This window comes from Vogesella lacus, assembly GCF_979366295.1.
Genome location: NZ_CEETQT010000004.1, coordinates 1 through 112,834, shown reverse-complemented (window position 1 = coordinate 112,834; position 112,834 = coordinate 1). Strand labels below are relative to the sequence as shown.

The 112,834-nt window shown below is 62.4% G+C and carries 107 protein-coding genes, 1 pseudogene and 1 riboswitch (1 of these 109 cut by a window edge); of the genes and pseudogenes, 65 read left to right on the top strand and 43 right to left on the bottom strand.

The features are described from left to right. From hemA to ACZ9W6_RS06245, 13 genes are all read left to right on the top strand, one after another. Positions 1–1,096 carry the 3' portion of a glutamyl-tRNA reductase gene (gene hemA / locus ACZ9W6_RS06305; RefSeq protein ID WP_465190240.1) on the top strand. Its footprint begins 158 nt before the window's first position, so 1,096 of the gene's 1,254 nt are visible here — the last part of the coding sequence; its start codon lies off the left edge, out of view; it ends in the stop codon at positions 1,094–1,096. Next, on the top strand, positions 1,096–2,172 hold the full coding sequence (gene prfA, locus ACZ9W6_RS06300; protein ID WP_465190239.1) for a peptide chain release factor 1: 1,077 nt from the start codon (positions 1,096–1,098) through the stop codon (positions 2,170–2,172). Before hemA ends, prfA begins: the two co-directional genes overlap by 1 nt. Positions 2,173–2,425: 253 nt before the next feature. Beyond that, a complete protein-coding gene (locus tag ACZ9W6_RS06295; RefSeq protein ID WP_465190238.1) occupies positions 2,426–4,054 on the top strand; it encodes a methyl-accepting chemotaxis protein in 1,629 nt (542 codons plus the stop codon). Between the two features lie 167 nt (positions 4,055–4,221). Continuing rightward, entirely contained in the window at positions 4,222–5,157 is a 936-nt protein-coding gene (gene cysK / locus ACZ9W6_RS06290) for a cysteine synthase A (protein ID WP_465190237.1), read from the top strand. A gap of 146 nt (positions 5,158–5,303) precedes the next feature. After that, a complete protein-coding gene (locus ACZ9W6_RS06285; protein ID WP_465190236.1) occupies positions 5,304–5,699 on the top strand; it encodes a YkgJ family cysteine cluster protein in 396 nt (131 codons plus the stop codon). Then, a complete protein-coding gene (locus ACZ9W6_RS06280; RefSeq protein ID WP_465190235.1) occupies positions 5,696–5,977 on the top strand; it encodes a VF530 family protein in 282 nt (93 codons plus the stop codon). The genes ACZ9W6_RS06285 and ACZ9W6_RS06280 overlap by 4 nt, the downstream gene beginning before the upstream one ends. 121 nt (positions 5,978–6,098) lie before the next feature. After that, positions 6,099–6,665: a hypothetical protein gene (locus ACZ9W6_RS06275; RefSeq protein ID WP_465190234.1), complete on the top strand. Its 567-nt coding sequence runs from the start codon at positions 6,099–6,101 to the stop codon at positions 6,663–6,665. A gap of 148 nt (positions 6,666–6,813) precedes the next feature. Then, positions 6,814–7,911 (top strand): ABC transporter substrate-binding protein, encoded by a 1,098-nt coding sequence (locus tag ACZ9W6_RS06270; protein WP_465190233.1) that lies wholly within the window; start codon positions 6,814–6,816, stop codon positions 7,909–7,911. Next, the gene (locus ACZ9W6_RS06265; RefSeq protein ID WP_465190232.1) at positions 7,908–8,969 is read left to right on the top strand and encodes a FecCD family ABC transporter permease; all 1,062 of its coding nucleotides are present in this window, start codon (positions 7,908–7,910) and stop codon (positions 8,967–8,969) included. The genes ACZ9W6_RS06270 and ACZ9W6_RS06265 overlap by 4 nt, the downstream gene beginning before the upstream one ends. Further along, positions 8,966–9,745: an ABC transporter ATP-binding protein gene (locus ACZ9W6_RS06260; RefSeq protein ID WP_465190231.1), complete on the top strand. Its 780-nt coding sequence runs from the start codon at positions 8,966–8,968 to the stop codon at positions 9,743–9,745. Before ACZ9W6_RS06265 ends, ACZ9W6_RS06260 begins: the two co-directional genes overlap by 4 nt. Positions 9,746–9,792: 47 nt before the next feature. Next, on the top strand, positions 9,793–10,533 hold the full coding sequence (locus ACZ9W6_RS06255; RefSeq protein WP_465190230.1) for a siderophore-interacting protein: 741 nt from the start codon (positions 9,793–9,795) through the stop codon (positions 10,531–10,533). Between the two features lie 73 nt (positions 10,534–10,606). Further along, positions 10,607–10,963: a nucleotide pyrophosphohydrolase gene (locus ACZ9W6_RS06250; RefSeq protein ID WP_465190229.1), complete on the top strand. Its 357-nt coding sequence runs from the start codon at positions 10,607–10,609 to the stop codon at positions 10,961–10,963. Positions 10,964–11,130: 167 nt separating this feature from the next. Next, positions 11,131–11,997: a diguanylate cyclase domain-containing protein gene (locus tag ACZ9W6_RS06245; RefSeq protein ID WP_465190228.1), complete on the top strand. Its 867-nt coding sequence runs from the start codon at positions 11,131–11,133 to the stop codon at positions 11,995–11,997. Between the two features lie 61 nt (positions 11,998–12,058). Here the strand turns inward: ACZ9W6_RS06245 and ACZ9W6_RS06240 are convergent, their stop codons facing one another. After that, positions 12,059–13,273 carry an HD-GYP domain-containing protein gene (locus tag ACZ9W6_RS06240; RefSeq protein ID WP_465190227.1) on the bottom strand — a complete coding sequence of 405 codons (1,215 nt, stop codon included), beginning with the start codon at positions 13,271–13,273 and terminating at the stop codon, positions 12,059–12,061. A gap of 194 nt (positions 13,274–13,467) precedes the next feature. Between ACZ9W6_RS06240 and ACZ9W6_RS06235 the strand changes: the two genes are divergently transcribed. From ACZ9W6_RS06235 to pyrI, 3 genes are all read left to right on the top strand, one after another. Next, the gene (locus ACZ9W6_RS06235) at positions 13,468–15,549 is read left to right on the top strand and encodes a methyl-accepting chemotaxis protein (RefSeq protein WP_465190226.1); all 2,082 of its coding nucleotides are present in this window, start codon (positions 13,468–13,470) and stop codon (positions 15,547–15,549) included. Positions 15,550–15,811: 262 nt separating this feature from the next. After that, positions 15,812–16,732 (top strand): aspartate carbamoyltransferase, encoded by a 921-nt coding sequence (pyrB, locus tag ACZ9W6_RS06230; RefSeq protein ID WP_465190225.1) that lies wholly within the window; start codon positions 15,812–15,814, stop codon positions 16,730–16,732. A gap of 11 nt (positions 16,733–16,743) precedes the next feature. Beyond that, positions 16,744–17,211: an aspartate carbamoyltransferase regulatory subunit gene (gene pyrI / locus ACZ9W6_RS06225; protein WP_465190224.1), complete on the top strand. Its 468-nt coding sequence runs from the start codon at positions 16,744–16,746 to the stop codon at positions 17,209–17,211. A 97-nt stretch (positions 17,212–17,308) separates the two neighbouring features. Here the strand turns inward: pyrI and ACZ9W6_RS06220 are convergent, their stop codons facing one another. Further along, positions 17,309–19,258: an SEL1-like repeat protein gene (locus tag ACZ9W6_RS06220; protein WP_465190223.1), complete on the bottom strand. Its 1,950-nt coding sequence runs from the start codon at positions 19,256–19,258 to the stop codon at positions 17,309–17,311. A 469-nt stretch (positions 19,259–19,727) separates the two neighbouring features. Between ACZ9W6_RS06220 and ACZ9W6_RS06215 the strand changes: the two genes are divergently transcribed. Further along, positions 19,728–20,117 carry a hypothetical protein gene (locus ACZ9W6_RS06215; RefSeq protein ID WP_465190222.1) on the top strand — a complete coding sequence of 130 codons (390 nt, stop codon included), beginning with the start codon at positions 19,728–19,730 and terminating at the stop codon, positions 20,115–20,117. Here the strand turns inward: ACZ9W6_RS06215 and ACZ9W6_RS06210 are convergent. Then, positions 20,096–20,878, bottom strand: a complete 783-nt coding sequence (locus tag ACZ9W6_RS06210) for a hypothetical protein (protein ID WP_465190221.1) — start codon at positions 20,876–20,878, stop codon at positions 20,096–20,098. The genes ACZ9W6_RS06215 and ACZ9W6_RS06210 overlap by 22 nt on opposite strands. 140 nt (positions 20,879–21,018) lie before the next feature. Between ACZ9W6_RS06210 and ACZ9W6_RS06205 the strand changes: the two genes are divergently transcribed. Then, positions 21,019–22,380 (top strand): hypothetical protein, encoded by a 1,362-nt coding sequence (locus ACZ9W6_RS06205; RefSeq protein WP_465190220.1) that lies wholly within the window; start codon positions 21,019–21,021, stop codon positions 22,378–22,380. Positions 22,381–23,314: 934 nt separating this feature from the next. Here the strand turns inward: ACZ9W6_RS06205 and thiC are convergent. Continuing rightward, entirely contained in the window at positions 23,315–25,189 is a 1,875-nt protein-coding gene (thiC, locus tag ACZ9W6_RS06200) for a phosphomethylpyrimidine synthase ThiC (RefSeq protein WP_465190219.1), read from the bottom strand. A 129-nt stretch (positions 25,190–25,318) separates the two neighbouring features. After that, a riboswitch (TPP riboswitch) is annotated at positions 25,319–25,456 on the bottom strand. A gap of 131 nt (positions 25,457–25,587) precedes the next feature. On the opposite strand from thiC, the gene ACZ9W6_RS06195 reads away from it, so the two are divergent. The 3 genes from ACZ9W6_RS06195 to ung all read left to right on the top strand — a co-directional run bounded on the left by ACZ9W6_RS06195 (position 25,588) and on the right by ung (position 27,399). Continuing rightward, the gene (locus tag ACZ9W6_RS06195) at positions 25,588–26,247 is read left to right on the top strand and encodes a protein-L-isoaspartate O-methyltransferase family protein (protein WP_465190218.1); all 660 of its coding nucleotides are present in this window, start codon (positions 25,588–25,590) and stop codon (positions 26,245–26,247) included. A gap of 3 nt (positions 26,248–26,250) precedes the next feature. Then, entirely contained in the window at positions 26,251–26,577 is a 327-nt protein-coding gene (locus ACZ9W6_RS06190) for a rhodanese-like domain-containing protein (protein ID WP_465190217.1), read from the top strand. Positions 26,578–26,688: 111 nt separating this feature from the next. Beyond that, positions 26,689–27,399: a uracil-DNA glycosylase gene (gene ung / locus ACZ9W6_RS06185; RefSeq protein WP_465190216.1), complete on the top strand. Its 711-nt coding sequence runs from the start codon at positions 26,689–26,691 to the stop codon at positions 27,397–27,399. 45 nt (positions 27,400–27,444) lie between these two features. On the opposite strand, the gene ACZ9W6_RS06180 is transcribed toward ung, so the two are convergent. Further along, the gene (locus ACZ9W6_RS06180) at positions 27,445–29,286 is read right to left on the bottom strand and encodes a DUF3857 domain-containing protein (protein WP_465190215.1); all 1,842 of its coding nucleotides are present in this window, start codon (positions 29,284–29,286) and stop codon (positions 27,445–27,447) included. A 297-nt stretch (positions 29,287–29,583) separates the two neighbouring features. On the opposite strand from ACZ9W6_RS06180, the gene ACZ9W6_RS06175 reads away from it, so the two are divergent. The 6 genes from ACZ9W6_RS06175 to ACZ9W6_RS06150 all read left to right on the top strand — a co-directional run bounded on the left by ACZ9W6_RS06175 (position 29,584) and on the right by ACZ9W6_RS06150 (position 35,767). Further along, positions 29,584–30,372: a formate/nitrite transporter family protein gene (locus tag ACZ9W6_RS06175; protein ID WP_465190214.1), complete on the top strand. Its 789-nt coding sequence runs from the start codon at positions 29,584–29,586 to the stop codon at positions 30,370–30,372. A gap of 206 nt (positions 30,373–30,578) precedes the next feature. Beyond that, on the top strand, positions 30,579–32,837 hold the full coding sequence (gene pflB / locus ACZ9W6_RS06170) for a formate C-acetyltransferase (RefSeq protein ID WP_465190213.1): 2,259 nt from the start codon (positions 30,579–30,581) through the stop codon (positions 32,835–32,837). A 154-nt stretch (positions 32,838–32,991) separates the two neighbouring features. Next, positions 32,992–33,747: a pyruvate formate-lyase-activating protein gene (gene pflA / locus ACZ9W6_RS06165; protein WP_465190212.1), complete on the top strand. Its 756-nt coding sequence runs from the start codon at positions 32,992–32,994 to the stop codon at positions 33,745–33,747. A 141-nt stretch (positions 33,748–33,888) separates the two neighbouring features. Next, the gene (locus ACZ9W6_RS06160) at positions 33,889–34,464 is read left to right on the top strand and encodes a pilin (protein WP_465190211.1); all 576 of its coding nucleotides are present in this window, start codon (positions 33,889–33,891) and stop codon (positions 34,462–34,464) included. A 147-nt stretch (positions 34,465–34,611) separates the two neighbouring features. Then, positions 34,612–35,142 carry an REP-associated tyrosine transposase gene (locus ACZ9W6_RS06155; protein WP_465190210.1) on the top strand — a complete coding sequence of 177 codons (531 nt, stop codon included), beginning with the start codon at positions 34,612–34,614 and terminating at the stop codon, positions 35,140–35,142. A gap of 241 nt (positions 35,143–35,383) precedes the next feature. Beyond that, the gene (locus ACZ9W6_RS06150) at positions 35,384–35,767 is read left to right on the top strand and encodes a VOC family protein (protein WP_465190209.1); all 384 of its coding nucleotides are present in this window, start codon (positions 35,384–35,386) and stop codon (positions 35,765–35,767) included. Between the two features lie 42 nt (positions 35,768–35,809). Here the strand turns inward: ACZ9W6_RS06150 and ACZ9W6_RS06145 are convergent, their stop codons facing one another. The 7 genes from ACZ9W6_RS06145 to ACZ9W6_RS06115 all read right to left on the bottom strand — a co-directional run bounded on the left by ACZ9W6_RS06145 (position 35,810) and on the right by ACZ9W6_RS06115 (position 40,320). Then, positions 35,810–36,343 carry a cysteine hydrolase family protein gene (locus ACZ9W6_RS06145; RefSeq protein WP_465190208.1) on the bottom strand — a complete coding sequence of 178 codons (534 nt, stop codon included), beginning with the start codon at positions 36,341–36,343 and terminating at the stop codon, positions 35,810–35,812. 226 nt (positions 36,344–36,569) lie between these two features. Continuing rightward, on the bottom strand, positions 36,570–36,824 hold the full coding sequence (locus ACZ9W6_RS06140) for a hypothetical protein (protein WP_465190207.1): 255 nt from the start codon (positions 36,822–36,824) through the stop codon (positions 36,570–36,572). 27 nt (positions 36,825–36,851) lie between these two features. Beyond that, the gene (speD, locus tag ACZ9W6_RS06135) at positions 36,852–37,223 is read right to left on the bottom strand and encodes an adenosylmethionine decarboxylase (protein ID WP_465190206.1); all 372 of its coding nucleotides are present in this window, start codon (positions 37,221–37,223) and stop codon (positions 36,852–36,854) included. Continuing rightward, entirely contained in the window at positions 37,220–37,369 is a 150-nt protein-coding gene (locus tag ACZ9W6_RS06130) for a hypothetical protein (RefSeq protein WP_465190205.1), read from the bottom strand. Before ACZ9W6_RS06130 ends, speD begins: the two co-directional genes overlap by 4 nt. Continuing rightward, positions 37,366–38,841 carry a DUF4178 domain-containing protein gene (locus tag ACZ9W6_RS06125; RefSeq protein ID WP_465190204.1) on the bottom strand — a complete coding sequence of 492 codons (1,476 nt, stop codon included), beginning with the start codon at positions 38,839–38,841 and terminating at the stop codon, positions 37,366–37,368. Before ACZ9W6_RS06125 ends, ACZ9W6_RS06130 begins: the two co-directional genes overlap by 4 nt. Next, positions 38,841–39,860: an SPFH domain-containing protein gene (locus ACZ9W6_RS06120; protein ID WP_465190466.1), complete on the bottom strand. Its 1,020-nt coding sequence runs from the start codon at positions 39,858–39,860 to the stop codon at positions 38,841–38,843. Before ACZ9W6_RS06120 ends, ACZ9W6_RS06125 begins: the two co-directional genes overlap by 1 nt. Before the next feature lie 58 nt (positions 39,861–39,918). Then, positions 39,919–40,320, bottom strand: coding sequence for a DUF350 domain-containing protein (locus ACZ9W6_RS06115; RefSeq protein WP_465190203.1), 402 nt, complete (start codon positions 40,318–40,320; stop codon positions 39,919–39,921). 65 nt (positions 40,321–40,385) lie between these two features. Here ACZ9W6_RS06115 and ACZ9W6_RS06110 point away from each other — a divergent pair, with 65 nt between their 5' ends. Next, complete coding sequence (locus ACZ9W6_RS06110; protein ID WP_465190202.1) at positions 40,386–41,897, top strand: polyamine aminopropyltransferase; 1,512 nt, start codon at positions 40,386–40,388, stop codon at positions 41,895–41,897. A 144-nt stretch (positions 41,898–42,041) separates the two neighbouring features. Continuing rightward, the gene (locus tag ACZ9W6_RS06105; protein WP_465190465.1) at positions 42,042–43,637 is read left to right on the top strand and encodes an NAD(P)-binding protein; all 1,596 of its coding nucleotides are present in this window, start codon (positions 42,042–42,044) and stop codon (positions 43,635–43,637) included. 383 nt (positions 43,638–44,020) lie between these two features. Here the strand turns inward: ACZ9W6_RS06105 and ACZ9W6_RS06100 are convergent, their stop codons facing one another. Next, positions 44,021–44,215 (bottom strand): hypothetical protein, encoded by a 195-nt coding sequence (locus ACZ9W6_RS06100; RefSeq protein WP_465190201.1) that lies wholly within the window; start codon positions 44,213–44,215, stop codon positions 44,021–44,023. A gap of 187 nt (positions 44,216–44,402) precedes the next feature. Further along, on the bottom strand, positions 44,403–45,161 hold the full coding sequence (locus tag ACZ9W6_RS06095; protein WP_465190200.1) for a hypothetical protein: 759 nt from the start codon (positions 45,159–45,161) through the stop codon (positions 44,403–44,405). A 162-nt stretch (positions 45,162–45,323) separates the two neighbouring features. On the opposite strand from ACZ9W6_RS06095, the gene ACZ9W6_RS06090 reads away from it, so the two are divergent. The 10 genes from ACZ9W6_RS06090 to ACZ9W6_RS06045 all read left to right on the top strand — a co-directional run bounded on the left by ACZ9W6_RS06090 (position 45,324) and on the right by ACZ9W6_RS06045 (position 57,325). After that, positions 45,324–47,336 (top strand): M3 family metallopeptidase, encoded by a 2,013-nt coding sequence (locus ACZ9W6_RS06090; protein WP_465190199.1) that lies wholly within the window; start codon positions 45,324–45,326, stop codon positions 47,334–47,336. A 104-nt stretch (positions 47,337–47,440) separates the two neighbouring features. After that, positions 47,441–47,665: a hypothetical protein gene (locus ACZ9W6_RS06085; protein WP_465190198.1), complete on the top strand. Its 225-nt coding sequence runs from the start codon at positions 47,441–47,443 to the stop codon at positions 47,663–47,665. Between the two features lie 191 nt (positions 47,666–47,856). Then, positions 47,857–48,762, top strand: a complete 906-nt coding sequence (locus ACZ9W6_RS06080) for a LysR family transcriptional regulator (RefSeq protein WP_465190197.1) — start codon at positions 47,857–47,859, stop codon at positions 48,760–48,762. Positions 48,763–49,045: 283 nt separating this feature from the next. Beyond that, the gene (locus ACZ9W6_RS06075; RefSeq protein WP_465190196.1) at positions 49,046–50,203 is read left to right on the top strand and encodes an ABC transporter substrate-binding protein; all 1,158 of its coding nucleotides are present in this window, start codon (positions 49,046–49,048) and stop codon (positions 50,201–50,203) included. 100 nt (positions 50,204–50,303) lie between these two features. Continuing rightward, the gene (locus tag ACZ9W6_RS06070) at positions 50,304–51,314 is read left to right on the top strand and encodes an ABC transporter ATP-binding protein (RefSeq protein ID WP_465190195.1); all 1,011 of its coding nucleotides are present in this window, start codon (positions 50,304–50,306) and stop codon (positions 51,312–51,314) included. A 10-nt stretch (positions 51,315–51,324) separates the two neighbouring features. Continuing rightward, positions 51,325–52,284, top strand: a complete 960-nt coding sequence (locus tag ACZ9W6_RS06065) for an ABC transporter permease (protein WP_465190194.1) — start codon at positions 51,325–51,327, stop codon at positions 52,282–52,284. Continuing rightward, positions 52,274–53,086, top strand: coding sequence for an ABC transporter permease (locus tag ACZ9W6_RS06060; RefSeq protein WP_465190193.1), 813 nt, complete (start codon positions 52,274–52,276; stop codon positions 53,084–53,086). Before ACZ9W6_RS06065 ends, ACZ9W6_RS06060 begins: the two co-directional genes overlap by 11 nt. 11 nt (positions 53,087–53,097) lie before the next feature. Further along, complete coding sequence (locus ACZ9W6_RS06055) at positions 53,098–54,534, top strand: gamma-aminobutyraldehyde dehydrogenase (RefSeq protein ID WP_465190192.1); 1,437 nt, start codon at positions 53,098–53,100, stop codon at positions 54,532–54,534. Between the two features lie 49 nt (positions 54,535–54,583). Further along, positions 54,584–55,081 (top strand): ester cyclase, encoded by a 498-nt coding sequence (locus ACZ9W6_RS06050; protein WP_465190191.1) that lies wholly within the window; start codon positions 54,584–54,586, stop codon positions 55,079–55,081. Positions 55,082–55,291: 210 nt separating this feature from the next. Next, positions 55,292–57,325: a M3 family metallopeptidase gene (locus tag ACZ9W6_RS06045; RefSeq protein WP_465190190.1), complete on the top strand. Its 2,034-nt coding sequence runs from the start codon at positions 55,292–55,294 to the stop codon at positions 57,323–57,325. Between the two features lie 123 nt (positions 57,326–57,448). Here the strand turns inward: ACZ9W6_RS06045 and ACZ9W6_RS06040 are convergent, their stop codons facing one another. From ACZ9W6_RS06040 to ACZ9W6_RS06020, 5 genes are all read right to left on the bottom strand, one after another. Then, the gene (locus ACZ9W6_RS06040) at positions 57,449–57,844 is read right to left on the bottom strand and encodes a helix-turn-helix domain-containing protein (RefSeq protein WP_465190189.1); all 396 of its coding nucleotides are present in this window, start codon (positions 57,842–57,844) and stop codon (positions 57,449–57,451) included. Positions 57,845–58,099: 255 nt separating this feature from the next. Further along, positions 58,100–58,960 (bottom strand): GGDEF domain-containing protein, encoded by an 861-nt coding sequence (locus ACZ9W6_RS06035; RefSeq protein ID WP_465190188.1) that lies wholly within the window; start codon positions 58,958–58,960, stop codon positions 58,100–58,102. A 23-nt stretch (positions 58,961–58,983) separates the two neighbouring features. Then, the gene (locus ACZ9W6_RS06030) at positions 58,984–59,391 is read right to left on the bottom strand and encodes a VOC family protein (protein WP_465190187.1); all 408 of its coding nucleotides are present in this window, start codon (positions 59,389–59,391) and stop codon (positions 58,984–58,986) included. A gap of 96 nt (positions 59,392–59,487) precedes the next feature. Continuing rightward, positions 59,488–61,152, bottom strand: coding sequence for a GGDEF domain-containing protein (locus ACZ9W6_RS06025; protein WP_465190186.1), 1,665 nt, complete (start codon positions 61,150–61,152; stop codon positions 59,488–59,490). Further along, a complete protein-coding gene (locus ACZ9W6_RS06020) occupies positions 61,149–62,291 on the bottom strand; it encodes an FIST signal transduction protein (RefSeq protein WP_465190185.1) in 1,143 nt (380 codons plus the stop codon). Before ACZ9W6_RS06020 ends, ACZ9W6_RS06025 begins: the two co-directional genes overlap by 4 nt. Before the next feature lie 231 nt (positions 62,292–62,522). Between ACZ9W6_RS06020 and yiaY the strand changes: the two genes are divergently transcribed. From yiaY to ACZ9W6_RS06000, 4 genes and pseudogenes are all read left to right on the top strand, one after another. Next, positions 62,523–63,671 carry an L-threonine dehydrogenase gene (gene yiaY, locus ACZ9W6_RS06015; RefSeq protein WP_465190184.1) on the top strand — a complete coding sequence of 383 codons (1,149 nt, stop codon included), beginning with the start codon at positions 62,523–62,525 and terminating at the stop codon, positions 63,669–63,671. Between the two features lie 150 nt (positions 63,672–63,821). After that, a pseudogene (locus ACZ9W6_RS06010) lies at positions 63,822–64,997 on the top strand (FIST signal transduction protein); the annotation flags it as partial. A gap of 159 nt (positions 64,998–65,156) precedes the next feature. Next, the gene (locus tag ACZ9W6_RS06005; protein WP_465190464.1) at positions 65,157–65,813 is read left to right on the top strand and encodes a methyl-accepting chemotaxis protein; all 657 of its coding nucleotides are present in this window, start codon (positions 65,157–65,159) and stop codon (positions 65,811–65,813) included. 157 nt (positions 65,814–65,970) lie between these two features. After that, on the top strand, positions 65,971–66,612 hold the full coding sequence (locus ACZ9W6_RS06000) for a DUF4377 domain-containing protein (protein WP_465190183.1): 642 nt from the start codon (positions 65,971–65,973) through the stop codon (positions 66,610–66,612). Positions 66,613–66,709: 97 nt separating this feature from the next. On the opposite strand, the gene ACZ9W6_RS05995 is transcribed toward ACZ9W6_RS06000, so the two are convergent. After that, positions 66,710–67,258, bottom strand: a complete 549-nt coding sequence (locus tag ACZ9W6_RS05995; protein ID WP_465190182.1) for a peroxiredoxin-like family protein — start codon at positions 67,256–67,258, stop codon at positions 66,710–66,712. A gap of 111 nt (positions 67,259–67,369) precedes the next feature. On the opposite strand from ACZ9W6_RS05995, the gene ACZ9W6_RS05990 reads away from it, so the two are divergent. Further along, positions 67,370–68,170 carry a helix-turn-helix domain-containing protein gene (locus ACZ9W6_RS05990; protein ID WP_465190181.1) on the top strand — a complete coding sequence of 267 codons (801 nt, stop codon included), beginning with the start codon at positions 67,370–67,372 and terminating at the stop codon, positions 68,168–68,170. 67 nt (positions 68,171–68,237) lie between these two features. Here the strand turns inward: ACZ9W6_RS05990 and ACZ9W6_RS05985 are convergent, their stop codons facing one another. Continuing rightward, the gene (locus tag ACZ9W6_RS05985; RefSeq protein WP_465190180.1) at positions 68,238–69,146 is read right to left on the bottom strand and encodes a DMT family transporter; all 909 of its coding nucleotides are present in this window, start codon (positions 69,144–69,146) and stop codon (positions 68,238–68,240) included. A 119-nt stretch (positions 69,147–69,265) separates the two neighbouring features. Between ACZ9W6_RS05985 and ACZ9W6_RS05980 the strand changes: the two genes are divergently transcribed. The 7 genes from ACZ9W6_RS05980 (at position 69,266) to kdpE (ending at position 77,905) form a co-directional block, all read left to right on the top strand. After that, positions 69,266–69,721 (top strand): Lrp/AsnC family transcriptional regulator, encoded by a 456-nt coding sequence (locus ACZ9W6_RS05980; protein WP_465190179.1) that lies wholly within the window; start codon positions 69,266–69,268, stop codon positions 69,719–69,721. Positions 69,722–69,986: 265 nt separating this feature from the next. Beyond that, positions 69,987–70,073, top strand: coding sequence for a K(+)-transporting ATPase subunit F (gene kdpF, locus ACZ9W6_RS05975; protein ID WP_465190463.1), 87 nt, complete (start codon positions 69,987–69,989; stop codon positions 70,071–70,073). Beyond that, the gene (kdpA, locus tag ACZ9W6_RS05970; RefSeq protein WP_465190178.1) at positions 70,073–71,758 is read left to right on the top strand and encodes a potassium-transporting ATPase subunit KdpA; all 1,686 of its coding nucleotides are present in this window, start codon (positions 70,073–70,075) and stop codon (positions 71,756–71,758) included. Before kdpF ends, kdpA begins: the two co-directional genes overlap by 1 nt. Positions 71,759–71,767: 9 nt before the next feature. Further along, positions 71,768–73,891: a potassium-transporting ATPase subunit KdpB gene (gene kdpB / locus ACZ9W6_RS05965; RefSeq protein ID WP_465190177.1), complete on the top strand. Its 2,124-nt coding sequence runs from the start codon at positions 71,768–71,770 to the stop codon at positions 73,889–73,891. Between the two features lie 10 nt (positions 73,892–73,901). After that, on the top strand, positions 73,902–74,522 hold the full coding sequence (kdpC, locus tag ACZ9W6_RS05960) for a potassium-transporting ATPase subunit KdpC (RefSeq protein ID WP_465190176.1): 621 nt from the start codon (positions 73,902–73,904) through the stop codon (positions 74,520–74,522). Positions 74,523–74,597: 75 nt separating this feature from the next. Next, positions 74,598–77,225: a DUF4118 domain-containing protein gene (locus ACZ9W6_RS05955; RefSeq protein ID WP_465190175.1), complete on the top strand. Its 2,628-nt coding sequence runs from the start codon at positions 74,598–74,600 to the stop codon at positions 77,223–77,225. Continuing rightward, on the top strand, positions 77,222–77,905 hold the full coding sequence (gene kdpE, locus ACZ9W6_RS05950; RefSeq protein ID WP_465190174.1) for a two-component system response regulator KdpE: 684 nt from the start codon (positions 77,222–77,224) through the stop codon (positions 77,903–77,905). The genes ACZ9W6_RS05955 and kdpE overlap by 4 nt, the downstream gene beginning before the upstream one ends. Before the next feature lie 74 nt (positions 77,906–77,979). Here the strand turns inward: kdpE and ACZ9W6_RS05945 are convergent, their stop codons facing one another. After that, a complete protein-coding gene (locus ACZ9W6_RS05945) occupies positions 77,980–78,582 on the bottom strand; it encodes a CBS domain-containing protein (protein ID WP_465190171.1) in 603 nt (200 codons plus the stop codon). A gap of 223 nt (positions 78,583–78,805) precedes the next feature. Continuing rightward, complete coding sequence (locus tag ACZ9W6_RS05940) at positions 78,806–79,432, bottom strand: phosphorylase family protein (RefSeq protein WP_465190170.1); 627 nt, start codon at positions 79,430–79,432, stop codon at positions 78,806–78,808. Between the two features lie 166 nt (positions 79,433–79,598). Between ACZ9W6_RS05940 and ACZ9W6_RS05935 the strand changes: the two genes are divergently transcribed. Then, complete coding sequence (locus ACZ9W6_RS05935; RefSeq protein WP_465190169.1) at positions 79,599–79,823, top strand: hypothetical protein; 225 nt, start codon at positions 79,599–79,601, stop codon at positions 79,821–79,823. A gap of 53 nt (positions 79,824–79,876) precedes the next feature. Here ACZ9W6_RS05935 and ACZ9W6_RS05930 read toward each other — a convergent pair whose 3' ends face one another. From ACZ9W6_RS05930 to ACZ9W6_RS05915, 4 genes are all read right to left on the bottom strand, one after another. Beyond that, complete coding sequence (locus ACZ9W6_RS05930) at positions 79,877–81,520, bottom strand: methyl-accepting chemotaxis protein (RefSeq protein WP_465190167.1); 1,644 nt, start codon at positions 81,518–81,520, stop codon at positions 79,877–79,879. Positions 81,521–81,837: 317 nt separating this feature from the next. Beyond that, positions 81,838–83,103, bottom strand: a complete 1,266-nt coding sequence (locus tag ACZ9W6_RS05925; protein WP_465190166.1) for an ABC transporter substrate-binding protein — start codon at positions 83,101–83,103, stop codon at positions 81,838–81,840. Positions 83,104–83,147: 44 nt separating this feature from the next. Further along, positions 83,148–84,314, bottom strand: coding sequence for a PLP-dependent transferase (locus ACZ9W6_RS05920; protein WP_465190164.1), 1,167 nt, complete (start codon positions 84,312–84,314; stop codon positions 83,148–83,150). Between the two features lie 110 nt (positions 84,315–84,424). After that, positions 84,425–85,324: a LysR substrate-binding domain-containing protein gene (locus ACZ9W6_RS05915; protein WP_465190163.1), complete on the bottom strand. Its 900-nt coding sequence runs from the start codon at positions 85,322–85,324 to the stop codon at positions 84,425–84,427. A gap of 137 nt (positions 85,325–85,461) precedes the next feature. On the opposite strand from ACZ9W6_RS05915, the gene ACZ9W6_RS05910 reads away from it, so the two are divergent. From ACZ9W6_RS05910 to ACZ9W6_RS05885, 6 genes are read left to right on the top strand one after another with little or no spacing between them, the layout of a single operon-like run. Then, a complete protein-coding gene (locus ACZ9W6_RS05910) occupies positions 85,462–86,391 on the top strand; it encodes a carbohydrate ABC transporter permease (RefSeq protein ID WP_465190161.1) in 930 nt (309 codons plus the stop codon). Next, positions 86,388–87,209, top strand: a complete 822-nt coding sequence (locus ACZ9W6_RS05905) for a carbohydrate ABC transporter permease (protein ID WP_465190160.1) — start codon at positions 86,388–86,390, stop codon at positions 87,207–87,209. Before ACZ9W6_RS05910 ends, ACZ9W6_RS05905 begins: the two co-directional genes overlap by 4 nt. Before the next feature lie 2 nt (positions 87,210–87,211). Further along, positions 87,212–88,285, top strand: coding sequence for an ABC transporter ATP-binding protein (locus ACZ9W6_RS05900; protein ID WP_465190159.1), 1,074 nt, complete (start codon positions 87,212–87,214; stop codon positions 88,283–88,285). A 12-nt stretch (positions 88,286–88,297) separates the two neighbouring features. Then, on the top strand, positions 88,298–89,494 hold the full coding sequence (locus tag ACZ9W6_RS05895; RefSeq protein WP_465190158.1) for an AGE family epimerase/isomerase: 1,197 nt from the start codon (positions 88,298–88,300) through the stop codon (positions 89,492–89,494). After that, entirely contained in the window at positions 89,491–90,408 is a 918-nt protein-coding gene (locus ACZ9W6_RS05890) for a carbohydrate kinase family protein (RefSeq protein ID WP_465190156.1), read from the top strand. Before ACZ9W6_RS05895 ends, ACZ9W6_RS05890 begins: the two co-directional genes overlap by 4 nt. Further along, positions 90,405–91,511, top strand: coding sequence for a DUF4432 family protein (locus ACZ9W6_RS05885; protein ID WP_465190155.1), 1,107 nt, complete (start codon positions 90,405–90,407; stop codon positions 91,509–91,511). The genes ACZ9W6_RS05890 and ACZ9W6_RS05885 overlap by 4 nt, the downstream gene beginning before the upstream one ends. Before the next feature lie 9 nt (positions 91,512–91,520). Here the strand turns inward: ACZ9W6_RS05885 and ACZ9W6_RS05880 are convergent, their stop codons facing one another. The 11 genes from ACZ9W6_RS05880 to ACZ9W6_RS05830 form a co-directional block, all read right to left on the bottom strand. Next, positions 91,521–92,867 (bottom strand): HD-GYP domain-containing protein, encoded by a 1,347-nt coding sequence (locus ACZ9W6_RS05880; protein ID WP_465190153.1) that lies wholly within the window; start codon positions 92,865–92,867, stop codon positions 91,521–91,523. 61 nt (positions 92,868–92,928) lie between these two features. Then, complete coding sequence (locus ACZ9W6_RS05875) at positions 92,929–94,194, bottom strand: PepSY-associated TM helix domain-containing protein (protein WP_465190152.1); 1,266 nt, start codon at positions 94,192–94,194, stop codon at positions 92,929–92,931. A gap of 98 nt (positions 94,195–94,292) precedes the next feature. Continuing rightward, a complete protein-coding gene (locus ACZ9W6_RS05870; RefSeq protein WP_465190151.1) occupies positions 94,293–96,629 on the bottom strand; it encodes a TonB-dependent siderophore receptor in 2,337 nt (778 codons plus the stop codon). Between the two features lie 81 nt (positions 96,630–96,710). Then, a complete protein-coding gene (locus tag ACZ9W6_RS05865) occupies positions 96,711–97,556 on the bottom strand; it encodes a FecR family protein (RefSeq protein ID WP_465190149.1) in 846 nt (281 codons plus the stop codon). Beyond that, positions 97,553–98,110: an RNA polymerase sigma factor gene (locus tag ACZ9W6_RS05860; RefSeq protein WP_465190148.1), complete on the bottom strand. Its 558-nt coding sequence runs from the start codon at positions 98,108–98,110 to the stop codon at positions 97,553–97,555. Before ACZ9W6_RS05860 ends, ACZ9W6_RS05865 begins: the two co-directional genes overlap by 4 nt. A gap of 70 nt (positions 98,111–98,180) precedes the next feature. Then, a complete protein-coding gene (locus tag ACZ9W6_RS05855; RefSeq protein ID WP_465190146.1) occupies positions 98,181–98,354 on the bottom strand; it encodes a hypothetical protein in 174 nt (57 codons plus the stop codon). Positions 98,355–98,359: 5 nt separating this feature from the next. Next, complete coding sequence (locus tag ACZ9W6_RS05850) at positions 98,360–98,728, bottom strand: nuclear transport factor 2 family protein (protein WP_465190145.1); 369 nt, start codon at positions 98,726–98,728, stop codon at positions 98,360–98,362. Positions 98,729–98,793: 65 nt separating this feature from the next. Beyond that, a complete protein-coding gene (locus ACZ9W6_RS05845; RefSeq protein ID WP_465190144.1) occupies positions 98,794–99,414 on the bottom strand; it encodes a LysE family translocator in 621 nt (206 codons plus the stop codon). Positions 99,415–99,524: 110 nt separating this feature from the next. After that, positions 99,525–100,325: a helix-turn-helix transcriptional regulator gene (locus ACZ9W6_RS05840; RefSeq protein ID WP_465190143.1), complete on the bottom strand. Its 801-nt coding sequence runs from the start codon at positions 100,323–100,325 to the stop codon at positions 99,525–99,527. A 61-nt stretch (positions 100,326–100,386) separates the two neighbouring features. Then, positions 100,387–101,157, bottom strand: a complete 771-nt coding sequence (locus ACZ9W6_RS05835) for a TolB-like translocation protein (protein ID WP_465190142.1) — start codon at positions 101,155–101,157, stop codon at positions 100,387–100,389. A gap of 72 nt (positions 101,158–101,229) precedes the next feature. Next, complete coding sequence (locus ACZ9W6_RS05830; protein ID WP_465190140.1) at positions 101,230–102,351, bottom strand: protoglobin domain-containing protein; 1,122 nt, start codon at positions 102,349–102,351, stop codon at positions 101,230–101,232. A 151-nt stretch (positions 102,352–102,502) separates the two neighbouring features. Between ACZ9W6_RS05830 and ACZ9W6_RS05825 the strand changes: the two genes are divergently transcribed. Next, complete coding sequence (locus tag ACZ9W6_RS05825; RefSeq protein WP_465190139.1) at positions 102,503–103,267, top strand: substrate-binding periplasmic protein; 765 nt, start codon at positions 102,503–102,505, stop codon at positions 103,265–103,267. Here the strand turns inward: ACZ9W6_RS05825 and ACZ9W6_RS05820 are convergent. Together ACZ9W6_RS05820 and ctlX are read right to left on the bottom strand one after the other, a co-directional pair. Further along, positions 103,264–104,178 carry a TraB/GumN family protein gene (locus tag ACZ9W6_RS05820; protein WP_465190138.1) on the bottom strand — a complete coding sequence of 305 codons (915 nt, stop codon included), beginning with the start codon at positions 104,176–104,178 and terminating at the stop codon, positions 103,264–103,266. The two genes, ACZ9W6_RS05825 and ACZ9W6_RS05820, sit on opposite strands and share 4 nt — an antisense overlap. A 60-nt stretch (positions 104,179–104,238) precedes the next feature. After that, entirely contained in the window at positions 104,239–105,162 is a 924-nt protein-coding gene (gene ctlX, locus ACZ9W6_RS05815) for a citrulline utilization hydrolase CtlX (protein WP_465190136.1), read from the bottom strand. 151 nt (positions 105,163–105,313) lie between these two features. On the opposite strand from ctlX, the gene ACZ9W6_RS05810 reads away from it, so the two are divergent. Beyond that, a complete protein-coding gene (locus ACZ9W6_RS05810; protein WP_465190135.1) occupies positions 105,314–105,769 on the top strand; it encodes an Lrp/AsnC family transcriptional regulator in 456 nt (151 codons plus the stop codon). Between the two features lie 7 nt (positions 105,770–105,776). Here the strand turns inward: ACZ9W6_RS05810 and ACZ9W6_RS05805 are convergent, their stop codons facing one another. Beyond that, entirely contained in the window at positions 105,777–106,403 is a 627-nt protein-coding gene (locus tag ACZ9W6_RS05805; RefSeq protein ID WP_465190134.1) for a substrate-binding periplasmic protein, read from the bottom strand. Here ACZ9W6_RS05805 and ACZ9W6_RS05800 point away from each other — a divergent pair. From ACZ9W6_RS05800 to ACZ9W6_RS05780, 5 genes are all read left to right on the top strand, one after another. Next, positions 106,402–106,563 (top strand): hypothetical protein, encoded by a 162-nt coding sequence (locus ACZ9W6_RS05800; RefSeq protein WP_465190133.1) that lies wholly within the window; start codon positions 106,402–106,404, stop codon positions 106,561–106,563. The genes ACZ9W6_RS05805 and ACZ9W6_RS05800 overlap by 2 nt on opposite strands. 171 nt (positions 106,564–106,734) lie before the next feature. Then, positions 106,735–107,505 (top strand): sulfite exporter TauE/SafE family protein, encoded by a 771-nt coding sequence (locus tag ACZ9W6_RS05795; protein WP_465190132.1) that lies wholly within the window; start codon positions 106,735–106,737, stop codon positions 107,503–107,505. Between the two features lie 239 nt (positions 107,506–107,744). After that, positions 107,745–108,383 (top strand): YitT family protein, encoded by a 639-nt coding sequence (locus ACZ9W6_RS05790; RefSeq protein WP_465190131.1) that lies wholly within the window; start codon positions 107,745–107,747, stop codon positions 108,381–108,383. A gap of 112 nt (positions 108,384–108,495) precedes the next feature. After that, a complete protein-coding gene (locus ACZ9W6_RS05785; protein ID WP_465190130.1) occupies positions 108,496–108,771 on the top strand; it encodes a DUF2325 domain-containing protein in 276 nt (91 codons plus the stop codon). Positions 108,772–108,974: 203 nt separating this feature from the next. Continuing rightward, positions 108,975–110,084, top strand: coding sequence for an AIR synthase-related protein (locus ACZ9W6_RS05780; protein ID WP_465190129.1), 1,110 nt, complete (start codon positions 108,975–108,977; stop codon positions 110,082–110,084). Positions 110,085–110,147: 63 nt separating this feature from the next. On the opposite strand, the gene ACZ9W6_RS05775 is transcribed toward ACZ9W6_RS05780, so the two are convergent. Next, positions 110,148–111,248 carry a DUF3616 domain-containing protein gene (locus ACZ9W6_RS05775; protein WP_465190127.1) on the bottom strand — a complete coding sequence of 367 codons (1,101 nt, stop codon included), beginning with the start codon at positions 111,246–111,248 and terminating at the stop codon, positions 110,148–110,150. Positions 111,249–112,405: 1,157 nt separating this feature from the next. Beyond that, a partial coding sequence (locus ACZ9W6_RS05770; RefSeq protein WP_465190126.1) for a transposase occupies positions 112,406–112,834 on the bottom strand: 429 nt, incomplete at its 5' end.

Below are 112,834 nucleotides of genomic sequence, written 5' to 3'. Positions count from 1 at the left end.
CGAGTTGTACTGCGCCACGCAGCAACCCGATGCGGCACTGGCCTGGCTGGCCAACTACCACGGCCTGAGCCTGGACGAGGTGCGCCCTTACCTGTACCAGCTGGATGCCAGCGAGACCGCGCGTCATGCCTTCCGCGTGGCGTCGGGGCTGGATTCCATGGTGCTGGGCGAGACGCAGATTCTGGGGCAGATCAAGGATGCGGTGCGGGTGGCCGAAAACGCCGGCACGCTGGGCAGCCTGCTCAACGGCCTGTTCCAGAAAACGTTTTCCGTGGCCAAGAATGTACGCAGCCAGACTGCCGTCGGTGCCAGCTCGGTGTCGATGGCCGCCGCCGGCGTCAAGCTGACCGAGCAGATCTTTGCCAGCATCAGCGAACTCAATGTGCTGTTCATCGGTGCCGGCGAGATGATAGAGCTGGTGGCCACCCACTATGCCGCGCGCCAGCCGCGCCTGCTGACGGTGGCCAACCGCACGCTGTCGCGTGGTGAAACCCTGGCCGCGCAGTTTGGCGGCAATGCCATCACCCTGTCCGAGCTGCCGGAACAGCTGCACAAATATGATGTGGTAGTCAGCTCGACTGCCAGCCAGCTGCCCATCATCGGCAAGGGTCTGGTCGAGCGGGCCATCAAGGCGCGCCGCCACCGGCCGATGTTCATGCTGGACCTGGCCGTACCACGCGATATCGAAGCCGAAGTCGGCCAGCTTGATGATGTCTACCTGTACACCGTCGATGATATCGCTGGCATCGTCGAAGTCGGCCAGCAGGCACGCAACCAGGCGGCCGAACAGGCCGAGCTGCTGATCAGCCACAGCGTCGGCGAATTTGTCGACTGGCTGAAAAAGCGCGACACCGTGCCGCTGATCCGCGCGCTGCGCGACGAGGCCGACCGCACGCGGCGTCACGCGCTGGAGGCCGCGCTCAAGCAGCTGGCCAAGGGCACGCCCCCCGAAAAAGTGCTGGAGACCCTGTCGGTCCAGCTCACCAACAAACTGATGCACCCGCCGACGCAGGCACTGTCATCCGGCAGTGGCGCGGCGCACGAGGCACAGGTCGAACTCATATCCCGCCTGTACCGCTTACACCCGGAGCAGTAATGAAACCGTCTATCGCGGCAAAACTCGCCCAGCTGGCTGACCGGCTGGAAGAGGTCACCCACCTGTTGGCATCCGAAAACGCCACTTCCGATATGGATACCTTCCGCAAGCTCACGCGTGAACACGCCGAGCTGACGCCGGTGGTAGAGACTTATCACGCCTTCCAGCAGTGCGAAGCCGATATCGAAACCGCCGGCGAGCTGTTGTCCGACCCGGACATGAAGGAATTCGCGCAAGAAGAGATTGCGGCCAACAAGGCACGCCTCGATCAGCTGGATCTCGATCTGCAAAAGCTGCTGCTGCCGAAAGACCCGAACGACGACAAGAACATCCTGCTGGAAATCCGCGCCGGTACCGGCGGCGACGAAGCAGCGCTGTTTGCCGGCGACCTCTTGCGCATGTACACGCGCTATGCCGAACGCCAGCGTTGGCAGACCGAAATCCTGTCGGCCAGCGAATCCGATCTCGGTGGCTACAAGGAAGTCATCGTGCGTATCGCCGGTGACGGTGCTTACTCGCGCCTGAAATTCGAATCCGGCGGCCACCGTGTACAGCGCGTACCGGCCACCGAAACCCAGGGCCGCATCCACACCTCGGCCTGCACCGTTGCCGTGATGCCCGAGGCTGACGAAATCGCCGAAGTGGTGCTGAATCCGGCCGATCTGCGTATCGATACCTACCGCGCCAGCGGTGCCGGCGGTCAGCACATCAACAAGACCGACTCGGCCGTGCGTATCACCCACTTGCCGACCGGCATCGTCGCCGAATGCCAGGATGGCCGTTCGCAGCACGCCAACAAGGCCAGCGCCATGCGCGTGCTGGCGGCGCGTATCTACGACATCCAGCTGCGTGCCCAACAGCAGAAGGAAGCCGCCGAGCGCAAGAGTCTGGTCGGCTCCGGTGACCGTTCCGAGCGCATCCGCACCTACAACTACCCGCAAGGCCGTATCACCGACCACCGCATCAATCTGACTCTGTACAAGCTGGATTACGCGATGGATGGCGATCTGTTCGAGCTGACCGATGCCCTGGTGGCCGAGCAGCAAGCCGAATTGCTGGCGCAACTCGCCGACTGATTCCGATTCTGTCCGGATAAAAAAAGCAGCCCTTAGTGGCTGCTTTTTTTATTTCCGATTCCGTTCGTATTAATTTATTCAAATAGCAAATAAATCTCAAATTAATATAATTATCAAAATATTAGTTTCACATTAAATGCCAATGTGCAATTTTAATTCTCACAATTCGAATTAAAGGCAATTTGTATTAATATGCGCGACTTTGCCATCTTGCCGGGCTCTGTCCGGTTTCGCCAGCAATCCGGAGCGCACCATGTCATTCAAATTGTCTATCCGCCATAAACTGTTACTGGGTTTTGGCAGCATTCTGCTGCTGCTGATCCTGATGATAGCGATCAGCCTGCAAAAAATGGCCGAGATCCAGGGCGAGCTCGACCACATGATGAATAACCGCTACCCCAAGGTAGAGGATGCCAATCGTCTGGTGCGCAATATGCTGGAGAACAACAGCCTGCTGCTGGAAGCCATGCAGAAAGCCACGCCGGAAGATGCCAAGGCCGTGCTGGACAAGATGAAGGGCAATATCACGCTGAATAACGAAATCTTTGCCCGGTTTGACCAGACCGTAAGCACCGAGGATGGCAAGGCCTTGCTGCAGCAGCTGCACAAAGACCGCCAGGCGGTGCGTGTCTCGCTGGTCAATCTGCTGCCCTATATCGAGCAGAACCGTTATTCCGAAGCCCAGACCGCCTATGACGAGTTTGCCCCGATTACCGCCCGTTTTCTGGATGATATGGTGCAGTTTGCCCAGTATCAGGCCAATGAAATGCGCGTGCGCCAGCAGGAAGCTGCCAGCCATTACCAGAATACCCGCCTGCTATTGCTGATTCTGGGTGGTTTGTCGCTGCTGGCCGGCCTTGCCATTGCCCTGACCCTGTCCTCTCGTATGGCCGGCAAGTTGGCCGCAGCGGTCACCTTCAGCCAGAAAATTGCCGCCGGTGACTTTACCCCGATGGCGCAACAGCATTACCGCGAAGGCGGCGATGAAATCCAGCAGCTGCTGGCCGCACAAGAGCAGATGCGCGCCCAGCTGGCCGGCGCCCTGCAAGAAGTGCATCACAATGCCGCCCAGGTGGCCGCTGCCGCCATCCGTCTGAACGATGCCTCGCAACATGTAGCCAACGGTGCCCAACGCCAGGCAGATTCCACCGCCTCTGCCGCTGCCACCTTGGAGCAGCTGACCGTCAGCATCAATCACGTGGCCGACAATGCCGGCGACGCCTCGCATCAGGCCAACCAGGCCGGCAAGCTGGCCGAACAGGGCAGCCGCGAAGTCTCCCATTCGGTGCAGCGCATTGCCATGGTCAGCCAGCATGTCAGCGATACGTCCAGCCAGATCGACGCGCTGACCGGCGAAGTGCAGGCCATCGGCAATATCGTCACCGTCATCCGCGATGTGGCCGACCAGACCAATCTGCTGGCGCTGAACGCCGCCATCGAAGCCGCTCGTGCCGGCGAGAGCGGCCGCGGCTTTGCCGTAGTGGCCGACGAAGTACGCAAGCTGGCCGAGCGCACCACGGTCTCGGCCGAAGAAATCACCCGCATGATTGCCGCCATCCAGCACAACGCCGGCCGCGTGGTCGAGCGCATGGAGCAGAGCCGCCAGAGCGTCAGCGACGTCACCGCCAGCGCCGGCAACAGCTCGCAAGCCATGCAGCAGGTGCGTCACAGCGCCGAAGGCGTGCTGGAGGCGATCAGCCATATCAACCACGCACTGACCGAGCAACGCAGCGCCAGTCAGGGCCTGTCGCGCGATATGGAGGCCGTCGCCCACATGGCCGAGGAAAACAGCCGCACCGTCGGCCAGCTGGCCGACTCCTCGCGCCAGTTGCAGCAATCGTCCGATGCGCTGCGCCAGGTGGTGTCACGCTTCCGTATCTGAGTTTTTCCGCCTCAAGACAGCCCGGCTCATGCCGGGCTTTTTCATATGCGGAATAGAAGGCAGGGTTAGACTTTTAGGCAAAAACGGTATTAGGCAAACGCCCTTGCCGTATATAGTATGTAGCGTTCTAAAGCCTGTCCCATTACTGCTTGTTGGAGAATAAGACGATGCGCATTGCCGACTCCGTGACCGACCTGATTGGCAACACCCCACTGGTACGCCTGAACCGGATTACCGACGGTGCGGCCGCCACCGTGGTTGCCAAACTGGAATTCTTCAATCCCGGCCACAGCGTGAAAGACCGTATCGCCGTGGCGATGATCGACGCCGCCGAACAGGCCGGCAAGATCGGCCCGGATACCGTCATCGTCGAGCCGACTTCGGGTAATACCGGCATCGGCCTGGCCATGGTATGTGCCGCGCGCGGCTACAAGCTGAAGATCACCATGCCGGAAACCATGAGCAAGGAACGCCGTCAGCTGCTGCGCGCCTATGGTGCCGAGCTGATCCTGACCCCCGGCCCGGATGGCATGGGCGGCGCGATTGCCAAGGCCCGCGAAATCGTTGCGGCCAACCCTGACAGCCACTTCATGCCGCAGCAGTTCGAAAACCCGGCCAATCCCGAGGTTCACCGCAACACCACCGCCGAAGAAGTGTGGCGCGATACCGATGGCCAGATCGACATCTTCGTTGCCGGCGTGGGCACCGGCGGCACCATTACCGGTGTCGGCGAAGTACTGAAGGCCCGCAAGCCGGGTGTGCAGATCGTGGCGGTCGAGCCGGATGCCTCGCCGGTACTGTCCGGTGGTGCCAAGGGCCCGCACCCTATCCAGGGCATCGGCGCCGGCTTCGTGCCACCGATTCTCAACACCGGCGTCTACGACGAAATCATCCGCGTGAAGAACGACGACGCGATGACGACGGCGCGCAATGTCGCCACCCAGGAAGGCGTGCTGGTCGGCATTTCCTCCGGTGCTGCCGTTTGGGCCGCGCTGGAGCTGGCCAAGCGCCCGGAAAACGCCGGCAAGCTGATCGTGGTGGTGATTCCGTCCTTCGGCGAGCGCTATCTGTCCACCGCGCTGTTCGAGCATCTGGCCGGCTAAGCCCGCCCTGCTCACAGCAGAAGCCATGCCTGCCGGCATGGCTTTTTTCATGCGGCCAACCTTGCTGAGCGCCACGGCTATCCGTACAATGCGCGGCTGCCTTTTGCGGCAGATTCACATTGTCTTTCAATGCTTTAGGGTTAGCTGTGGCAGATATCAACCGACTCGACACCTGGGTCAAATACAAGAACGGCCTGTGCCAGGACTGCATGGGCAGCTGCTGTACCATGCCGGTGGAGATTCGCCTGCCCGACCTCGTGCGCATGGGGTTGGTTGACGAGTTCGAGCTGGAAGAGCCGATCAAGAACATCGCCAAACGGCTGGAAAAACAGCGCGTCATCCAGCACTTCAACTTCAAGATGAGTTTGTTCACCCTGGCCCAGCGCTCCAACGGCGACTGCCTGTATCTGGATGCCAAAAGCCGCTTGTGCACCATCTACGACAAACGCCCCGACACCTGCCGCAATCACCCGAAAATCGGCCCGCGCCCCGGTTTTTGCGCCTACACCCGCAACCCGCTAGCCAAACGGAGCCCGGCATGAGCACCCAAACCAATAATCCGCTGCATGGCATTACCCTGCAGAAAATCGTCGAAACCCTGCAGGAACGTTATGGCTGGGAAGGTCTGGCCAGCCGCATTCCGGTGCGCTGTTTCCAGCACGACCCCAGCCTGAAATCCAGCCTCGCCTTTCTGCGCCGCACACCATGGGCGCGCGAGAAGGTCGAACAGCTGTATCTGCAAACGCTCAAACCGGCCAAGGCTGCGAGTAGCAGCGGCGGCGGCAAGGCCCCGACCGTGCTGTTTGGCAGCAAAAAGTAATTCATATCGAAATTCTACAATAAGGCCAAGTGATTCTTTAACAACAGCCACTGACCGCGCACTGGTATTTAACTGGCAGAAGCCCTTATCATCGAGAATCCTTCTCAAACAGAGCCTCAAGATGCCCATCAAGACCAGGCAACGCCTGCTGGCCAGCGCCCATGCGCGCATGAGCCAGGATAGCGAACAGGAATGCCTGTCTTCATTGCGCCAGACCATGCTGCACTTGCAGGCGCTGGCGCAGCGCATCCCCGGCAGCTGTGCTACCACCCTGTGCTGGAGCCATGCCCACCATGGCAATCTGCCCGAAGTCGCCCGCGCCCTGCAGCTGACGCCACGTCAGCTGAAACTGCGGCTGATGCGCACCCTGCTTGGCCTGCGCCTGCTTGAGCAGACCGGCAGCCCCCCCTCCAGACAGCAGGTGCAAGCCGCTTACTGCCTGCTGTATTCACGGCTTTATCCGCAACGTACAGCCCAGCTGCAACACTGGTTAAGCTGCAGCGTGCGACATGGCGAGTTCCTGCATTTCGAGCGCCTGTGGCAGCAACTGCTGGATCCGCAAGCCTTGCCGGCATTGCTGCAAGCCGCCAGCACGCTGAGCCTCGCCCAGCGACTCTGGCTGCAGGTGCAACGCTGGCTGTCGCCGTACTACCTTGCCCACCTGCTGCACAGCCGCGCAGCACACTGACCTTCCTCGGCCCCCCCCTCTACACCAGCACGCTGGCCATTTGCACAAACATCTTTGCGCCTTGAGCAAAAGACGCGCAGCCCGTCAGCTGGCATGCTGCCCGGCTAGTGCGCCAATGCAACTCATTATCAACTACTGGAATTCCCGGATGAAAACCCCATTCCGCCAGGGCTTGTATGCCCTGCTGCTGGCCAGCTGCATTGCGCCGGCCAGTGCCGTCGTCGTGAAAGATATTGCCGGTCGCAGCGTCAATGTGCCGGACAAGGTAGAACGCATCCTGCTGGGCGAAGGCCGCCTGTTTTACGCACTGTCGCTGCTGGAAGGCAACAAGCCGCTGGCACGCATTGCCGGCTGGCAGGGCGACTTCCGCAAGCTCGACCCGCAAGGTTATAGCGCTTACCGCCAGCAGTTTCCCGAGATCGACCGCATCCCGCTGATCGGCGAAACCTCGGAAGACACCATCAGCGCCGAAAAAGTGCTGACGCTGAAGCCGGATCTGGCGATTTTCAGCATCTCGGGCCACGGCCCCGGCCTCGATAACCCGGTGGTGCAGCAGCTGACGCGCGCCGGCGTGCCGGTGATTTTTGTCGACTTCCGCAACAAGCCTATCGAACACACCGTGCCCAGCCTGCGACTGATGGGCAAGGCCATCCAGCGCGAAAAACAGGCCGAGGCGTTTGCCAGCTTTTACGATGGCAAGCTTGCGGATATCCGCAAGCGCCTGCAAGGCGTGAAACAGCGGCCACTGGTGTTTGCCGATGTACGCGCCGGCACTTTTGATGTGCCGACCACCGCGGGCAAGGGCAGCTTCGGCGAGATGATCGAGCTGGCCGGCGGCCGCAATCTGGGCAGCAGCCTGCTCGACAAGCCGCTGGGTCAGGTGAATATCGAGCATGTGCTGGTGCAGCAACCGAGCCACTATATTGCGACCGGCGCAGCCGGCAAGACCGATCCGCAAGGCATCCGTCTGGGTGCCAGCAGCAGCCGCGCCGATGCGCTGGCCAGTCTGAAAGTTGCGGCCAACCGTGATCAGCTCAAGGGTTTGCCGGCCGCCAAAAGCCAGAACGTGATGGCCGCCTGGCATGTGTTCTACGTGGTGCCGCAGCACATCGTGCTGATCGAGGCGATGGCAAAGTGGCTGCATCCGGCCCAGTTCAAGGACCTTGATCCGGCCAAGACTTGGGCGCAGCTGCATCAGCGCTTTGGGGCACTGACGCCAAGCGGTACCTACTGGGTGCAGCCATGAGTGTCAGCGCCAGCCTGCCGGCAGAGCCAGCCGACGTTGGCCGCAGCTATAGCCGGCTGATGCGCCAGCGCACAGCCTGGCTGCTGGCCTGGGTCGCCATCATCTTCGCCTCGCTGCTGCTCGACTTTACCGTCGGCCCGTCCGGGCTGGGCCTTGCCGAGCTGTTCGCCGCCCTGCAAGGCCAGGGCGAGCTGATGCACCAGATCATCGTCTGGGACATTCGCCTGCCTTACGCCCTGCTGGCCATCGTGGTCGGCATGGCGCTGGGGCTGGCTGGTGCCGAGATGCAGACCGTGCTCAATAATCCGCTGGCCAGCCCGTCTACCCTCGGCCTGTCTTACGCGGCGGCGCTCGGTGCCTCGCTGGCCATCGTGCTGCAGGCCAGCCTGCCGGGTATCCCTGCCGGCTGGCTGGTGCCGACCAATGCCTTCCTGTTTGCCATGGCGGCCGCCTTGCTGCTGGACGTCGTCGCGCGCTGGGGCCGCATGAGCAGCAATTCGGTGGTGATGTTCGGCATTGCGCTGGGTTTCAGCTGCAATGCGCTGCTGTCGCTGGTGCAGTTTGCCGCCAGTGCCGAGGCGCTGCAAAGCATGGTGTTCTGGACCATGGGCAACCTGTCGCGCGCCAGCTGGAGCAATATCAGCCTGCTGACACTGGTGCTGGCGATCTGCCTGCCGTGGGCGCTGCGTCACAGCTGGCGACTGACGGCGCTGCGTCTCGGAGAAGACCGCGCCGCCAGCTTCGGCATCGATGTGCGCCGCCTGCGCCTTGCCACCCTGCTGCGCGTCAGCCTGCTGGCCGGCACCGCGGTGGCCTTTGCCGGAACCATCGCCTTTATCGGCCTGGTCGCCCCGCATATCGCGCGCAAGCTGTTCGGCGAGGATCACCGCTTTTACCTGCCGGCCTCGGCGCTGATAGGTGCGGCCGTGCTGTCCTGGGCCTCGCTGGCCTCCAAGACCTTGCTGCCCGGCATCATCATTCCGGTCGGCATCGTCACCTCGCTGGTCGGCATTCCCTTCTTCATGCTGGTGGTGCTGCGTCAGGGGAGAAGCGCATGAGCGGCCTGCAACTGCAACAACTGGCCGCCCGCTATGGCGAGCGCGTCATCCTGCACGATGTCAGCAGCAGCCTGTTGCCGCGCGGCGAAGTCACCGCAGTGCTGGGGCCGAATGGCTGCGGCAAATCCACCTTGCTGAAGGCATTAGCCGGCCTGCTGCCGGCACGCGGCCGACTCTTGCTGGATGGCCGCGACCTGTCGACGCTGAGTCTGGAGGCGCGCGCGCGCCACATCGTCTACCTGCCGCAAAGCCTGCCGCCTTCGCTGCATCTGCGCGTGTTCGAGTCGGTGATGGTGGCGGCCAACGCCGGCCGCCTCGGCCTGCAAAACCGCCAGCAGACGGCCGAGGTCGACAGCCTGCTGCAACGGCTAGGCATTGCCGCGCTGGGCATGCGCTTTCTGGATGAACTTTCCGGTGGGCAGAAACAGCTGGTCGGCCTGGCGCAGGCGCTGATCCGCCAGCCTGATCTGCTATTGCTAGACGAGCCGCTGTCGGCGCTGGATCTGAATCACCAGTTCCAGGTAATGCAGCTGGTCGCCGACGAGACCCGCCGCCGCCAGATCGTGACGCTGGTGGTGCTGCACGACATCAATATTGCCCTGCATCACACCGCACGCAGCCTGTTGCTGAAAGACGGCCGGGTGCTGGCTTGCGGCCAACCCGCCGACGTTATCACCCCGGCCGCACTGGCCAGCGTGTATGGCGTGCGCGCGCGTATCGAGGCCTGCTCGCGCGGCCGCCTGAACGTGATGATCGATGGCAGCCTGGCTGCCTGAATCTGACCGGGCCGGCGCTGTCGGCCCTTTTTTGTGAGGAAATCGCGATGCCGCCACCAAGCAATCGCCGTTACAACTACACCGCCCGGGTCGTGGCCAAACAGATGCTGACACCGCGCATGTGCCGCGTCAGCCTGAGCTGCCCCGAGTTTGCCGAGTTCCATCACGACAACGGTATCAACATCAAGCTGTACTTTGAGCGCGCCGATGGCAGCCGCGCCTCGCGCGCCTATACCGTCAGCCATTTTGACCCGGCCACGCTGCGCCTCGATATCGACTTCCTGCTGCATGAGCCGAACGGTATCGCTGCCGAATGGGCAGAAACCGCCGAGATCGGCAGCAACCTCGACATCATGGGGCCACGGGTGCTTATCGACATGAGCAGCAGCCCGCAAGTGCTGCTACTGGGCGATTTGTGCGCGCTGCCGGCGATCAGCCGCCAGCTGGCCAGCTTGCCGGCTGATGCCATCGGTCAGGCACTGATTGCCGTGCCTGACCAACACGAAATCATCGATCTGGCTCACCCGGCCGGGGTGAAGATTCAATGGGTGGTCGATGAGGCAGTCGATGCCCTGCTGCCCGCGCTGGCCGCCCTGCCGCCAGACAGCTGGCAACAGGCATTCCTGTGGTGCACCGCCGAATCCGGCGTGGTGCGTCGCACCCGGGAATATTTTGCCAGCCACGGCCGGCCGGGGCGCGCCAATACCTATCTGGTCGGCTACTGGAAACAGGGGCTGGATGAAGACAGCTATCACGGCATTCGTCACGACGAGATGGACGAGGCCTGAGCCGGTTGCGGCCAACCTTGGCCGCAACACGGCAGCTGTGGCAGCATGGCAGGCTTGTTGACCGGAGCCTGCCATGACCACCCCCACCCTGCTCGACGCCAGCGGCCTGATCGCCGCCCAGCGTGAATTTGCCGCCGAACGCCAGTGGCAAGCCTTCCACACCCCGCGCAATCTGATGCTGGCACTGACCGGCGAAGTCGGCGAACTGGCCGAGCTGTTCCAGTGGCTGACGGATGAAGAAGCCGCCCGCATTGCCGACGACCCGACCCGCAAACTGCGCCTGCAGGAAGAGATCGCCGACGTGATGATGTATCTGGTGCGCCTGGCCGATGTCTGTGAGGTCGATCTCGATCATGCCCTGCGCGACAAGATCCAGAAGAATGCCCGCAAATATCCGGCCGGCGCCGCGGCTTATCTCTTGCAGAAATAACCATGCCTTTAGCATGGATGACACAGCCGCAGCCGCTAAAGCCAACAAAGGAAATCAAATATATCTGCCATTTTTAAACAATGAATTTAAATTCATTTGATATGCCTGATTTCCCAATTGGCATTGTGATACCCTGCCGGCTGTCATCAATGCCTTGATTTCACACGATGAATCCGACTGACCCTCTGAGCTTCCGCCCCTGCCAGGAACCCGGTAGCGACCGCCTGCGGCAAGTTTTGCTGCACCTGCCGCAACCGCTGGTGCTGTATGCGGCCAACGGTCAGCTCGAATATCTGAATCCGGCGGCGCAGGAGCTGCAAGTGCCGCACCTGAGCCAGATCAGCAGTGCCGCCGCCCCGCTCAATCGCGAGGTAAGACTGAATGATAGCCATGGCAATGTGCGCCACTTTCTGATCAACAGTCAGCTGCTGCGCAATAGCGCCGGCGAAGTGGATGGCCTGCTGGAAAGTTACACCGACATCACCCATCAGCAACAGGAAGCGCAACGGCTGCAGCTGCTGCAAGGCCATCTGCTGGAACTGGCTCATCGTGACTCGCTGACCAATCTGGCCAATCGCCGCTTTCTGGAGCTAGCCCTCGAAAAGCTGGCCGCCGACAAGGAACAGCGCGTCGTCGCCCTGCTGTATGCCGATCTGGACGGCTTCAAACCGGTCAATGATATCCATGGCCATATCGTCGGCGATGCCGTACTGGGCCGGGTTGCCGATCGCCTGCGCCAGACACTGCGCGGCACCGATCTGCTGGCGCGTATCGGCGGTGACGAGTTTGCCATCCTGCTCGACGGCATCAGCGAGGCCGGTGCCAAGGCAGTGGCCAGCAAGATCATCCAGGCGATTGCCACGCCATTTGCCGACTTTCCGCCGCCCAACCAGCTGGGCATTTCCATCGGCATCTGCATGTTCCGCACCGGCCCCGGCATGAGCAAGGAACTGTTCCTGCAGGCAGACCTGGCGATGTATCGCGCCAAACGCCGCGGTGGCAAACAGTTCGAGCTGACCACGCTGGGCGAATGATCCGCTCTGTGACATAAAAAATGGCCGTGTAAACGGCCATTTTTTATGGGTGAAACGGGTTTCACATGAAACGCAGCGGATTAATGCCCCACTTCTCCGGCGACTCGTGCTTGACGATCTTGTCACCGCCACCAAAGCCCAGCGGCCGCGACAGGTCGACAATCTCGGGCTGCAGATAGACATTGCTCTTGGTACTGAAAATCACCTTGACCTTGGGCGTCAGCAGACTGCCTTCGTTTTGTTCGACCACCACGCCAAGCTTGCCCGACTCCAGCAACACCAGCGTCCCCAGCGGATAAATGCCGACACAGCGCATGAAGGCCTGCACCAGCTTGGGGTCGAAATGGTACTTCGACCATTCGTAAATCTTGCGCAACGCATCAGTCGGTGGCATGCCCTTGTGATAGCAACGATCGGCGGTAATCGCATCATAGACATCGACAATCGATGACATCTTCACCAGCGTCGAAATGTCGTCACCCTTGAGCTTGTGCGGATAGCCACTGCCATCCACCCGTTCGTGATGCTGCAGGGTGATATCGAGCGGAATCTGCGCAATTTCCGGCGTGCGGCACAGAATGTCATAGCCATCTTGCGGATGCTTGCGGATGATGTCGAATTCTTCTTCGGTCAGCCGGCCCGGCTTGTTCAGCACCTCGTCCGGCACCAGCGCCTTGCCGGTATCGTGCAGCAGGCCACCTAGGCCGGCAAGACGAATGGTTTCGCGATCCATGCCGGTCGCACGGCAGAAGGCAATCATCAGCGTGCCGACACTGACCGAATGCAGAAAGGTGTAGTCGTCCTTGTTCTTGATGCGCAGCAGCGTCATCAGCGCACCGCTATTGCTGAGCACCGACTCGGTAATCGATTCGATCATCGGGTCGACCTGCTCCAGCTCGACCGCCTTGCCCAGCCGCACGTCCTGCATCACGGTTTTGACCAGCGTCTGCGCCTGGTTCTTGATACGGGCGGCGCGGCCAACCTCGTCAGCAAAAGACAGCCGGATCACCGGCGCCTCCTGCCGCGTCACCACCTCGATCATTTCCTTGTGCAGGGTTTCCCTCACCTCTTGCAGGGTCGGCGCGTGCTTGAAATCCAGCCCCTTGTCGGTGTCGATATAGACCTCGCGGATACCGGCCTCGGCCACCTTCTGCACTTCGTCTTCGGTCTTCACCAGAAAGCGCTTGCGAAAGAAGGGATGCGACGTCCAGTCGCAATTGAGGTCATGGATATACATGCCGACCTTGAGGGCCTCGATAGGGATGCACTTGATCATGGCACGGTCACCGCTTTGGCTATCTGCTTCAGTATTGGAAAGTGATGGCAGTTTAACAACTCTGCTGCCACACGCCAGCCTCCAGCACTATCGAACTGCTTGTGCCAGCACAAAACAATTGCCAACTATGAAATACATAATTTAATTTTATCTTAAATAATAACAATATTCCAAAATCATATATGGAGTTGCCAATGGAGCACACAAGGGAGAAATGGGGCCATCTGGGCCATCGCATCATCATCGCCACCGGCGTTGCCGTGACGATCGGTTTCGTCAGCATGATCGGCATCATCGCCAAGGAGAGCTACGACAATGATGTGGAACACGGCTACCAGTTGGCCGCCGAACAGGCTGGCCGCATTGCCGACAAGCTGGATGCCAAGCTCGACATTGGCTTTGCCACACCACGTAATGTCGCCAGTGCCATTGGCGGTTTACAGCGCGCCAATCTGGTTGAGCGCAAGGCGGTAGACCAGATCCTGCTGAACACGCTGGATCACACCCCCGGCGTCATCGGCATCTGGATGTTGTGGGAGCCGAATGCCCTTGATGGCAAGGACGATGCCTTCCGCCTCGACTGGCCAAAACACGACCCGACCGGCCGCTATTCGCCATATATCGTGCGGGGCAGTGACGGCAAGGCCGTGCAGGACACCATGATGTCGTCCGACCGTGTCGAACAATTCCCGCAGTGGAAAGACAAGCTGCAAGCGTATCAGCCCGACTACGAAAAAGGCGGCTGGGGCGATTTCTACTTCGTACCCAAGAGCCGCGGCCGCGATACCGTCACCGAGCCCTTCTTCTACGAAGTACAGGGCAAGCAGGTGCTGGAAAGCTCGCTGGCCGTGGTCATGAAGGATGCGGCCGGCAAGATGCAGGGGGTGTCGGCGGTCGATCTGGCACTGGATGACCTGCAAAAGGAATTCGGCAGCATCCGCCTGTACGAGACCGGCTATGTGCGCATGCTGTCCGAAGGCGGCAGCTATATCGTCAACCCGGACAGCAAGCTGCTGGGCAAGACCGTGGACAAGGGCGATGCCCTGGCCGCGCAGCTCGACAAGGTGCGCAAGGGCGAGGACTTTGTCTATGAAGACGGCGGCTTCACCCACTTCTTCTATCCGGTCAGCATTGCCGATACCGGGCAGTTCTGGTCTGTCGGCATCAGCATCCCGACCGCCGCCATTTCGGCAGCGGCCACCACCCAGCGCAATCAGGCCATGCTGATCGGTGCCATCGCCATCGCGCTGATTCTCGGCATCCTGGCGGTACTGATTCGCCGCATGACCCTGCCGCTGAACACCCTGGCCGACACCATGGAACAGCTGTCGTCCGGCAAGGGCGATCTGACCGTGCGCCTCGATATCCGCAATCGCGATGAAATAGGCCGCACCGCCAGCGCCTTCAACCGCTTCATCGACAGCCTGCACGGCATGTTTGTCGAAGTGCGCGAACAAAGCCTGTCGGTCAGTCGCGCTGCCCAGCAGCTGGCCAGCTCGGCACAGCAGGTCGAATCCGCATCCAACCAGCAGTCCGAAGTCGCCAGCTCGACCGCTGCCGGTGTCGAGCAGATCACCGTCAGCGTGCATCACATCGCCAGCACTGCCGGCGAAGCCGAAACCCTGGCCAACAGCAGCGGCGAACTGACCAGCCACAGCATGCAGACGGTGGAGCAGGTCGCCAGCGAAATCCAGCGCATGACCGAAAACATGCAGCAACTGGGTGAGCGCATGAATCTGCTGGGCGAGCGCTCAGGCGAGGTCAACAGCATCGTCGGCGTGATCAAGGACATTGCCGACCAGACCAATCTGCTGGCGCTGAACGCCGCGATCGAGGCGGCCCGCGCCGGCGAACAGGGCCGCGGCTTTGCCGTGGTGGCTGACGAGGTGCGCAATCTGGCTGGCCGCACCGCCGAGGCGACGGTAGAAATCAGCCGCATCGTCGAAGCCATCGGCCTGAATACCCGCGAGGCGGTGGATGATGTCCGCAACAGCAGCCAGATGGTGGCCACCAGTGTCGGCATTGCCAATCGCGCGCGCGAAGTGATGCAGGACGTGCACCAGCAAAGCCGTCATCTGGTGGAGTACATGGCGAATATGGCCGGCTCCACCCGCGAACAGTCGGCGGCCTCGACCGAAATCGCGCGCAATGTCGAGCAGATCAGCGAGATGGCGCAGACCAACAGCCATACCGCGCGCGAAGTCCGCCATGCTGTCGAGCAGTTGCAGGACATGGCCAGCCGGCTCGAGCAGCTGGTCGGCAACTTCCGCCTGTAAAAAACGCCTGCGGCCAACTGTGCCGCAGGCTACCCCTCGCGGCACGGATTTCGTATAATCCGCCGGTTTGCTTTGCGAGACCCGCCATGATCCGTGCTACGCCGCCACAACCTGCTTTTTGCTGCCCGCTCCGGCAGCGACAGGGTCGTTTGCGCGGTGTCCGTGAGGATGCCGGGCCTTGCCATTGCACTGAATAAAGCTCCTGATCCCGGATCAGGGGCTTTTTTTTCAGCCGTTCAAGTGACACACCAAGGTGACCAACATGCCAAACCCGCTTTATCGCAAGCACATCATCTCGATACCGGATTTCACGCGCGAGGAACTGGAACTGGTCGTCGATACCGCCGCGCAACTGAAAAGCCAGCCGCGTGCCGACCTGCTGCAAAACCGCTTGCTGGCCACCTGCTTTTTCGAGCCGTCCACCCGCACCCGCCTGTCGTTCGAGACCGCCGTGCAGCGCTTGGGCGGCAATATCATCGGTTTTGCCGATGCGGCCAACACCTCGGCCAAGAAGGGTGAAACCCTGGCCGACACCGTGCGCATGATCAGCGGCTACACCGACGCCATCATCATGCGTCACCCGAAAGAAGGCGCGGCGCGTGTCGCCAGCGAATTCTCCAGCGTGCCCATCATCAATGGCGGTGACGGTGCCAACCAGCATCCGTCGCAAACCCTGCTCGACCTGTTCAGCATCCGCGAATCGCAAGGCCGCCTCGACAATCTGACCGTGGCCTTTGTCGGCGACCTCAAATACGGCCGCACCGTGCATTCGCTGGCGCAGGCGCTGTCGCTATTCGGTGCCAAGTTCTACTTTGTCGGCCCGGAAGCACTGGCGATGCCGGACTATCTGTGCCAAGAGCTGGACGAAAAAGGCATCAGCTACAGCACCGCCGCCACCATCGAGGAAGTGATTCCGCACATCGACATCCTGTACATGACCCGCGTGCAGCGCGAGCGCTTTGACGAGGCCGAGTACAAGAAGATCCAGGGCCAGTTCATCCTCAAGGCCGACATGCTGCGCCATGCCCAGCCGCATATGAAGATTCTGCACCCGCTGCCACGGGTGGACGAGATTGCCACCGATGTCGACGACACCCAATACGCCTACTATTTCGAGCAGGCGAGAAACGGCGTGTTTGCGCGCCAGGCGCTGCTGTCCCTGGTTCTGAACGAAACGGTGTGAAAGGAAAAACCATGAGCGATAAAGTCTACGCCCGCAATGTCGAAGCCCTGAAAAACGGCACCGTTATCGACCACATCCCGGCCGGCCAGGGTCTGCGCATTCTGCGCCTGTTCAAGCTGGCCGAGTACGGCGAGCGCGTCACCGTCGGCCTGAACCTCAGCAGCCGCCACATGGGCAGCAAGGATCTGGTCAAGGTCGAAAACGTGGTGCTGACCGAAGACCAGGCCAACGAGCTGGCGCTGTTCGCGCCGCGCGGCACGGTCAGCGTGATCGAGAACTTCGAGGTAGTACGCAAGCAGAAGTTGGTGATTCCGGACACGGTCGAAGGCATCTTCGCCTGCCCGAACTCCAACTGCATCTCGCATGTCGAGCCGGTGAAAACCCATTTCACCGTGCGTGTCGGCGAGCACGACACCAAGATGAAGTGCAAATACTGCGAAAAAGTCTTCAGCAAGGACATCGTGGTCGACGCCCGCTAAGTCGTGCACAAGGTTGGCCGCAAGCCTGCGGCCAACCTTGTCGCCCATGAAAAACGCCGCATCGTCTGATGCGGCGTTTTTGCGGTCAGGCCGGTGATCAGCGGCGTGACTTGCGCTTGCTCTTGCGTGCCTTGCGTTCCGGCTTGGTGCTGCTCTTGCCCAGCTCGGCCTGCTTGCCACTCAATGCCACCTTGCGGGCCTCGGTATTGGCCAGGTGACGATCCATCTCGGCCAGCAGCTTGCCCGGCACATTCATGCGACGCGACAGCTCCTGCCCCTTCTGCAGCTGCTCGGCGCTCAGGTCCTGCACGATCTGGTTCATATTGCTGGCGGCCATGGCATTGCCCTGGGCGCGTGCCAGATTGTGCAACGCGTAGGCCAGCACATTGTCTTGCTTGATGCCCTGATTGCCATAGGTGTAGTAGATCACGCCCAGATTGTTCAGCGCGCCGACGTTGTACTTGCTGGCAGCCTTGCGATACCACGAGATCGCCTGCTTCAGATCGCGCTGCACGCCCTGGCCGTTCTCGTACATGCCGCCCAGGCTGAACTGTGCCGGCGCATGGCCCTGCTTGGCCGCGCGTTCGTACCAGCGGGCCGACTCGGCGTAATCCTGCTGCACGCCCTGACCGTTGTAGTACAGGAAGCCCAGATTGGCCTGTGCCGCGATGTGGCCCTGCTCGGCTGCCTTGCGGAACCACTCGGCAGCCTGTGCCGGGTCTTTCGCTACGCCTTCGCCCTTGGCCAGCGCCAGTGCCAGATTGGCCTGCGCATTCATGTCGCCCTGCTCGGCCGCTGCACGATACAGCGACGCAGCCTGATTCATGTCCTGCGCCACCTCTACGCCGCCTTGCAGCAGCTGAGCCAGTGCGTTCTGGGCGGCAGCATGCCCCTGACGGGCAGCCTTGCCATACCACTCGGCAGCTTCGGCAAAGTCGGCAGGAATACCGTTACCGCTTTCATACAGGCGGCCCAAGCCATATTGCGCCTCGGCATCACCCTGTTCGGCGGCCTTGCGATACCAGTTGGCCGCTTGCTGTTCGGCGGCTTTCTTGTACCACTTGGCTGCTTCGGCCGGATCTTTCGGTACGCCACGGCCATCCTGATACAGCTCGGCCAGTGCAGTCTGTGCATTGGCATGACCCTGTTCGGCAGCGGCACGATACCAGCTGGCGGACTGCACGAAATTACGCTCGATGCCACGGCCGTCCTGATACAGACCCGCCAAGGCGAACTGCGCATTCGCCATGCCCTGTGCCGCGGCACGGCCATACCAGTTGGCCGCCTCGGCCAGATCTTGCGGTACACCCTGACCATTCTGGTACATCTGGCCCAAGGCAAACTGCGCACGCGCATAGCCTTGCTCGGCCGATTTCAGCTGCCACTTGGCGGCTTCGATCAGATTGCGGCTAATGCCCTTGCCGCTGGCCAGCAGGCTGGCGTAGCTGAATTGCGCCTCGGCATTGCCCTGCTCGGCCGCGCGGCGGAACAAGGCCGCCGCCTGATTATTGTTCTGCGGAACGCCAACGCCCAGTTGCGCGATCTGCGCCAGCTGGGTGCGCGCCAGCGCATTGCCCTGCTTGGCCGCCAGACCATACCACTGCGAGGCCTTGGCAAAATCCTGCGGCACGCCACGGCCATACTGGTACATCATGCCCAGCTGGGTTTGCGAGGCGATATGCCCCAGCGTAGCGGCCTTTTCATACCAGCCCATCGCGGCCTGATAGTCTTGCGGCACCCCGGCGCCATTCTCCTGCAGCATGCCCAGATTGTATTGCGCCTCGGCACTGCCTTGCGCCGCAGCCATGCCAAACCACTTGGCGGCCTGCGCCAGATCCGGCACGGTGCCCTGCCCCTTCAGGTACATCTCACCCAGCAGCAACTGGATACCGCTATTGCCTTTCTCGGCAATCGGCGTCAGTTCCAGCAGTGCCGTGGCGTAATCCCCCTTGGTGTACGCCGCACGGCCTTCTTTCAGGCCCGCCATCACAGGCGAGCTCAGCAGCAGGCTGGACAGCAATACGGAAATAGCAATTTTTCTGTTCATGAGCGTTTCTTTATGGTGTCCGTGCGAACAAACCACGCCGCAGCAAGGCTTGCAACAGGATGCAGCAATATCTTGGCGGCTAGTTTAACGACTATTTTTAAGCTCTCAAAGGATTGCGATCATTCATCCGCCATTTAGCGAAGTGGCAGTGTTGCACGGACAAGGCAAAGCGGGCAGACGGTATCAGGCCGATAACACCAGACTCAGGCAGGCCATGCCGCGGGATTTTCTGCCGGCGTCCATCGATAAATACGGCGGCCAACCATGCGCTGCCGACTGACACCCGCCGACAAGCGGCCACCGTTACCACCCAATCCACAGCCTGGCCAGCCTCTGATACGCCTATCAGCAACCACGATATCTGCCATCACAAAAATTGATTTTGGTCGGCAAGCCCATGTTTGCCATGCACTTTGTCGCGGTAGGCTATGCTGAAGAATCGGGAAAAAACTGCTCACAGGAGGCCGCCATGTTTGATAGCCGCTTCTACTTTACCGGTGCCGGCGTGCTGGGTCTGATGTTTGCCCTGGCTGGCCAATGGGCCATGCTGATACTCATCATCTTCATCATGTTTCTCGGTATCTGGCAGGCCGACATCGAACAACAGCACGATGCCTCCAGCAACGCGCTGCACCGCATCATGCAACTGTTCGAACTCCCGCCCGAAACACCGGTCATGCCGCTTGACGGCTTTATCGGCCACCAGCTGCTGCATTACGAGCAAGGCGTCCCGGTATTTCAGCAGCTATTTGACGGCGAACACTACTGGGTGCTGCGAGGCTCGCAGGCCGAGCACGCCGCCATGCCCGGCGAAATCATCGTCTACCCCGGCATGATCTACCGGCCACGCGGAGACTGATCAGACTCAACCGGCAGCAGGTCGCCAGCCGGTGCCTGCAAACCCTTGCGGATTTCCGCCAGCATCACCCCCTCCTGTGCCAGACGTTGCATGCCGGCCGCCAGCCTGACACGGTCAGCCGGCGGCATGCGGTGCGACAGATACATCCCCACCCTGATGAATAATGGCGGTGAAAAAGCCAGCCGGTACAACGGCACGCCTTGGCCAACCGTCGCCACGCCCGCCCAGCTGGCCCCGTCAAACGCCACTGGCACCCGCCGCTGACCCAATTTGCGCAGCAGGCTGTCGCGGTCATTGCTGTACTCGATACGCTGTACCGCCCGGTAAGACTGCAACTTCTGCAAAAATGCCGGGGCCAGATGCACACCGTTCAGCATGCCGATGCGCACTCCCGGCGCGGCCAACGCCTGCTCGGCGGTGGCAAAGCCCTTCTCTACCGTCATCAGATACAACTGCATGCGCAGCAAAGGCACAAAATCGGCTTGCCCCTGCATCCCCTCCTGCACCCCCAGCTGAATGAAAAGCCGGCCATTGCCAAACATCGCATTGCGCCTTGCCATCGGCACCGGCAAAGGCGTCAGACGGCAATCGGTCAGATCTGACAAGCGCCCGGCCAAGTCAACCAGCAAGCCGCGCGGCTGGCCGCTCTTGTCTATGCGGTAAAGCATGCCGTGGCTCTCGGACACCGGGTACTGATAGTCGCAAGCCCAGCCCGACACCGCCCCGCACGCCAGCAATATGCCCAACCCGGTTTTGCGCATCCTCGCCTCCCGCTGTTTCTATCAAGCATATACCACCGGCAAACCTTGCTGCCTGATGTGTTTTCGACGCATGTTTTACCCCGCCCCAGCCGGCTCAATCATGCTGATAGAATGGCCAGATCGCGATACGGAATGCCGCCATGCTGCCCAAACCCCGCCTGACCCTGCTCGCCGCCGCAGTACTTGCGGCCAACCTTACCCATGCCACCCCGACCGCCAGCACGCCGTTTACGCCGGAGCAACAACAACTGATCCGCCAGATCAGCGCCAGCGAGGCGAATGGCCTGCTGCCGCAGGTGGCGAGTGCGGCGGCGGCCAACGTTGAGAAAACCATAGAAGGGGAAAAGCAGGCGATTGCAGTCGCCAAGGATGCGCTGGAGGTTGGCCGCAAATCGGTGGACTGGTGGCTCAGCAATATCAGCTTCTGGGTTGGCGGTCTGGGCCTGCTCATCGCCGTTGCCGGCATCGGCATCCCGCTGTGGATGGGGCGCAAGCAAAAGGCCGTGCAGGATGACATCACGCAAAAGCTGAAGCAAGCCGAAGCTGCGCAACAGCAAGCTGAAAAGCACGCCAACGAAATCGAAAAGCTGCGTGATAGCGCACAGTACAAAATCAGCCTGATTCCGAATGCAGAGCAGTTCACCGGCGCACTTTCTGCCGAAGTATTGGCCAAGCTGCGCGAAGAGAAACCACCTCAAATAGTAAAGCTGATTCAACAGGCTTGGGATGCACATGAAAAAGAAGACTGGGCAGCGGCCAAGCCCCTGTGGTCGTTGCTGAGTCTGATCGAGAGCCAGGATGCCAACGTCTGGTTCAACCTGGCGTATGCCGAACAACATTCGGGTGAAGACTGGCAACTGATCTGTGATGGTTATCATCGTGCTCATCTCTTAGAGCCTTCCGCAGTTGCCTGCAATAATTGGGGCAGTGCCTTGTCCGACTGGGCTCAAACCCTGACGGGCGAGGCGCAACAGCAACGCTTTGCCGAGGCCGATCAGCGCTTGGCCGAGGCCACTCGCCTGAAGCCGGACTATGCTAATGCCTACTACAACTGGGGCACTGCCTTGTCGGATTGGGCCAACACCCTGACCGGTGAGGCTCAACAGCAGCGCTTTGCCGAGGCCGATCAGCGCTTCTCCGAGGCGACTCGCCTTCGGCCGGGCGATGCTAGCGTCTACCACAACTGGGGCATTGCACTGATGGATTGGGCGAATACTCTGGATGAGGCAAAACGCGAGGTAATCCTCGCCAAAAATGAAATCGTCTCGAAACTTGCCGCTGACAGCCAGAATCCATACCACCTAGCCTGCTTGCGAGCACATCAGCAATCCTTCGATGAAGCAAGAACCCTGCTCAAACAGGCACGCGCAACTGCTCTCCTTCCCACCTATGCGCAGCTCAGCAGTGACAAACACTTGAACACCCTACGCGAACTCGACTGGTTCAAGGCCTTGCTGGCCGAGGTCAAGCAAGAGGAAGAACGACAAGCCGCAGCCGTCTGAACAGCGCGATATCGTCAGCCAGGTTGGCCGCATGCCGTAACAGGTTCGCGGCCAACTTTGTTTCGGGTCTGGTATCCGCTAGCGCGGATCATGATTCCAATGCCGGTTCCGCCCGGCAGACGGGACAGGGGCGGGTCGCCGCCCCTGACTACCCCCCTCGCCCCAAGCAGCGCGAAACCCCGTCAAGCCGACAACCGGCAAGGCGCGGCCAGACTCGTCGGGCGCTAACGTCGCCCGACTCAAACAGGCGGCCGCTTAAAACCTTGCCGGCCGACTGCCTGCCAGCGCGCCGCAAAAGGAGCATGGCCGCGATCGACCACGCTGGGTATTCATCGAAGTTTCGGTGCCTGCGGCCAAGGTTGCCCGCAATCAATCAGCAGGCATTAGTAGGCTGGGCTGAGCCTGCGAAGCCCAGCGTTTACCGCGCAGATGATAGAGCGGCTTGGCCGCCATGCCCGCCGATGCACGGCCAATCCCAAAATCTGGGCGGCGCGGGTATCGCCAAAGGCGAACCCTTCCTACCGCTGCCCGTCACACTGGGAGAAACCGGCATCCAAAACCCGCCCCCGCACAGCGGAGACAAAACCAACGTTGGCCGCAAGCCCAGCCCTGCGCGACGCCACCCTTGCCCGTCAGCGCGAGCCGGGCAAGCTGCTGTGCCACGGGGTTTAAGCCGCCGCTTGTCCGAGTGGCGAGCCGTTAGCGAGCCATGAATTTGGCGGCGCCCATGGTGCAGCTGATTGCTCGGGGTTTCGAGCAGCGGCGGGCGAGCCGGGATGCAAGGGGGCGGCGGCAAGCCCCCTGCCCGTCACGTCGGGCGGAACCGGCATCAAAACAATCATCCGCGCAGCGGATACAAACCCCAGAACAACGTTGGCCGCAAAGCCTCGCAGCTTGCGGCCAACCTTGCTGTTTCACTTGAAGCGAAACCGGCTTACACCTTGTCGTACAGCTTGCTGCCGCTCTTCACAAACTCGATAGCCTTCACTTCCATGCCTTTTTGCAGTGCTTCCTGCTCGCTCACGCCCTGTTTGGCGGCGAATTCGCGCACGTCCTGGGTGATCTTCATCGAGCAGAAATGCGGGCCGCACATCGAGCAGAAGTGCGCCACTTTGGCGCTGTCTTTCGGCAGCGTTTCGTCGTGGAAATCACGCGCCTTGTCCGGGTCGAGGCCGAGGTTGAACTGGTCTTCCCAGCGGAATTCGAAACGCGCTTTCGACAGCGCATTGTCGCGGATCTGCGCGCCGGGGTGACCCTTGGCCAGATCGGCGGCGTGGGCCGCCAGTTTGTAGGTGATGATGCCTTCTTTCACATCGTTCTTGTTCGGCAGGCCGAGGTGCTCTTTCTGCGTCACGTAGCAGAGCATGGCGGTGCCGTACCAGCCGATTTGCGCCGCGCCGATAGCCGAGGTGATGTGGTCGTAACCCGGTGCGATGTCGGTGGTCAGCGGCCCCAGAGTGTAGAACGGCGCTTCGTGGCACCACTCCAGCTCCTTGTCCATGTTCTCTTTGATGAGTTGCATCGGCACATGGCCGGGGCCTTCGATCATCACCTGCACATCGTGTTTCCACGCGATCTGGGTCAGTTCGCCCAGGGTCTTGAGTTCGCCCAGTTGTGCGTCGTCGTTGGCGTCCCACGCGCTGCCGGGGCGCAGGCCATCGCCGAGCGAGAAGGCCACGTCGTAGGCCTTCATGATTTCGCAGATTTCCTCAAAGTGGGTGTAGAGGAAGTTTTCCTGATGATGCGCCAGACACCATTTGGCCATGATGGAGCCGCCGCGCGACACGATGCCGGTCATGCGGTTGGCGGTCATCGGTACATAGCGCAACAGCACGCCGGCGTGGATGGTGAAGTAATCGACGCCCTGCTCGGCCTGCTCGATCAGCGTGTCCTTGAAGATTTCCCAGGTCAGGTCTTCGGCCTTGCCGTTCACCTTTTCCAGCGCCTGGTAGATCGGCACGGTGCCGATCGGCACCGGCGAATTGCGCAGAATCCACTCGCGGGTTTCGTGAATGTTCTTGCCGGTGGACAAGTCCATGATGGTGTCCGCGCCCCAGCGGATGCCCCAGGTCATCTTGTCGACTTCTTCGGAGATCGACGAGGTCACGGCGCTGTTACCGATATTGCCGTTGATCTTCACCAGGAAGTTGCGGCCGATGATCATCGGCTCGGACTCGGGGTGGTTGATGTTGTTGGGGATGATGGCGCGACCGGCGGCGATTTCGGCACGCACGAACTCGGGCGTGATTTCTTCCGGCAGATTGGCACCAAAGCTGTGGCCCTTGTGCTGGCGGGTCATCAAGTCCAACAGGCGGCTGTTGCCAGTGGCCTTGAGCGACTCGACATAGGCCTTGCGATTGAGGTTTTCGCGGATGGCGACGTACTCCATCTCCGGCGTGATGATGCCCTGACGCGCATAGTGCATCTGGCTGACATTACAGCCAGGCTTGGCGCGGCGCGGCTGGCGCGTGAGGTTGAAGCGCAGGTCGGCCAGTTTCGGGTCGGCTTCGCGCGCACGGCCATATTCACTGGAAAGACCGTCAAGCAGCTCGGTGTCGTCACGTTCGGCAATCCACGCCGCGCGCAGCGGCGCAAGGCCGGAGCGGATGTCGATTTGCGCTTGCGGGTCGGTGTAGGGGCCGCTGCAATCGTAGACGTAGATCGGCGGGTTTTGCTCGCCGCCAAACTGGGTCGGGGTGTCGGCCTGGCTGATCTCGCGCATCGGCACGCGAATGTCGGCACGGCTGCCTTCGACATAGATCTTGCGGGAATTCGGTAGCGGCTGGATGGCGGCGGAATCGACCACCATGGCTTGGTTCGGTTTTACAGGCGCGTTCATCGGGCGGGTTCTCCAAAAGCGATGAAACGGCGCAAGGAGCGGCCCGGGATGCCCGGCTGCAAGGTTGGCCGCAAGCTTTGTTAACAAAGCAAGACACGGCCGATGCAGGATACGCTTCCCTACGCCGGTATTATCCGGGTCAGGTTCCAAGGGTAACTCTCACCCGCGCCGATTTATTTCATTCGCGTATTTGACACGAATGGCACACGATCCGGCGCAGGACCCCTAGCGATGCTGTGAAGGTACGGTAATTGTGGGATAATCGCAAGTTGCCAACTGACTGGCCATTCCGTAAAGCTGCTTGCCATCAAGGCTGCTTTGCAGAATCGCCCTTCAAATTGTCTAGCCATTCTAGCCGGAGTTTCCGCATGAATTTCGAACAAGCCCGCTTCAATATGGTCGAGCAGCAAATCCGCCCTTGGGATGTGCTCGATACCTCCATTCTTGACCTGCTGTTTCACGTGAAACGCGAAGACTTCGTCACCGAAGACAAGCGTGCACTGGCCTTTGCCGACGTACAGCTGCCGCTGGAAAACGGCGAGCTGATGCTCGAGCCGAAAATCGAGGCCCGCCTGGTACAAGACCTGCAAATCAAGTCCACCGACAAGGTACTCGAAGTCGGCACCGGCAGCGGCTATCTGACCGCCCTCCTGGCCGCCGTCAGCAGCCACGTTTACAGCGTTGACCTCGACGCCGAGCAAAGCCAGCGCGCTGCGGCCAACCTGAAAACCGCCGGTATCAAGAACGTTACCCTCAGCGTCGGCAACGGCATCGAAGGCATCACTGCCCAGGCCCCGTTTGACGTGATCTGCGTGGGCGGCTCGCTGCCGGTGGTACCGGAAGCGCTGAAAGCCCAGCTGGCCATCGGTGGCCGTCTGGCCATCATCACCGGCGACAACCCGGTGATGACCGCACGCATCATCACCCGCGTGGCCGAAAACGACTACAGCGACGCCGTTTCCTTCGATACCTGTGTGCCGCGCCTGCGCGAGACCGCCGCTATCGAACCTTCGCGCTTCAGCTTCTAAGCCATGATCCGCGAAATCACTGCTACCGAGCTGGCTGCCTGGCTGGCTGACGACAGCCGTCCACAACCGTACCTGCTCGACGTGCGCGAGGATTGGGAATTTGCGCTGTGCCGCATCGCCGGCTCGCAACAGCTGCCGATGCACCTGATCCCGCTGCGTCACAACGAGCTGCCGGACGACCGCCCGATTGTCACCATCTGCCACCACGGTGTGCGCAGCTTCCAGAGCGGCCTGTTCCTCAGCAATGCCGGCTTCGAAGAAGTACTGAGCCTGCGTGGCGGCGTGGCGGCATGGGCCGATGACGTCGAGCCGAGCATGGCACGCTACTGAGCCTTGCTGCTGGCCAGTGAAAGCCGTTCCGTCCGGAACGGCTTTTGCTTTTTGCGGCCAACCTTTAAAGGCAGTTGCCTGCCACCGCGGCCAAACCCGAACGGATTAATCATGAACTACCTCGCCCCTGCCCTCGAAAACCTGCACCCCGACTGGCTGGCTGTACTGCAACAGCCGGCCGTCGCCGCGCGGCTGGCCGACATCGACAACAAACTCGCTGCCGCCGCCAGCACCGCCACGCTATATCCGCCACGCGAGCTGATCTTCAATGCGCTGCGCCGGATGTCGCCGGCCGAGGTGCGCGTGGTGATTCTCGGGCAAGACCCGTATCACGGTGCCGGCGAGGCGATGGGCCTGAGCTTTTCCGTGCCGCCGGGCGTGAAGATTCCGCCCAGCCTGCGCAATATGTACAAAGAGCTGGCTAGCGATCTGGGCATCGCGCCGGCCAGCCACGGCGACCTAAGCCACTGGGCCAGCCAAGGCGTGCTGCTACTTAACACCTCGCTGACAGTCGAGGCCGACAAGGCCGGCAGCCACGGCAAGCTGGGCTGGCAGCTGGTGACCGATGCGCTGATTACGGCGGTGAATGCGGCCAACCCCGGCTGCGTGTTCCTGCTGTGGGGCAACTGGGCACAAGGCAAGGCGGTGCTGATTGACGAGGCCAGACACGGCGTGTTCAAAAGCGTACACCCGTCGCCGCTATCGGCCAGTCGCGGCTTTTTCGGCTCCAAACCATACTCGCAGGCCAATCAATGGTTGGCCGCACGCAGCCGTGGCGAGATCCAATGGCAACAGCCCGCCGATCAGGGCGGGCTGTTCTGAAATCAGGCAGTCAGCGCTGGAAACATCCCGCACTGACTGCCAAGCTTACGGTGCCAGCAGGATCTGGGCGTGGCGGCTGCACTTGTCCAGCTCGTCTATCATCTTGCGGAACGCAGGGCTGGCCACATCGGCAGCCGGAATCCAGAAGAGCTTGCGCACCGATTTTTGCCGGACGCCGACCCCGCCCTCCACCATCACAGGCTCTATTTCGAAGTCACGCCATTTCGAACTGACCTTGCAGGCTTGCACAGGTGCCAGTGGCTTCACGCCATGCACCCGTGACAACCAGCTGTAACTACCGACGCTGTCGCGATAATCGCTGACACCCTCCTTTTGCTGGTAGTCCCGCATGCGTTTGATGAAGGCCTGCCCTGTGCTCAGATCCAGCAGCCGGAAGCCGCCGACTTCGCGCGTGACATTCTCGACGCTCAGCTCGGCACTCAGCGTTTGCGGTTCAAACAGCAAGCGTTGCCCTTGCGGTAACACCAGCGACTCCTTCAGCAAGGTCATGCCCGGATATAACAGATCTTTCGCAATCTCCTGCACGCTGCCCTTGGCATACATCTGCGACTGATAATAGACCGACTCTACCCAGTCCGCCTGTGCCTTGGCACTGACCCGCCACTTGCCTTCGCCATCCGGATGGAAGTCCAGCGACTGACTGCCGGCCAGCGCCTCGCTGTCATGCCCGGCAATATAGCTTTCACGGATTTCGCCATCCGCTGCAATCAGCATGGTCTGCCGCTCCCGCAGCGTATCAGGCACACTGCCCCAGGCGTTGACATTCGCTGTCGGGTCCAGCCAGTAGTCCTTGCCATCCAGCCGGATATGCACGATGGCGTGATTGAAATGATTTAGTGGCGACAACAGCATCGGGCTGTTGTCCAGATCTGCCCGCACGATACTGACACTGGCATCCAGCCCGACTGCCCGCATCATCGCCGTCAGCGTCAGTGCCATGTCCTTGCAATCGCCAAAGCCACGCTGTTCGATTTCGGCCAGCGAAAACGGTACAAAACCGTTCACCGTCAGCCGCCAGTCACCCATATAACGGATACGCTTTTTGACATCCCCCAGCAATAGCGCCAGCTGGCGCTGAGGTGGCAGATCCCTCACCTTGTTTACTGCCTCAAGGGCTTTGGGTGGCAGTGCTTCGCCCTGCAAACGGGCAATAGCCTTGCCCATCGGAGCCAGATACTGCCGCGCATCGGCTACCGTGCTGACTTCGATTCGGGGCAACTGCCGCAATTTGAAACGGCGGTCACTCTCGGTCGTTTCGCGGTAAACCGGCTGCTTCAATGCCAGCTGCAGGCTTTTGCCATCTGCCGACTGTTTCACTTCGAACAAGCCTTCTGCGTTGGCCGCACGCCAGTGCAGCTTGTCGTCACTCTGAATGCGCAAGCTGTAATGCTGCCAGAGGCCCGGCATGGCTTTCACGCGAAACACCGCCGAATGCGCATCAAACGGTTTGACCGGCTGGCGTTGCTCACGGGTACGCAACACCAGTCGGCTGCCAACCTGCGCCTCGGGGAAGGCCAACCGGATGAATTTTTCACCAACAAATCCGTTCTCGCCCGGCACATCGCCTGCCTGTCTGTCCTTGTTGCTGACCTCAATGCGCTTGCCATCCGGCTGCAAGGTATACGCCTCGAGAATGTCCAGCTTGCTGTCGGCGGCAAAGCGGATAGGCCAGGTGCCATGATCGCGCCCTGAGCTGCCAAGGATCCGCAGCTCCCAACTGTCTTCACAATCCTGGAGCCCGGAAGCCACCCAGCGGCAGTTCTGATCCAGCGACATGGCCACTGCCGCCTGATCAATAGACTTCAGCGCCGCCCAGGACGGCGTGGCCAGTACGGCAAACAGCAAAATCGGTGTTGTTTTCAGCATGACTTTGACAATTAATAGCGTTGCGAGCAGACCGCTGCCGCTCATTGCGAGGTCATAAAGCATATCAGCTGGCATCGCCGGAAAAAAATACGCCACCATATTCTATGAACATCATTACCACCCTTGGCCAATGCCAAAAAACTGGCAATAACCATGATTTGCAGCGAGTTTGAATTTTCGCAAACGAATCAATCGATATTCGTATTAAAACAGTTCTGCTTGTGTTAGCCTCGCCGCCCGCCGCTGCCGCCATGCCGTGCAGCAGCCGGCGGTATCAACCGGATCAGGCAGGACTATATGAAAGCTCCCTCTACTCTCAGTCTCGTACTCGACGAGGCCGACAACAAACAACAGGCACTGGCCAGCGCGCCCGGCCGTTATCTGCTGAGTGCCGCCTTTGCCGGCGCCATCATCAGCGCCGTGCTGGTGGTCAGCCTGCGACTCGGGCAGATTTTTCTCGAGGCCGGCATCGGCGGTTATGTGATTCCGATGGCGGCGTTTTTCGGCGCGGCGCTGATCTGCATCCTGGTGTGCAAGGTCGAGCTGTTTACCAGCAATGTGATGTATTTCACCGTCGGCGTGCTGGGCAAGCGCAGCCGTATCGCCACCCTGCTGAAAAGCTGGATCACGGTTTATAGCGGCAATTTGCTGGGCGTTTTGCTGTTTACCGCGGTTTTTGCCGGCGCGGGTGCGCTGGGCAAGCTGCCTGACGGCCACGTGCTGTACCGCATTGCCGAGCTGAAAACCTATGCGCCGGCAATGACGATTTTCTGGAAAGGCGTGCTGTGCAACTGGATCATCTGCCTCGCCATCTGGATGCCGCTGCGCATTGCCAGCGAGGCGGCGCGTTTCGGCCTGATCATGCTGCTGGTCTTCATGTTCTTCTTCTCCGGCTACGAGCACAGCATTGCCAATATGGCGATTTTCGCGCTGGCCATGCTGCATGACACACCGGGCTTTGGCTGGGCGCAGATCATGCACAATATCGTGCCGGCGACCTTGGGCAATATCGTCGGCGGCGGCCTTGGCGTCGGTGCCGTGGTCTACGCGCTGGAGCGTCACACGCTGGTGAAACAAGCCGCCTGAACGCAATAATCCCGACTTTGAAAGCGCCATGCTGTGTAATTCAGACACTACATGGCGCTTTTTCATGGCAAAAAATTGCCTGACACTGCCATTACTGCCCGTTAACTGCCATCGTCATGACAGTGCTTGATACGGATCAAGCAAATTGTTCGTTTTCGAAACGATACTGAATTCGAAATCTTACATTCCTGCACAAGGAGTCTGTCATGCAAGCCCTGTCCCCCGCTGCCCTTGCGGCCAACCCCTGGCACGGTTTCCACGCCGGTGCGTGGCAACAGCAAGTGGATGTACGCGACTTTATCCAGCGTCATTACACGCCCTATCTTGGCGACGCCGATTTCCTTGCCCCGGCCACGGCGCGTACCAGGTCACTGTGGGACAAACTGGGCGAATTGCTGGCACAAGAACGTGCCAAAGGCGTGCTGGCTGTCTCGGCCGACCGCGCCAGCAGCATTACCGCCCATGATGCGGGCTATATCGATCAGGACACCGAAGTCATCGTCGGCCTGCAGACCGATGCGCCACTGAAACGCGCCATCATGCCTAACGGCGGTCTGCGCATGGTGGAATCCGGCCTGGCTGCTTACGGCTTCAGCATCGCGCCGGAAGTGAAGGAAGTCTGGGAGAAATACCGCAAGAGCCACAATCAGGGCGTGTTTGATGTCTACACCCCCGACATCATGGCTTGCCGCAAATCGGGCGTGATTACCGGCCTGCCGGATGCCTATGGCCGTGGCCGCATCATCGGCGACTACCGCCGCGTGGCGCTGTACGGTACCGACTTTTTGCGTGCCGAGCGCCAGCAGGTGTTTGCCGAGCTGAACGATGTGCCGTTCACCGACGAGGTGCTGCGCCTGCGCGAAGAGCTGTCCGAGCAGTTCCGCGCACTGGACGAGCTGCGCCAGATGGCCGAGCGTTACGGCTTTGATATCAGCCGCCCGGCCGCCAGCGCGCGCGAGGCGGTGCAGTGGACTTACTTCGGCTATCTGGCCGCGGTGAAAGAACAGAACGGCGCGGCGATGTCGCTGGGCCGCGTCGCCACCTTCCTCGACATCTATATCGAGCGCGATCTGGCCGCCGGCCTCATCACGGAAGAGCAGGCGCAAGAGCTGATCGACGATCTGGTGATCAAGCTGCGCATCGTGCGTTTCCTGCGCACGCCGGAATACGATCAATTGTTCTCCGGCGACCCGACCTGGGTGACGGAATCGCTGGGCGGCATGGGCGAAGACGGTCGCACGCTGGTGAGCAAGAACAGCTTCCGCTTCCTGAATACCCTGTACAACCTCGGCCCCGCGCCGGAGCCTAACCTGACTGTGCTGTGGTCGGTGAGCCTGCCGCAGGGTTTCAAGGATTTCTGCGCCAAAGTGTCGATCGACACCAGCGCCATCCAGTACGAAAACGACGACGAAATGCGCCCGCTGTGGGGCGACGACTACGGCATTGCCTGCTGCGTATCGGCGATGCGCATCGGCAAGCAGATGCAGTTCTTCGGCGCGCGTGCCAACCTCGCCAAGGCGCTGCTGTACGCGATCAACGGCGGTGTGGACGAAATGAGCGGCAAGAAAGTCGCGCATGGCTTCGAGCCGATTACCGCTGATGTGCTGGACCACGACGAAGTGATGGCCAAGTTCGACCAGCTGATGGACTGGTTGGCCGCAACGTATGTGAAGGCGCTCAACTGCATCCACTACATGCACGACAAGTACGCCTACGAGCGCATCGAGATGGCGCTGCACGACCGCGACATCCTGCGCACCATGGCTTGCGGCATTGCCGGCCTGTCGGTAACCGCCGATTCGCTGTCGGCCATCAAGCACGCCAAGGTGCACGTGATCCGTAACGAGGCGGGCCTGGCGGTCGATTACCGCATCGAGGGCGATTATCCGGCCTTCGGCAATAACGATGCGCGCGTCGACGATATCGCCATCTGGCTGACCGAAACCTTCATGCAGAAGATCAAGGCGCAGCCGCATTTCTACCGCAATGCCACGCCGACGCAGTCGGTGCTGACCATCACCTCCAATGTGGTGTACGGCAAGAAAACCGGCAACACGCCATGCGGCCGCCGCGCCGGCGAACCATTCGCGCCGGGTGCGAACCCGATGAACGGCCGCGACCGCAAGGGCTTTGTCGCTGCCGGTGCCTCGGTCGCCAAGCTGCCGTACAGCGCCGCGCTCGATGGCATCAGCTGGACGGCCTCGGCCACGCCGGACGCGCTGGGCCACAGCCCGCAAGAGCGCATCCGCAACCTGGCCAATTGTCTGGACGGCTACGCCGACGCCGGTGGCTTCCACGTCAACGTCAATGTGTTCCACCGCGACATGCTGGTGCACGCCATGGCCCACCCCGAGCTGTACCCGCAGCTGACGGTGCGCGTGTCGGGCTATGCGGTGAACTTCGTCAAGCTGACGCGCGAACAGCAGCTTGATGTGATTAACCGTACTTTCCACGGCTGCATGTAATCTGCTGCCATTCGGCAGCGATGACTTTGTCGGCTGCACTGCGCGGGGCCTGGCCGTACTATTTGTACTGTCTGCGGCCCCGCTCGCTTGCCTTCGCGTCCTCGCTACCGACTGGAACAGCATCCATCACGCCAGCTTTTACCCGACACCCACCATGACCACCCACACCCCCACCCGGCCGCCACACGGCTATCTGCACTCCACCGAAAGCGGCAGCGGCGTCGACGGCCCCGGCATGCGCTTCGTGTTCTTTCTGTCCGGCTGCCAGTTCCGCTGCCAGTACTGCCACAACCCCGACACCTGGAAGCTGCACAACGGCCGCGAGCTGACACTGGACGACGCCCTCGCCGAAATCGCCCCCTATGCGCGCTTTCTGAAATTTGCCGGCGGCGTCACCCTCTCCGGCGGCGAGCCGCTGATGCAGGCCGACTTCGTCGGCGAGCTCGCCAGCGCCATCAAGGCGCGCTACGGCCTGCACATCGCGCTCGACACCCAGGGCTTTCTGCACGAACGCGTGACGGACGAGTGGCTGCAAAATATCGACCTCGTGTTGCTCGACATCAAGCACATCGACCCCGTCAAATACCAGGCCATTACCGCCCAGCCGCTGCAGCCGACACTGGATTTCGCGCAGCGCCTCAAGCGCCTCGGCAAGAAAATCTGGCTGCGCTATGTACTGGTGCCCGGCCTGACTGACGACCCCGCCGACATCGCCGCCCTCGCCCGCTATGCGGCCAGCCTTGGCGACATCGTCGAGCGCGTCGAAGTCTTGCCCTTTCACCAGCTGGGCCGCGACAAATGGGCCGAGCTCGGCATGGACTACCCGCTGGCCGACACCCGCACCCCGACTTCCGCCGAAACCATCCGCGCCCGCGCTATCTTCGCCGACGCCGGCCTGACGGTGTACTGAGGCCTGCGGCCAACGTTGGCCGCAGGCGTTTCACATGGAACAAGGGCAGCCCGTCGGGCTGCCCTTGTAGCTGGCCATCTCAATATTAATGGCATAATCCTGATGTACTGCTCGGCCAAACCAACTGCTCAAACCTCGCCCATGACACTCGGACTACCCAAGTTTTTCTTCATAATGTTGCTTGGCTTTGGCGGCCACGCGCATGCCGGCATGACCGGCTGCGAACGTTTTGCCACACTGCCCGGCTTTGGTGCGATTCACCAGACCTGCCTATCGCTGCTTGAAGTTCTGCCGCAACAGCAGTTACCGGAAAAACTCGATTGCGACACGCTGAAAGATGTCGGTCGCCAGCGCTGTATTGCCCTACGCGAGGCGGTGACGATGGCGAGTCAACAAGCGCCTTATGCCGATTATCAGGCACGAGCCACCATACTGGCAGCCCTGACCGAGAGCCTGCCACTGCGCACCGCCATCCAGCTGTTTCATCTCGAACACAGCCGCCTACCGGCAACACTAGCCGAACTCGGAGAAACACTGCCCAAGCTGCAATACGCTACCAGCTTGTCACTGGCCGCAGATGGTGTCATCACCATTGGCTTGCCTGCTGGCACCGAGCTGCGCTTACTGCCTCAACTCAAGAATGGGTTACTGGACTATCAGTGTCAGGCAAGCGGTATTGAAACCAGACTATTGCCATCGTCCTGCCATTTGCGCTGACAGCCAAAGGTTTGCCACTACGGTTTTACATGGTCCAAGGGAAGCAGGAGTAGCGTAGGTACGATTAGCGCAGCGTAATCGTACGAATGTTCGATGCTGCAGATGAACGCCTGAATCCGTCAAACCCTGAAACTGCAAGGAAAAGTCATGCCGAATTACCGACGTGCTTTTGTGCCGGGGGGTACATGGTTTTTTACGGTCAATCTGTTGCAGCGCCACGGCAATGATTTGCTGGTGCGCGAAATCGACACCTTGCGCCAAGTGGTGCGACGGGTAAGGGAAAAGTATCCCTTCTACATTGATGCCTGGGTGGTCTTGCCAGAGCACATGCACGCGGTATGGACCCTGCCTGATGGAGATGCCGATTTCAGCCTGCGCTGGCGTCTGATCAAGAGCGGTTTTGCCAAGGCACAGCCTCGCAGTGAAAGCCTGTCTGCCGCTCGCCGCCGTTATGGTGAGCGTGGCATCTGGCAACGGCACTTCTGGGAACACCTGATCCGTGATGAGGCCGATTACCAGCGACATGTCGATTATGTGCATCTGAACCCGTTGAAACACGGGCTGGTCAGCCGTGTGGTGGACTGGCCATTCTCGACTTTTCATCGCGCAGTCGCTGCCGGTATTTACCCGCAAGACTGGTGCGGCGATGTTTCACTATCGGTCAACGGTGATGCTTGAGATGCGTACGATTACGCTACGCTAATCGTACCTACGGGATAGTTGTTAACGCCTCCAGCCAAGGTTGGCTGCAAATGCGGCACATGAAAGACTGATGGTGTAGGTCCGATTAGCGCAGCGTAATCGCACGAATGCCTATCCTGCCCGCAAATCAGTGGCCGCAAAGGCTTGCGGCCAACCTTGTCCGTCACCGGCAAACCAAATAGCATACCCCCCCCTTCACCCGCTCCGGAATCGTGCCATGTTCAAATCCGTCGATACGCTGATCCTGTTTGTTGACGACATCCACGCCTGCGCGCAGTGGTATGGCGAGTTGTTTGGCAGCAAGGTGGCTTACAAAAACCCGCAATTTGCCTTTCTGCAGGGGCCAGGTTTGCTGCTGGGCTTTCATCCCGCCGATCACAAGAACCGTGGCGGCACGGGCAATACGCTGTATTGGGAAGTGGACGATATCGCCGCGGCCATCAGCGGGCTTGAGGCACGCGGCGCGAAACGCTATCGCGGCCCGATGGTGACGGATCTGGGCGGCCAGGCCGCGATGCTGCTTGACCCGTTTGGCAATACGCTGGGCCTGCAAAGCCATACGGCGGCCTCGCGCCTGGCGACGGCAGCGGCGCTGGGCTGAACTTGCTTGCGGCCAACCTTGGCCGCAAGCACTGCATCATTTTCAGAACACGATCTCTGCCACCGGCTTCACGCTGACGAAAGCGCCCTGCAAGGTAGCGTTGTGATGGGAGATGATCTGGGCGGCCGACAGCTGCGGGCTATCGACAGTGCTGTGCGCATCGCTGGCCAGCACCGCCTGCCAGCCGTGCTCGGCGGCGGCGCGGCAGGTGGCATCGACACAGTATTGGGTCTTCATGCCGGCCAACACCAGCTGGCCGATATCATATTGCTGCAACAGCTGTTGCAGCCCGGTGTCGAGAAAACAGCTGGGGCGGAACTTGTCGAAGATGATTTCCTCTTCGCGCAGCGCCAGCTCGGGCAACAGCTGCCAGTTGTCGCTACCGCGGGCCACCGGCGAACCATCCGGCCCGGTGTGGCGGGCCGCCAGCACCAGCGCGCCGGCTGCGCGGGCGCGATCCAGCAGCTGCAGTACATTATCCAGCAATGACTGATGCTGCCACGGCCGCACTGGCGCGTGATACAGCCCGTGCTGCATGTCTATCAGTAACAGGGCACTGCGTTTGGCTTGCGACATGGTGACTTCTCCTGAAGGGTGCCGATTGGCCGGAGAAGCAAACCCCGGCCTGACGGTCGGGGTGGGATCAAACTTATGCTGGCAATACGCCTCCCGCCCGACACATGGCTGCTGTCGTGGTGGTAGTCGTGGTGAGCATGAACAGGTTTTTCATGCAGATAGAATTTCATGCGCAGCCGATGCCGGTCAAGCCATTTTGCAGTGCAGGTCGTCGCACTACGCTGAATCAGTGATTCAGCCCACGTGCCAGCACCATATACGCACTGTCCAGCCAGTGCAGCAGGTCGGCAATGCCGAAAAACAGCGGGATAAACAGCGCCAGCGAAATCAGCAAGGGCAGGATGCCCGGCGCGACGGCAAACGGCCATCTGGCCGGGCTGGCCAGTCGGCGCTGCAGCTGCCACAACAACAGCCCGGCGAGCACAGCACTCAGCGCAATGCGCCACAGGAAAAACTCGTGATCAGGCAATACTGGCAACATGCTGGAAACCTCCTGCAAACGTGACGCTTAGCCGGCAACAAACTGCCCACGCCGGTGCAGCCCCTGTTCGATACGGCTGGCGGCAAATGCCTGCTGCAGCACGGCCAACGCGGCGGCGTGGCGCGCGCTGCCGCACAAGAACAGGTCCAGCGCCGCATAGCCATGTTCGGGCCAGGTGTGGATGCTGATATGCGATTCGGCCAGCAGCAGCACGCCGGTCACGCCCTGCCCTTCGCCGAAATGATGAAAGTGGCCGGCCAGCACCTGCACCTCGGCGGCTTCGGCAGCGGCGCGGATCGCCGCTTCGACCCCGGCCGGATCGGCCAGAAGCTTGGCCGCACAGCCGTACAGATCAGCCAGCAGATGTTCGCCCAGATGGCTTGCGGCCAACATGCTCATTTATGGCCACCACTGCTGCCAAAGCCCGAGCCGTAATAGCCGCTGCTGCTGCGATAGCTGCCGCCGTCGTCGTCCATGGACAGATTGATCAGCGTGGCGAGGCCGATGATGACCGCGCAGTACAGTAAATAGCCGTTCTTGCTCATTCTTCTTCTCCACGCGCCGGCAGCCACAACAGCAAGGCGGCCAGGCCGGTAATCATCAGCGCTGCGTCCACATCATCCCGGCTGAACATCACCGGCAGATTGATCAGCAACAGCAGGCCTATCGCGCCCCAGGCATAGGGCTGCAGCGCCTTGCGTGCCAGCACCGGATCGTAAAAACGGCTCGGCATCGCGCCGCCGCCACCCAGCCAGCGCGCGATGTCATCGTCGCTGACGCGGCGGCTCTGGCTCCACACCAGCTCCTTGTCGTTCTGCTCGCAAGCCAGCAAGGTCTTGCCGTCCTTGCCCAGATACTCGCGCACATTGACGCGGTCGCCACGGCGCGCACGCCACGGGAACGCGCCGGCGGCGTAAAGAATCTCGGCCTCGTAGCCGGCTTCGCGCTGCTGATACTTCTGGCCGCCGTAGACAAAGCTGTCACCGCGACCATCGACCCACACATCCATCAGGCTGCCCAGCCACCAGCCATCCGCCGCCTCGACCAGCCAGCGAAAACCGGTGCCGGGGTGATACAGCAGGTATTCGTCCCACTGGCTGCTGCGCTCTTCCACCGCCGCCCAGCGCAGCACGCCGATCAGCTCCCAGCGCTTGCCGTCTATGCTGAAGTGGTAGTCCAGCTGCAAGGTGTGTGAGGGCGGCGTGTGGTCCTGCACCCGCTGGCTGCGGATCAGCTCGGCGCGCTCGGCGGCGATTTCGACCTCGCTGCCGCAAGCCGGACACACCAGCTGATGCGCCGCGCCGGCACGGTAATCGAGACCGCCACCGCAAGACGGGCAATCCAGCACCACCGCGCTGCCCGGAAGTTTGCCGGTAGCCTTGGCGATCTGCTCCGGCGCGCGCAGGCGCTGCATGTCCAGCTGTTTCAGCGTGACGGCCTCGCCCAGATACAAGGTTGGCCGCAAGCGGTCGTTGCCGTAATCCAGCGTCAGAAAACGGCTGCCGCTGCGCGCATCGGCCAGTGGCAGCTTGAAGCCGCTGATGATGGTCTGGCGCGGCAGCTCGCCCTCGGCGGCGACGATGGTCGCCTCGCGCACATCGCTGCAGCCAAACACCTGGCCGGCGACTTTCAAGAGATAACCCGGCACGAGGTCGCCAAACACCGGCCAGTCTGCCTCGGCCGTTTGCTCGAAAGTCAGCACATACTGGCCGACGCTTTCGGCCAGCCAGCCGCTGGCACCGTCATCAAACAGCACATGCCATTCGTTCCAGATGCCGGCCTCGTACTGCAGCTGGATGCGGCCAACCACGGTGAAGTGGCGACCCTGATACTGGCCGCTGCTGACTATCTGCAAGGGCGAGTAATCGGCCAGCAGCTCGGCCATCTTGCCGATATTGCGCACGCTGTCGCCCTCGCGCAGCAGCGTGCTGCGGCAATAGCCGCAGACCGCCGTCAGCGAGGTGGTGGCGCGAAAGGTGACCTCGGCACCGCAGGCCGGGCAAGCAGTCTGGTACATCAGCCCACCAGTTTCTTCAGGATGTCGGCCTTGGCCGCGTCAAAATCGGCCTGGGTAATCAGGCCGCCATCCAGCAGGCCTTTCAGCTGTGCCAGCTTGGCTTGCGGGCTGTCGGCATCAACAGGGGCAGCTGCAGCGGGTGCGACGGGCGCGGCCGGTGCCGCCATGGTCTGCTGCAAGGCCTGGCCCATGATCTGGCCAACGCCCACGCCGGCCGCCAGCCCGGCACCGATGCCGGCAAGGCCGCCCTCGTTCTGCGCCGCCAGCGGAATGCTCTCGGCAGTCTGATAGCGCGTGTACTGGTTCAGATCGCCGGCCATGCCCATGGCGATACGCTTGTCGATGGCTTTTTGCAGCTCTTCCGGCAGCGAGATGTTTTCCACCGCAAAGCTGTCGAGCGCCACGCCGTAACGCGTAAACACCGGCTCCAGCGCCGCCTTGATGGTGTCAGCCATCAGGCCCTGGTTGGCCGCCATGTCGAGGAATGGCACCTGGCTGCTACCCAGCGCGCTGCTCATGGTGGCGACTACCTGATTGCGCAGCTGCTGTTCCAGATCGTCAACGGTGTATGTCTCGCGCGTGCCGCTGACTTCGCTGTAGAACAGCTTCGGGTCGGTGATGCGGTAGCTGTAGATGCCAAAGGCCCGCAGACGCACCATGCCGAAGTCGGCATCGCGCAGCGTTACCGGCTGCGGCGTGCCCCATTTGCGCCCCAGCTGCAGACGGCTGCTGAAGAACACCAGATCAGACTTGAAAGGCGACTCGAACAGCTTGTCCCAGTTTTTCAGATAGGTCAGCACCGGCAGCGTCTGGGTAGACAGCTTGTACATGCCGGGGCCGAACACATCGGCCACCTTGCCTTCGTTGATGAAGACCGCGAACTGCGATTCGCGCACCGTCAGGCTGGCCCCCATCTGGATTTCGTTGTCCTGCATCGGATAACGCCAGGCCAGCACGCCATCGCCGTCCTCCTGCCATTCGAGGATGTCGATGAATTGCTTCTTGATAAAAGAAAACAGGCTCATGCTTTTACTCCCGGTTTGCGGCCAAGCTTGTCGGCACGCTGATGAATGAGGATCAGGACAGGCTGCCGGCGTTGATCAGGCCGACGGCCAGCTGGATGCTGCCGGCCAGAATGCCGACGGCGATATTGTTGTCGATCAGCGCCTGCGCCAGATCCTTCAGGCAGCGCGACAGCACCACATGCACGAGGATCTGCACCAGCATCGCCAGCACGCCCCACAACACAAAAGACGGCAGCGTGTTCAGATGCCAGGCACTGGAAGCGAGCGCCAGCGAAAAGCCGAGCAAGGCCCCGCCGAACGAGATCGCCGCCGCCTGATTGTGCTGGCGGATCAGCGCGATTTCATCCAGCGGCGTGGCGCGGCAATACAGCCAGCTGAACACGGCCAGCAGCGCGCTGCCGCTGGCGACATAGGCAAAATACGCCAGTAAAGGCGGAATCATGGCGTCAAACATGCGGCATCCTCGGTGGTCTTGGGCAATAATGTCGGCCATTTTACCCACAAATCATTTTTCAACCCATGCCGGATTCTCTGCTGATTGTTTCGGTTTTTGTGGTGGCATCCTGCGGCCTCGCCTACGAGCTGGTCTCCGGCGCGCTGGCCAGCTATCTCCTGGGCGACTCGGTGTTGCAGTATTCGTCCATTATCGGTTGCTATCTTTTTGCCATGGGCTTTGGCTCGCACGCCGCCAAATATGTGCGCGAAGAGCGCACGCTGGACGCCTTTGTCGAGGTCGAGCTGCTGGTCGGCCTGCTTGGCGGCCTGTCGGCAACGCTGCTGTTTGCGGTGTTTGCCTGGTCGGGCGAGTCGTTCCGCTTCACGCTGTATGCGCTGGTTTTCATCATCGGCGCGCTGGTCGGCATGGAAATCCCGCTGGTGCTGCGCGTGCTCAATCGCCGCGACACGCCGTTTGCCGAGCTGATCAGCCGCGTGCTGACTTTTGATTACATGGGCGCGCTGGCGGTGTCGCTGCTGTTTCCGCTGGTGCTGGCACCCAAGCTCGGCCTTGCGCGCACCGCACTGCTGTTCGGCCTCACCAATGTGGCGGTGGCGCTGTGGACCAGCCGCGTGTATCGCAAGGAATTGCTGCGGCCAACCTTGCAATACCTGCGTAGCCTGGTGCTGCTGTTGCTGCTGGCCGGGCTGTTTGCCGGCTCGGACAAGCTCACCGCCTGGAACGAAAAAGCCGTGTTCGGCGACGAGGTGATCCACGCCGAAACCACGCCTTACCAGCGGCTGGTACTCACGCGCTGGAAGGGCGATATGCGTCTGTATATCAACGGCAATCTGCAGTTTTCCAGTCGCGACGAACATCGCTATCACGAGGCGCTGGTACACCCCGTCATGGCCAAATTGCCGTGGGCGCGGCACGTGCTGGTGCTCGGCGGTGGCGACGGCCTGGCCGCACGCGAGATCCTCAAATACCGCCATGTGCAAAGCATCACGCTGGTTGATCTCGACCCGGCGATGACCAGGCTGTTTTCCACCTCCGCGCCTTTGTTGGCACTGAATCAGGGCGCACTGGCCGACAAGCGCGTGGCGGTGGTGAATGACGACGCCGCACGCTGGCTGGAAGGCGACCACGGCAGCTTCGACGCCATCATTGTCGACTTCCCCGACCCGGCCAGCTTCGCGCTGGGCAAGCTGTATTCGGTGCCGGTGTATCGCCTGCTGAACAAGCATCTGGCCAGCAATGGCCTGGTGGTGGTGCAATCGACCTCGCCTTATCACGCGCCGCGCTCGTACTGGAGCATCAATGCCACGCTGAAGGCGGCCAACTTCCACACCACGCCCTACCATGCCTACGTGCCATCGTTCGGCGAATGGGGTTTCATCCTCGCCGCCAAACAGCCGGGCTACACCCCGCCCGAGCGTTACACGGTGCCGCTGAAGTTTCTGGACAAGGAAGCCACGCGGCAGATGTTCTTCTTCCCGCCCGATATGCAACCGTGGCCGAGCTTGCCCAACGAGCTGAACAACCAGCGCCTCGTGCATTACTTCGAGCAGGACTGGTCGCAGGTGATTCGCTAGACACGGATGAAGCCCGCGTCGCGAGCGAGACGAGGGCAAGGCGCGAAGAAGTGAATGACAAGGCATAGCAAATGGCTAGACGAGGAATGAACACATGAGCAACGACGCTATCGGCACGCGCTGCAGCGGGATTCAACCGTGGTGATGCAGCGACGTGACTTCCTGCGCCACGCGGCCCTGCTGGCCGGCCTGCCGTTGCTGAGCGCCTGCCAGCGCGTGCTGTCTTTCGGCCTGCCGATCGAGGTGCAGCGCCCCGGCATGGCGCTCGGTCACAAGCTGCGCGATGCGGCCAACCTGCCCGCACCAGCCAGCACGCGCGAGGTGGACGTTGCCATCATCGGCAGCGGCGTGGCTGGGCTGTTTGCCGGCTGGCGGCTGGCGCGCGAAGGCTTTGGCGATTTTGTGCTGCTTAACGGACCGGAGCCTGACGGCAATGCCGCCGCCGGCCAGTTTGACGGCTGGGCCTACCCGACCGGCGCGCACTATCTGCCGCTGCCTTCCGCCGAATCGCGCCATGTGCGCGAGCTGCTCAGCGAGATGGGCGTGATCGAGCAAGAGCCGTTTGCGCTGCGGCCAACGTTTGATGAGCGCGTGCTGGTGCATGCGCCGTCCGAGCGGCTGTGGCGCGACGGCCAGTGGCAGGATGGCCTGCTGCCGCACGGCATGGGCGCGGAAGAAGACAAACAGCAGGCGCGTTTCCTGTTCCACATGAAACAGCTGCAAGACAAGGTTGGCCGCGACGGCAAGCGCGTGTTCGTGGTGCCGACCGCGCTCGCCTCGCAAGATGAAAGCTGGCGCGCGCTCGATCGCCAGAGCTTTGCTGCGTGGCTTGCGGCCAACCACTACAACGCGGCGGGCCTCCTGTGGTATCTCGATTATTGCTGCCGCGACGACTACGGCATGGGCATCGGCCAGATCTCGACCTGGGCCGGCCTGCATTACTTCGCCGCGCGTGGCGGCCACGCGGCCAACGCCGAAGACGGCGCGGTGCTGACCTGGCCGGACGGGCTGAATCCGCTGCTGCGCCATATGCGCAGCCGCATCGGCAAGCCGCGACAATTGCCCGGCGCAGCGTGGCGGGTGCAGAAGCTTGGCCGCCGCTGGCAGGTCGATTATCTCGATGCGCAAGGGTCAAAGCGGCTGTCGGCCCGCCGCGTGATCATCGCCACGCCCTTGCATGTCGCGCTGCACCTGTTACCCGATATTGGCGAATACGGCTTTAGTCGCCAGCACCTGCCACCGCGCGCGCCGTGGCTGATCGGCAATCTGCTGCTGGACCGCTTCCCCGCCGAGCCGCCAAACCAGCCGCTGGCCTGGGACAATGTGGTGTACGGCAGCCGCGGCCTCGGCTACGTGGTGTCGACCCACCAGCTGATCCGCACAGCCAAGCCCGAACGCACGGTGTTTACCACCTACCACGCCTTAGCCAGCCCCGATCAGGCCGCCACGCGGCAATGGCTGCAAAGCGCCAACGATGAGGCGCTGTTCGAGCTCGCCACGCAAGACCTCTACAGCGTCTACGGCCCGCGCCTGCGCCGCCACATGGTCGCCGCCCGCCTGACCGTGCGCGCCCATGCCATGGCCAGCCCGGTTCCCGGCTTCCTCGCCAACCAAGGCCTGGCCGCCTTGCGTGCACTTGATGGCGATCTGCTGTTCACCCACTCGGATCTATCCGGCCTGTCGCTGTTCGAGGAGGCGGCATGGTGGGGTGAAAACGCGGCGCGCAAGGTGTTGGCTTGAACCTCCGCCAGTAAAAAATCAGCACAAAAAGCCGTTTTTTGTTGCGCCATTGTTAGCCAGCCCGCCATAAATATTGGCAAATTGCGCCAGCCGTTAAGGAATGTTGCCCGCGGCTGCAAAGCCGCTCTGGCTGTGCCAAGATGGATTCATGCAATGGCAGTGCGTAGCTGCCAGCGGGACGTGTCCCATTGCGTGTTTCTCCTCCTCTCTGTGTTGATGCCACCTTCGGGTGGCAATTTTTTTGCCCGGATTCCCCGTCCGCAGCCCACATTACCGCCACGCGGCTGCCGCATCAGCGCCAATGAAAAAAGCCAGATGACCTCGCCCCCGCGGTCATCTGGCCTTGCCACCTTGCTCTTGAACCTTGTCTGTACCCGACAGGATCATGCTGGCTTGACTGTCTTCTTGTGCATGGCTTTCTTGTGGGCCACCACTTTCTTGTGATGCTGTGCCTTGGCAGGCATTTTCTTGGTCACGGCAGGTTTGGTGGTCGTTGCCGGGGTGGCGTCAGCGGCGAAGGCAGAAACAGAACCCAGGCCGATAGTGGTAGCCAGCAACAGTGCGGTCAGCTTTTTCATGATGTGCTCCTCGGGATTTACCAGTGTTTGGTACGACCCTTGCCGTACCTGACGATTGCAGAATAGGCCTGCCGCCATGCCTTGTGTGTAAGGGTCTGTATGCACATGTAACGGCGTGTAACGCCATCAAGACCAGCCAGTCAGCCGCACGATCGACGCCGCATTCGCGCCAGAACACGCACTTGCCTCAGGCGCGCTTGTCCGGGTCCATGCCCAGCCGGATAGCCAGATTTCGCCATGCATCCAGCTTTTCCTGATAATGCATGGGCGTCAGCTCAGGATGTGCCCGCAATCGTTCCAGCTCTTCGATGATGGCGATGCGATAGCTGGACATCTGCGTCGATGGCCTATCCTCGCGCGGCACCAGCCGTGGCAGATCACCATCGAGATTCAAACCATAGATACCCAAGATCAAGCCAGACTCCGCACTGCTGCGGACTTCCCATGGCAACTTGCCCATGGCCTCACCCCACGCCGCCAGAAACTCGGGCGGCGCATCCTGTGGCGGGACGCTCCAGGTGTTGCTGATGCCGATCTCGAGATTGCGATCGCCATCCAGATCGACAGCATAGCCGTGCGGCAATAACAGATTGCGAGCACCTTCCTCGCTCAAAGCCTCCGGACGAATTTCATCTGCCAGATATTTATTGCGCTGCAGTATCGCCAGCTGCGCTTTGTCCAGCGTTTGCAGGTACGCCCGGGCGTCTTGCTGCGCATTCTTGCTGTATGCCGTGGCCAGCAGACTGGCAAATTGCAGCTGCTGCGCCACGGTGTCGCCATTTTGCCTGCTGTGTTGCACGGCAATCTGGCCCATCGCCTCCTGCGCCGCCTTCGCGCTATCCGGTTCGGCCTGCATTTTCTGGACAAACTGCTGGTAAAAACTGTCGGCAGGCCGCGCGCGGTAAAGCAGCAAACCGGCAGCGATGGTTGATGACTCGATATGCATGATGACACCCTCGCAGACACAGGAGTGCCCAACCAAGCATATGCCATGCCAATACAAATCCTGGCTGCAGCACCTGCGCTTGCCGGATGATGTTAAAGTGTCGGCCACTTCTTTTACGCCATATTCATCCATAAATCACAAATAATGAGCAACAATCCACTTATGTCGCAACTGTGGGACACGCCTTACGCGCTGCCGCCCTTCGCCGCCATCCTGCCCGAGCACTACGAGCCGGCCTTTGATGTGCTGCTGCCTGCCCATCTGGCCGAGATCGACGCCATTGCGGCCAACCCCGAGGCGCCCACTTTTGCCAACACCGTGGCGGCTTTTGCCGACAGCGGCGCGCTGCTGAACCGTGCCAGCCGCGTCTTTGGCAATCTGATCGGCTCGCTGGGCAGCCCCGAGTTGCAGGCGCTGGAGCGCAAGTTCGCGCCAAGGTTGGCCGCACACCACAGCGCCACCCATATGCACGCCGGCATGTTTGCGCGTATCGACGCCCTCTACCGCGACCGTGACGGCCTGAATCTGGATGAAGAAGACAGCCGCCTGCTGACGCGCATCCACCAGCGTTTTGTGCGCGCCGGTGCCACGCTGGATGGCGAGGCGCGCAGCCGTTACGCCGCCATCGTGTCGCGTCTGGCCACGCTGTATACCGAATTCGGCCAGAACCTGCTGGCGGATGAAAACGACTACACCCTGCCACTGGCCGCCGACCAGCTGGACGGCCTGCCCGCCTATGTGCTGGATGCCGCCGCTGCCGCTGCCAAGGCACGCAGCCAGACTGGCCATGTGATTACGCTGGCGCGCGGCCTGGTGATCGGCTTTCTGACCTTCTCCACCCGTCGTGATCTGCGCGAAACCCTGTGGCAAGCCTGGGTTGGCCGCGGCGAAAACCCGCAGCGCGACAACCGTCCGCTAGCCGCCGAAATCCTCGCCCTGCGGCAGGAACAGGCGCAGCTGCTGGGCTTTGCCAATTACGCCGACTACGCGCTGGACGACCGCATGGCCGGTACGCCCGCCGCCGTGCATGCGCTGATGGAGCAGGTGTGGGAGCCGGCCAAGGCCAGCTTCGCGCGCGAAAAAACCCAGCTGCAAGCCGAAGCCGCGCGACTGGGCCTGCCGGCCGACATTCAGCCGTGGGACTGGTACTTCCTCGCCGAAAAAGTGCGCGTCAGCCAGTACGCGCTGGACGATGCCGAGATCAAGCCCTACTTCAGCCTCGACAATATGATCGCCGCGATGTTTGACGTCGCCGGTCGCCTGTTTGGCCTGAGCTTCACCGAGCGCACCGATATCGCGCTGTATCACCCCGATGTGCGGCTGTGGGAAGCGCGCCGTGCTGGCGAAGTGATCGGCCTGTTTATCGGCGACAACTTTGCGCGTCAGGGCAAGCGCGGCGGTGCATGGATGAGTGTTTTCCGCCTGCAAAGCCGCAGCGACGGCCAGCGCGTGCTGCCTATCGTGATCAACAACAACAACTTCACCCAGGCCGCAAGCGGCGCGACGCTGCTGAGCTTTAACGACGTGCGCACCCTGTTCCACGAATTCGGCCACGGCCTGCACGGCCTGTTGTCCGACGTGCGTCATAGCGCGCAAGCCTGCACGCAAGTGCCGCGCGACTATGTCGAGCTGCCGTCACAGCTCATGGAAAACTGGGCGATGGTGCCGGACATCCTCGCCAAACATGCGCGTCATACCGACACCGGCGCGCCGATTCCGGCCGAACTGGTGGCCAAGATTCAGGCTGCCAGCACCTTCAATCAGGGTTTCGACACCGTGCGTTACAGCGCCTCGACCCTGATCGACATGGCACTGCATCAGGCCGACGCCAGCGCCGGCATCGACATCGCCGCGTTTGAAGCGGCCGAATGCGCGCGCCTTGGCGTGCCGTTCGAAGCCGGCATGAATCACCGCCCTGCCCACTTCCGCCACATCTTCGGCAGCGACGGCTACGCCGCCGGTTACTACGTGTATATGTGGGCCGAAGTGCTGGAAGCCGAAGCCTTTGCGGCATTCGAAGAAAGCGGTGATGTGTTCAACCCCGAGCTGGCCGCCCGCCTGCACGAACAGATCTACAGCGCCGGCAACGCCCGCGAGCAGAAGGCCGCCTTCCGCACCTTCCGCGGCCGCGACCCGCAAGCACAAGCCATGCTGGGCAAACGCGGATTGCTGTAAGTCTTGCGGTAAATGAGGAAGGTTGGCCGCAAGTGCTGTCGGGTTTGCGGCCAACCCTTGCCACTGTGCCAAACACCGTTCATCACCTGCGAGCTTGACGCCAAATGACCCTCTTTCAAATCGGCAAGTTTGAAGTTTCGATTTCCATTTACAACATTATCAGTGCGTTCGTGATGCTGCTGCTATTGAAAGGAAATGAAATGTTTTCTTACTTCACAGGCGAACGCGCCAGCCTGGATATTGATTTTGTTTTCTACGCGTTTCTTGCGATGTTGATTTTGTCTTTGCGGGTAAAAGACACTTCAAGACTGCCCGGGAAGGGTGATTAGCACAGCGCCATCGTCATCTGCCAAGGTTGGCCGCAACTATCCGGCAAGACTGTGCGGCAAATGCCCTCACCGGTTTGCGGCCAACCGTCAGTCAGGCTGGCTGCCTTCAATTTCAGCCCTCACTATCCAATGATGTAAAGTGTCAGCACAGAGCCGGGCGTAACCGGCCACTTACAACAAGGGAGAGAGACGTGGCTATCACGCTGAAAAACGTGCGCTATTTCGTGGCGGTTGCCGAGGCGGAGTCGATATCGGGAGCGGTGCAGGATCTCAATGTGTCGCAGTCAGTGGTCACCGAGGCGATACGGGCGCTGGAGACCGAGCTGGGCACCACGCTGTTCCAGCGCCACGCCCGCGGCATGATTCTCACCCATGCCGGCTACCAGTTCTTGCGCCATGCGCACCAGATTCTGGCCTCGGTGCGCAATGCGCGCGAGGCGATGCGCGCGCGGCCTGATACGGTCAGCGGCCAGCTCAATATCGGCGTCACCAGCCTGGTGTGCGGCTACTTCCTGCCCTATCTGCTCGACCGTTTCCGCAATACCTTTCCGCGTGTCGAGGTGCGCGTGGTGGAAGACCAGCGCGAGTACATCGAGCATCTGCTGGTCAATGGCGAGCTGGATGTCGGGGTGCTGATCGTCTCCAATCTGGCCAACCGTCAGGCGCTGGAGGCCGAAACACTGCTGGAATCGGCCTACCGGTTGTGGCTGCCGGTGAATCACCCGCTGCTGGAGCTGGGCAGCATCGCGGTGGGCGAGATGGCGCAGCAGCCGCTGGTCACGCTGAAGCTGGACGAGCTCGAAGACGTGGCCACCGCGCTGTGGCGCAGCCAGGGCTTGCGGCCAACCATGGCGGTGCGCACCAGCTCGGTAGAGGGCTTGCGCAGCCTGGTGGCGACCGGTGCCGGCCTCGCGGTGATGCCGGACTTGCTGTACCGGCCGTGGTCGCTGGATGGCGACCGGCTGGAGGTACGCCAGCTGATGGAAAAAACCCCTTCATTGCAAGTCGGGCTGGCATGGCGTCGCGGTGCCAAAGTCGCGGAAACCGCACAAAACTTCCTGACCGTCGCCCGCGAATACACGCGCAATCACAACTAAAGCCCGCCGCCGAGCTTTCGGAATTTCAGATATTGCTGTTATTGCCATCTGAAATTCCGTTTGATCAAATCCTTGCAGACAGTTTGCTGGCACCAAGGCAGTGAAATGCTGCAGTGCATTGCCGACGGCGTGCGGCTTGGCGGTGCACAGTGCTGCAGTATGCGGTTTTTCCGATAGACCGTATTGGGCAAGCTGCCTTGGTCGGGTGAAAACCCGCTTCCTAGAATGCAGCACATCCCAAGAGCGCATGGTGATTTGCGCCGATCTGCCAAGGAGAACCGAGATGAAGCATCGCCTGCACGCCCTTGCCTGGGCCGCTGTCTGTAGCAGTCTGGTCGCCAGCCCCGTCTTTGCCGCCCCGCCCACCAGCCTGGGCAAGCCGGAAGGCAAACTCAATATCATCGCCTGGCCCGGCTATATCGAGCGCGGGGACACCGACAAGAATTACGACTGGGTCAGCGAGTTTGAAAAGAACACCGGCTGCATGGTCAATGTGAAAACGGCCGCCACCTCGGACGAGATGGTGTCGCTGATGAATTCGCCCAATTACGATCTGGTGACCGCCTCTGGCGATGCCAGCTTGCGGCTGATTTATGGCAAGAAGGTGCAGGAGATCAACCCTAAACTGATCCCGAGCTGGAACACGCTGGATCCGCGCGTGAAAAACGGCAGCTGGTTCAATGTGGCCGGCAAGGTCTACGGCACACCCTACCAGTGGGGTGCCAATTTCCTGATGTACAACACCCAGGTGTTCCCGAGCGCGCCGACCAGCTGGTCGGTGGTGTTCGAGCCGGGCAAGCTGCCGAATGGCCAGGCCAACAAGGGCAAGGTGCAGGCCTATGATGGCGCGATCTACATCGCCGATGCCGCGCTGTACCTGATGAACAAGAATCCGGCGCTGGGCATCAAGGACCCGTACGAGCTGAACGAAGCCCAGTACGCCGAAGTGCTGAAGCTGCTGCGCCAGCAAAAGCAGCTGACCCACCGTTACTGGCACGACGTGACCGTGCAGATGAATGACTTCAAGAAAGAAGGCGTCGCCGTCTCCAGCGCCTGGGGTTACACCATCAACACGCTGCAGACCGAGAAATTCCCGGTCGCCGGCACCATCCCGAAAGAAGGCGCCACCGGCTGGGCCGACACCACCATGCTGCATGCCCAGGCCAAGAACACGGTGTGCGCCTACAAGTGGATGGAGTGGTCGCTGAACAAGAAGCTGCAATCCGGCCTCGCCGAGTGGTTCGGCTCGAACCCGGTGGTTGCCGATGCCTGCAAGACCAAGGCACCGGGCGGCAGCAACTTCTGTCAGGACAACGGTTTTGACCGTTTCAACCAGATCCGTTTCTGGAAGACGCCAATCGCCAGCTGCGCCTCGCAAGGTACTTGCGTGCCTTACAGCCGCTGGACCAGCGACTACATCGCCATCATGGGTGGCCGCTGAGTCAGCCCCTGTTTCACGTGAAGCAATGCTGCCGTCGGCCTTATGCGGCTGACGGCAGCCAGTCAAACCGTGCGCCAACACGGCGCAGCGGGAGCCCCACATGTCTATTGCCGTCCAGTTTCAGCATGTCAGCCGCCACTATGATCAGGTGCGCGCCGTTGACGATATCCACCTCGAGATTGCCGAGGGCGAGTTTTTCTCGATGCTGGGGCCGTCCGGCTCCGGCAAGACCACCAGCCTGCGGCTGATTGCCGGCTTCGAGCAGCCCAGCACCGGCTCCATCCGCATCTTCGGGCAAGAGGCCGCCGGCCTGCCGCCCAATCTGCGCGCAGTAAATACCGTGTTCCAGGATTACGCGCTGTTTCCGCACATGAGTGTGCTAGACAACGTCGCCTACGGCCTGATGCTCAAGGGCGTGGCCAAGGCCGAACGCTATCGCCGCGCCGAAGAAATGCTGGAATTGGTGAAGCTCGGCCAGTATGGCCAGCGCAAGCCGGCGGCGCTGTCCGGCGGCCAACGTCAGCGCGTGGCGCTGGCACGGGCGCTGATCCTGCAGCCCCGCGTACTGCTGCTGGACGAGCCGCTGGGCGCGCTCGACCTCAAGTTGCGCGAGCAGATGCAAACCGAGCTCAAGGCGCTGCAGCGCCGGCTGGGCATCACCTTTATCTATGTAACGCACGATCAGGGCGAGGCGATGTCGATGTCCGACCGCGTGGCCGTATTCAACAAGGGCCGCATCGAGCAGATTGCCGCGCCGCAAGTGCTGTACCAGCAGCCGGCGACAGCCTTTGTTGCCGATTTCGTCGGTGCGGCCAACGTGTTCGAGGGCGAGTTGGCCGCGATGCTGACGCCGGGTGGCAAGGCTTTCGCGGTACGGCCGGAACGCATTCGCCCGGCCACGCCTTACGATCAGGACGTGGTGCTGCTGGCCGGCAAACTGCTGGACATCCAGTATCTGGGGGCCAGCAGCCGCTACGAAGTCGAGGTCGGCAGCAAGGTCATCAGCATGGTGTTGCCCAACGACAGCCACGCCCAGGCTCAGCCCGAAGTTATCGGCAGCATGCTGACACTGGCCTGGCCGCGTCAGGCGATGTTGCCGCTGGCCGGTTGAGGAGGATGCCATGATGTCTGCTTCGCTTCCTGTCGCCGCCACGCCGCCTGCCGGTATCGCCGGTCTGTGGCAGCGGCTGGGTATCGCACTGTACCGCCGCCCCGGCCTGCAGCTGGTCTTGCTGCTGGGCTTGCCGCTGTTATGGTTTCTGGTGGTGTATTTCGGCTCGCTGGCCACCTTGCTGCTGCAAAGCTTTTTCACCTTCGACGACTTCACCATGTCGGTGAGCAGCGATCTGACGCTGGCTAACTACCGTCTGCTGTTGCAGCCGGCCAATTACGATGTGGTGCTGCGCACGCTGAGCATGGCCACGGCGGTGACCTTGGCCGCAGCAGTGCTGGCCTTCCCGCTGGCTTATTACATGGTGCGCTATGCGCGTGGCTGGCAGAAGGGCTTTTTCTACGTGGCGGTGATGCTGCCGATGTGGGCGAGCTACATCGTCAAGGTCTATGCCTGGACCGTGCTGCTGGCCAAGGATGGCATCGTCTACTGGGCTTACCAGCACCTGGGGCTGGGTGGCGTGGTGGAATGGCTGATGACATTACCGCTGGTCGGCGGTAACTCGCTGGCCACCTCGCATCTGGGGCGCTTCACGGTGTTCACCTATATCTGGCTGCCCTTCATGATCCTGCCTATCCAGGCGGCGCTGGAACGGGTACCGGCCAATCTGCTGCAGGCCAGCAGCGATCTGGGTGCCAGCGGCGCGCAGACCTTCCGCCATGTGATTCTGCCGCTGGCGTTTCCGGGGGTGGTGGCCGGTTCGATCTTCACCTTCTCGCTGACGCTGGGCGATTACATCATTCCGCAGATCATCGGCCCGTCCGGCCTGTTTATCGGCTCGATGGTGTACACCATGCAGGGCGCGATCGGCAATATGCCACTGGCCGCGGCCTTTACTGTGGTGCCGGTGGTGATTATCGCGCTGTACCTGACCGGCGCACGCAAACTGGGAGCCTTCGATGCACTCTGATCAAGACCGCGCGCCGTGGTGGCTGCGCCTGCTCGCCTTCGGTGGCATCGGTTTTCTGTTCCTGCCGATTGCCGTGATCATGCTGTACGCCTTCAATGCCGAAAGCGCCGGCTACAGCTTTCCACCCAAGGGCTTCACGCTGGCGTGGTTTGCCGCCGCCTTTGCCCGCGACGACGTGATGCAGGCCATCTTCCTGTCGCTGCAACTGGCGGCCTTTGCCACCGTGCTGGCACTGGGGCTAGGGACGTTGGCCGCAGCTGCCATGTACCGCCACGACTTTCCGGGCAAGGACAGCATCACCGTGATGCTGATCCTGCCGATTGCCCTGCCCGGCATCATCACCGGCATCGCACTGCTGTCGGCGTTCCGGCTGGCCGATATTCCGTCCGGCTTCTGGACCATCGCCATCGGCCACGCCACCTTCTGTGTGGTGGTGATCTACAACAATGTGATCGCACGCTTTCGCCGCCTGAGCTACAGCCTGATCGAGGCCTCGCAGGATCTGGGCGCCACCCCGTGGCAGACCTTCCGCCATGTGGTGCTGCCGCAGATTGCCACCGCGCTGCTGGCGGGCGGCATGCTGGCCTTCGCCCTGAGTTTTGACGAAATCATCGTCACCACCTTTACCGCCGGCAGCGAAATCACCCTGCCGATCTGGATGCTGAACCAGCTGGCCCGCCCGCGTGATGTGCCCATTACCAATGTGGTGGCGCTGAGCGTGATGCTGATTACCACCCTGCCGATACTGGCAGCCTATTACCTGACCCGCGGCACGGAAGAGATCGCCGGCAGCGGCAAATGAACGAGAGCGCTATGGAAAAGACACTGCAAACCCGCATGCTGATTAACGGCGAATTCGTCGATGGCCAGGGCGAACCGGAACGCATCATCAACCCGGCCACCGGCGAAACCATCATCCAGATTGCCGAAGCCAGTACCGAACAGGTACAGGCCGCGGTAGCCGCCGCCCAGGCCGCGTTCGGCAGCTGGGCACGCACCACGCCACGCGAGCGCAGCGAAAAACTGCTGGCACTGGCCGAGGCCATCGAGGCACGCGGGCCGGAGTTTGCGCGGCTGGAATCGCTGAATTGCGGCAAACCTTATCACTTGGCGCTGGCCGACGAGATTCCGGCGGTGGTGGATGTGTTCCGCTTCTTTGCCGGCGCGGTGCGTGCGCAGACCGGCACGCTGGCCGGCGAATACCTGCCCGGCCACACCAGCCTGATCCGCCGCGACCCGCTGGGCGTGGTGGCGTCGATTGCACCGTGGAACTACCCGCTGATGATGGCGGCGTGGAAGATGGCGCCGGCCTTGGCCGCCGGCAATACCGTGGTGCTCAAGCCGTCCGAACAGACCCCGCTGTCGACGCTGAAGCTGGCCGAGCTGGCCGCCGCCATCCTGCCGCCAGGCGTCTTCAACCTGGTACTGGGCCGTGGCGAAACCGTCGGCAGCCCGCTGATTTCGCAGCCGGAAGTGCGCATGATCTCCATCACCGGTGACGTCTCCACCGGCCAGCGCGTGCTGGAAACCGCCTCGCGCTCGCTCAAGCGCACCCATCTGGAGCTGGGCGGCAAGGCACCAGTGATCATCTTTGACGATGCCGATATCGCCGCCGCGGTCGAAGGCATCCGCACCTTCGGCTATTACAACGCCGGCCAGGACTGCACCGCCGCCTGTCGCATCTATGTGCAGAAAGGCGTGTACGAGCGCTTTGTCGCCGATCTGGCCAGCGCGGTGTCCACCATCAAGGTTGGCCACCAGCATCTGGACGGCGTGGAAATGGGCCCGCTGATTTCCGAACGCCAGCGCAGCCGCGTCGCCAGCTTTGTCGAGCGTGCCGAGCAGCAGCCGCATATCGAGGTGGTAACCGGCGGCGCGATGGGCAGCGGTGCCGGCTTCTTCTACCAGCCCACGGTGATTGCCGGCGCGCGCCAGGACGACGAGATCGTACGGCGCGAGGTGTTTGGTCCGGTGGTATCGGTGACGCCGTTCGACGACACCGATCAGGTGATCGGCTGGGCCAACGATTCCGACTACGGCCTCGCCAGCTCGGTGTGGACGCGCGACGTTGGCCGCGCCATGCAGCTGTCGGCCGAGCTGCAATACGGCTGCACCTGGGTGAATACCCACTTCATGCTGGTCAGCGAGATGCCGCACGGCGGCATGAAGCGCTCCGGCTACGGCAAGGATATGTCGGCTTATGCGCTGGAAGACTACAGCTGCGTGCGCCACGTGATGATCAAGCAGTAAGCCGGGCAAGGTTGGCCGCACGCCGCGGCCACAACAACGAGGAGACGATATGCGTAGCAAACACAAGCGCTGGTGGGCCACTGCACTGCTGTGCGGCAGCCTCAGTCTGCCGGCCCACGCCGGTGCCGCCCTGGACGCGGTCAAGGCGTATATGGATGGCTGGAACGCGCACGACGCCAATCAGGCCGCCATGGCGATGGACCCGGATGTCGAGTACTACGACGTGACGGTGGGCGAATCGCAATACGGTGTGGTGGTGGCGCGTGACAATGTGATCCGCTTCTTCCTCAACAGCTTCCCTGACCTGAAATGGGAGATGCAGGGCGAGCCGGTGGAAAAAGGCGAGCAGATCGCGTTCCGCTGGCGCTTTTCCGGCACCAATACCGGGCCGAATATTGACGCTACCATCGACGGCGGCAAACCGACCGGCAAGGCCATCAGCTTTGACGGCGTCAGCCTGATGCAGGTAAAAAGCGGCAAGATCGTCTATCAGGGCGATTTTTACGACGCGCTATCGCTCAACAAACAGCTGGGCAATGTCCGCTAAACCCCTTCACGGCAGCAAGGGTGTTGGCCACTCCACGGAGTGGCCTTTTTTATCACCAGCCGGCGGCCGCCACCGGCGACGGGCAATGGAATTTGCAGGCTGACGACACCCTGCCCCATGAATGCGTCATCGCGGTATCACCTGATCTCGCTGGGTGTTACAGTTATCCATCGGCGCTCAGACGCCATTTTATGACGACACACACCTGCCATGAGCCACAATCTGCTACTTGCCCCGCGCTGGGACACCCCACACCAGCTGCCACCTTTCGATAGCATCGAACCGGCGCTGTTTGCCCCTGCCTTCACCCAGCTGTTTGCCGACCATCAGGCCGAGATCGACGCCATTGCGGCCAACCCTGATGTGCCGGATTTTGCCAATACCGTTGAAGCCTTCGAGCGCAGCGGCCTGCTGCTGGAACGTGCCAGCCTGTTGCTGGACAATCTGGTCGCCTCGGTCGGCAGCGAAGGCTTGCTGGCGGTGCAAAGCGACATGGCGGCCAAACTGGCCGCCCACGGCAGCGCCATCTATATGCACGAAGGCGTGTTCAAGCGCCTTGATGTGGTGTACCGCGAGCGTGCGGCGCTGGGCCTGTCCGAAGAACAGCTGCGCCTGCTGGAGCGCATCCACCGCCAGTTCGTGCGCGCCGGTGCCAAGCTGCAAGGCGAGGCGCGCAGCCGCTTTGCCGCCATCGTGTCACGCCTGGCTGACCTGACCACCGCCTTCGGCCAGAACGTACTGGCCGACGAAAACGAATACACCCTGCCGCTGAGCGCGGATCAGCTCGACGGCCTGCCGGCTTTCGTACTGGACGTAGCCAGCGGCGCGGCCAAATCACGCGGTGTGGAAGGCCATGTGATTACCCTGTCGCGCTCGGCGATTATCGGCTTCCTCACCTACTCCACCCGCCGCGAACTGCGCGAACAGCTGTGGCGTGCCTGGGTTGGCCGCGGCGAGAATCCGGCACGCGCCAATGCGCCACTGGCGAAGGAAATCCTCGCCCTGCGTCAGGAACAGGCACAGCTGTTGGGCTATGCCAATTTTGCCGATTACGCGCTGGCCGACCGCATGGCCGCTACGCCAGCGGCGGTGTTTGCGCTGATGGATCAGGTGTGGGAGCCGGCCAAGGCCAGCTTCGAGCGCGAAAAAGTGATGTTGGCCGCAGAGGCCGCACGCCTTGGCCTGCCGACCGATATCCAGCCGTGGGACTGGTTCTATCTGGCCGAAAAAGTGCGCGTCAGCCAGTTCGCGCTCGACAACGCGCAGATCAAGCCTTACTTCGCGCTGGATAATATGATTGCCGCGATGTTCGACGTCGCCGGCCGCCTGTTCGGTCTGAGCTTTGCCGAACGCAGCGATGTGGCGCTGTATCACGCTGATGCACGACTGTGGGAAGTAAGTCGCAACGGTGAAGTCATTGGCCTGTTCATCGGCGACAACTTTGCGCGTCAGGGCAAACGCGGCGGTGCGTGGATGCATCTGTTCCGCCAGCAGAGCAAGGACGCCAGCGGCCGTACCCTGCCGGTGGTGATCAACAACAACAACTTCGCCAAGGCCGGTGCCGGCCAGACCCTGCTGAGCTTTGACGATGTGCGCACGCTGTTCCACGAATTCGGCCACGGCCTGCACGGCTTGCTGTCGGATGTGCATTACCGCAGCCTGTCCGGCCCGAACGTGCCGCAGGATTATGTCGAGCTGCCATCGCAGGTGATGGAAAACTGGGCGCTGGTACCGGAAATTCTCGCCAAACATGCGCGTCATGTCGAAAGCGGCGAAGCGATTCCGGCAGAGCTGGTGGCCAAGATCCAGGCCGCCGAAACCTTCAACCAGGGTTTCGAGACCGTGCGTTATGCTGCCTCGACGTTGATTGATCTGGCGCTGCATCAGGCTGACGCAAGCAGCGGCATCGACATCATCGCCTTCGAAGCGGCCGAGCGCGAGCGTCTCGGTGTGCCGTTTGCCGCCGGTATGAATCATCGTCCGCCACACTTCGGCCACATCTTCTCGGGTGACTACTACGCCGCCGGTTACTACGTGTATATGTGGGCCGAGGTACTGGATGCCGAGGCGTTTGCCGCGTTTGAAGAAGCCGGCAACCCGTTTGACCCGGCACTGGCGGAGAAGCTGTATCGCTATATCTACAGCGCCGGCGACAGCCGCGAGCAGAAGGCCGCCTTCCGCACTTTCCGCGGTCGTGACCCGCAGGCCAACGCCATGCTGAAAAAGCGCGGTCTGCAAGCCTGATCGAAGCTGTCCATGAAAAAGCCCGGGCTGGTCCCGGGCTTTTTTGTATGTTTCGTGACAGCCTTTCGTCACGAAACATACATTCATACATCATATGTCACGATTTGTCACACAAATCGTGCCTCAGAATTCTATCGTCACCTTGCGTGCACCCAGCATCTTGGCACGGGCAATCAGCTGCTCCAACGTGGCATCGGCCAGCAGAATGCCCGATGGCAGCGCCTTGGGCGCAATCTCTTCAGCAATCACCGCCGGCCGTGGCGCAACCGGAGCGGCAAGGTTGGCCGCAGGCAATTCGACTTGCTGTGCCAGCAGAGTGTCGACCACTTTGCACAGGCGCTCGTAGGCATCACGGCTGGGTTTGATATTGCTGGCATCCAGTGCTTCGTAGCGCTGGATCGCTGCAGTGGAAAGCCCGACCTGATCAGCCAGCGCGGTACGCGACAGCCGCAATTGCTTGCGCACCGCTTTCAGGGCGGCCGCGAACTCCGTGCTTTCCAATTCGGGCAAGACTGCCATTTGTACTGCCTCCAGTGCGTGATTTATCGCATCATACCACAAGCACACAAATAAAATACAATTCACACACTTAAATAACACAGAGAAAAATCAACACACACAACACTTCGCCGACAACAACCTGACAAATCAACTTAAAATCAATATATTGATTGCTGTATTAATAATTTGCACAAAGGATACACACACAAATTAATACAAACAACACATGAAAACACACGGGCGATACAATGCAAATTGTGTGAATTGTATGATTTACCTGCAGGCTCGACGTAGCTGCCGATGCGCTTCTTTCTCGCGATACATCGAGGCATCTGCTCTGGCCAGTATCAGGTCCGGTTGCTGCAATTCGTCGGCAGAATAGCTGGCGCTGCCAATGCAGGCGCTGATACCGAAGTTCGGTTGCAGATGGGCGGTCAGCCGCAAGATGTCCTCGCGCAGCTCGGTCAAAGACAGCTGTGCATCCAGCAACAGCACGAACTCGTCGCCCCCCAGCCGGTAAGCGCGGGCCGACATCCACTGCAAGGCACGGGACACTTCGCGCAGCGCCTCGTCTCCCGCCTCGTGTCCGCGGGTATCATTCAGCAGTTTGAAATCATTCAGATCGATATAAAACAGCAGGCCGGATTCGGCCTCGCGATGTTGTCGTGCCAGCTCGCGAAATAGCGCACGACGATTGCCCAGCCCGGTCAGCTCATCATGAAAGGCCAGATAATCGGCCTCCTGATGCAGACGCTTGTTCAGTGCCACCTCCTGCTCCAGCTCGTGACGCAATACCTCCTGCTGTTTTATCAGGTCAAACAGCGCCCAGCCCATGATCAGCATGGCCGTGGAACGCAAGAAGTCATCCATGAAATCGATTACGGGCCACAAGGGAAAGAATTCATCCAGCCAGTCAAGAAATTGCCCAGTGAAAAACATGCCACCGCTGAGCAACACCCAGCGCAGCATCTGATGGTTACTCTTGAGAAAACGCCAGCCACTGAGCAGCAGGAAAAAACCTATCAGTACCCCGTAAAAGTCATTGCTATGCGGCACACCCAACACGTGCATCGCAATATCCCCGAGCAGCAGGAAAAACAGGAAAATGGATAAGCGCCTGACAATGACACGCATGTAAGCCTCTCCCGGCTGGCTGTCTAGACGTGCGGAAAATCGGGATTCCAGGCGACTTCCCACAGATAGCCATCCGGGTCGCGGAAATAACCGCTGCGTCCGCCCCAGAACGCATCCTCGGCCACCTTGGCAATCACCACGCCTTTTTCCGCCAGCTCCTGCAACAGGGCATCGACCTCATCGCGCTGTGCCACATTGTGTGACAGCGTGAAGCCCGGAAATACCGACGGCGGGCTGACTGCCACGCCGACATCCTCGGCCAGTGCCGCACGCGGATACAGCGCCAGCCAGGTCTGACCCAGCTCGAAAAAGGCGATATCGGCACCATCCGGCATCGGAATCTGCGGCAAAGCCAGAATGTCACGATAAAACGTCACGGCCCGGGTCAGGTTGGAGACCCCCAGCGTGACAAAACTCAAACGAGGCTGCATGCAATACCCCTTCAAGGCCTTGGCCCGCCACCCGGGCAAGAGCCAATCCGTTTGTTCGATCCGGCAAGCCATCAACCGATGTTGGCGCCCTTGCCGCTATGTTTCACTGCCCAGCAAGACCACCCGGTCTCGCCCCGACTGCTTGGCCTGGTACAAGGCCATATCGGCAATCTTCAGCAAACGCTCGGGGCCGGTGCCATCATTGCCGGCAACGGCAATGCCGATCGAGGCGGTAATGCGCCCCAGCGTCTGTTGCTGATGATGAAAGGGGTGATTGCGGATTTCTTCCAGAATGGTTTCGCACAGGCTGAATGCCGCCACATCGGTCATGAAGGGCATCAGCAGCACGAACTCCTCGCCACCCAGACGGTAGGCGCTGTCCTGCGGGCGAATCTGTTCGCGCAACAGCCGCGCCAGCTGGCGCAAGGCGCTGTCGCCGGCATCGTGACCACGCGTGTCATTCAGCTGCTTGAAGTGATCGATATCGAGGATCACCAATGCCAGCGGCCACCAGCTGTTCTGCCGGAAAATCTCGGCGAGGCTCGCATCCAGCTGCCGCCGGTTGTACAGCCCGGTCAGCGCATCGCGGATAGACTGCTGATGCAGCCGCGTGCGCAGCTGCAGATTCGACAGCGCCAGTGCCGCCTGTTCGCACACCGCCTGTGCCAGGGTCTGCATTTCAACCAGACAAGCCGGGTCCTGGCTGTTTTTCTGCAGATGCAGGACACCGATCTGCTGCTCTTGCGCCTGCAGCGGCACGCACATGCACATGATGCGGTGGTCGTCCTCGTTCAGCACATGCTGGCAAGCGGCCTGGCCGCTACCAAAAGAAAACAGGTGCGCATGCTGTCTTTGCAGCGCCAGACAACCGGTGCGGTTGAAATGATCGAGTGTATTGATCGGCACCTGCCCCCAGCTGGCCACCCGCGCATAACTGCCACGCTGCCGCCGGTCGAGAAACAGCACGCCGCTGACCGCAGGAAACAGCCGTGGCAGATAGTCGCGCATCACATTGACGGCTTCGTTCAACTCCTGACAACGCTGCAAGGCCGCCGACAAGTCGGACAACAAGCCCATCTCGCGATTGAGCAGCTCGACCGCTGCCAGGCCTTGTTCCAGCCGGCGATTGCTTTCTTCGAGCAAGGCCGCCACCTGTTTGCGTTCGGTAATGTCATGCACCGTGCCGAACACCCGCCGTGGCGAGCCATCAACCTCGCGCTGCAGCTCGGCCTGGCAGTTGAGAAACAGCAAGCCGCGCTGCGGCAACAGCACGCGGCAATCGATATTGAAGGGTTCGCTGCTTTCCATGCTGCTGGCAATCGCCCGCAACACCATCGCGCGGTCGGCCTCGTACACCAGCCGCATTACATCTTCCTGACTGGCAATCTGGCGGATGCTGTCGCCCAGAATGTTCAGCGTTTCCTCGGACAGGCTCAGCGTCAGCGTCTCGAGGTTGTATTCAAAACTGCCCAGCCGCGCGATGCGCTGGGCGCGCGCCAGATTGGCACGGCTTTGCAGCAGCTGGCGCTCTGCCTGCTGGCGCTCCTTGAGTTCCTGTCGCAGATTGCGGTTGATCGCCGTCATCTCCTGCGACATCTCTTCCAGCGTGTGCTCCAGCAGCTCGCGATCCTCATCCTGCTGCACATAGTGTTCGCTGACCGCCTGCAGCAAAGTCAGCAGGCCGGCATCAGCGCTGATGCGGGCACGCTCCAGCTGTCTTTGCAGCAAGGGATGCAGCCCGGCGGGGTCACGCATTGTCATCTGGCGGGCAACTCCCAAAAGGTGGTCACGGTCATGCTCTGGTTGTGCAGCTCGCAACGGCCACTGCAGATATGCGGCGAAATCTCGCCATAGGAATAAAAACCCGACAGCACCGGCAAGGGACCGACAATGCCACGCACAGCCTCCAGCTCTTCCTCGCTGCGCTGGCCCAGCACCATGCGCCGGCCGACGCAGGACACCAGCAGGGTATATACCTGCTGCGGCAGCAAGCTGGCCTCAGCCGCCCGTGCCGCGCCCTCGACCAGCTGGTCGGCATTGAATTTCATCAGCCGCACGAAACGCCCCTCCGGCATGTCGCCGGCAAAGGCCATGGCCTGGCTGTCTTCGTCCAGGCTCAGGATGGTGCGGGTGAGGCCAACCTCGTCCGGCTCGTCGCTGTGACGCAGACTCAGCGGAAAACGCAGCGCGGCCGACGGCAGCCGGTTGGCCTGCGGGCCGAGATAACGCTTGTACAGCGCCAGTGCCGACTGGCCATCCAGCTCGTACAGCACATTGCCCTCGGCACGGGTGATCTGGCGTATCGGGCCGAAGGGCTCCCAGCCACCAACCGAGCCATGGCCGGTCTGCAAGTCAGCACCATAAAAGCCGATGGCCAGCACGCTGTCCGACATCACCTGGCCATTGGCCAACAGCAGGGTCTGGCCAAAACGCGTGCCGTCACCGGCCAGGCCGCCGCTGACCCTTACTGTGTCCGGCAGCTGCTGGTACAGGCCGCGTATCAGCTCGGAGCCATTGCTGCTCATACCGTCAGACAGCAGCAGCACATAGCTCAGGTCATCGGCCAGCAGCTGGCTGGCCAGCTCCTTGCCGGCGGCGAGGCTCGCGCTGCTGGCATGCAGCGGTGCCAGTGCCAGCCGCACACGGGTAGTGGCAAAGCTCAGCGCCGTCAGCACCAGCGAATCATCGTGGATGCTGGTGCCGTTGATCTCGCCGGCGGTGCTGCAGCCAGCAAGCAAAGCGTGCGGATAACGTTTCACGATCGACATGCGCAGGTCTTCGCGCGCCAGCATGTCGCGCTGGCCGAAGATCAGCACCAGATCGGCCTCGCGCTCCAGCTTGAGCGGTGTATGCCGCTTCCAGCCCAGATGTGCCTGCCAGAAATATTGTTCTACTTGCATGTTTGCCCCCAGCACAGACACCACAGATTTACTGTAGGTCATGGCTCAAGCCTTGGCTGGCCAATGCCCGGGCGCGGCGGCCAACATCGCTGAACTACGCAAAAAATAGATTGATACCAATCTGATACAACTCAAGGAATCACAAGGGCGGCAGGCATATTCTGAAGTCATTACAACGCGGGCAGCGCCAGCAGTCTGGCCAATGCCGGCATCACGAGAAAGGCATACATCATGACTACTACCTTCTTCATTCCGGCCGTCAACATGATGGGCGAAGGCTGTCTGCAACAGGCGATGGGCGCGATTCGCGGCTACGGTTTCCGTCATGCGCTGATCGTCACCGATGCCGGCCTCGCCAAGGCCGGCGTTGCCGAGCAGCTGGTAGCCCTGCTGACGGCCGAAGACATCCAGGCCACGGTCTTTGCCGGTGCCCAGCCCAATCCGACCACCGGCAACGTCGAAGCCGGCCTTGCGTTGCTGCGCGAGAAAAACTGCGACTGCGTGATCTCGCTGGGTGGCGGCTCGCCGCATGACTGCGCCAAGGGCATTGCGCTGGTGGCGGCCAACGGCGGCAAGATTGCCGACTACGAAGGCGTGGACAAATCGGCCAAGCCGCAGCTGCCGCTGATTGCCATCAATACCACCGCCGGCACCGCCAGCGAGATGACCCGCTTCTGCATCATTACCGACGAGGCACGCCACATCAAAATGGCCATCGTCGACAAGCACACCACCCCGATTCTGTCGGTCAACGACCCGGCACTGATGCTGGCCAAGCCGGCCGGCCTGACCGCCGCCACCGGCATGGATGCGCTGACCCACGCTGTCGAGGCCTATGTCTCGACCGCCGCCACCCCGATTACCGATGCCTGCGCCCTGAAAGCCGTCGAGCTGATTGCGGCCAACCTGCGCCAGGCCGTCGCCCACGGTGACGACATCAAGGCACGCGAGCAAATGGCCTATGCCCAGTTCCTCGCCGGCATGGCCTTCAACAATGCTTCGCTCGGCTATGTACACGCGATGGCACACCAGCTTGGCGGTTTCTACGATCTGCCACACGGTGTGTGCAATGCGGTGCTGCTGCCGCACGTCGAGGCCTTCAATGCCGCCACCAGCGCCGCGCGTCTGGCTGACGTTGGCCGCGCCATGGGCGTAGACACGGCCGGCCTGAGCGCCGAGGCCGCCGCCGAAGCCGCGCTGGCAGCCATTCGCCAGCTGTCGGCCGATATCGGCATCCCGGCCGGCCTGACCGCGCTGGGGGTAAAAGAAGCCGACATCCCGACCCTGGCCAGCAATGCGCTGAAAGATGCCTGCGGCCTGACCAACCCGCGTGCGGCCAACCAGGCCGAGATCGAAGCCATCTTCCGCAACGCGCTGTAACCGTCTTCACACTGACCGGCGGGCTCGTCCTGCCCTTGCAGCCACCTGATTTGTCTCAAGTCAGGTGGCTTTTTTTACTGCACTGCAATACAGAATGGGCAAAATAGTCATGATAAAGACATCAATTCATGGCTAGTCACAGGTGCCCCCATGCTGTTCTTCAAGAAAAACAAGGCTGCAACGCAAACAGAATCTGGCCGCAACGCTCAGGCCATTACCGTCGTCCGTACCGATAGCCAGCAATACCAGCGCGCGCTGCAAGCCCATGCCGGCAGCCACATCCGCCTGCTGCTGGGCTATGTCAATCCGGGCACCAATCTCGAACAGACCACCCGCACGCTGAGCCAGCTGTTCCCCAAGGCGCGCATCATCCTCACCACCACCGCCGGCGAGCTGTGCAGCCAGAAGAGCAGCGACACGCTGTATCTGCCGGCCGATGGCCAGTGGCAAAGCCAGGTCTACCAGCTGTTTGACGACAGCCTGATTGCCGATCTGCACGTCGCCAGCATTGCGCTGCCGTGCGAGGACATCAAGCAAGGCCAGATCCGCCACAGCCACAGCGAGCGCATCGCCAAGCTCAAAAGCCAGCTGGGCAATATCCGCCTGCCGTTCAGCATGCGCCACGACGAAGGCTTTGTGCTGACCCTGGTGGACGGCCTGTCCAATAGCGAGAGCTATCTGATGGAGGCCGTCTACGAATGCGGCCAACTGCCGTATCTGTTCATTGGCGGCTCGGCCGGCGGCCCGCTGGATTTTTCGATGACGCGGCTGTACGACGGCCAGCAAGTACGCGACGGCCACGCCGTGCTGCTGTTCATCCGTCTGCAGGCCGACAAGCGCTATGGCGTGTTCAAGAGCCACAACTTCAAGGACACCGGCACCCGTTTCACCATCGGCGAGGCCAGCAACGAGTTGCGCCGTGTCTATTCGCTGCTGGATGCGCAAAGCGGCAAGGTGCGCCCGGTGCTGCCGGCCCTGGCCGAGGCAATGCGCACCACGCCGGACAAGCTGGCGCAAGCCTTGCAGCAATACAGCTTCGGCATCCGCATCAACGACGAAATCTTCGTGCGCTCGGTGCTGGCCATCAATCAGCAGGAAGGCTATCTGCAGTTCGCCTGCGACCTGGCCTTTGGCGAAGAGCTGCACCTGCTGCAAAGCGTCGATCTGGCCGAACGCACACGCAGCGACTTTGCCGCCTTCAGTCAGGGCAAGCCGCCCGCCCTCGGCGGCCTGCTCAACGACTGCATCCTGCGCCGCCTCAACAATAGCGGCGCACTGGCCAAGGCCAATGTCTATGGCGACATCCCGACCGCCGGCTTTTCCACCTTTGGCGAGCTGCTGGGCGTCAACATCAACCAGACGCTGACCGCCGTATTCTTCTACCCGGCCGACAGCGGCTTTCGCGATGATTTTGTCGATCGCTTCCCCGTGCACTACGCCAGCTTCGGCAGCTATTTCAAACGCCGCGAGCTGGAACGCGCGCAGATGATCAGCCGCATGAAGAGCCAGATCATCAGCAATCTCGCCGATTACAAGCAGTTTGCCGCCCAGCTGATGGACAATCTGCCGCTGTTCCGCGACACCACCGGCCAGCTGGTCAGCGGCCTTGGCGAAGTCGAAAACGCCATCGGCGGCTTTGCCGGCGATATTGCCGATAGTGCGGCCAACAGCGACAAGGTGCGCAGCCGCATCGGCTCGCTGGAACAGGACGCGCAGCGCATCGGCGAAGTGATGCAGATGATCAAGAAAATCGCCGAGCAGACCAACCTCCTGGCGCTGAATGCCGCCATCGAGGCTGCACGCGCCGGCGAGGCGGGCCGCGGCTTTGCCGTGGTAGCCGACGAGGTACGCAAGCTCGCCAACAACACCCAGTCGAATCTCGATGCCACCGGCGGCGCGGTCGATAATGTGATGAGCGGCGTGCAGGCGGTGGGCAGCGATATCCGCCAGATGGGCAATCAGGTCGGCCATTTCGCCGGCGGCATGCAGGGCATGAGCAGCACGCTGCAACAGTTGGCCGCCGCCTCGCAGGACAATCAGCGCAAGATCGAACAGATGCTGCAGGAGACGCACAAGCTGTACGAGCACATGCGCGTGGTCGATGCCGAGATGGAAGCCATTTTGCAGCTCGAACGGCAATAAACTGGCGCGGCCAGGCAAAACACTGGCCGTAACTGTTAACAAAGCCGGCGGCGTTGACAAGTGTTAACCAAGCCGGCTTGACCCTTGCCGACCCGCCATCCAGACTGCATGGATTATTCATCTGCCGGCTTAAACCGGCCATTCTGGAGGAAACCGCATGAGTCTGAGCCGCTACTCCGCACTGATCAGCACCGCCTTGCTGGCCGCCTGCGCCAGCACCACCCCGCAACTCGACGGCCGCTGGAAAAGCGCCAACGAGAACGAACCGACCGTCGAGGTCGAACTGAAACAAGGCCGTCTGTCGGTCTCCGGTGGCTGCAATACCATGTTCGGCACCGCCCGCATCGAAAACGGCGTGCTGGTAGTCGACCAGCTGGCCAGCACGCTGAAAGCTTGCGACCAGGCGCTGATGCAGCGCGACCGTCAGCTGAGCGAGCTGCTGAAGAGCCGCCCGGCAATCCGCCAACAGGGCGAACAACTGCTGCTCGGCGATGGCAAGCAACAACTGGTGCTGAAGGCGCAGGAAGACCTGTCGGCCTATCCGCTGAAATTCATCTATGTCGGCGCCGAACGCCAGCGCTGTGTCGGTGTGGCACCGATGCAATGCCTGCAGGTGCGCGACAGCAAGGATCAGCCGTGGCAGCACTTCTACGGCGAGATCGAAGGCTTCAAGCCCGAGCCCGGCATCGCCTACCGCCTGCGCGTGCGCGAAGTGCCGGTGGCCAATCCGCCAGCCGATGCGCCCAACAGGCGCTGGGTGCTCGATATGGTGATCGAGCAGGAAGTCGTGGCGCGCTGATCACGCCTGCGCAGCAAAGCTGACTTGCGGCCAACCTTGCATAAGGTTGGCCGCAGTTTTTTTGTGCTGTCGCCAATATCAGCCGACCGGGCGGGATTTACACCGCGCCCTGATACTCGCCGCGTGCCGGGTAGTCGTGCTTGATGGCGAAATCGATGGCCAGCAGCAGATCGGCAAACGACGGCCGCGCAAACGGCATGGTCTGCACCGCACCGTAGTACAGCGTGCCATCCGGCCGCACGATGAAGATGCCCGGCTCGCTGAACAACGCCGGCTCTTCAAGACCGATCGAGGTCACGCCGCGGCTGGTGCTGATATACAGGCCCCAGTCACGCGCGCTCGCCAGCGGCAGGTCAAAGGCAAAACGCAGCTGCTGCGCCTTGATCTTGTCGGCCATCTGCGCAGTGCGCTCCTCGCCATCGCTGCTGATCGCCACGATATTCACGCCACGCGCGGCGAAATCACCGGCCAGTTTTTCCAGCTCGCGCAGATAGGTCGCGCACAGCGGGCAGTGCAGGCCACGGTAAAACACCAGCAAATCAAAACGCTCGCCCGGATTCTGGCCCTGGACATAACGGCCGCCACCCAGCAGCGGCAGATCAAGGGCAGGCACCGCCTGGCGCGGCATCAGTGCAGTCACAGTCATGGAGTTCTCCTCGAAGGTTGGCCGCAAGCCGATGGCCGGCGACAAAAAGTGCTGACAGTTTGCTGCACTATAGGCAATAATTTGTTCAGAAATGATTGCTGAAAGTACAAGATGAGTCAGACAAGCCCCCTCGATAGGCTGTCCGCGCTACTGGCCGGATTGGCACCATGCTGCGAAATCGTTCCGGCACCGCAGGGCGATGCGCAACTGCCAGCCAGCCCGGAGCCGGTGCTGTATCTGCATCTGCTGCTGGATGGCCGCTGGCAATGGCAGGCCGGCGAGCGTGGCTGGCACAGCCTGATCGGCCCCGCCATCCTGCTGTGTCCGGCCAGTCTGCCGCATCAGCTGCAACAACAGAGCGGCGCGCTGTTCTGTCTGCGCGTGCGCCTCGATGGCCCGGCCGCGCCGCTGTTGCTGGCACAGTTTCCGCAGGCACAGGCGCTGGCACTGCACACGGTCGAGCCCGGCCTGCAGCAGGTGTTGCAGCTGATCGCCGCCGAGCTGGCCGGCCCGCGCTGCGGTGGCCAGGCGCTGCTTGCCCATGCCGGGCAGATCCTGTTCATCGCCCTGCTGCGCCACCTCGTGCAATATCCGGCCGCCGACAACCGGCTGTTTCACGCCCTGGCTGACCCGGCCATCGCGCGCGCACTGGTGGCGATGCACGGCGCGCCGCAGCAGGACTGGTCGCTGGAGCGCCTCGCCGACACCGCCGGCCTGTCGCGTACCGGCTTTGCCGTGCGTTTTCGCGAAAGGCTGGCGATGACGCCGGGCAAATATCTGGGCCAGCTGCGGTTGTCGATTGCGCGCCGCCATGTCGAGCGTGGCGAGGGGCTGAAACGTGCGGCACAGGCCGCCGGCTTTGCCAGCACCGCCGCACTGTCACGCGCGCTGGGGCGGCAGGCCAGCCACTGAACGGGCACACAAAACAATGCGGCCAACCTTGTCCAAGGTTGGCCGCATTGTTTTGAACCGGAAAAACTCAGCGCCGCGCAATCAGCAAGATGCCGCTGCCTATCAGCAACATGCCGGCAAGCTCGGCCGTGTGCGGCCATTCACCGAGGCTGTGCGCCGCCATCAGCACCGCCAGCACCGGAATCACCAGCGCATTGAAGCTCAAAGTCGAGGCCGGCAGGCGGCGCAACAGCCACAGCCACGCCAGCCAGCCGACCGCGCTGGAAAACACCCCAGCGTACAGCATGCCCAGCACAAACTGCGTCGACCACTGGATGCCGGCAAAGTCGGCAAACGGCAACAACAGATACAGCGGCAACAGGCCGATCAGCGCCTGCCAGCCGGAGAAATTCAGGCTGTCGAGCGAGCCCTGCTGCGCGGCCTGCTTGCTGAGCACCGAGCCCAGCGCCCAGAAGAAACCGGCCAGCACCGCCAGCGCCATCGACAGGCCGCCGCCGTGCAGCTGCCACGGCGCGACAATCAGCGTCAGCCCCCCCAGGCCGGCGACAAACGCTAGTTTGGCGCGTGGCGAGAACGGCTCTTTCAGCAGCCACGCCGACAGCAGCGCCACCCAGAACGGCATGGTGAACACCAGCACCGACGTCCGCCCGGCCGCACCGGCCACCAGTGCCAGCGTCACCGCCAGGCCGTAGAGGAAGGTGGTAATCAGCCCGACCTTGCTGCTGGCCTTGAGATTCTGCGGGCGCAGGCCGTGGCCACGCGCCAGCAACACGCCAAACAGCGTCAGGCTGCCGATGGTGGTGCGGATGATCAGATGGGTAATCGGCGTGGTGGCCTGCAGGGTGACTTTCATCACCACATAGTTGTAGGCCCACATGGTGACCAGGCCGGCAAACAGCGCATACGGCAGCCAGCGGCTGTCGGCAAAGCCGGCAAGGTTGGCCGCAAGGCGGCGCGCAGGGTTGGCAGCAGACATCAGGATTCTCCTTCGATTGCCGCCAGTGTAAAAAAACCGCCACCTTGCCCTGCTGCGTTTTCATGCAGCAAAATGCACTGATACTGCTCGTCAACTCACTTTTTTGCAGGAAAACTGACATGCTCGATGCTTATGACCTGAAGCTGCTGACCCTGCTGCAGGAGGACGCGCGCCAGACCCACGATGTGCTGGCCGAGGCGGTCAATCTGTCGCCCACCGCCGTTACCCGCCGCCTCAAGCGCCTGCGCAGCGAGGGCATCATCCGCAAGGAAGTCGCACTGGTAGACCCGGCCGTGTTCGGCCGCACCCTGCGGCTGGTGGTGAATGTCGAGCTGCAGCGTGCCCAGGCCCCCATCGTCGATGCCTTTCGCGCCGCGATGCAGGCCGCACCCGAAGTGCTGGAGTGCTACAACGTCACCGGCCGCCAGGATTTCGTGCTGATGGTGCTGGTGCGTGACATGAGCGATTTCGAGCGCTTCGCCCGCGCCCACCTGATGAACAACCCGCATGTGCGCGAGTTCGACTCGCTGGTGGTGATCAACACCTGCAAATACAGCACCGCCGTGCCGGCCTGAGGCCAAGCTTCCCTGCCCATGCTGCGGCCCGGCCTGCCCCGTCACCAAGGGCAGCCCGGCCGCATTTTTATACCGCATTTACACCCCGCCCAGCCCTTTTGCCACGGTTTTTACGGCCGGCTGCCTAAGCTGACAACACCGTAAAACCGTGGAGCAAAACCATGCAAGACCTGATCTGGCTGGCTGGCCTGGGGGCGCTGTTTGTCGTCACCCATGGCCTGTTGTCGGCCTATCACCAGCACTTCGCCAAAGGGAGTGCCCGTCGATGATTCTCTGGATTTCCACCGTACTGGCTGTCGGCCTTGCCGTCTGGCTGGTCTATGCGCTGTTGAATGCCGAGGAGCTGGATTGATGCTGCCATTTAGCTTGTTACTGATGATCTTCATGCTGGTACTGACCCTGCTGGCCATGCCGCTGGGACGCGCGATGGCACCACTGGCTCGCGGCCAAATGACAGGCCGCTGGCAGGCCATTGACGCTCGCCTGCTGGCACTGGCCGGCATCCGCAATGAAGGCATGAACTGGCGCCAGTACGCACTGGCCGTGCTGGTTTTCAATGTGCTGGGCGCCGTGGCCCTGTATGCGGTGCAACGTCTGCAAGGCGGCCTGCCACTGAACCCGCAGGCCTTTGCCGGTGTCGAGTCCGGCTCGGCCTTCAACACCGCCATCAGCTTTGTCACCAATACCAACTGGCAGGGCTATGGCGGCGAATCCACCATGTCTTACCTGTCGCAGATGCTGGGCCTGACCGTGCAGAACTTCCTGTCGGCCGCCACCGGCATTGCCGTGGCCTTTGCGCTGATGCGCGGCTTTGCGCGTGAAGCCAGTGCCGACCTTGGCAACTTCTGGGCCGATGTGCTGCGCGTGTCGCTGTATGTATTGCTGCCGCTGTCTACCGTGCTGGCGCTGGCCTTTGTCAGCCAGGGCGTGCTGCAAAATCTGTCGGGCTATGTGACTTACCAGAGTCTCGCCGGCCACGAGCAGACCCTGGCGATGGGCCCGGTGGCCTCGCAAGAAGCCATCAAGCTCTTGGGCACCAATGGCGGCGGTTTCTTCAATGCCAACTCGGCGCATCCGTTTGAAAACCCGACCGAGCTGGCCAACTTCCTGCAAATGCTGGCGATCTTCCTGATTCCGGCGGCGCTGACCGTGACCTTTGGCCAGCTGGCACGCCAGCCGCGTCAGGGCTGGGTGATTTATCTGGCGATGAGCGTGATGTTCATCGGCGCGGCCTATGCGGTGATGGCGGCCGAGCTGCAGGGCAACCCGATCCTGACCGCGCTGGGCGTGGCCGATAGCGGCAATTTCGAAGGCAAGGAAATGCGCTTTGGTCTGGCGGCAACCAGCCTGTTCATCGCGGTGACGACTTCAGCCAGTTGCGGCGCGGTCAATGCCATGCACGATTCGCTGACCGCACTGGGCGGCATGATTCCGATGTGGCTGATGCAGCTGGGTGAAGTGGTGTTCGGCGGTGTCGGTTCCGGCCTGTACGGCATGCTGGTCTTTGCCGTCCTGGCGGTGTTTGTCGCCGGCCTGATGGTTGGCCGCACGCCGGAATACCTGGGCAAGAAGATCGAAGCCTTCGACATGAAGATGGTGGCGCTGGTGATTCTGGTGACGCCGACGCTGGTACTGGTTGGTACCGCCGCCAGCGTGCTGCTGGCACCGGGCCTCGCGGGCCTGGCCAACCCCGGCGCGCACGGCCTGTCCGAGATCCTGTATGCCTTTACCTCGGCGGCCAACAATAACGGCAGCGCCTTTGCCGGCCTGTCTGCCAACACACCGTACTACAACGCCATGCTCGGCATCGCCATGTGGTTTGGCCGCTTTGCCGTGATCGTGCCGGTACTGGCACTGGCCGGTTCGCTGGCGCGCAAGAAAACCCTGGCTCAGGGCGCGGGCACCATGCCGACCGACAACGGCCTGTTCATCGGCCTGTTGATCGGCAGCGTGCTGCTGGTCGGCGCACTGACTTATGTCCCGGCGCTGGCGCTGGGCCCGGTTGCCGAACACTTTGCCATCTGGGCTGGCCGCTAGGAGAACACCATGTCTGACAAGAAAATGACCCTGCCGCTATTCGATGCGCAACTGGTGAAACCGGCGATTTCCGCCAGCTTTGCCAAGCTCACCGTGCGCGAGCAGCTGAAAAACCCGGTGATGTTCGTGGTGTATCTGGGCAGTGTGCTCACCAGCGTGATCTGGGTGATGACGCTGACCGGCCACAGCAACGCCCCGGCCTGGCTGACCGGCAGCATCGCCGTGTGGCTGTGGTTTACCGTGCTGTTTGCCAACTTTGCCGAAGCACTGGCCGAAGGCCGCAGCAAGGCCCAGGCCGCCAGCCTCAAAGGGCTGAAAAAAGCCACCATGGCCAAAAAGCTGTCGGCACCGCATCGTCATGGCGCAGCCTTTGCGCTGTACGACGCACCCGACCTGCGCAAGGGCGATGTGGTGCTGGTGCAGCAGGGTGACATCATGCCCTGCGACGGCGAGGTGATCGAAGGCATGGCCAGCGTGGACGAATCGGCGATTACCGGTGAATCCGCGCCGGTAATCCGCGAGGCCGGTGGCGACTTCAGCTCGGTAACGGCCGGCACCCGCGTGCTGTCCGACTGGGTGGTGGTACGCGTCACCGTCAACCCTGGCGAGACCTTCATCGACCGCATGATTGCGATGGTGGAAGGGGCCAAACGCGGCAAGACGCCGAACGAGATCGCGCTGACCATTCTGCTGTTGGCGCTGACCCTGGTGTTCCTCTTGGTCACCGTCACCCTGCTACCGCTGTCGTCGTACAGCGTGACGGCGGCCGGTAGCGGCGAGGTAGTCAGCGTGCCGGTGCTGATTGCGCTCCTGGTGTGCCTGATCCCGACCACCATCGGCGGTCTGCTGTCAGCCATCGGTGTCGCTGGCATGAGCCGGCTGATGGCGGCCAACGTGATTGCCACCTCCGGCCGTGCCGTCGAAGCGGCCGGTGATGTGGACGTGCTGCTGCTCGACAAGACCGGCACCATCACCTACGGCAACCGTCAGGCAGCGGCATTCACCCCAGCAGCAGGCTTGGCCGCACACGAGCTGGCCGAAGCCGCGTGGCTGGCGTCCTTGTCGGACGACACGCCCGAGGGCAAGAGCATCGTGGTGCTGGCGGCCGAACAGACCCGTTCGCGCCTGGGCAAAAACACGCTGGCCGACGATGCCAGCCTGCTGGCCCGCCTGCATCAGGGCCTGACGCCGGATGGTGCAAGCTTTGTGCCGTTTACCGCCGCCAGCCGCATGTCGGGCATCAATCTGGGCGGCCGCCAGATTCGTAAAGGTGCCAGCGACGCGATTCGTCGTCATGTCGAGTCACAAGGCGGCAGCTTCCCGAGCGCGCTGCAACAGATCGTCGATGGCATCGCCAGCCGTGGCAGCACGCCGCTGGTGGTGGCCGAAGGCAACAAGGTGCTGGGCGCGATCGAGCTGAAAGACGTGGTGAAGCCAGGCATCCGCCAGCGCTTCTTGCAGCTGCGCCAGATGGGCATCAAGACCATCATGGTCACCGGTGACAACCGCCTGACCGCCGCCGCGATTGCCGCCGAAGCCGGGGTGGACGATTTCCTTGCCGAAGCCACGCCCGAGGCCAAGCTCAAGCTGATCCGCGACTATCAGGCGCGCGGCCAACTGGTGGCGATGACCGGCGACGGCACCAATGACGCACCGGCGCTGGCGCAGGCCGATGTGGCGGTGGCGATGAACAGCGGCACCCAGGCGGCGCGCGAGGCGGCCAATATGGTGGATCTGGATTCCAGCCCGACCAAGCTGATCGAGGTAGTGGAGATCGGCAAACAGATGCTGATGACACGTGGCGCGCTGACCACCTTCAGCCTGGCCAATGATGTCGCCAAGTACTTCGCCATCATCCCGGCCGCCTTTGCCGCCACTTACCCGCAGCTGAATGCGCTCAACGTGATGGGGCTTGCCAGCCCGGCCTCGGCCCTGCTGTCGGCGGTGATTTTCAATGCGCTGATCATCATCGCGCTGATTCCGCTGGCGCTCAAAGGCATCCGCTATCGCGCCATCGGCGCGGCCGAGCTGCTCAAGCGCAATCTGCTGGTTTACGGTCTTGGCGGCCTGCTGCTGCCCTTTGTCGGCATCAAGCTGATTGATCTGGTGCTTGTCGCGCTGGGTCTGGTTTAAGGAGAACACCATGTCGCAACTTACCCAAACTGTCGCCGCCCATGCCGAGCCAGTCCACAGCAGCAGCGGCGTGCTGTGGCCGGCGCTGCGCCTCTTGGTCTTGCTGTCTGTCGTACTCGGTCTGGGCTACCCGCTGGCCGTGACCGGCCTCGCGCAGCTATTGATGCCGTCTGCGGCCAACGGCTCGCTGGTGCAACACAATGGCAAGACCATCGGCTCGGCGCTGATCGGCCAGTCTTTCAACAAGCCCGGCGAATTCTGGGGCCGTCCGTCGGCCACCGGCGGCAGTGCCTATAACGGCGCAGGCTCCGGCGGCAGCAACCTGGGCCCGTCCAACCCGGCCTTGGCCAAGGCCGTGGCCGAACGCATCGCCGCGCTGAAAGCGGCAGGCCCTGTGGCTGGCGGCCCGGTACCGGCTGACCTTGTCACCGCCTCGGCCAGCGGCCTCGACCCGCACATCAGCCTGGCGGCCGCGCTGTATCAGCTGCCACGCATCGCCAAGGCCACCGGCCGCAGCGAGAGCCAGCTGCGGGCGCTGGTGATGCGCTCGGTTCAGACCAGCTGGTTTGGCAATGCCGACAGCAGTTATGTAAATGTTTTGGCATTGAACCTCGCGCTGCAGTCACGCTGATAGCATAATCAGCCTGGCAGCCCCTGTTGCGGCCAACCTTTAGCGGGTTGGCCGCATCACCTTCACGAAAGCATCATGAACGAAGCCGACCAGCGTCCCGACCCGGACGCGCTACTTGCCAGCCTGCCCGCACGTCGCGGCAGGCTGAAACTGTTTTTTGGCGCGGCACCGGGCGTGGGCAAGACTTACGCCATGCTGGCCGAGGCACACGAGCTGGGCCAGCAGGGGCTGGACGTGCTGGTGGCCTGGGTCGATACCCACGGTCGCAGCGAGACCGAGGCGATGCTGCAGGGCTTGTCGCTGCTGCCGCGCTTGTCTGTCAGCCACAAGGGGCGCGAGCGCGCGGCACTCGATATCGACGCCGTGCTGGCGCGCCGTCCGGCACTGGTGATCATCGACGAGCTGCCGCACAGTAATGCACCCGGCTGCCGCCACGCCAAGCGTTGGCAGGATATCGAGGAGATTCTCGCCGCCGGCATCGACGTCTACAGCGCGATGAATGTGCAGCACCTCGACAGCCTGCGCGACATCGTCGCCAGTGTCAGCGGCATCGCCGTCAGCGAAACGGTGCCTGATCATGTGTTTGACGCGGCAGACGAGGTGCGGCTGGTGGATTTGCCACCGGATGACCTGTTGCAAAGGTTGGCCGCGGGCAAGGTGTATCTGCCCGATGTGGCCGAACGCGCGGCGGCCAACTTCTTTCGCAAGGGCAATCTGATTGCGCTGCGCGAGCTGGCGCTGCGGCGCATGGCTGACCGAGTCGATGGCCAGATGCGCGAGCAGCGCGCCGTCAGCCCCGGCAGCCCGGTGTGGGCGACCAATCTCGGCCTGCTGCAACTGATCCGCCCCGATGACGACAGCGACAGCCTGCGCCAGTGTCAACGTCTGAGCCGCCAGCTCGGCGCGCCGTGGCACGCGGTGTGGATAGACCACGGTCAGGGCGGCGACGAGCGCCGGCGCGAAGCCGCGCGCAGCCTGCAGCAGGCCGAAGACAGCGGTGCCATCACGCTGATCTTGCACGGTCATGATGCCGCGGCACTGCTGCTGGCGTATGCGCGGCGGCACAATCTGTCACTGCTGGTGCTGCCGCCCGGCCTCGGTGTACGGCAGTGGCGGCGGCTGTCGGTATTGAGCAGCGAATTGAATATCCTGTGCCTGTCCGGCAAGCCGCCGCGCCGCCACTGGGCGTGGCCGGCAAAACAACCGGGCTGGCATGGCTGGCTGCCCACCACCTTGCTGTGTGCGCTGACCACCGCAGTCACCCTCCCGCTGCAAGGCACCATCGACGCCACCAATCTGGTGATGTTCTACCTCTTGGTGGTGCTGTGGAGCGCCGTGCGCTATGGCCGCGGCCCGGCAGCCTGGGCGGCGGTGCTGTCGGTGGCGCTGTTCGACTTTTTCTTCGTACTGCCTTATCTGTCGTTTGCCGTTTCCGACATCCAGTACCTGATTACCTTTGTGGTGATGCTCAGCGTCGGCCTGGTGGCCGGCCAGCTGGTGGCCAGCCAGCGCCAGAGCGCCACCCAAGCCAGCGCGCGCGAGGCGCACACCCGCACCCTGTACGAGATGGCGCGCGAGCTGGGCAGCGCGCTCTTGCCCGAGCAGGTGGCCGACATCACGCGCCGCTATCTGGCCGACAGCCTGCAGGCCAGGCTGGCGTTTGCGCTGCCGGATACGCAGGACCTGCTGCAAGCGGCCGATAATCCGCAACTGGCCACCGATGCCGCCATCGTACGCTGGTGCTTTGATCACGCCGAGGCAGCCGGCAGCGGCACCCACACCCTGGCCGATGCGCCGCTGCTGTATCTGCCCTTGAAAGCCCCGATGCGCACGCGCGGTGTACTGGCCATCGAGCTGCCACAGGCCGGCCAGCTGGCCGATCCGGACTGCCGCCGCCTGTGCGAGGCCGCCGCCGCGCTGGCGGCGCAAACGCTGGAGCGCCTGCACTATATCGAGGTGGCGCAGCAAACCTTGGTGACGATGGAGTCCGAACGCTTGCGCCACTCGCTGCTGGCGGCGCTGTCGCACGATCTGCGCACACCGCTGACCGCGATGATAGGCCAAGCCGAACAGCTGGCCCGCACGCTGGGCCGCGAAGCCTCGCCGCAAGCGGTTGCGGCCAACCTTTTGACCAGCCAGGCACAGCGCATGGCGCGCATGGTGAATAACCTGCTGGACATGGCGCGTTTGCAGTCGGGCAGCGTGACCCTGCGCGAAAGCTGGCTGCCGGTGGAGGAGCTGGTCGGTACCGCTACCGCTGCACTCGGCGAAGTGCTGGCGCGCCACCGGCTGGACATCCGCCTGCCGGCCGACTGCCCGCTGGTCTTCGGCGATGCCATTCTGCTGGAGCGGCTGCTGGTCAATCTGCTGGAAAACGCCGTCAAATACAGCCCGGCCGGCAGCACCATCACCCTGTCGGCCAGCCATGACGCGCAAAGCATCAGCGTGCAGGTGGCTGATCAGGGCCGTGGCCTGCCCGATGTCGATCCGGCGCGACTGTTTGACGCCTTCAGCCGCGGCGAGCGCGAATCGGTGATTGCCGGTGCCGGCCTCGGCCTCGCCATTTGCCGCACCATTGCCGATGTGCACCACGGCCAGCTAACAGCAGCCAACCATGCGCAAGGCGGTGCGGTATTCAGCCTGAGCCTGCCGCTGCATGCGCAGCCCAGCCTCGATTTTGATATGGAGAATGATGAATCATGAGCCAGGCAACCGTGCTGGTCATTGAAGACGAAGCCGCCATCCGCCGCTTTGTGCGCAGCGCGCTCGAAGAAGAAAGTTATCGTGTTTTCGAAGCCGAAACGCTGGCGCGCGGCCTGATCGAGGCCGGCACCCGCAAGCCGGACTTGCTGGTGCTGGATCTGGGCCTGCCCGACGGCGACGGCCTGCAATTGCTGCGCGAGTTGCGCGGCTGGAGCAGCGTGCCGGTGATCGTGCTGTCGGCGCGTGGCGAGGAAGAAGACAAGATCGCCGCACTCGATGCCGGTGCAGACGATTACCTCGCCAAGCCTTTCGGCACCGGCGAACTGCTGGCGCGGGTGCGCGCGCAATTGCGCCGCCACGGTCAGCAGAATGTGCAGGACAGCCGCGTGGTGCTGGGCGAAGTAGTGATTGATCTGGCACTGCGCAGCGTGACGCGCGCCGGCGAGGCACTGCATCTGACCCAACTCGAATACCGTCTGCTGGCGATGCTGATTGCCCATCGCGGCAAGGTACTCACCCATCGCCAGCTCTTGCGCGAGGTGTGGGGGCCGCATCATGTCGAGCACCATCATTATCTGCGCATCTATATGGGCCATCTGCGGCAGAAGCTCGAGGCCGACCCGGCGCGGCCAAGCTTCTTGCTGACCGAAACCGGCGTCGGTTACCGCCTCGCGGCCTGAGCATGCCACCACAAAGACTTGCGGCCAACCCTGGCAAGGTTGGCCGCGATGTTTTTTTACGCTGCTATCCGCTTTCAGCCTTCGTGCAGCAGCGCGTGTTCGATCTCGGAAAAGGCCTGCGGCACGCGCACGAAATTCAGCGAAATACCGAGGCGACGGGCGATGGTCGAGGTCGAAACCAGGCCGCAGATCTCGTAATGGCCAGTCTGGCTATTCGCTTCGACCACCAGCGCATGCTGGCGACCAAGCTGGCGCAGGGTGCTGACCAGATGGCCGACGGTGGCGTGACTGATGTCGGACAGTTTCAGCGCATCCAGCTGTTTGCGCGGTGTCATCACATCAGACACCAGCAGCTCCTTGTGGCGCTTGTTGTGTTCCTGCGTGCGCTGCAGCGGGCGTTCGCCCAGCACATCGGTGGCGGTCAACAGGCCGCTCAGCTGCTCGCTGTCATCGGTGACAAACAGCAGGCGGATGCCGTGGCTGACCATACGCGCATGCGCTTCATTCAGCGGGGCATCCTGGCTGATGCTGATCGGGTCGATCAGCTTGAGATCGGTCATCACCTCCAGCGCCGGGCTCTTGAGCGTCAGCGGGCGCATAGGGCGTTGTTCCACGTGGATCAGATCAGTGTGGGACGGCAGGGAGATGGTTTCTAGGGCGTGATAATGCGAGTCCATTCGGGTACTCCTCGGTTCTGGTAGCCATGGCACCGGTTTCAGTTCGAGGTACTGACCGGCCAATACCGGCCAGCGACAAGAAACTGCTCCCCACTTGTCAGCCAGCCGCTCAAAACGCACGTCATTGCTTGCACTAGACCCTGATTGCTTCAGGGTTGAACCAGTTTGCGCCTGCCACGCCCGACTCGGCAAGCCCTGCCGCCTGTGATATTTCAGGCGGCCTTCAGCCCTGCTTCACGGTGCTGTCTGCAGGCGCAATTGGCGGGACGCTCTTTCTTTGTAGCTGATCTAGTAATTGATGCAAACCGTGATGCAACGCAGCAACCGCCTTGTCCATATCCCACTGGTCGTCCTCCGGCTGCACGATATTCGATACCGAGCGCAACTCGAGAAACGGCACGCCCTCTTCGCGGCAGACATGGAAGAAAGCCGCGCCTTCCATATTCTCGATATCGGCCTGGCTGCTGTCGATAAACGGGGCCATCGCCGCATTCAGTGAAATACTGCGCGCCGGTGCAAAGCCCTCAATTTGCGCGCTGTACGGGCAATCAAGCACATGCCGCCGCGCAAAATCCATCTCCAGCGGCAAGTGCGCCAGATGGGTAAAGCCCTGCGGCGTGAAAAAGCCGAGGTCAGCTTCCAGCTCGCTGTGCACCAGCGTCACATCGCCAACGCGAAACGGCGCATGCGGAAACACGCCGGCAATGCCGGCCAGAATCAGCCAGTCCGGCTGGTAGCGCTGGATGCATTTCAGCGTCTGGTAAGCCGTGGTGGTCAGGCCGACGCCAAACACTTCGCACTGCACGCCGGCATGCTGAAAACCGGCGGCCTCGGTGGCCGTGGGGAACATGATTACTATGCGCATGTCAGAAAAACCCAAAGGCAAAAAATACTTAATGCATTTTCATTCATGCAATCATGCAGACTGCAGATGAAATATTGCGCAATAAAATGACGATATTTAACACCACGCAAGTGCTTACTGCTAAGATCATTTACTTCAAAAAACAAAATAAATGATGAACATGTACAAAGTGCGTGTGATCTCGCCACAACACGGCATTCTGCAACAGACAACACCGCTGCCTGACTGGCAGACAGCCATGCTGAACGTCAATCAGCTGCTGCAACAACACAAGGCGCCTGTCAGCGCCGAAATCCTGCAGCTGAGCCGCACCGATGGCTGCTGGGTCGAGAGAGTACAGGAGACCATACACAAGCAATACGATTTCCCCGCATAAAAAAACCGCCATCCTTGTGGATGGCGGTTTTTTTATGCCGAACTCGGCCGCAATTACACCGCGAAACGGGTGACCTCCTGCTGCAACTGTCGGGCCATGTCCTGCAGGCGCGACGAATCCTGCTGCGCCCGCTCGGCCTCGCTGTGATTCTGCTCGGCCATCTGCACGATCTGCTCGATATTGTGGGCAATACTTTCTGCCGCCTTGCCCTGCTCGCGCGTGGCCTCGGCAATCTCTCGGATGCTGATGGCCGCCCCGGAAGCATCCCGGCTGATTTCCTGAATCGTCTGCTCGGCCTGTAACACCAGACCCAGACCCTGCTGCGCGCGCTCGGCCGAGGCATTCACCTCGCTGACCACCACATCCACCTGCTGGTGAATGCCGGACAGCAGCTGGCCCACTTCATTGGTTGCCTGCGAGGTACGCTCGGCCAGCTTGCGCACTTCGTCGGCTACCACGGCAAAACCACGCCCCATCTCGCCAGCCCGCGCCGCCTCGATGGCGGCATTCAGTGCCAGCAGATTGGTCTGATCGGCGATATCGCGAATCGCATCCACGATGTCGCGGATGTTTTCCGAGCTTTTCGCCAGCGCACGCGTCTGGCCGGTGGTCAGCTGCAGACTGTCGCTGACCTGGCGAATGCTGCCACTGGTCTCGCCCAGCACCTGCAAGCCCTGATTGGCGCGTTGCTGCAGGGCCTCGGACAGCTGGGCCGTGGTCGCCGTGCTGTCTGCCACGTGCTGCACGCTGACCGCCACCTGTTCGACCGCGGCGGCAACCGCCTGAGCGGATTGTGACTGGATCGACGACGATGCCGTCACATTGCCGGCAGTACCCGCCACCTGGCTGGCGGTGTGGCCAACCTCGCCGGTGAACTGCTGCACGCCGCTGATGGCATGGCGCAGGCTGTCCATCAGCCGGTTATACGAGGTAGCGATACGCGCCAGCTCGTCGCGGCCGGTCAGCTCGCTGCGACGGTTCAGCGCCAGCTGGTCGGCGGCGGTGCTCATATCATGCTGCAGGCTGCTTACGCGTTTTTCCAGATAACGCACGATGGCCACCCCCAGCAGCAGCGACAGCAGCAAGGCACCGAGGCTGGTTGCCAGCTTGATCACCGTGCTCTGGTCGTAAGCCTTCGCGCTGTCGGCATAGCCATCGCCGGCTTGTTTCTCCAGCGCATCCAGCAGCTTGTTGGTGCCTTCGCGCATCGCACGATAGCTGTCGGTATAAGGCCCCGCATACAGGCGGCGCGCCTCGTCAAAATTATTGGCCTCGAAGGCGGCCAACATCGGCTGCAGGCTGGATTTTTCCATGTTGTCGAACTGCTGCAGCAGGGTCTGCGCCTGCTGGCGGGCAGCCTCGTCGACCTGGGCTTCCACTGCCAGCTGCATCGCCTTGCGCATCGCCGGAATGTCTTCCTCGCGCGCTTCCTTGATGCGGGTTACCACGCCCTTGTCATCCTTGAGCGGCGTCTCCTGCAACAGGATCAGATCCAGCCCGACCCGCATGCGCGGAATGCGCGAGGCCACTTCCGCCATTGCCCGCATCGGCTTGGCCGTGTTCTTGTACATCTGCTCGGTGTGGCCATACAGCTGCTGCGCGGTCACCATTGCCACCGCAATCACCAGCAGCAAGGCCACGCAAGGCACGGACAGCAACAGCCACATCTGCGCCTTGACGCTCAATTTTCTCAACATGATTTTTCTTTCGGGCACGGGAAAACAGGGCCGGATTTTGCCCCGGCAAAATGACGGCATCGCTATTACACAGTCATTGTAGTGGCAATACGCACTTGCCCTGCAGCTGATTGCACCGCGTAGTAATTTTTCACACATTGCCGACAAATATCGATAAATACCGGCATATCCCTACATTTTTGCGGGATATGGATGCTGCACGGCAGCAACCGCCCCCACCCTTCAAGCCCGCCCGAAAGACAACAGGCCGCCGGCAATTGCCTGGCAGCCTGTTATCGGCCCTCCGCACCATCGTTGCGACGGCCCTGCTACAGGCCTCAGCGGCCGTCGAATTTCTGCTGCGCGGCGGTCAGGGTTTTCGCCCACTCCTGTGCCACATCAGCTACCTGGCGCTTGCCCAGCAACATTGCCTGGCCTTGCTCGACCATGGTCTTGTCGTATAGCGCGCCCCACTCCGGCAGGTGGCTAGGCGGCATGAAGGGCTTGTACTCCTTGCCTGACAGTTCGCGGAACCAGGCCGCCCAGTGACCGGACGAGAAGGCCGGGTCTTTCTCGGCACCCTTGTGCACCGGCAGGATGCCGACGATCTTCGCCCACTCCAGATTCTTCTGTGGCGAGGCAAGGTATTCGATCAGCTTCCATGCCTCGTCCTTGTTCTTGCTGTCACGGGTAATCGCCCAGCCGGCAAAACCCATATTCGGATAAGCATAGCCGCTGCTGCCGCGCGGCATCGGAATCACGCCGAAATCGTCCTTGTCCATTTTTTCGGCAATGCCGATCAGCGCATCCGGGTCTTGCGCGAGGAAGGCGCAGGTGCCGCTGTAAAAACCGGTGACGATCTCGTTAAACCCCCAGCTGATGCTTTCCTTGGGCGCATAGCCCTTCTGGTAGAAGTCCACCACCATCTGCATGCCTTGCCTGAAGCCCGGCGTGGCATACAGGCTGTTGCCCTGCGGGTCGAAGAAGCGGTCGCTGTTGCCGTAGGTCATGGCATGCGACATCCACTCATAGCCGCCGCCCTTGCCGCCACGCAGACAGTAGCCATACTTGCCCGGCACTTTCTTGCTGACACTTTCCACCGCCTTGACGAATTCGGCCTGGGTTTGCGGTGGCTTGACGCCAGCCTGCGCCAGCAGCTTCTTGTTGTAGAACATCGCCTTCAGATAAAAGCCGTAAGGCAGCTGCCATGTCTCGCGGGTACCGAAACGCGCGGCCTGCATGGCGTTGGCTTGCATGCTGGCTGGCAGCCGGCTCTTGCCCAGCCACTTGTCCAGCGGCTCCAGCTGTTTGCCGCGGATATACAGCGCGCTCCAGCGTTCCGGCATTTCGATCACGTCCGGAATCTGCCCGGACTTGAACATCACCAGCACCTTCTCGAAAGCACCGTCCCACGGAATGGTGATCAGCTCGATCTCGGTGCCGGGATTGGCCTTGTGAAACTGCTCGAGTTGCGCGTGCAGCAGCCGGCTGCGATCAGGGCTGCTGATCACCTCGACCACCTTCAGCTTGCCGGCATAGGCGGGGCTCGCCAGCACGGTTCCGGCGGCCAGCAGACTGGCGGCCAACCATTTCATCTTGCTCATGCTCTCTCTCCTTGCTGCTGCGGCGTGGCCGCTTGTGCTTGTTTTCAGGCAATACCGGCGGCCAGGGCCGCATCCAGCGCCTGTGACAGGTCCTGCCACAGATCCTCCGCATGCTCGAGGCCGATGTGCAGGCGTACCATTTGCGGCGATACGCCAAAATCGAGGGTGGAATTCGGCCCGGCGGCCTGGGCGCGGCTGACCAGCGCCGGCACCACCAGACTCTCGTGCCCGCCCCAGCTCACGCCGAGGCGGAACAGCTGCAGCGTATTGCAGAAAGCGCGCGGGCAGGCCGCTGCGGCCAACTCCAGCGTCAGCAGGCTGCTGAAACCCGTCAGGCAATGCTGGCCGCTGCCCGGCCGGGTCGCCGGATGCCAGATCGCCGCCACAGCCGGGTGCTCGGCCAGCCGTGGCAGCAGCGCCGCCGTGCTCTGCCACTGCCACGCCATGCGCATCGGCAGCGTGCGCAGGCCGCGCAGCAACAACCAGCCTTCAAACGGCGACAGCTTGGCACCGAGATAGGGGTAGGTCAGATCATTGATGCGGCCCAGCAGCGCGGTACTGCCGACCACCACGCCGGCGACGGTATCGCTGTGGCCGCACAGGTATTTCGAGGCGGAGTGGATCACCAGATCAATGCCATGCTGCAAGGGGCGCTGGTGCAGTGGCGTGGCCCAGCTATTGTCTATCATCGTCACCACACCCAGCTCGCGCGCGGCAGCGGCCAACCTTGGCAGATCCTGGGTTTCCAGCGTCCAGCTGGTCGGACTTTCCAGATACAGCACGCGCGCACCCGGCAGCGCTGCCAGCACGGCGGCGCTGTCGCTGCCATCGACATACTCCGCCGTCACGCCCAGCGGTTTCAGCAGTTTTTCCAGCAGCCGGTAGGTATCAGGGTAGACATGGCGCACGCAAACGATGCGATCGCCGGCCTGCACAAAAGCCATGATGGCGGCGCTGATCGCGCCCATGCCGCTGGAGAAGGCGCGCGCATCCTCGCCGCCTTCGAGCGCGGCGACCTTGAGCTCGAACTCGCGCACGGTGGCATTGTTGCCGCGCGAATAGACATCACGGCTGGTCTCGCCACGATAGCGCGCCTCCATTTCCTCGACACTGGCAAAGGTAAACAGCGAGCTTTGCGCAATCGGCGGCACGACAGTGTGCAAAGGGTTGGCCGCATCATGGGCCAACAGGGTTGCGGGGTGCGGGGTCACGGCGTCTCCTTGCCATCATCAACAGGCGGCAACTGCCGCTTGAGCTGACTATGCGTGGCCGCCAGCGCGAGTCGCAAGCGATGATTTCTCGCGCCATCATTAACAATTAATCAATGCAGGCCGGTTGCCGTCTGCGCTGCCTCGCTTGACAGCCAGTCAATGAACACCCGCACGCCGGGTCGCTCTTCCACGCTGTGCGAGTAGCAAAGATAGTAGGGCAGCTGCAGTGGCGCATGCTGCGGCAACGCCGCCAGCAGGCGGCCCCCCTGCAAGGCGGCACTGATCAGCACATGCTGGCCCAGCGCCACCCCCAAACCCTCTTCGGCCGCCTGCATGCACATCAGCGAAGAAGAAAAAGTGGCCCCTTGCGGATTGGCCAGCCCGGCCGCACCGGCCGCCTGCAGCCAGGCCTGCCAGTCCGGATACTCGGGCATGCCCTGCATCGGCCGGTCGTGCAGCAGCGGTACCGCCTGCAAGTCGCCGACCGTTGCCAGCCGCTGCGCCAGCGCCGGCGAGCAGACCGGGTACAGCGCGGTCGAGAACAGATGGCGTACCTTGTAATCCGGCGCCAATGCCGGCCGATAGTCGACGATGAGATCGTGTTGCTGGTAATCGCGCTCGAACTCGGTGTCGATATCCAGATGGATATTCGGCTGCAAGGCCTGGAAGCGGGCCAGCCGTGGCAGCAGCCAGCGCTGGCAAAAGCCCTGGCGCACGCCGATGCGGATGGTGGCGGCACTGACGCTCAACAGCAGATCGGTGCTCTCGCGCAGGGCACGAAAAGTGTCATTCACCCGCGGCAGATAAAGCTGGCCGGCCGCGGTCAGCGCCAGCCGGTTATTGTGTCGTTCGAACAACACCACCCCCAGCGCCTCTTCCAGCTGCTTGATCTGCCGGCTGACAGCGGCATTGGTGACATTCAGCTCGCGGGCCGCCGTGGTAAAGCTCAAGTGGCGGGCCGCCACTTCAAAAACCCGCAAGGCATTCAGCGGTGGCAGTCTGCGGCTCATCGGCGGCTCCCCTTCATTGACTAAAACTTAACCGTAACGACAAATAATGTCGCTTGCAAGTGACTTCGGCCTGCGCGCAAAGTGACTGGCCGGCCCCCCACGCCCGGCACAAAAACTCAACAAGACGAGGAGAGCGCGTGGAACTCTGTCTGCCCAAGTCCGTGGCCCCGGCGCCACGGCCGCGCTGGTCGCAGCGTGCCCTGCCCTGGCTATTGCTGGCACCGGCCTTGCTGCTGGTTGGCGGCGTATTGTTTGTCCCGCTGCTGGTGGGCATGTCCTATGCCTTTCGCAGCCTGTCGCTGGACGACCCGTTCAGCGAAGGCGGCTTTGCCGGCCTCGACAATTTCCACACCCTGCTGGCCGACCCCGAGCTGCCGACCGTGCTGGCCAATACCCTGCACTGGACGGCCACGTCGCTCTTGCTGCAAGCCGGCCTCGGTCTGGGGCTGGCACTGCTGCTGCGTCACAGCGGCAAACTCGGCCGGCTGAACCAGGCCTTGCTGTTCTTGCCCTGGGCCGTGCCCAGCGTGCTGATCGGCCTGGTGTGGAAAATGCTGCTCAGCCCCTACACCAGCCCGCTGCCGCACTGGCTGCATCAGCTGGGCCTGCTGTCCGGCCCGCATGATCTGCTGGCCGATCCGGCCACCGCGATGTGGGGGCCGCTACTGGCCAATGTCTGGTTCGGCATCCCATTTTTCGCGATTACCCTGTTGGCCGCACTACAGGCCATTCCGGACGATCTGTACGAAGCGGCCCGGCTGGATGGTGCCAGTGCCTGGCAGTGCTTCTGCCGCATCACCCTGCCGCTGCTGCTACCTACACTGCTGATCACCGCCTTGCTGCGCTCGGTGTGGATCGTCAATTTTGGCGATCTGGTGTGGGTGATGACCCAGGGCGGGCCGGCCAATGCGACCCAGATCCTGCCGACTTATATGTTCAGCCTCGCCTTTACCCAGCTGAACGAGGGCCTGGCCTCGGCGCTGGCGATGCTGCAGTTGCTGCTGCTATGTGCCTACGCCGGCCTGATCCTGTATCTGCGCCGCCGCTGGCTGGGAGAGTCGCGATGAAACTGCCTGCCTTCGGCCGCCGCCTCGGGCTGGCCCTGTATCTGCTGTTTGCGCTGTTTCCGCTGTACTGGCTGCTGAAAATCGCCGTAACACCCACCCGCGAGCTGTATCGCAACGGCAGCGCGCTGTGGCCGCAGACCACCACCTTCGAGCACTTTGCCAAAGTGTGGCAGGTCACCCAGTTTCCGGATTATTTCTGGAACAGCGCGCGCGTGTCGCTCGGGGCGGCGCTGCTGGCAACCTTGGCCGCCCTGCTGGCCGGCTATGCGCTGTCACGCTGCCACTTTCGCGGCAAAAAGCTGGTGGCTTTCGTGCTGCTGCTCACCCAGATGTTCAGCGTGATGCTGATGATCGTGCCCTTGAACAAGCTGTTGAACGGGGCCGGCCTGGCCGACTCGCTGTTCGGCCTCGCGGTGGTATATGCCGCGCTGAACGTGCCGTTTGCCACCTTCCTGATGCAGTCCTTCATCGATGCCATCCCGCGCGAACTCGAAGAAGCCGCCCTGCTCGACGGCTGCAACCGCTGGCAGGCGATGCACAAGGTGGTGCTGCCGCTGACCGTGCCCGGCATTGCCGCCACCGCCGGCTTTGCCTTTACCGCCGCCTGGAGCGAGCTGTTCCTCGGCCTCGTGCTGATGCATGGCGAAGCCAGCAAGACCTTTCCGCCGGCCTTGCTGTCCTTCATCACCAAATTCAATGTGGACTGGGGCCAGATGACGGCCGCCGCCGTGCTGGCCTTGCTGCCGGTCTGCGTGTTCTTTGCATTCATCCAGCGTTATCTGGTCGCCGGGCTGACCAGCGGCGCCGTCAAGGGGTAATCATGGCCAGTGTTTCCATCCGCCAGCTGGTAAAGCGCTTTGACCAGCACGATATTCTGTCCGGCATTGATCTGGACATCGCCGATGGCGAATTCATTGCCCTAGTCGGCGAGTCCGGCTGCGGCAAATCCACCCTGCTGCGGCTGCTGGCCGGGCTGGAGGAATGCAGCAGCGGCGACATCCTCATCGGCAGCCGCCGCGTCAACGAGATTGCCCCCGGCGAGCGCGATGTCGCCATGGTGTTCCAGAGCTATGCGCTGTATCCGCATCTGAGTGTGGCGGCCAACCTTGGCTTTCCGCTCAGCCTGAAAGGCGAAAAGCCGGCCGGCCTTGCCGACAAGGTTGGCCGCATCGCCGCGACACTGGGGCTGGACAAACTGCTGGCGCGCAAGCCCAAGGCGCTGTCCGGCGGCCAGCGCCAGCGCGTGGCCATGGGGCGGGCGATGATACGCCAGCCGCAGGTATTCCTGTTTGACGAGCCGCTGTCCAACCTCGATGCCAAGATGCGCATCCAGATGCGCGCCGAGCTGAAAACCCTGCATCGCCAGCTGGGCACCACCGCGGTGTATGTCACCCACGATCAGGTCGAGGCGATGACGCTGGCCGACCGCATCGTGGTGATGGACAAGGGCCACATCCAGCAGGTCGGCACGCCGTTGCAGGTTTACGACTATCCGGCCAATCGTTTTGTCGCCGCTTTTATCGGTTCCCCCGCGATGAACTTTGCGCGTGGCATGATCAGCCAGCAACAACTGATGCTGGGTAGCAGCCTGATACAGCTGCCTGAGGCCGTCAGGCCCGGCGAGGTGGATCTGGGCGTGCGACCCGAGCATCTGCAACTGCTGGATGCCGCGCATGGCCACCCGGCCCGCGTGCTGCTGACCGAGCCGCTGGGCCATACCACTCTCGTGCATGTCGAGGTTTTCGGAGCACGCTGGGTGGTGCTCGATCACCAGCGCCGGACGCTGCACGCCGGCGACCCCGTCGGCCTGAGCTGGCCGGCGGACAAACAACACCTGTTTGCTGCCGATAGCGGTCTGCGCCTGAGTGGCGCGCCAAGCGCAGCAAACGCCTGATCCGGAGCCTCCATGACCCAGCCCGATTTCCGCTCACCCGCCATGCTGCGCGCGCACATCCGCCACACGCTGGCGTTTTATCACCCGCGCGCCATCGACCCCAGCGGCGGGTGTTATCACTTCTTCAAGGACGATGGCCGCATTTACGATGCCCACAGCCGTCATCTGGTCAGCAGTACGCGCTTTGTCTTCAACTATGCGATGGCCTGGCGCGCATTCGGCGAGGCCGAATATCTGGACGCCACCCGTCATGCGCTGCGTTTTGTCCGCGAGGTGCATCGCCGCGCAGACGGCGGCTACAGCTGGCTGCTGCACTGGGAAAACGGCGCGGCGCGCGAGCTGGACCACAGCAATCACTGCTACGGCCTCGCCTTCGTGCTGCTGGCTTACGCCCACGGCCTGATGGCCGGCATCGAGGAGGCCCGCGACTGGCTGTACGAAACTTACCAGCTGCTGGAGCAGCGCTTCTGGCAGGCCGACTTCGGCCTGTATGCCGATGAGGCTGACCAGGACTGGCAGTTGAGCGACTACCGTGGCCAGAACGCCAATATGCATGCCTGCGAGGCGATGCTGGCCGCCTTCGAGGCCACGGCCGATCCATTGTTCTTGCAGCGGGCGCAACAACTGGCGCACGGCATTACCGTCGAGCGTGCCGCACTGGCCGGCGGTCGCATCTGGGAGCACTACCACGCTGACTGGACGCCGGACTGGGACTACAACCGCCACGACAAGAGCAATATCTTCCGCCCCTGGGGCTTCCAGCCCGGCCACTTCACCGAGTGGGCCAAGCTCTTGCTGATACTCGACCGCCACGCGCCGGCCGACTGGCTGCTGCCGCGCGCGCGCCAGCTGTTTGACGATGCCTGGCAACACAGCTGGGATCAGCAACATGGCGGCATGGTTTACGGCTTCGGCCCCGACAGCGCAGTCTGCGACGGCGACAAGTATTTCTGGGTGCAGGCCGAGAGCCTCGCCGCCGCTGCCGTGCTGGCACAGCGCAGCGGTGACGCCGCGTACTGGCAGCACTACCAGGCCTTGTGGCAATACAGCTGGGATCATCTCGTCGATCACCGCCACGGTGCGTGGTACCGCATCCTCAGTCAGGACAACCGCGCCTACAGCGACGAGAAAAGCCCGGCCGGCAAGACCGACTATCACACCATGGGTGCCTGCTACGAGGTGCTGAACGTGCTGGAGCCGGCTCGATGAAGCAGCCACAAGCCGCAGCCCTGCCGCTGTTCGTCTCGGCGGGCGAGGCACTGACCGACATGATCCGCCAGCGCGATGGCAGCTGGCTGGCACGCACCGGCGGCGCCGGCTGGAATGTGGCGCGCGCGATGGCGGCGCTGGGCATCCGCAGCGCTTTTGCCGGCGCGATCAGCCGCGACTGTTTCGGGGATGAGCTGTTGGCCGCCAGCCGTGCGGCCAACCTTGACCTGCGCTTTTTGCAAGCTGCGGACAAGGCACCGCTGCTGGCGATGGTGCCCGAAACCCATCCGCCGCATTACTTCTTTGTCGGCAATGACAGCGCCGACCTCGCCTTCGCGCCGGAGCAGCTGCCCGAAGGTTGGCCGCAAGCGGCAGAGTGGCTGCAGCTGGGCGGCATCAGCCTGGCGCGGCCGCCGCTGGCGGACAAGCTGCTGGCGCTGGCAGCGGACTTCAAGGCACAGGGCGGCAGGATCAGCTACGACCCGAACTTCCGCATCCTGATGAACGACAGCTATACACCGGTGCTGCGGCAGCTGTGTGCGCTGGCTGACGTGATCAAGGTATCGGACGAGGACCTGGCCGGCCTGCTGCCCGCGCTGGACGCCGAGGCCGCACTGGCGCAATTGCAAGCCTGGGCACCGCAGGCGGCGCTGCTGTATACGCGCGGCGCGGCCGGCGCCGAACTGCTGGCCTGCGGCCAACGCTGGCGACAGGCCGCCCCGGCAATTACCGTGGCCGACAGCATCGGTGCCGGCGATGCCAGCATGGCGGCGCTGGTCTACACCCTGATTGCCGAGCCGGACTGGGCATGGCCGCAACGGCTGGCGTTTACCGTCGCCGCCGGCGCGGCGGCCTGCCAGCAGGCCGGGGCCACGCCGCCGGATCTGGCCGCCATCCGCTCCCTGCTGCCATGAGCGCGCTGCCCGCCCACCGCGAGCTGGCACGGCCGGCGGCCGGTATCCGTCGCCTGCTGTTGCTGGAAGGGGCCAGTGCCGGCCTTGAAGTGATCGAGCTGGACAATGGCCAGCTCAAGCTGTGGCTGCTGCCGCAGCGCGGACTCGGTATCTGGAAGATCTGGTACGAGGGCATGACGCTAGGCTGGCAATCACCGGTGCGCGGGCCGGTGCATCCGGCACTGGTGCCGCTGGCCGAGCCGGGCGGCTGGCTGTACGGCTTTGACGAGCTGCTGTGCCGTTGTGGCCTCGAGAGCAATGGCCCGCCCGATCGCGGCGACGACGGCACGATTTACCCGCTGCACGGCCGTGCGGCCAACCTGCCGGCACACAATCTGACGCTGCAACACTCCGCCGCCGGCCTCGGTGTCTGCGGCGATTTGTACGAAAGCCGGCTGCATGGCCAGAAGCTGGCGCTGCACAGCCAGCTGCAACTGCCGGCAGATGCTTGCCGCATCCACATCCGCGATAGCGTCGCCAATCTGTCGGCGCTGCCGGCCAGCGCGCAACTGCTCTACCACCTGAATATCGGCGCGCCCTTCCTGCAAGCCGGCTGCCGCATTCACGCGGCGGTGGCCGAGCTGGCCCCGCGCGATGCCCGTGCGGCCGACGGCATCGCACACTGGGCCGACATCAGCGCCCCCGAGGCAGGCTTTACCGAGCAGGTTTATTATCTGCGCCTGCTGCCGGACGCCGACGGCATGGGCGAGGTGCTGCTGGTGCAGCCTGATGGCGAGTGCGCACTGCAGCTGCGCATCCGGCTGGCCACGCTGCCGTATTTCATCATCTGGAAAAATCTGGTGGCCGCCGAAGATGGCTATGTGCTGGGGCTGGAGCCGGCCAGCAACTTTCCCAATCCGCGCCGTTTCGAAAGTGCCCAGCAAAGAGTGCTGGCGCTGCCAGCCAAGGCTTCGTGCCAGCTTGACTGGCAGTTCGGCCTGCTGCACGGGCGCGACCTCATTGCCCGAGAGCTGGCCGGCCTTGCCGAACGTCAGCAGGCACAGCCGCTACAGCTGCACCACCAGCCGCGTGCCAACTGGCGCCCGGCGGCCGGTTTCATGTGAAACCTTGCTTCAGGCAGCCAGGCCTTCGCGCCGTACCACCCGCTCCAGCGCGGCGAAGCAGTCGCTGTCGAGGGCGCTGCCGACGTGGCTGCGCATGATGTCCAGCGTCTTTTCTATCGGCGTGGCGGCGTGGTAAGGGCGCTCGGCACTGATGGCGTCGAAGATGTCGGCCACGGTGATGATGCGGGTTTCGAGGCAGATCGCCTCGCCGCTGAGGCCTAGCGGATAGCCGCTGCCGTCCAGCTTTTCATGGTGCGCGGCGGCTACGCCGGCCATCTCGGCAAAGTGCTCGATACGGCCGAGAATCACGCCGGTGTAGGCGGCATGTTGCTGCACCGCCGCCCATTCGTCGGCATCCAGCCGGCCGGGCTTGTCGAGAATGGTATTGCTGACGCCCAGCTTGCCCACATCGTGCAGCAGCGCCGCCCGCCGCAGCCAGCGCCGCCGCTCGTCCGTCAGACCCAGTTCGGCCGCTACCGAGTCGGCATAGTGGCAGACGCGCTGGCTGTGGCCGGCGGTGTAAGGGCTTTTCGAGTCAACCACCTGGCCAAAACCTTCTGCGATTTCATCGAGATAATCTTCGTCCAGCGCCACGCGACATTGCGCCGGCTCCAGCGCCAGCACCGCGCTTTCGACTTCATCGGATTCGAGTACCTGCCAGAAGGCTTCATCCGTCGCCAGCGCCTCGGCCAGTGTCACCAGCTGCGGGTCAAACCAGCTGCCGCTGCGTTGCACCACCTCGGCAATCGCCTGCTCGCGGCCGTGGGTGGCGTGAAACACGTCGATGACCTGGGCCAGCAAGGCAATGCGCGCATTCAGCGGAATCGCCGCGCCAAGCAGGCCGCGCGGCCGGCCGCCGCCGTCCCAATGTTCGTCCAGCGACTGGATGCCCATCGCCACCGCCTCGTTGAAACGCAGCTGACGCGCAATGTCGGCACCGCGATGGCAACGGGTGTAGATCAGCTCGTCGGCCATTTCCTTGCCGTGCCGCAGCACGCGCCAGATCGACAGCGCACGTTGCGGCCAACCTGCAGCGTGGGTGCCGGTCTGGCTGAAGACGAAACCCAGCATTTGCGGCAGGCTGGCGCCTACCAGCTTGAATTCCTGCTTGAACAGCCGGTCGTCGGCCTGATACAGCTCGCTGATGCGCGCGGCGTTGCTGCTGCAGCCGAGGTCTTTCAGCAGGATGGCGTAGTACAGCTCCCACAGTGCCTGCTCGGGCAGGCCGTAAGCACGCCCGAGATGCATGCCTATCCAGCAGCTGCGGATGCAATGCCCCTCGGGCTGGCCCTCGGTGATGTCGAGGGCGTAACTGAGGGCGGCAAGCAGTTCGGATAATTTCAGGCTGGCAGGCATGGCGGTCACGTTAAAGTCGGCTTACCTCATACTACATCGCGCCGCCCTTGCCTGCCGATGCTCAGCTTTGCGTCTGAGGCTCAGCTGCGGCCAACCCTGCCGGCCGCGCTTGCGCCGCCTTGTGACGCGCGCGGCGTTTTTTCCACCAGATATACACGCCGGTCAGCGACAGCATCGCCACGCCTATGCCGCTGGCCAGCATCACCAGCTGCCAGCTCAGGCCCCACATTGCCGCCATGTGCAGGGTGGCAATCCAGCTGGTAAAGGTGTCGCCGGCGGTGTGGCCGGTGGGGATATAAGTCGCGCGCAGCTGGCCGTTATCGGCATCGAAGAACACCGCGGTGCGGCCCCAGCGCTTGTCCAGATCGCGGCTGGTATAGGCGGCATAGCCGAAAATGCCCTTGTGGTGGTCGTAATACAGATAGCTGTCGCGCGCGATCAAAAACGCCTCGCGCTGCGCCATTTCCTGCATCAGCTGTTGGCCGCGAGCCAGCGCCTGTGGCCACGCCATGCCGGGGTGCATTTTTTCCTCGGCCAGATCGGCGATGCCGTCACTGCCGGCCTGCATGCCCATCGCCGCGCTGATCACCGGGCGGTAATACTGCGGCAGATTGAAGCTGACGCTGGACAAGGCAATCACCAGCAACAGCAGCCACAGCCACAGCGCACCGGCGCGATGCAGGTCGAAATTCAGCTTGTAATTGCCGCCCTGCCAGCGCACGCGCCACGACACGGCCCAGCGCTGCCACCAGTTCTTGCCGGCCGCACCGTTGGCAGCAGCCTTGCGCTGCCGCGCCGGCAGCGTCAGATAGACGCCGGCAAAGCAGTCGATCACCCACAGGATGGCGATGATGCCCATCAGCCATTTGCCGATTTCATCCAGCAGCAAGGTGTAATGAATGCGGTAGACAAAAGGCAGCAGATTGACCGCGCCGGCGCTGATATCGCCCCATTTGCGCGCGCCGAGAATCTCGCCGCTATACGGATTGACGAAGACCTGATCAACCGCCAGCTCGGCATGTTCGCCGGTCTTCGGGTCTTCCTTGCCGTAAATCCAGAATTCGTCGGCCCGGCCCGGTTCGCGCCGCAGCGGCAGCCAGTCAGCCTCGGCCTGCGGATAAGCCGCCAGCACCTTGTCGCGCAGCAGCAAGGGCGGCAAGGGCTGAACATTGGCCGCCGGGGCCTCAACGCGCATCAGCTCGGGACTGATGGCACTGTCCAGCTCGTAATTGAACGCCAGCAAGGCACCGGTCAGGCCGGCCAGCAACAGGAAACCGGCCATCAGCAGGCCGACATAACGGTGAATCAGGACCAGGATTGGCCGCATGGTGATACTCCGGACAAGACACGGCCCCGTCGTCTGCGGGGCCGCGAGGCAGAAAGATCAGGCCGCCGGCCAGCGGCGGCCAACATCAGACACAGGGCTTACCAGCGATAACGGCCGGTCAGCTGCACATTGCGGCGGCCGCCGTAGTTGCAGCCGGAGCCTTCGAAGCACACGCCGATGTATGCCTTGTCGGCGAGGTTCTGCACGTTCAGTGCGGCCTGCCAGTTTTTCAGCTGATAGCTGATGCCGGCATCCAGCAACGTGGCGGCCGGTATCCGCAGGGTGTTGGCCTCATCGACCCAGCTTGCGCCGATATGGCGCACACCGGCACCGAACTGCCAGCCAGCCTGGCGATAGTCCAGCCACAGCGAGGCCAGCTGCTCGGGGCTGATGCTCAGCGCCTTGCCCTGTTTGCCGCTGTTGTCTTTCACCACACGGGTTGGCGTGTAGCTGTAATTGGCCGTCAGCTGCAGACCGGCTGCCAGCTTGCCCTGCCACTCCAGCTCGGCACCGCGCGCGCGCACCTGGCCTTGCTGCACCTGGGCGTCGGGGTTGCTGGAGGCGGCATCACGCGTCAGCACATTGAACTTGTTGAGGTCGAACAACGCGACCGCCAGACGCCAGCGCTCGTCAGCCGGGCCGAACTTGAAACCGCCTTCCCACTGCTGTGCGGTGGTCGGACGGAAGGCCTGGCCACGCTCGTCCTTGCCGCTTTGCGGCTGGAAGGACTCGCTATAGCTCAGATAAGGCGCAAAGCCGTTGGCAAAGCGGTACAGCACGCCGGCACGACCGCTGCTGGCATTGGTTTTTTCTTCGCTGCGCTCGCCTGTCGGATGGTCGAAGCTGCGCGTCATTGCGCGGTCGTGACGCAGACCCAGCAGGGTGTGCCAGCCATTGTCGAAGGCCAGCTGATGCTGCAGATAAGCACCCAGCTGGCTCATCACTTCGCGTTTGTCGTGATAGGCAGGCGGCGTGGTCAACGGCTGGCCATACACCGGCGCATAGGCATCGATAGACGGCGCATTGCCCCACAAGCGCTGGCCATTGGTCTCGTCGCGCAGCCAGTCCACGCCCAGCAACAGCGTGGACTTGGCCGCGGCCAGGCTTTGCTGCCACTGCACGCGGGTATCGCTGGCGAGGTGACGCAGACGCTCGTCAACGCGGAAATCATTGCGGGTGACGGTACGGTCGTCAGCCTCCAGCCCGATGCCGTACACCGAGTTGTAGTCCACGTCGGTACGGCCATAACGCAGGCTGTGCGTCAGGCGGATGTCGTCGCTGAAATCATGGCGCAGCTCGTAACCCAGGCTTTGCTGCTCGGTATTGAAGCGGTTGCCCGGCTCGCCGACATTGCGCTTGGCCGGCAGAGTGCCGAAGGGATTGTCCTGCAGCGTGCCACGGATGGGCAGATAGCTGTTGCCGCCGATCTTGTCACGCTGGTAATGGGCAAACAGCGTCAGCTCGGTAGCCGCCGACGGCTGCCAGCTCAGCGATGGCGCGAAATAGGCGCGGTCATCAAACACGAAATCGGTCTGGCTATCCGCCTCGCGCCACAGGCCGACCACGCGGCCACGCACGGTCTCGGCCTCGTTCAGCGCCGCGCCGACATCCAGCGCCAGCTGCTTGCGCGCAAAACTGCCGACGGTGACAGCCAGCTCCTTGGCCGCATCAGCCTGCGGACGTTTGCTGACCACATTCACCAGCCCGCCGGGGTTGGCCTGGCCGTACAGCACCGAGTTCGGCCCACGCAAGACCTCAACCCGCTCGAGGCCGTAAGGCTCGATACGCCAGCCGTTATAGCCATAGGTATGCAGCGCAAGGCCGTCGCGGTACAGACCCTTGTCAGCCGCTGCCTCAAAGCCGCGCATATAGAAAAACTCCATGCGAGTATCGTTGCCCCAGCCCTCGGCCTGCACACCGGGCATATAGCGCAGCACCTCGGCCAGGCTCTTGCTTTGCTGGCTGCGCATCTGCTCGCTGCCGGCTACCGTAATCGCCTGGGCGGTGCTGTTGATATCGCTGTCGGTCTTGGTCGCGCTGCGGCTCTTCTTCGCCACGAGGCCGGCTACCGGGCCGGTCGCTTGTTCCGGCTGCAGGTTCTGTCCGGCTTCGACCCGCACCGATGCCAGCGCTGCCGCCTGTGCCAGCGGCTGGATCAGAAAGGTGCGGCCATCCTGCACCAGCAATTGCAGACCGGAGCCGGCCAGCGCCTGTTGCAGTGCCTGCTGTGGCGTCAGCTCGCCGGTGATGGCCGGTGCCTGCTTGCCGGCAACAAGGTTGGCCGCAAACAGCACCTGCACATTGGCCTGGCTGGCGATGCTCTGGATGGTCTGCGCCAGCGGCTGCGCCGGCAGCTTGAAGCTGGCGGCAAAAACAAACGGGCTGGCGGCGATGCTGGCGACGATGGCCAGACTCAGGGGGCGCGGGTGAAACACGGACAGCTCCTGCAACAAGTGGGTGATAACAAGCTGTCGCTGCCGCCTGCGGCCAACCCTACCTTCTGGCGAAAATATTTTTCAGCGCGAGGCCAGCAACAGGCTGCCATCGGCCTGCGGCTGCAAACGCAGCGGCAGGATTTGCGGCAACAGCTGCAGCAGCCGCGCACTGTCGCGGCTGTCGAACTGGCCGCTGAGCGGCACCTCGGCCAAGGCTGGTGCCAGCTGCAAACGCTGCGGTACATGGCGCTGGATTTCGGCTACCGCCTGCGCCAGCGGTGTCGCATCAAACTGCAGACGGCCCTGCTGCCAGCTGGCCGAATCAAACGGCAGCGGCTGCGCTGATGGTTGGCCTTGTGGCTGCGCTGACCGGCTTTGCCAGACGTCGCCCGCCTTCAGCGTGGCCAGCGGCTTGCCCTGCCAGCTCAGCGCGATGCGGCCCTGCAGCAGGCGCAGGGCGAAAGCCTGTTGTTCGTAGCGGATGTCGAAACGGGTGCCGAGCACGCGCACCTGATGCTCGCCGGCCTGCACCGTCAACGGTCGCCACACGGCATGGGCGATATCGAAGCGCGCCTGGCCGTGCTGCAGCTGCAGACGGCGGCTGAACAGATGCCAGGCCACCTCGACGCGGCTGCCGGTATCCAGCGTCAGCCGGCTGCCGTCGGCCAGCGTCAGCTGCTGCTGTTCGCCGATGGCGGTGGCAAAGACTTCGTGACGATAGGCCGGGTCCCAGCCATACAGACCGGCCGCCAGACCGAGCAACAGCAGCGCCAGTGGCGCAATGCGACGGGCCGGTGCTGCTTGTCGCCGTGGCGGCAGGGGGAAGCGCTGCTTCAGCCAGTCGCGCTGGCTGTCGAGCATCTCGTCCAGCCGCGCCTCCTTGCTGTCGTGCTGGCGGCTGGCCGCTTGCGGCGGCGGCTGGTTCACAGCCACGGCTCCAGCGCCAGCATGGCGCGACAGCGCAGCATCGCCACGCGCAACTGTTTTTCGACGCTTTTCAGCGAAATACCGAGATGATCGGCGGTGTCGGCCTGGGAAAACTGGTGGATCTTGTGCAGCACGAAGACCTCGCGACAGCGCGGCGGCAGGTGCTCGATCGCCATCACCAGCAGCTGTAATTGCTGGCGGCCGGCGACGATGCGCTGCGGGTCGGCCACGCTGCCACTGCTGGCCTCCAGCGGCAATTCATCGTGGAATTCCAGCCATGCGGCCAACCTTTGCTGCTGGCGGTAGAGGTCGATCAGCTGGCGCTGGCCGGCGCGGCGCAAGAAGGCCAGCGGCACCCGTACCATGGCGGGCGGCTGGTGCAGCAGCTCGATGCACAGATCCTGCAACGCCTCTTCAGCCAGCTGCACATCGGCGTCGTAGCGCTGCAGCTGGCGGCGCAGGTACTGGCGCAGCTCGGCATAGTGCTGCCCCAGCGCCGTCACGATGTCCAGCGCCGGCGCTGTCATCTGCAATGACGGATTGGGCTTGTCCACTGCTGCCACCTGACCGGTTCGATAAACCATCAATGCTAATGGTTCTCAATAACCAACGCAAGGCAAGCATTCAAACAGCCTGACTGCCCTGTTGCGGCAAGTCGTAACGATAGCCGATCGGCGCATCCAGCCCGAACAGCCACACCACCAGCATCAACAGCAGGATCAGCAACAACATCTGCAAGGGCCAGCGCGTGCCGGGGTCGCGCCAGCAGCGTTGCAGCCAACGTTTCAGCGCCTGCATCACGCTCAATAACGCTCGGCCGGCACCGCGCGTGCCGGTGGCTGGTAATCCTCGGGCCACCAGTCTTCGATACGCCAGATCAGGCCGTCGTGCAGGGTGAAATAGCAGATATTGCGCTGGGTTTGTTGTTCCACATGAAACGCACACTGGCTGATAGCGCGCTCGCCGGCGGCCAGCAGATCGACCATTTCCAGTGTCCAGTCGCCTGGATAAGTGGCGTAGAAGGCGACAAAAGCCTCGCGGCCGCGCCACAGCTCACGGGTTTGCGGCACCCGGTATTCGACGTCCGGATGCAAGGTGGCGGCAAAGGCCGGCCAGTCGCGCGCATTGGCCAGTTGCCAATGGCGGCTGATCAGGGTGGCGGTATCGCTCATGACGCTCGGCTCGCAAATCAAAACGTCATTCTGCATGGCCGACCCGGCCACGACAAGGCAGCCCGCTACAGCAAGCCGGCCAGTATCGACAGGCTGACACTGCCGAACAGCAAGGCACTCAGCGCATTGAGCAGACGTTGGCCGCGCAGCAGCCATTGCTGCAACGCCGGCGTCGACAGCCACCACGCCAACAGGCCGAACCACAGCAAGGACAGCAGCCCCAGCTCCAGCACCAGCAAGACGCGTGTCTGCAAGCTCACCGCCGGCGAAATCATCGCCGCCAGCAAGCCGGTAAAGAACAGCAGCGCCTTGGGATTCAGCAGATTGGTGGCCAAGCCCAAACCCAGCCCGCGCCAGGCACCGCCGTGCTCGGCCGTCTGCGCCGGTAAGGCGCTGCCTTGCTGCTGCCACGCCGCCATGCCGGCCTGCCAGGCGATGCGCGCCAGATACAGCGCGCCAGCCAGTTGCAACAGCAAAAACAGCAGCGGATGACTGGCCAGCAGCAGGCTGATGCCGGACAGACTGAAGCTGGCGTGCAGCAGGATCGCCAGCGAAATGCCCAGCGCCGCCCCCAAGGCCAGTCGCCGCCGCTGGCAGGTACGCAGGATCAGGGCGAAATCCGGGCCGGGGCTGACCAGCGCCAGCAGATGCATGAGACCCAGGGTGATGAACAGATTGCCGGTCATGAGCGACTCCCGAAACAGAATGCTGCCCAGTATCGGCAAGGCGGCCCGTCATGGCTTGCAAACTATTGCAGCCGGCCGGCAAGCCGCTGCGACCAACCTTGGCGGCCTGCTCAGGCCAGCATTTGCAGGCGGAATTGTGCCGGCGTCAGGCCAAAAGCCTGGCGAAAACCGTGATGGAAATGGCTCTGGTCGAAAAAGCCCACCGCCAGTGCGACTTCGCTGGCCGCCAGCCCGCTGCCCAGCAGGCGCTTGGCCTGCTCCAGCCGCAAACGCTTGAGCCAGGCATACGGGGTCATGCCGGTACGTGCCTTGAACTGGCGCAAAAAGGCAAAGCGATCCAGCCCCAGCAGCGCTGCCATATCATCAAGACCATGGCGTGCATCCAGTTGCGGCAGCAGGTAATCGCGCAGCAGGCGCAGCTGCGGGTCCGCCAGGCCATGGCGGCACTCCGGCAGCGCAAACAGCTCGGCCAGCAATTGCAGCAGCTCTTCCTCCACCGGCAAGGCCTCGCCCTGCGCCCGCTCCAGACAGGCATGCAGCAAGGCAAAGCGGCGGTACAGCAAAGGGTGGGACAGCATCGGCGCGCTGAAAAACTGCTCGCCCATCTGCGGCAGGTATTGCGCCATCAACGCCTGCGGCAGCGAGAACACCCGCACCACATAGCCGTCCGGCAGCAGGCTCAGGCCGTCGTGCACCTCGTCCGGATTCACCAGTGACAGCCGGCCGGCAACCAGATCATGATCGCGACCCTTGTGGATGAAACGTTGGCCGCCTTGCTGCACCAGCCCGATGTGGTAGTCCAGATGCACATGCCGGCCATAACTGAAGTCGCGATGATGCGCCCGGCACAGCTCGATGCCGGGCAGCAAGGGAGATTGCCAGTAATGAATGGCGGGAGAAGTCAGCTGCATGCTGGCTTGATAGCGCATCCGGCGGATTTGCGCTTGTAGAAAATTGCAGCGTGCACCGGTCTCAACCCAGCTGGTACAGGCATAACTGGCGACGCGGACCATCCGGCTGCTCCAGCAGCAGCTCGCGCCGGTCAAGGCTGGGCAGGATTTGCGGCAGATTGCCCGATGGCGACAGCAGCAGACAGGGGCTATGGCGCGGCTTGCCGCCAGCTTCCAGCCACACCGGCACGCCCTGCTGCATGCCGACAATGCTGCCGTCGGCCAGCAGCCATTGCGGCCGCAAAGCGGCAGGCAGGTCGCGGTAGCCTTGGCCATCACGCCAGACAAAAGCCCGCGGCGCCTGCATGCCGGCAGACCAGTACCAGCCCAGCAGCGACTTGCCGTCCGCCGCCAGATCAAGCAGACCGCCATGACTGGCCGCCGCCGGCAACAGCTGTCTGGCCGCCCCGCCCGCCGGCCAATACCAGATGGCCAGACTGCCGCCGCGCCCGGCTGTCAGCGCCAGTATCTTGCCATCCTGCGACCAGCGCGCCTCACGGCTGACGGCATACTGCATGCCACCCAGCGTTTGCAGCCCGGCGGCATGCCGCCACTGCAGCTTGAGCGCCGGGGCAAGACCCAGATCAGGAAAAAAATCGGCCAGTACCGCCGGCAAACCGGCGCGGTCCTGCTCGTCCAGACCCGCGCCGGCCAGACCGTCCAGCAAGAGCTGGCGGCCATCGTCAGAGCGTGCGGCCAACTGGTAATCATCGACCCGCTGCAATACCGGAGTGGCCAGCACGGCACCGTGCAGGCCAAGCAGCAGCGCCATGCAAGACAGGGATTTTTTCACGCGACACCATTCAGGCGATTGTCATCAGAATGGCGAGCTTATCACGTGAAGCTGGCATAAGCCGGCCGGGGGCTAGTGCTTGCGCTCCTGACCGCTACGGCTCTGCGGCAAGGGCGTGACATTGCCCGGCTCGGTGCTCTTGCTGTCCTGCTTGGCCGCGTACATCTGTTCGTCGGCCAGACGGATCAGCTTTTCCGCCTCGACATACACCTCAGGCCCGGTCTGCGCATAGCCTATGCTCAGCGTGGGGTGAAACTCCTTGGCCTGCAGAATCTGCAGCAGACGCTCCTCCCACGCCAGCTTGGCATGGCTGATACGGCAATTGGGCATGATCACGCAGAATTCGTCGCCACCATAGCGGAAGCACAGGTCTTCCATGCGGCAGGATTCCTTCAGCGAATTGGCCACGCATTGCAACACCACATCACCATGCTGGTGACCGTGAGCATCATTGATCTGCTTGAAATCGTTGACGTCGATATAGGCGAGCGTCACCGGCTCGCTGCGCCGCTCGGCAGCCCGCAGCACCCTCGTCAGTGACTGCACCAGGAACCAGGTGTTTTCCAGGCCGGTCAGGTGGTCGGTGCGTGACATGCGCTCCAGCTGCTGGGTGCGCTCCTTGATCTTTTCTTCCAACGCCGCCGCGTATTGCTCGGACTTTTCGCGCGAAATCTCGATTTCCGACACCAGACTGCGGATATAGGTATCAAACACCAGCGAAATATCGAACATCAGCAGCTTCTGCAAAGCCTGACTCACCTGGGCGCGCTCTTCCTTGTCTTCGATACCGTTGTCTATCACCCGCATCAGCAGGTCGCGCAGGGTCTGGATCGCCGCCAGATACAGCTTGGGCTCGACGCCGATGCGCTTGTGCACGAGGCCGATGCGCAGGCGGTTGTTCACATACTCGATATCGTAATAGCCGCTGAACAGGTCCTGGATATAGCGGAACTGCGCATTGCGCAGCCGGCCCAGCGTGTCGGCATCGCCGATCAGCAGCGCAATCTCGGGTACTGCGGTCTGCAACTCGTAAAACTGGTTGACCAGGCGATCCAGCTCGCGCTCGATCATCGGCTTGGCCTTTTTCATATAGGCGATATCTGCTTCGCCGATGGAAAACAGCGCCATGCGGCTGACAATCTCGAATTCATTGATGCCCAGCTGCTCCAGCAGGGTCTGATCGGTTTTTCTCATGCGGCTCCCGTATGCGAACTCGCTATACCATGCAAATACAGCTCAATTCAGCATAGCAGCCGGCCGGTCAAATACCTGAGGCGAATGCAGGCCGCTTTATCAGCGACTGCATATACTGAAAAAACGCTTCGCACCACAAAGGGGCCACGAGATGACACGACAATTGCTGGCCAGCCTGCTGTTCTTGGTCGCACAGGCGGCCATGGCCACCTGCAGCCGGCCGATGAATATGGCCATCGAGGAATGGCCACCTTATATCTACACCGATGCCCGTCACCAGCCGGCCGGACTGGATATCGAGCTGGCGCAGGCCATCTTTCGCGAGGCAGACTGCATCTTGCAAATCCAGAAAGAAGTCCCCGGCAAACGCCGCCTGCTGCTGCATCAGCAAGGCGCCATCAGCGTGTTGCTGGCCGCCTCGCTGACGGCCGAGCGCCAGCAGCAAAGCTGGTTTACCCTGCCTTACCGCAATGAAATCACCGGCCTGGTCAGCCTGCCCACACTTGCCGAACAGGCTCAGGGCATCCGCAATTTTGCCGAGCTGGCCGAGCGCGGGCTGCATCTGCTCAGCCCGGTACAAGGCTGGTATGGCCAGGACTACGCCAATGAGCAGCCGCGCCTGAAGAGCGCCGGCCTGCTGTCGCACTACGAAACCATCGATCAGGGCATCCGCATGCTGCAAGCCGAGCGCGGTGCGGTGCTGATGGCAGATCTGGCCGCCATCCAGTGGCAGGCCAGACAGCTGGGGCTGACGCTGCAGGTGCTGCCTTACACCCCGGTGCGCGACAAGGTGCACATGATGCTCAGCAAGAAGAGCACTACGCTGGCGGATGTCAAAACCCTGAATGCCGCCATTGGCCGGCTGGAGGCCAACGGTACGCTGGAACGCATCCGCCGCAATTACGGCCTGCGCTAGTTGCGGCAGTCAGCCTTTGCGGCCAACCTTTGCGCGGCCGTCAGCGCCTGCAGGCGATAACCGCGTGCCTGCAGCAAGGCCAGCAAGCCCTGCTTGCCCGGCAAATGCAGCGCGCCGACCGCGACAAACAGCTTTTGCTGCCGCGCCAGTCTGTCGATCTGCTGTGCCATCGGCAGATTGCGCTGTACCAGCATGGCATCGTTCATCCAGCGGCTGGCGGCCTGCTGTTGCGGGTCGTGTGCTGCGGCCTCCATCGCCGGCAGATCGGCACGCTCCCAGCTTTGCATCAGCTCGCCCAGCTGGGTCTTCATCAGCAGCATGGCCTTGGGCAGATTCTGCTCCAGCAGTGTCACCGACTCTTCGATGACGGCTGACGGCATGCCGCCCAGCGCCCGCGCCTGGGTGTCGACGCTTTCCAGCGACAACACCGGCTTGCTGCCGGCCAGTTTCAGCAGGCTGCGTTCGCTGCCATAGGCCGGCGACAGACCGCTGTCGGCAATGCCTGCCATGGTGTAGGCAATGATGATCATCGCCGGCGGCATGGCCTGTGCCTGGCTGGCACTGATGCCCAGCTGGCTGGCCTGCTTGCGCAGACGCTGCTGCAAGGGCGCATGCAGCTGCCGCCACTGCGCCGGCGCGGCCTCGGCCATTTGTTGCTGCAATTGCGCGACGACCTCGCGCTGGCTGATGTCCAGCTCCAGCGCCAGGCTGTCGCTGCCTTGCAGCGCGCAGCGCAGACCGTTGTCGAGGCGCGCATGTTCGGGCTTGCCGACATGCAGGGTGCCAAACAGATAGTGCTGGCGGCCGTCCTTGGCAAAGCTCCACAAAGGGCCATAGGCGGCCGGCACAGGGTTGGCCGCCAGCGCCGGCAGGCTCGGCACTAGCGTGCAAATCAGCAAGAAGGCTCGCATGACAATCCCGACAGGCAAAACGCCATCATGCCCAATTGCCTGTGCTGCAGCAAACCCGGCTCAGCCTCGCCGCGGCGGCAAAAACAGCTCGGCCAGCATGCATCGCACACCGCCACCACCCAGCCGTTCGATGGTGTCGATGGCCGGCAGCAACAAGCGCGCGCTGGCGGCCAACTGCTGCCGCTGCGACGCGTCGAGTGCGGCATGAGCGCGCCGTGACAACACCAGCAAGGGTTGGCCGGCGGCATCGTGCAGCGCCAGCATATTGCCGGCCAGCGCCCGCAACTGGGCAAGGCTGATTGGCAGCAGCGTCTTGCCATCCTGCTGCAAGGCCGCCTGCAATGCGGCCCGCTGCGTCGGCTGGCGTACCGCCTCGAGGCAGACAATCGCCAGCGTCGGTGCCACGCACATCATCACATTGGTGTGATAAATGGCCTGCCCGTGTTCGTCCTGCGCGTCAAAAGCGGTCAGCGCGTAGCCGAGCTGCTCGGCAAAGCTGGCCAGCAGCGCGTGGTCGGTCCGGCTCGACCACGCGGCATAAATCCGCCGCGCCGGCCGGTCCAGCACCATGCTGCCGGTGCCCTCCAGATAGCGGCCAGACAATTCGGCCGGCGACAGATCGTGCACGCCGCTAACAGCAAACTGCTGCTGCAGCCAGGCCACGATGTCCTCGCGCCGCTCCAGCCGACGATTGGCACCTTCCATCGGATACAGGTAGATCGAGCCGTCGGCATGGGTAGAAAACCAGTTATTGGGGAAGATCGAATCCGGCGTATGCGGCTGCGGCGTGTCGTCAAAAACCGTGACCGTGACGCCGGCAGCACGCAAGAGCGCGACATAGTCGTCGAACTCGACCAGCGCCGCTGCCTGGGCGGCAGTCTCGTCCGGCCCGGCCTGCTGGTAGGCATTGCTGGCGGCGGTATCAGGATTAAAGCCGAAACGACAGGGGCGAATCATCAGCACATGAGAGGTGGTTTGCAGCATGGCAGCCTCGGCCAGGGTTGGCCGCAACAGAGTGGAAGATGCCCTGCATTCTGCAAAAGATGTCGCATCGATAGACGACGAAAAGCCCTGCCCTGACGCACACTTTCCGTCGTTATTTTCTGCCGGGGCAGCCGGATCCGCTGCACACGCCATGCAAACCGATCGTATCGACCAGCTGATTCTCGACATCCTGCAAAAACAGGGACGCATCACCTATCAGGCGCTGGCCGAGCAAGTCCACCTGACGGCCCGCCCCTGTCAGGAAAGGGTACGCAAGCTCGAACGCGCCGGCATCATTCGCGGCTATCACGCCGATGTGCAATTGCCCGAGCAGCAGGCCGGCGTGGTGGTGCTGGCCCAGCTGGCTCTGGGCGACAAGCTGGGACGCAGCGCCCAGCAGGCGTTCGAAGATTGCATGCGGGAATGTGCGGAAGTCGAGGATTGCTGGCTGGTCAGCGGCGAATTCGATTACCAGTTGCGGGTGCGCTGCCGCGATCTGGCCCACTTTCGCGAGCTGTCCGGCAGCTGGCTGGACGACCGCCGTTTTCGCATCAGCCGTATCGTCAGCAGCCCGCAGCTGCAGCAGATAAAGCTCGGGCGACGCTAGGCAGCGCTCAACGATAGGCGGCGAGGATGGCGGCGAGGCGGCCGGATTTTTCCAGCTGCAAAATGGCGGCATCCAGCTGCGGCAAGCTGACCGTGCTGCGCCGGGACAAGGCGCACAGTGCCTCATACTGGCTGTAGCGCAGATATTGCGGATTCAGCCCGATCAACGCCGGATTGTGCCGGCGCTGGTACAGATAGCCGATTTCGTTGGTCAGCACATAGTCAACGCGCCGGGCCTGCAGCTTGCGGATGTTCGACAGCTCGTCATGGCTGTCATCGCGGGCAAAATGTGCGCCCAGTGTGTCTTCCACCGGCGGATAGAGAAAACCGGTAATGGTGCCCAGCCGCCTATCAGCCAATTGCGCCAGGCTGCGCGGCTTCGCGATGTCGCCGCGTGTCACCACGATATCGCTGTTACGCAGGATGGGGCGACTCCAGTACACCTGCGCGCTCAGCCACTCGGGGCGCGAGTAACACAGGATATCGGCGTCACCAATCGTCAGCGCTCGCTCCAGCCGCTTGCGCGGCAAGGCCAGCCACGCCACCTCGCGCTGCAATTGCTGCGCCAGCGCCTCGCCCAGATCTTTGAGGATGCCGCGCACCACCACGCCGTGCTCCAGCTGCTGCAGAGGCATGCTGCTGCTCTCGCTTAACGCGACACGCAAGACGGTCGCCGCCGCTGCCGGCAAGGGGCAAAGCGACAGCAGCAGAGGAAGCATCAACAGCCGCATGCAGGCCTTTCTCGGCAAATCCATTGAAGATACGCGCATCTTAATGAATGCCACTTTCAAATAGCCAGCACCCCGCGTGCATATCCTTACAGCATCAACAATCCTGCAACTTGATGCAGCGGCCAAGTCTCTTTATGCAAAATCCAGATAAGCATTATCTGAATTTGTATAAGAAGTTATAACCGCATCGCTTAGCATGTCAGGCTGTCACATCGTCTCACGGGAAGGGTCGGGCATGGAGCTGGGTTACATCTTGGCAGGGCTTGCAGTCGGCTTTATCGTCGGCCTGACCGGCGTGGGCGGCGGCTCGCTGATGACGCCCATTCTTCTGTGGTTCGGCATCAATCCGGCCACCGCTGTCGGAACCGACCTGCTGTACGCCTGTATCACCAAGATGGGTGGTGTCTGGGTACACAACAAGCAAAAACACATCGACTGGAAGATCACCGGCTATCTGGCCGCCGGCAGCATGCCGGCCGCGCTGGCCACCGTCATCGCCCTGCATATCGCCCAGCCCGATACGGATGCGCTCAATGGCGTGATCAAGCTGATGCTCGGCTTTGCGCTGATCCTCACCGCGCTGGCCATCCTGTTCAAGCCGTGGATACTTTCCAGACTCACGCGCTGGCTGCCGGCCCGCCCCGCGGGGCAGATGCCGGTGCGCGCTACCGTCATCACCGGCGTGGTACTGGGCGTGATTGTCACCCTCAGCTCGATTGGTGCCGGTGCACTCGGCACGCTGGCGATTTTCGCGCTGTATCCGCTGTTGCCGACCGCCCGCCTCGTCGGCACCGAGATTGCCCACGCCGTGCCACTGACGTTGGTGGCCGGACTTGGCCATGCCAGCATGGGCAATATGGATTACGGCCTGCTGGCGCAACTGCTGATCGGCTCGCTGCCGGGCATCTGGCTGGGCAGCCACCTCACCCGCCGTGTGGCCGAACAATGGCTGCGCCCGGTGCTGGCCATCATGATGGGCCTGATCGGCGCGCGTCTGGTGTTCTGAACCACGTCACGGCCCTGCCCTGACTATCCGTACTGATGCGGCCAACCCTGGCCGCATTGCCCACGCATCCGGCACCAGACTGGTGCCTGAGTGACCAATCTGCACCAGATTGCAGCCACAAACACCCGTCAACCGCCCTCCACACCACCTGCCGGCTGGCAGGCTTTTTGCTGCGACGCAACAAGATGCGGCCGCCTTACCCGGTGTGCCGCCGCTGACTCATTGCCCGGATCCCAAGCATGACTACCGATAGCAAAAGCCTGACAAGCGGACACAATCCGCTGGCACACACCCGCGCAGAAGACCTGCTGGCCTTTCTGATCGGCACCTCTTTCATCGGCTTCGGCATGGCGATGTTCGTCCAGGCCGGCCTGCTCACCGGTGGCACCGCCGGCATTGCCTTTCTGCTGCACTACCAGGGACTCGCGCCGTTTGGCTGGCTGTTTTTCCTGATCAATCTGCCGTTTTACTGGCTCGCGCTGCGACATATGGGCGCCGCATTTACCGTGCGCACCTTTGTCTGCGTGGCGCTGGTTTCGCTGCTGTCGGTCGAATGCCGCGAGCTGTTTCCGTTTGCCGGCCCGCTCAATCCCTACTCCACCGGCCTCTTGGGCGGCCTGCTGATCGGCATGGGGCTGATTGCGCTGTTTCGCCACAAGGCCAGCGTCGGCGGCATCAACATCCTTGCGCTCTATGTGCAGCAACGCTACGGTCTGCGCGCCGGCAAACTGCAGTTCGGCATCGACCTCCTGATCCTGCTGGCGTCGGTGCTGCTGTGCAACCTGCCGCAGCTGCTGGGCTCGCTGATTGGCGCAGCTGCCATGAGCCTGGTGATCGGCTTTTACCACCGGCCGGACCGTTATATCGCCGCCTCGTGAAACGCCCGCAGACAGCGCAGAAAATCCGCTAACCATAGCGGATTTTCTCGTTTTACCGCCCGACCGGCGCTGATTAGCCTGACAGATATCAGCACACGACCGGAGCAAGACCATGCGCGCCCTGATAGTTGGAGGAGACCAGATCACCACCGCCCGCCGCGAGCTGCAGGCCAGCGGCTACCACGACATCATCCACTGGGATGGCCGCAAGTGCAGCGACCTGCGCCGCGCGATTCCCGGCGGCCTCGACCGCATCGTGATCATGCTCGGCTATGTCAGTCACAATCTGGCGCGGCGGGTCAAGGACAGCGCCCGCGCGCGGCACATCCCGGTGGCCTTTATCGGCCGCAAACAGGCCGGCTCGCGCCAGATGACCATCATGAACTAGCCGTTGGCCGCACACTTGCGGCCAACGTTTTGCTGGCAGCAAAACAGCGCCGGCAGCGCCAGTCACGCGGGCCGGCAAGCGCACTTCGCGCCGCGAAAAAAAGCCATTTGCATCAACAGCATCCTGTGTGCATGGTTAGCCGCCAGTTTGCCGCCTGAACATGCTAGAATTACGGCCTCGTTCTGATCCTCCGAGCCTCAATCATGAGCCAAACTCCGCTTGATTACACCGCTGCCGGCGTCGATTACAACAAGATCGACCCGCTGAAAATCCTTGCCCAGCAGTCTGCCAGCGCCACCCGTGGCCATCTGGACGTGCACGGCATCAAAGAAATCGCAGCCTCGCGCGGCGAGTCGGCGTATGTGATGGATCTGGGCTCGGTGCTGATCGCCTCGATTACCGAATGCCTGGGCACCAAGGCGCTGGTGGCCGATGCCGTGCGTCCGATCACCGGCCGCAGCCACTACGACAGCATCGCGCAAGACACCATCGCCATGGCGGTGAATGACCTGATTACCGTCGGCGCTACCCCGCTGTCGGTACACGCCTACTGGTCGGCCGGTGGCAGCGACTGGTTTGCCGACGAAGCGCGCATGCGCGATCTGGTCAACGGCTGGAAAGCCGCCTGCGATGTGTGCCAGGTCAGCTGGGGCGGCGGTGAAACGCCAGCACTGGCAGGCGTGGTAGAAGAAGGCCGTATCGACCTGGCTGCGTCCTCGGTCGGCATCATCCCCTCGCACGACCGTCTGACCCTGGGCGACAAGCTGCAGGATGGCGACGCGATTGTCTTCCTTGCCTCCAGCGGCATCCACGCCAACGGCGTGAGTCTCGCGCGCAAGCTGATCGAGCGCCTGCCGGATGGCTACGCCACCCGCCTGTCTGACGGCCGCCTGTACGGCGAAGCCCTGCTCGATCCGACCGTGCTGTACGTACCGGTTACCGAAGCCCTGTTCAAGGCCGGCATCGTGCCGCACTACAGTGCCAACATCACCGGCCACGGCTGGCGCAAGATCATGCGTCACCCGGGCGAGTTCACCTACCGCATCCACACCCTGCCGCCGGTGCCGCCAGTGCTGTCCTTCATCCAGCAGCACGCTGGTATCGATGACCGCGAAGCCTACGGCAGCCTGAACATGGGCGCCGGTTTCGCCCTCTACCTGCCGCAAGAACACGCCGCCGAAGCTGTCCGTCTGGCCGAAGCCGCCGGCGTCGCCGCCTGGGTAGCCGGTACCGTCGAGAAGGGCCCGAAATCGGTGGTAATCGAGCCGCTGAACCTGACCTTCGCTGCTGACGAGCTGCATCTGCGCGCCTGATCCAGCCTGTCCCGGCAAAACGGCCACCCTGCGGTGGCCGTTTTTGTTTTCAGGCTCGGCCGCTTAAGTACGCACCTGCCGGCGGGCGCGGCTCTTGCGCAACATCACATCGCCACACACCACGCCCGCCTGCGGCTTGCGCGCCGCCGAAGGCGCATCGTACAGCACCAGCCACGCCACCTGCCCCAGCCAGTGCTCGGGCAACTGGCACACCGCTTCGGCGCGATCCTGCCCCGGCCGGTGTTTCAGCGCCAATAGCTGGCCGGCCGCCTCCCACCACAACATCGCCTCGCCGCGGGTTGCCGCCAGCGCCTGCGGCCAACGGTAAACCCGCACATCGCCATCCAGCACCATGGTCGGCCCGGCCAGCAACAGCAGATCATCACCCTCGAAATACAGATCACGCACGCCCAGGCCATCCAGCTGCAGGAAATGCTTGCGGTACAGCAGGCCGCTGTCGTCCAGTGCGGCCAACCTCAGCTCGCCATCGCGCTCGACGAGGCGAATCTCCAGCACGCAAGACCAGCCGCGCAGCACCGGCCCGCGCAAGCCCAGCAAGATATGCTCGCCCGCCACCGCAATGCCCTCGATATCAAAGCCGTTATCCTTGCCCGGAATCGCCAGATACGGCCCCAGCTGCGCATCCTCCGCCAGCAGCCGCGTCAGCTCGTTATGCTTTTTCTTGCCCTTCAGCCGCGCCGCGCGACGGCCATCTGCCGTCTCGCGCTGCAGCGAAAACAGGCCATTGCCGTCGTCCTGCAGCGGAATGCGTGCCAGCAGGCAGCGGTTGCCGTCATGACTCACCGTCGCCAGCCGCTTGAGGTTGGCCGCCATCTCGCGCTCGCGGCGCGGAGCCTTGCGCTTCAGCCCGTGCGAGCCGACCAGCCACAGATAGCCATCCGCCACCGCCAGCCCCTCGATATCCGCCTCCACCGCCGCCTCGTCCGGCAGATCCAGATAATCCGCCAGCGGATAATGGCCATCGGCCACCAGCTGCAGCTTGTCGCTATGCGGATTGCGAATCAGCCGGTCCAGCCCGCAAGCCTCATCCCCCGCCACCCACAGCACCTCGCCCAACGCCACCGCGCCGGAAAGATTGTCATGAACCAGCTGCTCGCTATCCAGCACCAGCTCGGCGGCATTGTTCACCAAGGTATTCGGCATGATTTGGCCCCGTTTTCCAGTGAAAACCACAGCTTGCCTGCATGACGTCGGCTTGCCAATGGTTGGGGGGCTTTTGATGGGGAGTCTGCACCTGCGGCCAAGGTTGGCCGCAATCCATGAACAGGTATTGGCAGGCTGGGTCAAGCCGGCGAAGTCCGGCGTTTACCGCACAGCATGGCGGGCGCTTGGGGCTGGTATCCGCTGGCGCGGATGATAATTTATATGCCGGTTCCGCCCGGCGGACGGGACAGGGGCGGGTCGCCGCCCCTGACTACCCCCCTCGCCCCAAGCGGCGCGAAACCCCGTCAGGCCGACAACCGGCAAGGCGCGGCCAGACTCGTCGGGCGCTAACGTCGCCCGACTCGGACAAGCGGCCGCTTAAAACCTTGCCGGCCGACTGCCTGCCGGCGCGCCGCTAAAGGGGCATGGCCGCGACCGACCACACTGGGTATTCATTGAGGTTTCCGAGCCTGCGGCCAAGGTTGGCCACAATCAATCAGCAGGTCTTGGTCGGCTGGGCTGAGCCTGCGAAGCCCAGCGTTTACCAAGCAGCATGGCCGGGCGCTTGGGGCTGGTATCCGCTGACGCGGATGATGGTTTATATGCCGGTTCCGCCCGGCAAACGGGACAGGGGCGGGTCGCCGCCCCTGACTACCCCCCTCGCCCCAAGCGGCGCGAAACCCCGTCAAGCCGCCAACCGGCAAGGCGCGGCCCAACTCGTCGGGCGCTAACGTTGCCCGACTCGGACAAGCGGCCGCTTAAAACCTTGCCGGCCGACTGCCTGCCGGCGCGCCGCTAAAGGGGCATGGCCGCGACCGACCACACTGGGTATTCATTGAGGTTTCCGAGCCTGCGGCCAACGTTGGCCGCAATCAATCAGCAGGTCTTGGTAGGCTGGGCTGAGCCTGCGAAGCCCAGCGTTTACCGCGCAGATGATAGAGCGGTTTGGCCGCAAGGCCATACCCGTGGGGCGGAACTGGTATCCGCTAACGCGGATGATGGTTTATAAGCCGGTTCCGCCCGGCAAACGGGACAGGGGCGGATCCCCGCCCCTGACTACCCCCCTCGCCCCAAGCGGCGCGAAACCCCGTCAAGCCGCCAACCGGCAAGGCGCGGCCCAACTCGTCGGTGTAATGACCCAGCCCTTTCTGCACAGGTCAGGCTGCTAATTGATACGCCATTGCAGGCGTCTTCATCCCCAAAGCTTGGTGTGGGCGCCGGTGGTTGTAGAACCCAATCCAGTCTGCAATCACCCGGCTAGCGTGCGCCAGGCTTTCAAAGCGGTGTCGATGCGCGCACTGCTCTTTCAAGGTACGAATCACCCGCTCCACCATGCCATTCTGCTCCGGCGTGTACGGCGTGATGAACTCCTGCTGCAAACCGTAGCTTTTCACCAGCGCGGTGTAGCTGCGGCTGGTGAACACCAAGCCGTTGTCGCTGCGCAGCAAAAAGCGTTGAGGCACTCGACCCAGGCAACCAAAGCGGTTGATCAGCGCGTGCTCCAGCGCCGACTCGGCCGTCTTGGACTTGCCACTGCGTGACAGATGCCAGCCCAGCAGTTCGCGGGTGCAGCAGTCGATCACCAA

Bases quoted from the DNA above. Each gene is read 5' to 3' on its own strand.
- prfA (WP_465190239.1), top strand. From the start codon at position 1,096: ATGAAACCGTCTATCGCGGCAAAACTCGCCCAGCTGGCTGACCGGCTG.
- ACZ9W6_RS06295 (WP_465190238.1), top strand. From the start codon at position 2,426: ATGTCATTCAAATTGTCTATCCGCCATAAACTGTTACTGGGTTTTGGC.
- cysK (WP_465190237.1), top strand. From the start codon at position 4,222: ATGCGCATTGCCGACTCCGTGACCGACCTGATTGGCAACACCCCACTG.
- ACZ9W6_RS06280 (WP_465190235.1), top strand. From the start codon at position 5,696: ATGAGCACCCAAACCAATAATCCGCTGCATGGCATTACCCTGCAGAAA.
- ACZ9W6_RS06275 (WP_465190234.1), top strand. From the start codon at position 6,099: ATGCCCATCAAGACCAGGCAACGCCTGCTGGCCAGCGCCCATGCGCGC.
- ACZ9W6_RS06270 (WP_465190233.1), top strand. From the start codon at position 6,814: ATGAAAACCCCATTCCGCCAGGGCTTGTATGCCCTGCTGCTGGCCAGC.
- ACZ9W6_RS06265 (WP_465190232.1), top strand. From the start codon at position 7,908: ATGAGTGTCAGCGCCAGCCTGCCGGCAGAGCCAGCCGACGTTGGCCGC.
- ACZ9W6_RS06260 (WP_465190231.1), top strand. From the start codon at position 8,966: ATGAGCGGCCTGCAACTGCAACAACTGGCCGCCCGCTATGGCGAGCGC.
- ACZ9W6_RS06255 (WP_465190230.1), top strand. From the start codon at position 9,793: ATGCCGCCACCAAGCAATCGCCGTTACAACTACACCGCCCGGGTCGTG.
- ACZ9W6_RS06250 (WP_465190229.1), top strand. From the start codon at position 10,607: ATGACCACCCCCACCCTGCTCGACGCCAGCGGCCTGATCGCCGCCCAG.
- ACZ9W6_RS06245 (WP_465190228.1), top strand. From the start codon at position 11,131: ATGAATCCGACTGACCCTCTGAGCTTCCGCCCCTGCCAGGAACCCGGT.
- ACZ9W6_RS06240 (WP_465190227.1), bottom strand. From the start codon at position 13,273: ATGATCAAGTGCATCCCTATCGAGGCCCTCAAGGTCGGCATGTATATC.
- ACZ9W6_RS06235 (WP_465190226.1), top strand. From the start codon at position 13,468: ATGGAGCACACAAGGGAGAAATGGGGCCATCTGGGCCATCGCATCATC.
- pyrB (WP_465190225.1), top strand. From the start codon at position 15,812: ATGCCAAACCCGCTTTATCGCAAGCACATCATCTCGATACCGGATTTC.
- pyrI (WP_465190224.1), top strand. From the start codon at position 16,744: ATGAGCGATAAAGTCTACGCCCGCAATGTCGAAGCCCTGAAAAACGGC.
- ACZ9W6_RS06220 (WP_465190223.1), bottom strand. From the start codon at position 19,258: ATGAACAGAAAAATTGCTATTTCCGTATTGCTGTCCAGCCTGCTGCTG.
- ACZ9W6_RS06215 (WP_465190222.1), top strand. From the start codon at position 19,728: ATGTTTGATAGCCGCTTCTACTTTACCGGTGCCGGCGTGCTGGGTCTG.
- ACZ9W6_RS06210 (WP_465190221.1), bottom strand. From the start codon at position 20,878: ATGCGCAAAACCGGGTTGGGCATATTGCTGGCGTGCGGGGCGGTGTCG.
- ACZ9W6_RS06205 (WP_465190220.1), top strand. From the start codon at position 21,019: ATGCTGCCCAAACCCCGCCTGACCCTGCTCGCCGCCGCAGTACTTGCG.
- thiC (WP_465190219.1), bottom strand. From the start codon at position 25,189: ATGGTGGTCGATTCCGCCGCCATCCAGCCGCTACCGAATTCCCGCAAG.
- ACZ9W6_RS06195 (WP_465190218.1), top strand. From the start codon at position 25,588: ATGAATTTCGAACAAGCCCGCTTCAATATGGTCGAGCAGCAAATCCGC.
- ACZ9W6_RS06190 (WP_465190217.1), top strand. From the start codon at position 26,251: ATGATCCGCGAAATCACTGCTACCGAGCTGGCTGCCTGGCTGGCTGAC.
- ung (WP_465190216.1), top strand. From the start codon at position 26,689: ATGAACTACCTCGCCCCTGCCCTCGAAAACCTGCACCCCGACTGGCTG.
- ACZ9W6_RS06180 (WP_465190215.1), bottom strand. From the start codon at position 29,286: ATGCTGAAAACAACACCGATTTTGCTGTTTGCCGTACTGGCCACGCCG.
- ACZ9W6_RS06175 (WP_465190214.1), top strand. From the start codon at position 29,584: ATGAAAGCTCCCTCTACTCTCAGTCTCGTACTCGACGAGGCCGACAAC.
- pflB (WP_465190213.1), top strand. From the start codon at position 30,579: ATGCAAGCCCTGTCCCCCGCTGCCCTTGCGGCCAACCCCTGGCACGGT.
- pflA (WP_465190212.1), top strand. From the start codon at position 32,992: ATGACCACCCACACCCCCACCCGGCCGCCACACGGCTATCTGCACTCC.
- ACZ9W6_RS06160 (WP_465190211.1), top strand. From the start codon at position 33,889: ATGACACTCGGACTACCCAAGTTTTTCTTCATAATGTTGCTTGGCTTT.
- ACZ9W6_RS06155 (WP_465190210.1), top strand. From the start codon at position 34,612: ATGCCGAATTACCGACGTGCTTTTGTGCCGGGGGGTACATGGTTTTTT.
- ACZ9W6_RS06150 (WP_465190209.1), top strand. From the start codon at position 35,384: ATGTTCAAATCCGTCGATACGCTGATCCTGTTTGTTGACGACATCCAC.
- ACZ9W6_RS06145 (WP_465190208.1), bottom strand. From the start codon at position 36,343: ATGTCGCAAGCCAAACGCAGTGCCCTGTTACTGATAGACATGCAGCAC.
- ACZ9W6_RS06140 (WP_465190207.1), bottom strand. From the start codon at position 36,824: ATGTTGCCAGTATTGCCTGATCACGAGTTTTTCCTGTGGCGCATTGCG.
- speD (WP_465190206.1), bottom strand. From the start codon at position 37,223: ATGAGCATGTTGGCCGCAAGCCATCTGGGCGAACATCTGCTGGCTGAT.
- ACZ9W6_RS06130 (WP_465190205.1), bottom strand. From the start codon at position 37,369: ATGAGCAAGAACGGCTATTTACTGTACTGCGCGGTCATCATCGGCCTC.
- ACZ9W6_RS06125 (WP_465190204.1), bottom strand. From the start codon at position 38,841: ATGTACCAGACTGCTTGCCCGGCCTGCGGTGCCGAGGTCACCTTTCGC.
- ACZ9W6_RS06115 (WP_465190203.1), bottom strand. From the start codon at position 40,320: ATGTTTGACGCCATGATTCCGCCTTTACTGGCGTATTTTGCCTATGTC.
- ACZ9W6_RS06110 (WP_465190202.1), top strand. From the start codon at position 40,386: ATGCCGGATTCTCTGCTGATTGTTTCGGTTTTTGTGGTGGCATCCTGC.
- ACZ9W6_RS06105 (WP_465190465.1), top strand. From the start codon at position 42,042: ATGCAGCGACGTGACTTCCTGCGCCACGCGGCCCTGCTGGCCGGCCTG.
- ACZ9W6_RS06100 (WP_465190201.1), bottom strand. From the start codon at position 44,215: ATGAAAAAGCTGACCGCACTGTTGCTGGCTACCACTATCGGCCTGGGT.
- ACZ9W6_RS06095 (WP_465190200.1), bottom strand. From the start codon at position 45,161: ATGCATATCGAGTCATCAACCATCGCTGCCGGTTTGCTGCTTTACCGC.
- ACZ9W6_RS06090 (WP_465190199.1), top strand. From the start codon at position 45,324: ATGTCGCAACTGTGGGACACGCCTTACGCGCTGCCGCCCTTCGCCGCC.
- ACZ9W6_RS06085 (WP_465190198.1), top strand. From the start codon at position 47,441: ATGACCCTCTTTCAAATCGGCAAGTTTGAAGTTTCGATTTCCATTTAC.
- ACZ9W6_RS06075 (WP_465190196.1), top strand. From the start codon at position 49,046: ATGAAGCATCGCCTGCACGCCCTTGCCTGGGCCGCTGTCTGTAGCAGT.
- ACZ9W6_RS06070 (WP_465190195.1), top strand. From the start codon at position 50,304: ATGTCTATTGCCGTCCAGTTTCAGCATGTCAGCCGCCACTATGATCAG.
- ACZ9W6_RS06065 (WP_465190194.1), top strand. From the start codon at position 51,325: ATGATGTCTGCTTCGCTTCCTGTCGCCGCCACGCCGCCTGCCGGTATC.
- ACZ9W6_RS06060 (WP_465190193.1), top strand. From the start codon at position 52,274: ATGCACTCTGATCAAGACCGCGCGCCGTGGTGGCTGCGCCTGCTCGCC.
- ACZ9W6_RS06055 (WP_465190192.1), top strand. From the start codon at position 53,098: ATGGAAAAGACACTGCAAACCCGCATGCTGATTAACGGCGAATTCGTC.
- ACZ9W6_RS06050 (WP_465190191.1), top strand. From the start codon at position 54,584: ATGCGTAGCAAACACAAGCGCTGGTGGGCCACTGCACTGCTGTGCGGC.
- ACZ9W6_RS06045 (WP_465190190.1), top strand. From the start codon at position 55,292: ATGAGCCACAATCTGCTACTTGCCCCGCGCTGGGACACCCCACACCAG.
- ACZ9W6_RS06040 (WP_465190189.1), bottom strand. From the start codon at position 57,844: ATGGCAGTCTTGCCCGAATTGGAAAGCACGGAGTTCGCGGCCGCCCTG.
- ACZ9W6_RS06035 (WP_465190188.1), bottom strand. From the start codon at position 58,960: ATGCGTGTCATTGTCAGGCGCTTATCCATTTTCCTGTTTTTCCTGCTG.
- ACZ9W6_RS06030 (WP_465190187.1), bottom strand. From the start codon at position 59,391: ATGCAGCCTCGTTTGAGTTTTGTCACGCTGGGGGTCTCCAACCTGACC.
- ACZ9W6_RS06025 (WP_465190186.1), bottom strand. From the start codon at position 61,152: ATGACAATGCGTGACCCCGCCGGGCTGCATCCCTTGCTGCAAAGACAG.
- ACZ9W6_RS06020 (WP_465190185.1), bottom strand. From the start codon at position 62,291: ATGCAAGTAGAACAATATTTCTGGCAGGCACATCTGGGCTGGAAGCGG.
- yiaY (WP_465190184.1), top strand. From the start codon at position 62,523: ATGACTACTACCTTCTTCATTCCGGCCGTCAACATGATGGGCGAAGGC.
- ACZ9W6_RS06005 (WP_465190464.1), top strand. From the start codon at position 65,157: ATGATCAGCCGCATGAAGAGCCAGATCATCAGCAATCTCGCCGATTAC.
- ACZ9W6_RS06000 (WP_465190183.1), top strand. From the start codon at position 65,971: ATGAGTCTGAGCCGCTACTCCGCACTGATCAGCACCGCCTTGCTGGCC.
- ACZ9W6_RS05995 (WP_465190182.1), bottom strand. From the start codon at position 67,258: ATGACTGTGACTGCACTGATGCCGCGCCAGGCGGTGCCTGCCCTTGAT.
- ACZ9W6_RS05990 (WP_465190181.1), top strand. From the start codon at position 67,370: ATGAGTCAGACAAGCCCCCTCGATAGGCTGTCCGCGCTACTGGCCGGA.
- ACZ9W6_RS05985 (WP_465190180.1), bottom strand. From the start codon at position 69,146: ATGTCTGCTGCCAACCCTGCGCGCCGCCTTGCGGCCAACCTTGCCGGC.
- ACZ9W6_RS05980 (WP_465190179.1), top strand. From the start codon at position 69,266: ATGCTCGATGCTTATGACCTGAAGCTGCTGACCCTGCTGCAGGAGGAC.
- kdpF (WP_465190463.1), top strand. From the start codon at position 69,987: ATGATTCTCTGGATTTCCACCGTACTGGCTGTCGGCCTTGCCGTCTGG.
- kdpA (WP_465190178.1), top strand. From the start codon at position 70,073: ATGCTGCCATTTAGCTTGTTACTGATGATCTTCATGCTGGTACTGACC.
- kdpB (WP_465190177.1), top strand. From the start codon at position 71,768: ATGTCTGACAAGAAAATGACCCTGCCGCTATTCGATGCGCAACTGGTG.
- kdpC (WP_465190176.1), top strand. From the start codon at position 73,902: ATGTCGCAACTTACCCAAACTGTCGCCGCCCATGCCGAGCCAGTCCAC.
- ACZ9W6_RS05955 (WP_465190175.1), top strand. From the start codon at position 74,598: ATGAACGAAGCCGACCAGCGTCCCGACCCGGACGCGCTACTTGCCAGC.
- kdpE (WP_465190174.1), top strand. From the start codon at position 77,222: ATGAGCCAGGCAACCGTGCTGGTCATTGAAGACGAAGCCGCCATCCGC.
- ACZ9W6_RS05945 (WP_465190171.1), bottom strand. From the start codon at position 78,582: ATGGACTCGCATTATCACGCCCTAGAAACCATCTCCCTGCCGTCCCAC.
- ACZ9W6_RS05940 (WP_465190170.1), bottom strand. From the start codon at position 79,432: ATGTTCCCCACGGCCACCGAGGCCGCCGGTTTTCAGCATGCCGGCGTG.
- ACZ9W6_RS05935 (WP_465190169.1), top strand. From the start codon at position 79,599: ATGATGAACATGTACAAAGTGCGTGTGATCTCGCCACAACACGGCATT.
- ACZ9W6_RS05930 (WP_465190167.1), bottom strand. From the start codon at position 81,520: ATGTTGAGAAAATTGAGCGTCAAGGCGCAGATGTGGCTGTTGCTGTCC.
- ACZ9W6_RS05925 (WP_465190166.1), bottom strand. From the start codon at position 83,103: ATGAGCAAGATGAAATGGTTGGCCGCCAGTCTGCTGGCCGCCGGAACC.
- ACZ9W6_RS05915 (WP_465190163.1), bottom strand. From the start codon at position 85,324: ATGAGCCGCAGACTGCCACCGCTGAATGCCTTGCGGGTTTTTGAAGTG.
- ACZ9W6_RS05905 (WP_465190160.1), top strand. From the start codon at position 86,388: ATGAAACTGCCTGCCTTCGGCCGCCGCCTCGGGCTGGCCCTGTATCTG.
- ACZ9W6_RS05900 (WP_465190159.1), top strand. From the start codon at position 87,212: ATGGCCAGTGTTTCCATCCGCCAGCTGGTAAAGCGCTTTGACCAGCAC.
- ACZ9W6_RS05895 (WP_465190158.1), top strand. From the start codon at position 88,298: ATGACCCAGCCCGATTTCCGCTCACCCGCCATGCTGCGCGCGCACATC.
- ACZ9W6_RS05890 (WP_465190156.1), top strand. From the start codon at position 89,491: ATGAAGCAGCCACAAGCCGCAGCCCTGCCGCTGTTCGTCTCGGCGGGC.
- ACZ9W6_RS05885 (WP_465190155.1), top strand. From the start codon at position 90,405: ATGAGCGCGCTGCCCGCCCACCGCGAGCTGGCACGGCCGGCGGCCGGT.
- ACZ9W6_RS05880 (WP_465190153.1), bottom strand. From the start codon at position 92,867: ATGCCTGCCAGCCTGAAATTATCCGAACTGCTTGCCGCCCTCAGTTAC.
- ACZ9W6_RS05875 (WP_465190152.1), bottom strand. From the start codon at position 94,194: ATGCGGCCAATCCTGGTCCTGATTCACCGTTATGTCGGCCTGCTGATG.
- ACZ9W6_RS05855 (WP_465190146.1), bottom strand. From the start codon at position 98,354: ATGCAGGCGCTGAAACGTTGGCTGCAACGCTGCTGGCGCGACCCCGGC.
- ACZ9W6_RS05850 (WP_465190145.1), bottom strand. From the start codon at position 98,728: ATGAGCGATACCGCCACCCTGATCAGCCGCCATTGGCAACTGGCCAAT.
- ACZ9W6_RS05845 (WP_465190144.1), bottom strand. From the start codon at position 99,414: ATGACCGGCAATCTGTTCATCACCCTGGGTCTCATGCATCTGCTGGCG.
- ACZ9W6_RS05840 (WP_465190143.1), bottom strand. From the start codon at position 100,325: ATGCAGCTGACTTCTCCCGCCATTCATTACTGGCAATCTCCCTTGCTG.
- ACZ9W6_RS05830 (WP_465190140.1), bottom strand. From the start codon at position 102,351: ATGAGAAAAACCGATCAGACCCTGCTGGAGCAGCTGGGCATCAATGAA.
- ACZ9W6_RS05825 (WP_465190139.1), top strand. From the start codon at position 102,503: ATGACACGACAATTGCTGGCCAGCCTGCTGTTCTTGGTCGCACAGGCG.
- ACZ9W6_RS05820 (WP_465190138.1), bottom strand. From the start codon at position 104,178: ATGCGAGCCTTCTTGCTGATTTGCACGCTAGTGCCGAGCCTGCCGGCG.
- ctlX (WP_465190136.1), bottom strand. From the start codon at position 105,162: ATGCTGCAAACCACCTCTCATGTGCTGATGATTCGCCCCTGTCGTTTC.
- ACZ9W6_RS05810 (WP_465190135.1), top strand. From the start codon at position 105,314: ATGCAAACCGATCGTATCGACCAGCTGATTCTCGACATCCTGCAAAAA.
- ACZ9W6_RS05800 (WP_465190133.1), top strand. From the start codon at position 106,402: ATGCTGCTGCTCTCGCTTAACGCGACACGCAAGACGGTCGCCGCCGCT.
- ACZ9W6_RS05805 (WP_465190134.1), bottom strand. From the start codon at position 106,403: ATGCCTCTGCAGCAGCTGGAGCACGGCGTGGTGGTGCGCGGCATCCTC.
- ACZ9W6_RS05795 (WP_465190132.1), top strand. From the start codon at position 106,735: ATGGAGCTGGGTTACATCTTGGCAGGGCTTGCAGTCGGCTTTATCGTC.
- ACZ9W6_RS05790 (WP_465190131.1), top strand. From the start codon at position 107,745: ATGACTACCGATAGCAAAAGCCTGACAAGCGGACACAATCCGCTGGCA.
- ACZ9W6_RS05785 (WP_465190130.1), top strand. From the start codon at position 108,496: ATGCGCGCCCTGATAGTTGGAGGAGACCAGATCACCACCGCCCGCCGC.
- ACZ9W6_RS05780 (WP_465190129.1), top strand. From the start codon at position 108,975: ATGAGCCAAACTCCGCTTGATTACACCGCTGCCGGCGTCGATTACAAC.
- ACZ9W6_RS05775 (WP_465190127.1), bottom strand. From the start codon at position 111,248: ATGCCGAATACCTTGGTGAACAATGCCGCCGAGCTGGTGCTGGATAGC.